A 115,343-nucleotide genomic window follows, 5' to 3' on the forward strand; every position below is an offset into this window, starting at 1 on the left:
GAAAAACAAATGCAAGCTGCAACTGTAGTTTGCGCAAGCGGAATTGCCTTTTGGATGCGATTGATAAGAGCAACAACACAAGCTGCGATACAATTAGGTTTTGATGCCAAAGAAGCACAGCAATTAGCTATGCACACATGTGAAGGTGCTTCAAGTTTATTAATTGCAACAGGTAATCATCCAGAACAAGAAATAGATAAGGTAACCACACCAATGGGTTGTACTATTGAAGGTTTAAACGAAATGGAACACCAAGGATTAAGTTCTTCATTAATTAGAGGAATGATAGCGTCTTTTGAGAAGATTGAAGGGATAAAGCAGGTCTTAAACTAAACCCTAGGCAAATCGCTGTCATCCTTTAAAGGCAAGTTTGATTCTCCCATTAAGTATGCATCCACATGATGGGCTGCTTGTCTTCCTTCAGAAATTGCCCAAACAATTAATGACTGTCCGCGACGCATATCTCCAGCAGCAAAAACACCAGGAATATTAGTTGCATAATCTTTGGTTGACGCTTCAATGTTGGTTCTAAAATCCATGTTTAAACCAAACTGATCTGCTAATGTTTTTTCGGCTCCAGTAAATCCTAAAGCCAATAAGGCTAAGTCGCATTTCCATTCTTTTTCTGTGCCTTCAATTTCTTTTAGTTGCGGACGTTCACCAGGTTTAAAAATCCATTCAACTTCTACTGTTTTTAATCCTTTTAAGTTTCCTTTTTGGTCTCCAATAAACTCTTTTGTAGATATACTAAAAAAACGTTCCACACCTTCTTGGTGTGATGAGGTGGTTTTTAACTTCATTGGCCAATAGGGCCAAGGTTGGTGTGCTGGACGACCTTCGGTTGGTTTGCTTAAAATTTCAAAATTGGTAACCGATGTTGCGCCATGACGATTAGAAGTCCCTATACAATCACTTCCTGTATCGCCTCCACCAATAACAATTACGTCTTTTCCTTTAGCAGAAATAACGTTTTTAAAATCTACTAAACCATCTACATATTGATTGTTTAGTTTTAAAAAATCCATCGCTTGTGTTACACCTTTTAAATCTGCTCCTGGAATAGGAATACTTCGTCTAACGGTTGCACCTCCACATAACACAATTGCATCAAAATCATCTTTTAATTGGTTGGCATCTATGTTAACACCAACATGTGCGTTGGTTTTAAAAACAATGCCTTCTTCTTCTAAAACTTTAATACGTCTGTCAATAACGTTTTTTTCCATTTTAAAATCAGGAATTCCGTAACGTAATAATCCACCCACTTTTTCATCACGTTCTAAAACGGTTACTGTATGTCCTGCACGATTCAATTGTTGAGCTGCAGCTAATCCAGCAGGTCCAGAACCAATAACAGCAACTGTTTTTTCGGTTCTAACTTTTGGAGGTTGTGCAGTAATCCAACCTTCTTTAAAGGCAGTTTCTACAATGTTTTTCTCAATATTTTCAATAGTTACTGGGTCTTCATTAATACCTAACACACAAGCTTCTTCGCATGGTGCAGGACATAATCTTCCGGTAAATTCTGGGAAGTTGTTAGTTTTGTGTAATATTTCGGCAGCTTCTTTCCATTTGCCTTTATACACTTTATCGTTAAAGTCTGGAATTAAATTACCCAAAGGACATCCACTGTGGCAAAACGGAATACCGCAATCCATGCAGCGTGCACCTTGATCTTTAAGTTTTTCTTCTTTTAACGGAACCGTAAATTCCTTATAATGTTCAATTCGTTTTTTTGGCTCAATGTAACTCTCGTCTTGGCGCTCATATTCTAAAAATCCTGTTATCTTTCCCATCTCGTTCCTGCGAAAGCAGGAATCTCATCCTAACTTTCTAAATTTATGTTTTTAATTAAAAGATTAAAGCAACTTTAATCTTAAACTAATTCTAATTCTTCTTGTTCTAATCTTAATAAGGCTTGTCTGTATTCTTCTGGGAGCACTTTTTTAAACTTCGGAAGGAAACTTTTCCAATTATCTAAAATTCTTTTCGCTAAAGGACTTCCAGTTGCATGATGATGATTTTCAATTAACTGTTCTAACTGTAACTGATCCTCTACGTTTTCGATAGGATCGATATTTAAATCTTCAGAATTACAGTGTTGTATAAACGTGTCATTTTCATCTAAAACATAAGCAATTCCGCCACTCATTCCTGCTCCAAAATTTCGTCCAACAGCACCAAGAATAACAGCCACACCACCAGTCATATATTCGCAACCATGATCTCCAATACCTTCCACAACTGCTTTGGCACCAGAGTTTCTCACACAAAAACGTTCGCCTGCTTTTCCATTGATGTAGACTTCTCCGGAAGTTGCTCCATATAATGTTACGTTTCCTGTAATGATGTTATCTTCTGGAGTAATGGTACATTTTTCCGGTACTTTAATAATTAATTTTGCTCCAGAAAGACCTTTTCCTAAGTAATCGTTGGTGTTTCCGTGTACGGTAAACTTTAAACCTTTGGTAGCAAATGCACCAAAACTCTGACCAGCAGAACCACTAAACTCAATATCTATAGTATCTTCCGGTAAACCATCTGCACCATAAATTTTAGAAATCTCGTTACTCACAATCGCACCAACAGCGCGATCGATATTAGTAATTGGTAGTTCTAAATGTGTTTTTTGTCTTCGGAATAATGCTTGATGCGCTTGCTTAATAATCTTAAAATCTAAGTGCACATTTAAGTTATGGTCTTGACAGTAAGTGTTAAATAGTTTTACATCTTCCGAAACTTCAACTTTATGAAGAATTGGTGTTAAATCAATACCTGAAGATTTGTAATGGTCAATTGCTTTATTTCTATTTAATTTTTGAGACTGACCAACCATTTCATTAATAGTTCTAAATCCTAATTTAGCCATAATCTCACGCAATTCTTGAGCGACAAAATACATGTAGTTAACGACATGTTCTGGTTTGCCTTTAAACTTTTTACGTAGTTCTGGGTTTTGGGTAGCAATCCCAACTGGACACGTATTAAGATGGCAAACACGCATCATAATACAACCCGAAGCTACTAAAGGTGCGGTTGCAAAACCAAATTCTTCAGCTCCTAATAAACAGGCAATCGCGACATCACGTCCTGTTTTTAACTGTCCGTCGCACTCTAAAACCACTCGATTTCTAAGATCGTTCATCACTAGAGTTTGTTGCGCTTCTGCAATACCAAGTTCCCAAGGTAATCCTGCGTGTCGCAAAGATGTTAAAGGCGATGCTCCTGTACCACCATCAAAACCAGAAACTAAAATCACGTCTGCTTTAGCTTTGGCAACTCCTGCTGCTACAGTACCAACACCAACTTCCGATACTAATTTTACATTAATTCTGGCTTCTCTGTTAGCACATTTTACATCATATATTAATTGTGATAAATCTTCAATAGAATAAATATCGTGATGTGGTGGAGGCGAAATCAATCCGACATAAGGTGTAGAGTTTCTTGTTTTTGCAATCTCCCGATTGACTTTTGGTCCAGGTAATTGTCCACCTTCACCAGGCTTTGCACCTTGTGCTATTTTTATTTGAATTTCGTTTGCACTTGTTAAGTAATTTGAAGTCACACCAAAACGACCTGATGCTACTTGTTTAATTGCTGAATTTTTCCAGTCGCCTTGTGAAGATTTATAAAAACGTTCTTGATCTTCGCCACCTTCACCAGAATTAGATTTTCCACCTATTCTGTTCATGGCAACTGCTAAGTTTTCATGCGCTTCTTTACTAATAGAACCGTAAGACATAGCTCCAGTTTTAAAACGCTTTACAATTTCAGTCCAAGGTTCTACTTCATCAATTGGAATAGGGTCAAATTGATCAAACTCAAACAAACCTCTAATGGTCATTAAGTTTTTAGATTGGTTATTTACCAACTCAGAATACTCCTTAAAAGTTGAGGCTTTGTTAGTTCTTACCGATTCTTGAAGTTTTGCAACTGTTAATGGGTTAAACATATGTTTTTCTTGTCCACGTCGCCATCTATAATCGCCACCAACTTCAATAGTTGGTTTTATATTTTTATGAAAGGCTTTTTTATGACGTTTTACTATTTCTTGTTCAATTTCTCTTAATCCAACACCTTGAATTCTGGTGGTTGTATTTGGGAAATATTTTTCAACCGTAGCAGAGTTGATTCCGATACATTCGAATAATTGGGACCCTCTGTAAGAATTTAAAGTTGAGATTCCTATTTTGTTCATTACTTTCAGAATCCCTTTTCCAATTGCTTTGTTGTAATTTTTAATAGCAGTTAAATACTCTAAATCGGTAACATCTTTATTATTGATTTGCTTCTGAACAATTTCATTAACGATATATGGGTTTACAGCACTTGCACCATAACCAAAAAGTAAAGCAAAGTGATGGACTTCACGCGGTTCTGCCGACTCAATAATTAAACTAATTTTTGAGCGTTTTTTTAATTTATGAAGCGCATGATTTACATAAGAACAAGCTAAAAGTGCAGGAATTGGTGCGTGATTTTCATCTACAAATCTGTCTGATAAAATGATAATATTTGCACCTTCATCAATCGCTTTAGAAGCTTTAGTGACTAAGTTTTCTAGAGCGACTTCCAATTCATTTAACCCACGATTAACTTCGTATAACATTGAAATAGATTCAACTTTAAAATCTGGATTAGTATCGTAGTTTTTAATCTTATCTAAATCGTGTTTAGAGATGACTGGGTTCTGAATTTTCAGCTTTTTACAATGCTCAGCATTAATATCAAACAGGTTAACATCACTACCTAAAGTTAAGCTAATATCTGTAATTAATTCTTCTCTAATTCCGTCTAAAGGCGGATTGGTAACCTGCGCAAATAACTGTTTAAAATAATTATAGACCAGTTGAGGTCTTTCAGATAAAATTGCAATTGGCGCATCGCTACCCATAGATCCAATAGGCTCTTTTCCTAATTGCGCCATAGGACGAATAATGGTGTTTAAATCTTCTTCAGTATAGCCAAAAACGACTTCACGTTTTGATAATTCAATTTCATCATGCTTTATTGGTCCTTTTTTTGCTTCAATATCTCTAAGATGTACTAGGTTTTCATTTAACCATTGTCTGTAAGGATATTTGGCTGCAATTTCTTCTTTTATTTCTTCGTCATTAACAATTCGCCCCTCATTCATATTTACTAAAAACATTTTTCCAGGTTCTAAACGACCATGATACTCTACGTTTCCAGGTTTAATATCAACCACTCCAGTTTCTGATGACATTATTACGTTTCCAGATTTTGTAACAGTATACCTTGAAGGTCGCAATCCGTTTCGGTCTAATACAGCACCTATAAAATTACCATCAGTAAAAGGGATCGAAGCTGGTCCATCCCAAGGTTCCATAAGACAAGAGTTATACTCATAAAATGCTTTTTTAGCATCAGACATGTTTGGGTTTTTCTCCCATGCTTCAGGCACTAGCATCATCATTGCTTCTGGAAGCGATCTGCCAGTCATTAACAATAATTCTACAACCATGTCTAAGGTTGCCGAATCTGATTTACCTCTTAAAACAGTTGGAATAATCTTTTTTATATCGTCACCAAACAATGGGCTTTCCATGATTTCTTCACGAGAAAACATTCGAGACACATTACCTCTAACTGTGTTAATTTCACCATTATGGCAGATGTATCTAAACGGTTGTGCTAAATCCCAAGTTGGGAAGGTGTTGGTAGAAAAGCGTTGATGCACTAACGCTAAACGTGTATCTAATGCTGAATTAAACAAGTCTAAATAATACTCGTTAATATGCTCTGGCATTAATAAGCCTTTAAATATGATAATTTTTGTGGACAGACTTGGAAGGTAGAAGAATTTAGATTCTGATAATTTAGAACCATATATAATATGTTCTGTAATTTTACGTGTAGCAAATAGTTTTAAGTTAAACTCTCTTTCGGTTTGCTCGTCGTTTGCCTTACCTATAAAAATTTGCTTTACAAAAGGCTCTGTGACTTTAGCAATGTCTCCTAAAACGTCACTATTAACAGGAACATCTCTCCAACCAATGAATTTTAACCCTTGGTTTTCAATTTCTTTTTCAAATACATCAATACAGTATTGACGCTGATTCTCTTTTTTTGGTAAAAACACATTACTTACAGCATAATTACCAGCTTGTGGTAAATCAAATTCGCAAAAAATCTTAAAAAATTTATGTGGAATATCTATTAAAATACCTGCACCATCACCTGTAACACCGTCCGCACTTACAGCACCACGATGCTCTAATTTTACTAAAATTTCTAACGCTTTATGAATAATATCGTTAGAACGTTTTCCTGTTAAACTACAGATAAAACCAGCACCACAATTATCGTGTTCATATTCTGGTAAATAAAGTCCTTGTTTTTTTAGCATAATCAGTAAGAATTTAAGGCATTTTACCGCCTTATTTAACTTCTAATATATGTGCTATTGTTTGATTATGAAAAGGTTCCGATCACTTTTCCGAAATTCTGAATGAGATAGTTTTAAAATGCTATTTGAGCAATTTTACAGCACATATTTTATGAAATAGACAATATAAAAATCACAACAAAAATGCAATTTTGATGCGAAAACGTTTTCGTAATAGTTGAAATGTTGAATAAAATTTAACAAAAAACAATTTTTATTGAAATTTAAGCAATAACGAGAATGTGGATTTAATAAAAAATCAACAACTAATTTAATATACCCTTTAAAAAATAGGGTTAAAAATAAATTAATAATAAAAACAAACCCATCAACCCTATTTTTTTAGGGGTTAAATATTTTTTGATATAGATTTGGTAACAAATTTAATTCCTGACACAGAAATATTATGAAACAATTATTGATCTTAACACTTCTATTTACAACAACACTATTATTTTCTCAAAACGACACAACTAGTCCAGAAAAAAAATTCACTTTTGGAGGAAGCGTAGATGCCTATTACAGGACTAATTTAACTGCTCCTAATGACGATAACCAGATTGCTCCTGCAACCTCCTTTGCAGATACTGGTGGTTTCTCTCTTGGAATGGGAAATATTATAGCCTCTTACGAAAAAGGAAAAGTTGGAGCTGTTGCAGATTTAGTATTTGGACCAAGAGGTGAAGCAGCAAGTGCAACTGTTTTAAATCAATTATTTGCGTTTTATAATATTAGTGAAAACACCAAATTAACATTTGGAAAGTTTAATACATATTTAGGTTACGAGGTGATTTCTCCAGTAGGTAACTTTAACTACAGTACCTCTTACTTGTTTTCTAACGGACCATTTTCTCATACAGGTGTAAAAGTAGATTTCTCATTATCTGAAGATTTCAGTTTAATGCTAGGTGTTTTTAATCAAACAGATGTGACCGAATTTAATCCTGATGGTAGTTATGCTGTTGGAGCACAATTAGGATATAATGGTCAATATTTAAACTTATTATACGATAAAGCAGGTTTAGGATTTGAGGTTGATTATACAGGAGGTTTTGATGCTTCTGATGACTTTTTTATCGGGATAAATGCTGCTTATGCAGATAATGAAGGTGAAGGATTTTACGGAGTAGATTTATACCCACAGTATAGTACTAGCGATTCTTTTACAATTGGTTTAAGAGGTGAATATTTTCAAACTCAAAACGAGTTTGTAGACGATGACCCTAGTGTCATTGCTATTACACTTACAGGAAGTTATGTGGTTGATGAAGATTTAATTATCAAACCAGAATTTAGATTAGACTCTGGTTCTGAAGATATATTTATAGATACAGATTTAATGGCTACAAAAAGTCTAGGTGCTTTTGTGTTAGCAGCTATATATAGATTTTAACTAACTAAATATTAATAAGGTTTTCGCTGTAGCGAAAATTAAAAACTCAAAAAAATGAAAAAAGTTGAAGCAATTATCAGAAAGTCAAAGTTTTCTGCAGTTAAAAAAGCACTTCATGAAGTAGGTGTTAATTTCTTCTCGTATTGGGATGTTACAGGACTTGGTAACGAAAAAGAAGGTCATGTTTACAGAGGCGTGTCTTACAGTACAAGTGATATACAAAGACGTTATTTATCCATTGTTGTTAATGACGATTTTGAAGAAGTAACTATCAAAGCCATTCTTGAAGCTGGTAGTACTGGTGAAGTAGGTGATGGTAAAATATTCGTTTCAAAAATCGATGAAGTTTACAGAATAAGAACAGGAGAAAAAGGCGGAAACACATTAAAATAAAAAACATGGAATTACTTACAACAAATAATGTATGGATGATGATCTGTACAGCACTGGTTTTCTTTATGCACTTAGGATTTGCATTTTTAGAAATTGGACTGACACGTCAAAAAAACACAATTAATATACTTTTTAAAAACATTTTTATAATTACAGTTGGACTGCTATTGTATTGCTTAGTAGGATTTAATTTAATGTATCCAGGAGAATTTAATGGTGTCTTAGGATTTGCAGGGTTTGGTTTAGACGCTCCTATAACAGCAGAAGGTGCTTTAGATTTAGCTTACAACGAAGGGTACACCTATTGGACAGACTTTTTGTTTCAAGGGATGTTTGCAGCAACTGCAGCAACGATTGTATCTGGAGCTGTAGCAGAGCGTATGAAAATAGGACCATTTATGGTTTTTACTATACTTTACGTTGGATTTATATACCCAATTGCAGGATCTTGGAAATGGGGAGGCGGATTTTTAGACAGCTTAGAAACTCCTTTTTATGACTTTGCAGGTTCTACGTTAGTACACTCTGTTGGTGGATGGGCTGCTGTAGTAGCAGTTTGTTTATTAGGCTCAAGAATTGGTAAATTTAAAGATGGTCAATTACAAGCCATACCAGGACATAACATTCCGTTAGCAACAGCTGGAGTATTAATCCTTTGGCTAGGATGGTTTGGATTTAATGGAGGTTCTGTATTATCTGCAGACCCATCTTTAACTTCATTAACATTAGTAACAACTTGTCTTGCAGCAGCAGCTGGAGGTGTTGTTGCAGCCCTAACCTCTACTATATTACATAAAAATTTAGATTTAACAATGTTCTTAAACGGAATCTTAGGAGGATTAGTGGGTATTACAGCTGGAGCAGACCAAATGAGCCCAACAGATGCTGTAATAATTGGAGCAGTAGCTGGTGCTATTATTGTATTTGCAGTTTCTTTAATTGATAAGTTAAAATTAGATGATCCTGTTGGTGCTATTGCAGTACACTTAGTATGTGGTATCTGGGGAACATTAGCAGTAGGTATTTTTGGAAATTTAGCAAGTGGCGCACAGTTTGTAAGTCAACTAATTGGTGTAGCTTCTTATGCAGCTATTTGTATAGTGTCTTCATTTTTAATCATTTTTATAATGAAGAAAACCGTTGGTATTAGAGTTTCTGAAAAAGAAGAATTAGAAGGACTTGATGCTCATGAACATGGGATGGATGCATATCCAGACTTTAGACTAAATGAGCATTAGAATTTAGTTAGTTTGTTTGAGAAACCCTCAAGGTATTATGCTTTGAGGGTTTTTTGTATTTAGCATAAAAAAAATACCCAGTAATGTAATTACTGAGTATTTAACGACTAATAATAAAATATTATATAATTGTAGATTGTCCTAAATGAATATTAGCAAAATTAATATTCGTATCATTTGGGTTACTAATAAAATCAGCTATAAAATCGCCCACTTTAGAAGTCGTAACATTATCATTTTTAGTATTTAAATCTGGAGTTGTTATTTCTAATTTTAAAGATTTATCAACGCCTTTTTTAATAAGTTCGGCTTCCTCATATAATCCAAAATGTTCTAATAACATTGCTGCACTTAATATAGAAGCAATTGGATTTGCAATACCTTTACCTGTTGCTTGCGGATAAGACCCATGAATAGGTTCAAACATGGCGTATTTGTCTCCAACAGATGCTGAAGCTAATAACCCAATAGATCCACCTATAACACTAGCTTCATCACTAATAACATCTCCGAACAAATTTTCTGTTAATATCACATCAAACTGTTTTGGATTTAAAATCATTTGCATAGCTGCATTGTCTACAAATAAAAAGTCCAGCTCCACGTCTGGATAATCTATTGCTAATTCAGTAACCACTTTTCTCCATAAACGAGAGGTTTCTAAAACATTGGCTTTATCAACTAAAGTCACTTTTTTCTTTCTGCTTTGAGCAGCTTTAAAAGCTAAATGTGCAATGCGTTCTATTTCTTCGCGAGAATACTCACATAAATCGGATGCTGAATTACCGTCTTCGCTTAAATATTTTTTTCCGAAATAAATCCCTCCAGTTAATTCTCTATATATACTAATGTCTGTGCCATTTATAATGTCTCGTTTTAAAGGAGATTTATTTAATAAAGTATCATAAGCTTTAACAGGTCTAATATTTGCGTATAATCCTAATTCTTTTCTAAGCTTAAGTAATCCTTGTTCCGGTCGTACTTTTGCGTTAGGGTTATTATCGTATTTAGGATGACCTATTGCACCAAATAAAATCGCATCACTAGATTTGCATAAGTCTAAAGTTGCGTCTGGTAAAGGGTTCTTTTGTTTATCTATTGCAATAGCACCTACAGGAGCTTCTTTAAACAAAAAAGTATGGTCAAACTCTAATGCAATAGCTTTTAATACTTTTATACCTTGGTCAGTGACTTCTGGACCAATACCATCACCTGATAAAACGGCTATATTTAATTTCATGTTATACTAATTAGTTTGTTGTTTAGCTTCAAAAGCTGTAATCATTTCTTTTTTACTTAATAAATAATCAATATCATCATAACCATTAATCATACAGGTTTTTTTGTAGGCATCAATCTCAAAGGGCTCACTAAAAGAAGTGCCTTCAACTGAAATCGTCTGGTTTTCTAAATTTACTTCTAATTTAATTTCAGGGTTTTCAGAGATTTCAGTCAATAGTACATTTAAAAATTCTGGAGTGACTTGTACTGGTAGTAACCCATTATTCAAGGCGTTTCCTTTGAAGATATCAGCAAAAAAACTAGAGACAATCACCTTAAAACCATAATCCGTTAAAGCCCAAGCAGCATGCTCACGACTAGAGCCACAACCAAAATTATCGCCAGCAACTAAAATGCTACCAGAGTATTTTGGGTTGTTTAATGTAAAATCTTGGTTTATAGATTCGTCCTTATTAAAACGCCAATCTCTAAATACGTTATTTCCAAAACCATCTCTGCTTGTTGCTTTTAAAAAGCGCGCAGGAATGATTTGATCTGTATCTATATTTTCTATCGCTAACGGAATAGCTCGCGACTGTAATGTTGTAAACTTTTCCATATTAATTCAATTGTTTTGTTACGTCCACAATTCTCCCTTCAACCGCAGTTGCTGCAGCCACTAAGGGACTCGCCAAAATAGTTCGAGAACCTTGACCTTGACGACCTTCAAAATTTCTGTTACTGGTTGATACGCAATATTCACCTTGCGGAATCTTATCCTCATTCATCGCTAAACACGCGCTACAACCAGGTTGACGTAATTCAAAACCTGCTTCATCAAAAATATCCTTAAGACCTTCTTTTATAATTTGTGCTTCTACTTGTTTACTTCCAGGTACTAACCATGCAGTTACATTATTGGCTTTTTGCTTTCCTTTTATATAATTTGCAGCGACTCTAAAATCTTCAATTCTAGAATTAGTACAACTCCCAATAAACACAAAGTTGATAGGTTTATCAATCAACGATTCACCTTTTTTAAAATCCATGTACTCTAAAGATTTTTCAAAAGAAGCATCATTTATCGTTGGGATGTTTTGGGTGACTTTTATTCCCATTCCAGGATTGGTACCATAGGTTACCATTGGTTCTATATCTTCAGCATCAAAAAAGTATTCTTTGTCAAAAGAGGCACCTTCATCTGTTGGTAAGGTTTTCCAATAGGCTACTTTATCTTCAAAAGCTTTTCCGCTTGGCGCAAATTTTCTTCCTTTTACATAATCAAAAGTGGTTTGATCTGGTGCAATCATGCCTCCACGTGCACCCATTTCGATACTCATATTACAAACGGTCATTCGACCTTCCATAGACATGTTTTCAAACACATCTCCAGCATACTCGCAGAAATAACCTGTACCTGCATTGGTGCCTAATTTAGCTATGATATACAAAATGACATCTTTAGGTAAGACGCCATTTTTTAATTTGCCATTAACCGATACTCTTAAACTTTTTGGTTTGGTCAACAATAAACATTGACTTGCAAAAACTTGAGCCACTTGACTGGTTCCTATACCAAACGCAATAGTGCCAAATGCACCATGTGTTGAGGTATGTGAGTCACCACAAACAATGGTCATTCCAGGTTGTGTGATACCTAATTCTGGTGCCATAACATGAACAATACCATTGTATTGATGTCCAAGCTCGTAAAGTGTAATGTTATTTTTTTTGCAATTTTCAGAGAGTTGTTGAAGTTGTTTTCTAGATAACTCGTCTTTAATTGGTAAGTGTTGATTTTGGGTAGGTGTGTTGTGGTCTGCAGTCGCTACGGTATGGTTGGGACGAAAAATGGGAATCTGTCGTCGTTCCAATTCATTAAACGCTTGTGGACTTGTGACTTCATGTATTAAATGTTTGTCAATATACAGCACTTGTGGTCCATCTTTAATAGTATCGACTACATGAGTATCCCAAACTTTATCAAATAGTGTCTTCTTCATTTATGCACTAATTATTTGTTGGTACACATTGCTTGTTTCAATAATCTGATGAATATCATTATCGTTAACTTCCTTTTTTCTATCTGCAAAAGTTAAAAAGTTTGCATAGACATCATCTAATTGCAATTTGGTTAACTCATAACCAACATTTTTAGCTCTGTACGCCAAAGCAGCTCTTCCGCTTCTAGCGGTTAATACAATTGCAGATTCTGTGACACCAACATCTTTAGGATCTATAATTTCATACGTTTCACGGTTTTTAATCACACCATCTTGATGAATTCCAGAGCTATGCGCAAATGCATTAGCACCCACAATAGCTTTATTTGGTTGCGTGTAAATACCCATACTATCACTTACTAACTGACTTATACCATATAATCTTGTGGTATCAATATTGGTGTCTAAATTTAAATAAGGATGCTGCTTTAAAACCATAACGACTTCTTCTAAAGCGGTATTTCCAGCACGCTCTCCAATACCGTTTATGGTACTTTCAATTTGTCGTGCACCATTAATAACACCTTCAATTGAGTTAGCTGTTGCTAAACCTAAATCGTTGTGACAATGACAAGATAAAATGGCGTTTTCAATACCTTTTACGTTTTCCATTAGGTATTTCATTTTTGCGCCATACTCGCTTGGTAAACAATAACCAGTTGTATCCGGAATATTTAAAACGGTTGCACCAGCTTTAATAGCTGCTTCACAAACTCTTGCTAAATAATCATTGTCTGTGCGACCTGCATCTTCAGCATAAAACTCCACATCTTCAACAAACGTTTTTGCATAGGCAACTGCATCAAATGCACGTTTGATAATATCTTGTTTATTAGAATTGAATTTGAATTTTATATGAGAGTCGGAAGTACCAATTCCTGTGTGGATTCTTGGTTTTTTTGCAAATTTTAAAGCTTCTGAAGCAACTTTAATATCGTTTTTTACAGCACGTGTTAATCCGCATACTGTAGCATTTTTTACAATTTTAGAAATAGCTTCAACCGATTTAAAATCGCCTGGACTTGAGACGGGAAAGCCTGCTTCTATCACATCGACGCCTAAGATGTCAAGCTGTTTAGCGATGACGACTTTTTGTTCGGTGTTTAATTTACAACCAGGTACTTGTTCGCCATCCCGAAGTGTAGTGTCAAATATTTGAATGTGTTCTTTCGACATTTTGTAAGAATTATTTTTCTATTGTAGTACTAATTTATACTTTGGTTAAAAGTTTGGCAGTACTTGTTTTTTAATTCTTACGATGTTCAGTCAAAATTTTACTTTTTAAGTAACTGACATTCAAGCAATTAATATCAATTTTGATTGATGACTAAAGAGCAAAAAGATAATTTATTTTTATTGGTTAAATCCTTAACTAAATCTGAAAAACGACAATTTAAATTGTATGTTGGGCGACTTGGAGTGAATTCTGATTCTAAATTTTTAAATCTTTTCAACTTGTTAGATAAAGCACAGGTTTATGACGAAACGAGTATTTTAAAAAGTGGAATTGTTAAAAAACAGCAATTAGCCAACGTCAAAGCCCATTTATACAAGCAGATTCTAATAAGCTTAAAATTAAACCCATCACATCAAAATATTCGCTCACAAATTAGAGAACAATTGGATTTTGCATCTATTTTATACCACAAAGGGTTGTATAAACAAAGTCTTAAAATTTTAGATAAAGCTAAGGACGTTGCTATTTTTAATGAAGAAAAAAATCTTGCTTTCGAAATTGTTGAACTTGAAAAAATTATTGAAGCTCAGTACATCACCAGAAGTATAAGTAATCGAGCAGATCAGCTAACGATTCAAGCTAAGGAGTTAAGCGAGTTAAATGTAATAACAAGCAAGCTCTCTAATTTATCTTTACAACTATATAGTATTATTTTAAAGACTGGTTACGTTAAAAACGAAACAGAAAGCAAAGCCATAACAAAATATTTTAATGACAGATTGCCAAAATTAACATTCTCTGCATTAGGTTTTAGAGAGAAATTATGGTTTTATAAAGCACACCTCTGGTATAGTTTTTTAATGCAAGATTTTTTAAATTGTTATAAATATGCATTAAAATGGGTTGATTTATTTTATGAAAACCCTAATATGATAAGTTTAAACCCTGTTTTTTTCTTAAAAGGGAATAACTATTTATTAGAAGCCTTATACTTTATAAAAAACAAGCCAAAATTTATTAAAAAACTCAACGAGTTTAATACTGTAGTAAGTCAATCCAATTTTCCAAAAGACGAAAATGTATCCACATTAGTGTTTTTATATGGTAATTTTCATAATATCAATCAGTATTTTATAGATGGAAGTTTTGAAGAAGGTTTGATATTGATACCAAAGATAGAAGCAGAATTAGCTCAGTTTGATAATAACATTGACGAGCATCATAAAATGATTTTTTATTACAAATTTGCCAGTTTGCATTTTGGGGTAGGCAATAATAAAGCATGCATAAAATATTTAGATAAAATTATCTCTAATAGATCATTGTCAATGCGTGAAGACTTACTTTGTTTTTCAAGAGTTTTAAACTTAGTAGCACATTATGAAGCAGGTTTAGATTATCATTTAGAAACCTTATTGCGTAGTACATATAAGTTTTTAATAAAAATGAATGACTTGCACGAAGTACAAAAAGAAATGATTAAATTTATAAGAGGTTTGCAAGATATTTACCCTCAAGACATTAAAAATGAGTTTAAAAAACTATTGCAAGTTTTAAAACAATATGAAGACCATCCGTTTGAGCGTCGTGCATTCTTATATCTAGATATTATTTCATGGTTAGAAAGTAAAATAGAAAACAAACCAGTGGGTCAAATAGTAAAGGATAAATACTTACAGTTATATGCTTAATAAAAGCATTTGAAATTTATATGAAATTTCAAAAGGAATAAAATAATTATTCATCAATTAAGTTAATTAAATAAGTCAAGACTGTATTTTGATGATTTATAATGTTATCAAATCATCAAATATCATACTAAAAAAGCCTAAAATTAGCATTTCGTCGAAAAAAACAGCGCTTTAAAGAGGTTTTTTTATAAAAAAGAGTTTTAAAAGTTTTGATAGCATAGTTTTTTTTATACATTTACACCCTCAAATCAGCGATGAAGAAAAATAAAACATTAATAGCTTTAGTCTTATTTTTATTAATAAGTATAGTTGGTGTGTCTCAAATTGTGACACCTCCACCTCCACAACAGCCACCACCTGTAGGTCTTCCTATAGATAATGGTATAGTCTTGTTAGTTGTTTTGGGTCTAATTTATGGTGTTTACAAAGTAATGTCTTCTAGAAAAAAATCAAACGTTTAACTCGGTTAAGCGCTTTACGTATTTCCCAATTACATCAAACTCTAAATTCACTTTAGTGCCAATTTTAAAAGTTTTAAAATTTGTGTGCTCAAAAGTATATGGAATAATAGCAACACTAAAGCTGTTTTTAGCAGAGTTTACAACCGTAAGACTTACTCCGTTTACAGTTATAGACCCTTTTTCAATAGTAATATTATTTAATTTTGGGTCATACTCAAAAGTATACAACCAACTTCCGTTAGTCTCTTTAGCCTCAATACAAATAGCAGTTTGATCTACATGACCTTGTACAATATGACCATCTAATCTATCGCCAAGTTTCATAGCGCGTTCAATATTTACTTGGGCGTTAATTTTTAAATCACCAATATTGGTTTTATCTAATGTCTCTTTTATGGCAGTTACCGTATATTCATTATTATTTATTCTAACAACGGTCAAACACACACCATTATGCGCGACACTTTGATCAATTTTTAATTGACTAGTAATATCGCAAGCTATGGTAATATCTAGATTACCTTTTGAGGTAGACATCTGTTTTACTGTACCAAGTGTTTCAATTATTCCTGTAAACATAAACTTAATCGTATTATTTGGTTAAATTTGCTTTGGTAAATTTACAAACAATAGTTAGTAGTATTAATGAAGAAAGAAGAAAATATTAAAGTAGGAATTTCTATAGGTGACCTTAACGGAATTGGAGCTGAAATTGTTTTAAAAATCTTTGAAGACAATAGGATGTTAGAGTTTTGTACTCCAGTAATTTTTGCATCTATAAAAACTATGAGTTTTGTAAAAAACCATTTCAATTTAGACATAAAATTAAATGGTATCCATAGTGTAGGACAGGCTATAACTGGTCGTGTTAATGTGTTGAATTGTTGGAAAGAAAACGTAGATGTTAATTTTGGGCAAGAGGATATTAAAATTGGCGAGTATGCTATAAAATCTCTAGAACAAGCAACAAAAGCCTTAAAAAACAACGAGATAGATGTATTGGTGACTGCTCCAATAAATAAGCATAACATACAGTCCGAAACTTTTAAATTTCCAGGTCATACAGATTATTTAAACCAAGAATTAGAAGGTAATAGTCTTATGTTTATGGTAACAGAAGGTTTAAGGGTTGGATTGTTTACGGATCATGTTCCAGTAAAAGATATAGCCACCCATATTACACCACAACTTATAGAAGAAAAAATAAGTACAGTTTATAACTCACTTAAGCAGGATTTTAAAATAAATAAGCCTAAAATAGCTGTTTTAGGCATCAATCCTCATACAGGTGATAATGGAGTTATTGGAAATGAAGATGATGAGGTGTTACGTCCTACTCTTCAGAAAATAAAAGAGTCAGGTAAATTAGTTTTTGGTCCATATGCAGCAGATAGTTTTTTTGGATCCAACAATTATAAAAACTTTGATGCTATAATCGCATCCTATCATGACCAAGGATTAATACCATTTAAAACTTTATCTTTTGGTCAAGGAGTTAATTATACCGCTGGATTAAATCGTGTTAGAACTTCTCCAGACCATGGGACAGCCTATGAAATTGCTGGAAAAGGAACAGCAGATGCTAGTTCGTTTAAAGAAGCTATTTTTACTGGAATTCAGATTTTTAAAAACAGAATCGAATATCAAGAAATCAGTCAAAACCCACTAGGATTTTCTAAACGAAAGATATAAACAAAAAAATGTTTATAAGTCTTCAATATAAAGAAAATTTTATATATTTGCAGGCTCAAAATAGATGTGGTAATGAAGCAATTAAAAGAATTTACAATACCATTTGTAGGTTTAAAGGTAGGAAAACATCATTTTGATTATAGTATAGATCAAACGTTCTTTAATCATTTTGAGTATGAAGATTTTAATTCCTGTAATATCCAGGTTGATTTAATTTTAGAAAAAAAATCAACGTTATTAGAATTAAATTTTCAAATTTCAGGAACAGTAAATGTAAACTGTGATGTCACCAATGAACCTTACGACCAAGCCATATCTAATGAGTTTGAATTGGTAGTAAAGTTTGGCGAAGAATATAATGATGACCATATTGACATATTAATCATTCCACATGGCGAATATGAAATTAATGTTCAACAATATATCTATGAATTAGTAGTATTAGCATTACCAAGTAAACGCATACATCCTGGAATTGAAGACGGAACATTAGATTCTGAAATACTTGACAAACTAGAAGAACTTAGTCCAAAGCTAAAAGACACAAAAGAAGATAAAGAGGAAACAGATCCTCGTTGGAACACATTAAAAAAACTATTAACGGATAAATAACAATATAAAATGGCACATCCTAAAAGAAAAATCTCGAAAACAAGAAGAGATAAAAGAAGAACACATTATAAAGCAACTGCGCCACAAATTGCAACTTGCCCAACTACAGGTGAAGCACACTTATATCATAGAGCTCATTGGAGTGAAGGAAAACTTTATTACAGAGGTCAAGTGTTAATTGACAATTCAGTAGAAGAAAACGAAGCATAATTACTATGCATGCATATAATAAAACGCTCACTTGTGGGCGTTTTTTTTATGATTAATTTTTCTTTACGTTAAAAAGCATTTACTTTGCATAGAATTAGTCTAAATTTGACTAATTTTATTAAATTAAAGTCAAATTCGGTCATTTTTGACCTTTTTTTGACTAAAATAGCTAAAATATGAGCAAAATCTCTGCTGCAATTACCGCTGTTGGTGCCTATGTGCCAGAATACGTATTAACCAATCAAATTCTTGAAACGATGGTTGATACAAACGACGATTGGATTACTACTAGAACAGGAATCAAAGAACGTCGTATTTTAAAAGGAGAAGGAAAGGGGACTTCTTTTATGGCTATTGAAGCAGCCAAAGACCTTATAAACAAAAAAGGTTTAAATCCTAAAGATATAGAATTAGTAATTGTTGCAACAGCAACACCAGATATGCAAGCAGCATCTACTGCTGCCTATACTGCAACACAAATAGGAGCAACAAATGCATTTTCTTTTGATTTAGAAGCTGCGTGTTCAAGTTTCCTGTTCGGGATGTCTACTGCTGCAAAATATATTGAATCTGGACGTTATAAAAATGTATTATTGATTGGTGCTGATAAAAACTCTTCAATGATTAATTATGAAGACAGAGCAACTTGTATCATATTTGGAGATGGTGCAGGAGCAGTGTTGTTTGAACCTAATACTGAAGGTTTAGGACTTCAAGATGAATACTTGAGAAGTAATGGAGAAGGACGAGAATTTCTACAAGTCAAATCAAGTGGTTCCTCTTACCCTGTAACCAAAGAATCAATAGATAGAAAAGAAAATTTTGTTTTTCAAGATGGCAAAACAGTTTTTAAAAACGCAGTGTTTAATATGGCAGATGTTGCAGTAAAAATTTTAGAGCGTAATAATCTTCAAAAAGATGATATTGCGTGGCTTGCAGCACATCAAGCTAATAAAAGAATTATAGACGCAACCGCTAACCGTATAGAATTAGAACCCGAGAAGGTCATGATGAATATAGAAAAATATGGTAATACTACATCAGCTACATTACCATTATTATTAAATGATTACGAATCACAATTGAAAAAAGGAGACAATATTATATTTGCAGCTTTTGGAGGTGGTTTTACTTGGGGTTCTATTTACCTTAAGTGGGCTTACAATTCTTAACAAACTAACTAAAACTAAATTAATAACTTAATTATTATGGATTTAAAAGACATTCAAAACTTAATTAAATTTGTTGCCAAATCTGGCGCAAGTGAAGTTAAATTAGAAACAGAAGATGTTAAAATAACTATAAGAACAGGTTCTGAAACAGAAACAACTTACGTACAGCAAGTACCTATGCAAGCGCAAATGCCAATGCAACAAGCAGTGCCTCAAGCGCCAGTTGCAGCACCAGCGACAACAAATGATGCTCCTGCAGCTACAACTGACGACTCAAAATACATTACTATAAAATCTCCAATAATAGGTACGTTTTATAGAAAACCTTCTCCAGATAAACCATTATTTGTAGAAGTTGGTCAGACTATTTCTGAAGGTGATGTGCTTTGTATTATTGAAGCAATGAAGTTATTCAACGAAATAGAATCTGAAGTATCAGGTAAAATTGTTAAAATTTTAGTTGACGATTCTTCTCCTGTAGAATTTGACCAACCATTATTCTTAGTAGACCCATCTTAATTTTAGGTTATTAGTGCTTTCGGTAAATATTAAATCGACAGTAAAATAATCCAATTGTCTAATTATCTAATTCAATAAAGATGTTTAAAAAAATATTGATTGCCAATAGAGGAGAAATAGCACTTCGTGTTATTAGAACCTGTAAAGAAATGGGCATTAAAACTGTTGCAGTATACTCTACTGCAGATGCAGAAAGCTTGCACGTAAAGTTTGCAGACGAAGCCGTTTGTATTGGTCCACCAGCAAGTAGCGAGTCTTACTTAAAAATGTCTAATATTATTGCAGCAGCAGAAATCACTAACGCTGATGCTATCCATCCTGGATATGGATTTTTGTCTGAAAACGCTAAATTTTCTAAAATCTGTGAAGAACATCAAATAAAATTTATAGGTGCTTCTGAAGACATGATTGATAGAATGGGAGACAAAGCTAACGCCAAAGCGACGATGATTGCAGCAGGCGTACCAGTGGTTCCAGGAAGTGAAGGTGTCATTAAAGATTTTAAAGAGTGCCTTAAAGTAGCTAAAGAAACTGGTTACCCTGTCATGCTAAAAGCGTCTGCTGGAGGTGGTGGTAAAGGGATGCGTGCAGTTTGGAAAGAAGAAGATTTGCAAAACGCTTGGGAATCTGCTAGAACAGAATCTAAAGCAGCTTTTGGAAATGATGATATGTATATGGAAAAGCTTATTGAAGAGCCAAGACATATAGAAATACAAATTGTTGGTGACTCTTCAGGTAAAGCGTGTCATTTGTCAGAAAGAGATTGCTCTGTACAACGTCGCCATCAAAAATTAACCGAAGAAGTACCTTCTCCTTTTATGACAACTGCTCTACGTAAAAAAATGGGTGAAGCAGCAGTAAAAGCAGCAGAATATATCAAATATGAAGGTGCAGGAACCGTAGAGTTTTTAGTAGATAAGCACAGAAACTTCTACTTCATGGAAATGAATACACGTATTCAAGTAGAGCACCCAATTACAGAACAAGTTATAGATTTTGACTTAATCCGTGAGCAAATTTTAGTAGCAGCAGGTGTGCCAATTTCTGGAAAAAACTATACGCCTAATTTGCATTCTATAGAGTGTCGTATTAATGCAGAAGATCCGTTTAACGATTTTAGACCATCTCCTGGGAAAATTACAACACTACATGCTCCTGGAGGACATGGAGTCCGTTTAGACACGCATGTTTATGCTGGTTACAGCATTCCGCCAAATTACGATTCGATGATTGCTAAATTAATAACAACAGCGCAAACACGTGAAGAAGCAATCAATAAAATGAAACGCGCTTTAGACGAGTTTGTTATTGAAGGTATTAAAACAACTATTCCGTTTCACAGACAATTAATGGATCATCCAGATTATTTAGCAGGAAATTATACCACTAAGTTTATGGAAGATTTTGTAATCGAAAAACAAGTTGAAGAATAAAAGCAAAAACTCCGAAATTCATTTCGGAGTTTTTTTTGCTTGCCAAAAAGCTTCAGTATATTTGAATATAAATAAAGATTAAATGAAATTATCTAATTGCTTAAAAACCTGCATGTTGTTACTCTTTTTTGGATTGACATCTTGTTTTGAAATTATTGAAGAAATAGATTTAAAAAGTGATGGTACAGGTACCATGACGTTTACTTTAAACATGAGTAAAAGTAAAAGTAAACTAGCGTCTATTATGCTTTTAGATTCAATCAATGGATATAAAGTGCCTTCTAGAGAAGATATTCAGAAAAGTCTAAACCAAATGGTGTCTGAGTTAAAAAAAGCAGAAGGATTATCTAACATCAAGAAAACTGCAGATTATGATAATTTTGTGTTTTCTATTACATGCGATTTTAAATCCATAGAAAACATTAATAAATTAACTAATAAAGTAACAGGAGAACAAAAGCACAGCACAGGATTAAATGCCTATTTTTTTGATAAGAATAATGGAAATTTCAAAAGAAAATATACCTATTCTAGCGACGTTAAAAAGCAATATAATAAGCTAAAATCAGAAAACAAAAAAGTGTTTGATGATGCATCTTATACAGTAATATATAGATTTGATAAAGAAGTAGTATCTCAAAACAATAAACAAGCAAAAGTGTCTAAATCTAAAAAAGCGGTTATGCAACGTGTTAGCGCATTAGACATTATTAATGGTACTGGAAACTTTAGCACACAAATAACTTTACAAAAATAACCTCAAACTAATAAACCAATGAAACAATTATTATGCTTATTATTATGTATATCGTCATATACAATTGCCCAAAATACAGCTTCAAAAATCCCTAGTGATGCTTCAATTGTAGCAACTATTAAAGGTGAAAATGTATTGCAATTAATATCTATGGAAGAGCTAAACACCTCTTTTTTAGGATCAGAAATTTTAAATGAGCTATCTCGTGGTGGTGATAAATATTCGTCTTTAGAAGATTTTGGGTTTAATTTAAATGCATCTGCACATTATTTTATGCAAGTCAATGATAGTATTAATTATAACGCTTTTGTTATTCCGTTAAAAAATGTCAACCAATTTGAAAAACTTCTAACTGTATCAAGTAAGGTAGAAATAGTTAATCAAAACGGAATTAAGACAATTACAGATAAAAGTAACCCAGCAATTGTTTGGAATAACTCAACATTAGTTATGGTTATTGGAGAAACCAATTATGCTTATTTTGAAAGCAAAGATGTTTCAGAACGTTATGGATTGCAATCAGAAAATTATTATGGTTTTGAAGACGTAACAGTTGATATAGCAGACGCTGCTATTGAAGAAACAGATAACAGACCTCCACCACCACCTCCAGCATATGAAGACGAGGTAGAAGAAACAGTTATAGAATCTACTGAAGATTATGATTATGAAGAAAAGGAAGTAGAAGAAACCGTTATTGAATCTGCTGAAGATTACGATTATGAAGACGAAGAAATAGAAGAGACTGTTATAGAATCTACAGAAAGCTACGACGATGATAGCTATAACTACTATGACAATTATAATTCTAACTACACCATCAAAAGAGAACTTGCAGAGCAATGGTCACTATTAAAAGCAAAACAGATTTTGATGCTGCCAGAAGGTAATTCCATTTTAAAAAACAAATCATATTTAAAAAGTTTAGATAATAATGCAGAAGCAACACTTTGGGTGAAAGATTTTGGTGAGCTATACTCTAATTTTTTAGGTAATTCTTACTATAACAATATGCTAGGTATGGATTTAGCAGGAATGTATGCTAATAACGGATTGACCGCTAAGTTGTTTTTAGAAGATGATAAAATGATGCTAAACACGACGTATACAATGTCTGATGATATGGCAGAAAGCTATAAAAAAATGACCTCTAGAAAGCTTAATAAAAAGTTTTTAAAATACGTAAACGAAGATAGAATGATAGCTTACATGAGTTATTCAATGGATACAAAAGCGACGCTGGAAGAGTATCCAAAATTAATGAAATCTATATATGGAAGTATGCCATATTATGGAGAAGAAGCTAGCTTAGGAATTGACCTATTCTCATTATTACTGGATGAAGAAGCAGTAGCTAAAGTCCTAAAGGGTGATATGTTATTTTTATTATCTGGAATATCTCAACAAGAAGTAACTTATACTAGTTACGAGTATAATGATGATTATGAGTATGTTGAAGTTGAAAAAACTAAAACAGAAACCTTACCAGACTTTTTATTAATGGCATCTACAGAAGATCCAAGTATGTTAACAAAGCTAATTAACTATACCAGAAACAAGGAGATGGTGACATTTCAAAATGGCTATTACACTTTTAAAACACCGCAAAGTCCTTTAGCAGTTCATTTTATGATTAAAGATGGTATTGTGTTTTTAGGTACCTCTGACATGGAAATGAGAAAAATTGTTTCGGGTAATTTTAATTCAAAAGTATCTTCTACACATAAAAAAATGATGTTAAATAATAGCTATTCATTTTTTATAAGTGCTAAGCAATTAGCCTCACAATTACCTATTAAAGAAATGGGTATTGATAGATCAGGTAAATTAGAATGGTTTTTAAATACGTCTGAGGATGCATATATGAAAGCGTCTAAAATAAAAGGAAATACGTTAGAAACAGAACTTGTTGTAAACGTACCATCAACAGAAGAAAATGCATTAAAATATATGTTTAATGTTATTGAAACATTTGCAAAATAATTTTTAATGAAAATTAAAAAAATAGTAATAAGAGCAGCCATTATCATTAGTGTGCTGCTTTTGCTTTTTAAGGGTTTTTTGATGTATCGTAATTATGCATCCTATCAAGATGTAATACATGAAAACGCAAACAATATCATAAAAGTAAAAATTGATAAAACAATACAAACCGTTGCTTTTAATGCAATAGCAAACCCTTCATTTTACTTCAGAAAATCACCTAAAACGGATACCCTTGATACAGAAAAAAAAGCTGGTAAAGGATTCTCAATTCCAGCTAATCTATTTGTATATACCATTAAAAATAAACTTCCAACGACCTTTTTTACGTCATTTAAATTATCAGACTCCTCTAACTTTAAAAATCATTTAATTTCAGATTTTAAAGTTGACAACTTCAAAACTTCCAAAGGTTATACAATCGCTACAAATAACAACCAAAAAGTCCTTATTGCTTTTAATAATAAACAATGTGTAATGGCTTACAATCCAAGTAAAGAAAACATAAATGATGTGTTTACAGATTTACTAATAAATAATAAAACATTAAGCAAATCTGATGAAAAATGGACTAAGCTTAAAGATGCCAATTCACACATTAATTATGTGACAAAAAACAATAACTTATACTTAGATTTCAATTCTGGAGATATAACTATTAGTGGGAATTTAGAGTTACCAGTATTTTTAAACGTACCAAGAACATATACAGGAGCACGTTTTTCTAAAGAGGCGAGTGCAACATTAAATCTTAACTTGTTTTCAACTATAAAACATGTTTCATTTGATTATGAAGGTGCAGAAATAGAAGTAGATAGTTTAAACGAATATTACAAAGGACATGTAGCATTAGAAATAGTAAACACAACAACACAAACAGATTCTGTTATTTCTTATGAATATAATGATGATTTTGAAAAGATAGAAACTAAAACACTAGTCAAAAAAGAGGTGCCAGAAATTAATCTCCAATTAACTTCTAATGGATCAAAATTATATAACTATCTAGAAGGTATGTCAATAATACAGGATGGATTATTAAGTAAAAAACTGTTTCCATTATATCAATTTAAAGTAGATACAACATCAGCTAATCTTATAGCAAGTACTAATTTAAATAAAACGTTACATTTTGAAACAGTAAACAATAATTCTGTTTTAGATTTGAAAATTGATTTTAAAAAACTAGAACAACAAAACCACTTTCCTATGTTGAATAGTTATTTTAAAAAATTGTTATCCTTCCAAACTATAGGTACTTTTAACAAAGACGAAACCATAGAAATACAAGGAAAAGTTCAACTAAAAAATAAAGATATTAATGCATTAGCACAATTAATTATTGAAAACTTAAAATAAAATGCATTTAAGTTATTGGGAAATAAAATCATGGTTGACCAGCATAGATTATACTATTGTAGGTAGTGGAATTGTTGGGCTTAATTGCGCTTTACAATTAAAAAAACGTTTCCCAAATGCAAATATTTTAATCCTTGAAAAAGGCATTTTACCTCAAGGTGCAAGCACAAAAAATGCTGGGTTTGCCTGTTTTGGTAGTTTAAGCGAAATACTTAGTGATCTTAAATCTCATACGGAACAAGAGGTTTTAAATCTAGTGCAACAACGCATAAATGGACTTCAATTATTAAGGGACACTCTAGGCGACAAAACTATAGATTACCAACAATTAGGTGGTTATGAGTTGTTTGCTGAAAATGATAATTTATTTGAAAACTGTATTGAAAAACGAAGCGAAATCAACGCATTATTAAAGCCTATTTTCAACGCTGAGGTTTTTAGCCTAAAAGAGAATATGTTTGGTTTTCAGAACATAAAAAACCAGTACAGTTTTAATCAGTTTGAAGGACAAATAGATACAGGAAAGATGATGGAGGCTTTATTGCAAAAAGCGCTTTCAAAAGGTATTAAAATACTAAATAACGTTTCGGTCGACACAATTTCTGAAAACACAAATTCGGTTAAAGTTAAAACCAATCAGTTCGAGTTTTCGACTTCAAAAGTACTAATTGCTACAAATGGCTTTGCTTCGACTTTAAATATTAAAAAGGTTAAGCCAGCTAGAGCACAAGTCTTGATTACAAAACCAATAAGAAATTTACATATAAAAGGTACATTTCATTTGGAGGAAGGCTATTATTATTTTAGAAATATAGACAACAGAATTCTGTTTGGAGGAGGTCGCAACCTTGATTTTAAAGCTGAAGAAACTACAGACTTGTCGCAAACTGCTTTAATTCAAAATAAATTAGAGGAGATTTTAAAGACTACAATTTTACCAAATACACCTTTTAAAGTTGACCACAGATGGAGTGGAATAATGGGTGTTGGTAACCAGAAAAAACCAATAGTAAAACAACTAAGCAATAACGTATTTTGTGGTGTAAGATTAGGCGGAATGGGAGTTGCAATAGGTAGTTTAATTGGTCAAGAATTAGCAGATTTGTTGTAAATGAATATTAAAGAAAACTTATATAACCAATGCGTTGCGTTTACAAAAATGCGTCTAGATACCATAAATAAAACGATAACCGAGTTACAAAACGCTTTAACTTCCGAAACCAAAAGTAGCGCAGGAGATAAGCACGAAACTGGTCGCGCAATGGTACAATTAGAGCGCGAAAAAGCAGGTCAGCAATTAGCGCAAGTTCAGAAAGTAAATCAACTATTGGATCAAATAGATGTATCTAAAACCTCAAAAACTATAAGTTTAGGAAGTATTATTTTAACCTCTAAATCAAACTATTTTATTGCAATTAGTGCTAGCGAATTAACTGTTAACAATCAAAAATTCTACGCCATTTCTGTAAACACACCAATTGCACAATTACTTTTAGGTAAAATTGTTGGAGATGAGATTACGTTTAGAGATCAAAAATTTAAGATAACAGACGTTATCTAATTTCAATCTAAAAGATTTTAGAAGTATCTTTAGTAAAATTGAATTGCTAAAGAAAAATTGAATACAAATCCATCAAGTTTTGACGTTATAATTATTGGTGGTGGATTGGCTGGTTTATCCAGTGCAATTCACTTATCAAAAAGTAAGTTGCGCGTTTTGGTTATCGAAAAGAATGAGTATCCAAAACATAAAGTTTGTGGCGAATATATCTCTAACGAAGTATTACCTTATCTTGAATTTTTAGGAATTGATGTTTTTAAATTAGGTGCAAAAAAAATTAATAAATTTGAACTTTCGACACCAAAAAATAAGTTAATAAAAGCCAATTTACCTCTAGGTGGATTTGGGATTAGTCGTTTTCGTCTAGACTACGAATTATCTAAAAAAGCGATACAAAATCAAGCCACAATTAGTCAAGATACTGTTGAAGATATTCAGTTTTCAAACGACAGTTTTTCAGTTACAACAAAACAAGCAACTTACAACTCTAAAATAGTGATTGGTGCGTATGGTAAACGTGCAAATTTAGATGTAAAACTCAATAGAGATTTTATTAAAAATAAGTCGCCTTTTCTAGCTGTAAAAACACATTTAAAAGGTGATTTTCCAGACGATTTAGTCGCACTTCATAATTTTGAAGGTGGTTATTGCGGACTCTCAAAAGTTGAAAATGATAGTATAAACGTCTGTTATATTACAGACTTTGAAGCCTTTAAAAAGTATAAAGATATCAATGAGTTTCAGCAGAAAGTCGTCTTTAAAAATAAATCTTTAAAAACAATTTTTGAACACTCAAAACCAGTATTTGATGCGCCTTTAACTATTAGTCAAATTTCTTTTGAAACTAAAAACCCAATCGAAAATCACATGTTAATGTGTGGTGATACAGCAGGAATGATTCATCCTTTATGTGGTAACGGAATGAGTATGGCAATTAGAAGCGCACAAATGGCATCGTTACTTATTATTAAGTTTTTTAATGGCGAAATAAAAGAGAGACAAGCACTAGAAAAGCAGTATCTTAGGGAATGGAATAAGGAGTTTAAATCCCGTTTAAGAACAGGACACATTGTTGCTGATTTATTTAGTAGAAATGAATTAGCAGAAGTTTTAATTAGAATTATTAAGTCGTTTCCAAGTTTGATGCCACACATTATAAAACGTACGTACGGAAAAACAATGCAAGTTAAATGAGTCTTTTAGTTAGTACAAAATATAGAAGCGAAGAAGAAGAAATCATGGATGATTTGGATTATAATGGTCTAATACTTCATGATGCTTTAGATAAATTAGCAAAGATAAATCAATGGTTAGGCGGAAATAGTGTGACTATAAATGGCTTAAAAAAAGCACTTAAAAATCATACTAAATCAGAACCAATTACCATTATAGATTTAGGTTGTGGAGGAGGTGATATTTTAAGAGAAGTATCAACTTTTGGAAAGAAAAACAACTATAAATTTAATTTGATTGGGATTGATGCAAATCCGCATACGGTTAATTATGCAATACAATTATCGCAAAATTACGATAATATAGAATTTAAAGCTATTGATATTTTTTCAGAAGCATTTGATGCGTTAGAATATGATTTAATCTTAACCACTTTATTTCTTCATCATTTCAAGGAAAATGAATTGGTCACCTTTTTAAAACCTGTTTTAGAAAAAGCTAAATTAGGAATCGTTGTCAATGATTTACACAGACATAAATTAGCGTATTATCTGTTTAAATTATTGTGTACTACAATCAAGAATAAAACAATAGTAGAAGATGGATTAACTTCAGTTTTAAGAGGTTTTAAAAGGGAAGAATTAAAAGATATTTCAGAAAAAATAAATGCAAATTATCAAATCCAATGGAAGTGGGCTTTTCGTTTTCAGTGGATATTAAAAAAAATAAAAAGTAATTAGTGAAAATTAGTGCAATTTGTGTTTAAACTATGAGTGTAAAAATAACAGCAGTAGCCAAACAACTACCAAAATATACCAGAGAAACTAAAGATATTATTCCGTTCTTAGAGCTTTGGATGACTGGTCAAGAGGAACGTTTCCAGCGAAAAGTGATTAAGCTTTTTGAAAATGCAGGAGTCGATAGACGTTATTCTATTATGGATGCTGAAGAAGTATTTAATAAGACTTCTTTTGAAGAAAAAAACGATATTTATTCGCGCGAAGTCGTCAAATTAGCAGAACAATCTTTGATAAAAGCATTAGATAAAGCCAGCTTAAAACCAACAGATATAGATTACATTATAACGGTAAGTTGCACAGGCATTATGATTCCGTCAATGGATGCTTATTTGATAAACAATCTAAAAATGAAACAGGATATCGTAAGACTTCCTGTTACCGAAATGGGTTGCGCAGCAGGAGTTTCAGGCATTATTTATGCGAAGAATTTTTTAAAAGCAAACCCAAACAAACGAGCAGCAGTTATTGCGGTTGAGTCTCCAACCGCAACCTTTCAATTAGATGATTATTCAATGGTAAATATTGTAAGTGCTGCTATTTTTGGTGATGGAGCAGCAAGTGTGATTTTATCGTCTTATGAAGATGAAGAAGGACCAAAAATAATTGATGAAGCTATGTATCATTTTTATGATGCTGAAACGATGATGGGTTTTAAATTGGTGAATACAGGTTTGCAAATGATTTTAGACAAGGCAGTTCCAGAAACTATTTCAGAACATTTTCCTATGATTGTACACCCTTTTTTAGAACGAAATAATATTTCTATTGAAGACGTCGACCATCTTATTTTTCATCCAGGAGGAAAAAAAATAGTACAAACTGTTGAAGACTTATTTGGTTCATTGGGTAAGAATATTAATGATACAAAAGAAACATTAAGACTGTATGGAAACATGAGTAGCGCAACTGTATTGTATGTTTTAGAACGCTTTATGGATAAGCAATTACCAAAAGGAGACAGAGGTTTGATGCTAAGTTTTGGTCCAGGATTTTCAGCGCAACGTATACTTTTAGAATGGTGACAAAATTATTTTGTCATGCTGAACTTGTTTCAGCATCTCATAAACTAAATAGAAATGAATAAAGACTTTCAACATAAAAATTATTGGGCACTCATTTTGGGAGGCTCCAGCGGATTGGGTTTGGCTACAGCAAAAAAACTAGCCAAACATGGTATGAATATTTGTATCATTCATAGAAATTCTAGAGCTCAGGAGGAAGAAATAACTTCAGAATTTAATATAATTAGAGCAAAAGGTGTTCAGTTTAAATCTTATAATATGGATGCCTTTAAAGCTGAAAAGAGAGAGCAAATTATTTCAGAATTAAAAGATGTATTAGGTGCTGAAGGAATAATAAGAACACTCGTGCATAGTGTAGCCAAAGGGAATTTAAAACCCATGATTTCCGAAGAAAAACCAACCTTAAAAAACGACGATTTCAATTTAACAATTAACGCTATGGCGATTAGTCTATACGATTGGACAAAAGCTATTTTTGAATCGAAATTATTCGCGGAAGACGCAAGAATTATAAGTTTTACAAGTGAAGGAAACACCAAAGCGTGGCAAAATTACGCAGCAGTATCTGCAGCAAAAGTCACTTTAGAAGCCATAACAAGAAATATTGCTTTAGAGTTTGCGCCTTTCGGTATTAGAGCTAATTGCATACAAGCTGGCGTTACAGATACAGCATCTTTACGCATGATTCCGGGAAGTAATCAAATAAAAGCACATAGTTTAAAACGAAATCCTTTTAAGCGTTTAACATTACCAGACGATGTTGCAAATGCAGTTTATTTATTATCTAAAGACGAAGCAAGCTGGGTTAATGGTTGTGTAATTCCTGTAGATGGAGGAGAGCATATATCCTAAAATATAATAAGACCTGTCTGGTTTTTAAAACCTGACAGGTCTGAAACGAGAACATAATTGATTTAAAAACTTAAAATGAAACATTTTTTGAAAGCCATTTTAATATTATTTGTACTTACTTCTTGTGAAAAAGACCATTACAATGACACTATAGATTGGATGAATAGTCTTGAAAAAGATGAAAGTAAAGTGAGTGTAATTAAGAACCAACCATATTTTGTAAAAATAGATTGGGATAAACCTAAACTTGAAGAGGATGAAGAATGGTATTTGATAAAAGAAATAAAAGGGAATAGAGATATCTTAAATATGGAGCATTATCTAATATTTAAGAATAATAAATTTCAAACTATAACTTCTCATAAATGACTTCAGATCAAATCATATCATTATTACCATATCAACATCCATTTCTATTCGTGGACGAGTTAACTAGTATCTCAAAAGAAACTATAACAGGACATTACACCTTCAAAAAAGACGCCTATTTTTATGAAGGACATTTTAAAGATAACCCAATCACACCAGGTGTTATTTTAACCGAATGTATGGCACAAATTGGAGTTGTATGCTTGGGAATTTATATGTTGAAAGATGAAATATCAAAAGAAAATAAACCACAAATAGCATTAACTTCAAGTCAAGTCGATTTCTTTTTACCAGTGTTTCCAGGCGAAAAAGTGACTGTAGTTTCAGAAAAAGAAGTGTTTAGATTTAATAAATTAAAATGTAAAGTGAAGTTGTTTAATAAGAAAAATGAATTGGTGTGTAGAGGACAAATTTCTGGAATGATAAAAGCATGAAAAACAGGGTTGTCGTAACAGGTTTAGGAGTTGTATCACCAAATGGTGTTGGAATCGAAGCGTTCACCAAAGCCATAAAAAAAGGCGAATCCGGAATTACGTTTCACCAGCAATTAGAAGACTTAAATTTCTCGTGTTGTATAGGTGGTATTCCTCAAATTTCTGAAGAAAAAAAACTAGAGTATCTCACACCTTTGCAATTGAGAGGCTTTAATAGTTCAGGCATTTTATACGGTTGCATTGCTGGTATGGATGCCTGGAAAGATGCAGGATTCACAATAGACAACAACAGCGATTTAGACTTTGACAGCGGAACTGTTTTTGGAACAGGAACCTCTGGAGTAGAAAAATTTAGAGAAGCTATTTATAAGTTAGATGACAAACAAGTCAAACGGTTAGGAAGCACAGTTGTGGTACAAACTATGGCTAGTGGTATTAGTGCGTTTTTAGGTGGAATACTAGGTTTAGGTAATCAAGTCACTACAAATTCGTCAGCATGCACAACTGGAACCGAAGCGATTTTAATGGGTTACGAACGTATAAAAAAAGGACAAGTAAAACGTATGTTGGTTGGTAGTTGCAGTGACGATGGACCTTATATTTGGGGTGGATTTGATGCGATGCGAGTGATGACTTACAAGCACAACCAATCACCAAAAGACGGTTCAAGACCAATGAGTGCAACAGCATCTGGATTTGTACCTGGAGCTGGAGCAGGTGCTTTAGTTTTAGAGTCTTTAGAAAGCGCTTTAGAAAGAAACGCAAACATTTATGCTGAGGTTTTAGGCGGAAATATTAATTCTGGCGGACAACGCAATGGAGGTACAATGACTGCTCCAAACGCAGAAGCTGTCCAACGCTGTATTAAAGATGCGATTAAAAATTCTGGGATTTCTGCTGAAGAGATCGATACTATAAACGGACATTTAACAGCAACCTCTAAGGATAGTCTCGAGATTGAAAATTGGACAAAAGCATTAGATAGATACGGAAATAATTTTCCGTATATCAATTCTTTAAAATCTATGGTTGGTCATTGCTTAGCAGCTGCTGGAAGTATAGAGAGTGTCGCAACTGTATTGCAGTTAAAAGAGCAGTTTGTGTTTCCTAATATAAATTGTGATGATGTACATCCAGAGATTTCAGCATTAATTTCCGAAGAAAGAATAGTAAAACAAGCTTTAAAAACTGAAATAAATATTGCTGCAAAAGCAAGCTTTGGTTTTGGTGATGTTAACGGTTGTGTTACCTTTAAGAAGTATTAATAATTTAGATAAATTAGGTCTCCTCGAGCACAGTCGAGAGGTTTTAATTCTCGACTGAGCTCGAACAGACAACATTAAAAAAATATGACAAAAGATCAATTAATTGCTAAACTCAAAACCATCGTACAGCCTTATATTCAAGATGAGGATGCCTTTAATAATCTATCTGAAGAGACCGATTTTATAAACGATTTAAAAATAAATTCTGCGAATCTAGTCGATGTGATTTTAGATGTGGAAGACGAATTTGATATTAGAATAGAAAACGATGATATGGAAAAAATGACGTCTGTAAAAGCAGCAATGAATATTGTAAATGAAAAATTAGCTGCAAAATGATAGGCAATGATATTGTCGATTTAAAACAAGCTGCCAAAGACTCTAATTGGCAAAGACCACGTTTTTTTGATAAAGTATTCACGGAAAAAGAACAAGAATACATTAGTACCTCAAGTAACCAACACCAAATGGTTTGGTTACTTTGGAGTATGAAAGAAGCTGCTTATAAAGTCAATGTGCAACAATTAGGGAAACGCTTTTTTAATCCAAAACGAATGGAGTGTGAACTTATTTCTTTAAAAAAAGGAATCGTTTCGATTGATAATGAAATCTATTTTACAACTTCTAAGATTACTGAGGAATATGTTTATACGGTTGCAAAATTGGATGAGAATATAGAAGTAAATAGTTCGATTTTTAGAACCGAAAACACCTCGTATAAAATTACAAGTGATACGCTAAAACAATCTTTATTAAAATCGATTTCTGAAACTAAAGGATTAGCAATTCAAACTTTACAGATTAAAAAGACTGAAGTTGGAGTTCCGCAGATTTTTAATAATTCTAAGCAACTACTAATCGCCTTGTCTTTAACACATTACGGACGATTTTCTGGGTTTGCTTATTAATTATTTACTATGAATTATTGTAGCTTCGGAAATGTGCTGCTCAATAATATACGCTCCAAGATTTAACCATCGGTCAGCTCGATCTAAAACCCAAGCATCAGAGCTAACGACTATGTGTTCGCTTTCTGCTAAAACCTTATCAGGATTATTTTCTAAGATAACCTCCCAGTTAAAATGATGTTCTTCTGCAATTTCTCTGAGCATGGTTTTAAGTTTACCACTATTAGAAACCGGTTTGTCAAATATCCAAATCACATCATGATTTTTAAGAAGATTACCAACCAATAATAAAGCATTTTCTGTTTGTTGCACACGTTTATATGTGCCATGAACTCCAGATAAATCTCTATAACAATTATCCAAACCTTTAAAAACATAAGCTCCAGACAAAGCACTTTCTAAAATAATAAGAAGGTTAAATCCATCAATGATTATGGTTTGAGTATCTAAATTATCAAAAGAAATTTCATGATATTGTCGTCGTTCAATTTGTTGTTGTGACGCACTCATGCCTCTAACTGCTTGTTGCTGTCTTACGGTGAGACGATGCTTATTCCCAACGAGTTGTAAAGACGATTTTTCGGCATAACCACGAGTGAGCAAATAGTGCATATCAACTATGGCTTCTATTAGTTTCTGCTGAATAGTCTCTGAACCAAAAAGCGTGTCGTCGTTACTGTTTTTTCCTCTGTTTCTTTGGTTGGGCATTTATTTAATATTATAAAAATTATTTCTTATGTTATAAACCAGATTGTTTATCATATCTAAATCAGGTCTATCGATTAATAGAGATTTATCATAAATAGTATTTAGTTCTTCTTTCATTATTTCTGCTTTAGACACTAAATCATCATATTCAAACTCAGCATTCTTAATTGATAACAGATAATCTCTGTCTGTTCTACGAACATTTATTTCATTATTTAGACCAATTTCTTTTGCCATATGGAGCAACCTAAATGTATGCATCATGTTTTTGGCGTCATAATTTTTACTATGTGAGATGTTACTTTTGTAACGTTCTTCATTTCTTTTCTCAACCCAATCCCAATATTCTTTATATTTTTTACAATAGGTTGAATAGCCATCTACGTTAAAATATAAAACCGCTATTGGTGTTTCTGATTTTGGTACAGAACTTAAGCAAACTTCGTTTGCGTTTTCTCTGGCAATTCCATTGTAATTCATGTTTTCGTTGTAAAATAGGTTGTAACAATCTTTCATGTGAGATAGCTTCACTAAACCACAAGATTTTAAATTAAAATTGTTTTTATTAATAAAATCTTTAAGTAAAATAGATTGCTTATGATCTCTGACATAACAAAAATCCTCAACAGACTTTCTTTCTTTTTCAACTGGATTTACAATTTTTTTGTTTAAACCTCTTGCTTTTTTAATTTGTGTAAACGCATAATTTGCAAATGTATTTTTACATAATTTTGATAGGAAATCTTCCTTTTTAATATGGTCAAATGCTGGATGCTTATAAAGAATACATTCCTCAGGCACATTTAATAACTCCATTATATTTGGATTGTTTTTAGAGAGTAATTCTACAAACTTATTTAATTCGTAATAAGCGATATCATTAGTTTCGTTATTAATTTGACCAATATAATTTAAAGAGTAAAACTGCTCTTTAGGCAATATAAATACACCTCTAATATCAGTATCTGAAGTGGCAGTGTCTAAGCCATAAGCTTTACTGCCACTAATACTTTCAAAAATTATTGAACCTGATTTTTTTAGATCTTCAATTGTCATTCTACTATTTTTAAGAAGAATGCATTGAATTCTTCAGGATTAGGTTTTTTGTTTATTAGATCGTTTCTTATACTGTTATTTTCTGCAACAATATCTCTTACCAACTTGATTAAAGAGTCGTTTACTGGCTCAGTACTTTTTTCGATATGTTTGCTTTTTAAATGGATTAAATCATTTAAAATTGCGTGGTATTTCTCATTAATTATTGGATATAACCTTGTAAATAATACTGGAGGAATTGTTCCGTTTTTATAAATCCAATTAGCACATAAAGCTGTTCTAATAGCATAGAAAAAACTTTTAAGAGTCATTTCATCCGTATTTAAAGTTTCTTCAAAACCTTTACTCATACTATGATAATGATAAAAACCAGCAACTGGATTAAAGTTGTTATTTGCAATAGTTTTTATGTCTTTTAAAAAACTATCATCAGCTCTATAAACTATAGGAGAAAATAACCAACCTAAAAATGAAGCATTAGATTTAGCTAACAGTTTTAGTGCTTTTTTGAATTCCCAACCAGAACCATCTAAATCGTCTTCAGTCATAAACTCGATAGTGTCTTTTTGTTCCCAAAGATTTAAATACCAATCTTTTTTATGTTTGTAAACAAATCTAATATCGTAATCTGAATCTGGTGACTCAAAACCCCAAGCTCTACTCCCAGATTCTACCGCAAATAGTATTTCTATATTGTTTTCTTTCTCTATTTCAGAAAGTTTTTCTAGTATTTTTGTTTTCATCGTCTTTTGTTTTTTAAACACCAATCAAGGATTTTAGCTATATTATTAGCATCATCAACTCCTCTGTGGTGAGTTCCTTCCAACGGGATTTCCAAGATACCTAAAGCACCTTTCATTCCTACTTTTTTATGCAAACCTTTCACTTCTGTAAATAGCGTTTTTACGTTAATATGGTTTTGAGATAAAGGATAATCCAAATCTCTAATTCTACATTGGTTTTTCATCATATTTAAATCGTAAGCGCCATAACTTGCCCAAGTGTAATGATGTGCATTATAATCTTCTCGTAATTTAGTACATGCATCCTCAAAAGAGACACCTTCAATATCTAACAACTCTTGAGTTATTGTTGTCAATTCTGTACAAAACATACTTACTTCAGAACGTATAGGTTTTATTAATATACCATCATTTTTTGTAATGTTTCCAGTTGTTGTGTCTAATACACAAATACCAATTTCTATGATTTCGTTAACTTGACCATGTGGAATTTTACCATTCCAACAGGTTGCTTCTAAATCAATTATGATTATGTTATTGTTGTAATTCATTGTTTTTAATTTTTAAAAGCAGACTAACCTAAGTCAGTCCACTTTTCACCTATTTTGGTATTTGTTTTAAAAGAGCCAACTAATAATTGTAATAGCTCCTACAAGTATTGAAATCAATATAAAAATAATAATTCCACCAAATACATATCCGGATAATTTATCCTTCCAAGTTTTCCTATACTCTTTATCTGGCTCTATATCTGCTTTTAGTTTTTGAAGCAATTCAACATATGAGAAATTAAATTCTGAATGCTCAGAAAACCAATCACTTGATAATGAATAGAATTGTTTTTCACCACTAACATATTCTTCAGTAGAAGCTGCTAAATTTGCTTCTAAAAGCTCTGTTGCAAAGCGGATCAATCCTTCTTTATTTGCTTTTATAAAGGATTCATCTTGTCCTCCACCATATTGAAAAAAGCCAAAATAAGCTTCATTTTCATTGACATAAGATTTTAATCTATCTACTATGTTTTTTAATTCTTGAGTATTCATCTTTTATTTCGTTGTCTTTTCTTATCTCTTTTAATTCTCCAAGGCGCATTCTTTTGCCAATCACCAGCCATAATACAACCATAAGGCATAACCTCGTCAATGACTTTACCTAAACCATATTCTTCCATTTGGTTTCTAACAGTTTGTGCATTTTTATAAGCACTTGGCAACTCGGTAATGTCAATTTCCTTTGAGAAAAAACGCGCGTCAATACCCTTAGTTTCTTCCTTAAAGATTTGCATGATCGTTCCTGTTTTGCTTTTTCTGTGTTGGGTTCTACTTACGTTTCTTCCAGCTCCATGTGGCGCAAAACCTAAATTGGTGCTTGTGGTATTACCTTCTACAATTAAAACCGGTTCGCTCATGTTTAAAGGAATCAATCTTGGACCTGTAATATCTGGCATAAACTTAGCGTCTAATGGTGTTGCACCTTTTGCATGGTAAAATAAATCACCATCTTTAAAGACGAAGTTATGCTCGTTCCAGTACCTGTTCTCTATATCAATCTCTAAACTTTGAGCTACTGCATCGTGTAATACTTCATGGTTTTTCTTAGTCCAATCCCTTATAATTTGCAAGGCATCCCAATACGATTGCCCTTCTTCAGTATCATAAGGAATCCAAGCGTTTTGCTTTTTAGTTTCTGGCGATAAATCTTTTCTAAAACGCTCAGCCACTTTCATCCCTTTGTCATACAATCTGGCTCCTGGACCTCTAGAGCCATGATGCGTTACCATCATTGTATGTCCTGTCTTTTTAGAAGTACCAACAAATAAGAAATGGTTACCATCACCTTGCGTTCCTAAATGGGTTCTTGCAATCTGAATCATTTGCTTGTCTTTTAAGAAAAAGTTAGACTCAAAAGCGTTTAATAATTCCTTCGGAAATCTAAACTGTATATTTCTATCGCGTCCACCAGGACCAAAATGAGTACTAGCATGTGCGGCATCTAAAATGGCTTTTGGGTCTGCTTTACCAAAATCGGTTAACATAACTGAACAACAAATATCTGCACTGTGCATTCCTGGGTGAATCGCGTTTTTTGCAACTGCAACACCACCAACAGGAATAGTTCCGTCAGGACCTGCAGGACAAGCATCTGGCATAATGGCTCCATCAACTAATGTTGGTGTTTTCATTAAGGTTTGCATCGAGTTAATCACTTTAGCAACGTTATCTTCTTCTTCTTCATTTTCTGCTTTAATATTGATAGAAAAATCAACTGGTTTTGCATGTAATGCTATAGGATCTGGCGATTTAAATTGCTTTAAATATGAGTTCAAATCCTCATCTTCTAATTGATTTTCGTTAATATGTGCGATGGCTTCTTTCATCCATTTTCCTTGTCTAAAACCTAATTCTAATAAATGGTTTCCTGTTATTTTTGTGTTCATTTTTATTTTTTTTAATGAGATTCTTCGCTTTGCTCTGAATAACATTTTAATTACACTACAAATATTATAGTATGTTACGCAATGTTTTTGCGTAGTTTATTTTTTGTGAATATCAAAGTATATTTCATTACCACAATCGCATTCTTCAATCAACCCTTCTTCATGATAGTTGATATAATCACGTATTGCATATATTGAATCACTATATCCAAAATCAATTACTTTTCTATAGAATTCTTTATATTTAGTATTAGTTATTTCGTTTTTAGGACTCAAATGGATAAGTTCGTTTCTGAAATTTTTTATTTTTAATATTGATTCGTACTTCTTGTTGAAATCTTTTCTGTAATCTTTTTGAGTACATTCTGGAATTATTTTTGAAATTTTAAGCTCAATATTTTGTCTCAATATCCATTCTATATTCTTCACAGACCCCTTTTTAGTTGTAAAAGTATAATCTATAGGAATCATTTTATTTACAAAAGCTTCTAAAGATGTGCTTAACATGATGATATAGCTTGAAGCAAATTGAAAGAATATTTCAAATTGCTTTATTGTTACATCCAAAGATTGACTTTCTTTTCCTCCTTTTTTATTAATTTTGAACAAAGAACTTTGGTTGAGCAAATCTCTCTTATAGTTATATATCATTTTTGAAAACATTTGTGCGCTTGAAAAGTATATAACAGAAGGATCTAATTCTGGTATAAAGTTTTTATTCCCTTTGTGCATGTAGTCAAAACCAAAAACGAGTTGATTATTTGATGTAAGTGCAGCTAAGTCATAATCGTCATTAATTGATTTTGAATTATTGTACTCTTCGATAATTTTTTTACTTTTTTCTGGCAAGTCAATTTTAGAAATATCACTTGCATCGAATGAAGTCGTATAAAATTTATTCACTTTAGGTACTATGTGTTTCATAATAATCTGTTTTTAGTTGGGTAATTAATATCCTTTTATTTTTCGTATAAAAAAATATAGTAGAAGACGCAACCCAAACATTTTTTGGTTTGGGTTAGGCCATAACACTACTTATTCACAGAGAAAATGTCTTTTAACTGCTCAATTACGTTACCATTTCCAGCAACTGTAATTTCGCCAATTTTATCTGCAATTTTCTCTACATACTCCATTTCTTTTAATTTAAACAACATGTTGTTGTCTTCCATTAATTTTGCGGTATTTAACAAGCTTCTTGTAGAGGCTGTTTCTTCTCGTCTTGTCACTACATTAGCTTGTGCTTTTTTATGTGCGATTAATACTTGGTTCATGATGTCTTTCATATCACCTGGTAAAATAACATCTCTAACACCAGCATGTAATACATTGACACCTAATTTGCCAGCTTGTGTTTTTACATCTTGTAAAACCGCTTTAGCAATAGTTTCCTTTTGCTCTAACAATTCGTCTAAGGTGTAAGCGCCAACAAACGCTCTTAATGCTAATTGCAACGTTATGTACAATTGCTTTTCGTATTCTTTGTTTCGCATTAACGCTGTTTCAATGTCTGTAACTTTGTATTGTGCGTAAAAGTTTATACGTACGGTTGCTTTGTCTTTAGTTAACAACTCTTGACCAGCAATTTCTAATTGTAATTGACGTAAATCTACTTTAGCAATTTTAATAGTATCGTTATTTCTCCAGAAATGGTAGGTACCATGTTCTAAAGTTTTAGCATACTTATCGTTTATAATTAAAATTGCTTTTTCATATGCAGCTACTTCAAACGTGCGAATGTATGGACGTAATGCGTTGTGGTTATATAACGCTTTATTTATTGTATTTGGAATGTTAATATTACTAAAATCTACTGTTATAAATTCGTAGTCAATTAAGTCTTTCCAGTAAGCATAACGACCAGCTGTTAATACATTTTTAAAGTTATTATTGTTATATACCAATACTATTTGATTGTCTTCAACATTAACAACATGTAATCTGTTTGCTAAATCTTGATCTTTAAGTAAGATATCTAAAGCTACAGGAGCATTAAACACTAAGCTTAAGCTATACGTTATTTCACGTTCATTAAATCCTAACCAATGCGTACCTTGAGTAATTACTCGTTTGTAATCACCGTTTTTAAATACTAAACCTACTTTTCCTGCATGAATTCTTACTCTTTTCATGATTTCTAATTTTTGTCCTGATTTTCTTTTTTTATTCAGAACGATTAAACATTTATAATAGAATTTCAGTAAAACTGAAAGAACTATTTTTTAGTAAAACAAAGCAAAAGAAAACCATCTTTCTAACTACGGAAAGACAATTGTTTTAAAGTGATTTAAGCAACGTTTTGCAGATGATTAATCAATTTTGATTTGAATAATTTTCAAAACTAGTATTGAAAAATGAATCTTTAAAAGGATACTTTAAGCATCTAAAAATACATTTGTATTTCAAGGTGTTTTCTGGATTGCTATTACAACAAGTTGTTTTAGCCAGTTAACCTTTACTTTGTTTTTGTCTTTTAAAGTGAGACACACTTGGTGGTCGATTTTTACAAGGGACCTTCTTGGTGAAAGATGGATTTTCATTCCATTTCAAACTGTAACCTAAATACAGCGCGTCTACCAATTTCGCCATCACGCTTTAAGCGCGAGTAGGATTCGAACCTACACTTGTTCTATTGCTATACCTGACTTAGCTACTTCCCGTTAGAGAAGACAGGATTCGAACCTGTGTACATAGATGAGATTATTTTTTGGTTAATAATCAAAACCTTCAAGTCAAGTTGGATATAAAGTCTTGATGCAAACAGCAAAGATTTATACAATAGTGCTATACTGAAACACTTAACAAGACTTGCTTGATGTGGAAGCAGTAGGATTTGAACCTACACGCTTTAAAAGACCTGATTTACAGTCAGGCGAGCCAACCAATTACTCAATGCTTCCAGTTAATCTCATTAGATTAATAATATTTTAAAAAAACGATATGAGAATACCTTCGTTTGTAGATAAACTTTCCTAGAATTATAACTTTCGTCTTCTCTAGTTTTCCACGCGCTTCTCATTGCTTAGAGAATTACGTACTTATCTGATGCCTAATTTCATCACAACTGTTCAGCAACTTAGACTTAGCTTGCATAGTGGTTTTGTACCACGCTTTGCAATTACAAGGGTTGGCTCCCTTACTATTTATAAACGTCCTTTTTAAGGCGGCTTATTAGAATGTTCACTGCACAATAAAGGCTTGCCACCTTTATCGTCCCATATTTTTCAATGGGTTTAGGCAACTACTAGCTGCTGTGATGTTCGAAGTCTTTTGCTTTTCCTGTAAGTAAATACAGCGCTCTACCAATTGAGCTATATCCAATTTTTGGTTTAGATACTAGGAATCGAACCTAGACTTTTAAACTTGACCTAGAAGAAGGGCTTCGAAAATGGCTTCGTAGATTTTAGTCTACAAAATACCAACCTTCTCCTTGTGTGTTTCCCAACACACCGTATTTTAAGCTACCGAAAAGTTTCCAATCGGGTAACTTTAATACTGCAATACGCTCCGTAAGATTGGATGATCTATACGTAACCTATTACTACAACTTTTCCTATTAATGTCTCCACTTCAAGCCTAAAAAAATGTTGGCTATAAACACTTTTACTCATCAGTGGTTACCCCTTGAATAAAGTTGTTTATGTTAGTTGCTTGCTTACCTGTACTGTTTTAAAATAAGACAGTCTCCATTTGCAGTGTCTGCAAATAGATTTATCCTTGTTACCAAGTTTATCTATGGACAATAAGCTGCCCCATCATTTATACAAATGATGATTATTTTGACTAATAAATTCAGTTTGTCTGAATTTTATTAGATTTCAATGAACGTTTTTGTCTGAGAAGCAGGACTCGAACCTGCAACCTCTCGCATCCAAAGCGAGTAAACATCCAATCGTTATCTTCCCAGTTATTTTTTAAAGAACTTTTTATTAAGCTCCACCAATTCCCTCGATTGGTGGAGCACTACTACCAAAGTCTAATTAATAAGACTTCTTTATGATTACACTGCAAATATTTTACACTATTGCGCAATGTTTTTGCGTAGTATAAATTATTTTAAAATTTGTTTAGATTCATACATTTTATCTCTTCTATCTATTTCGCCTAAGGGACTTCCTTTAAAGGTTAAAATGTTTACAAATCCGTTGTCTTTAGTAATTAAAGAGTCCTTTTGTTTTACAGCACCAATAGTTTTATTCCCATAATCTCCTGTTAATTTATTGGTTGCTGGATCTACGTCTCTCCAAAGCTTATCTGGTTTTCCGTTATCTATTGGCTCGACAAAATAAGTGATGCCTGTAACTTTAGATTGTACAATAAATCGTCCTGTTTTGTCTGTTTCCATGAGGAATAGTCTCATTAATTCATGACGTTTCATAATTATTTCTTGTTTTAAACCTACGAGGTTTCAAAAATCTTATAGGTTGGTTATTTCTTCTTTTTTCTCTTCTTCTTTTTCTTTTTGCTCTTGGATTTTTTAGTCTTTTTAGGTTTTATTTTATCTTTAATTCTTTTCATTTCAGATTCTATAAAACTTATATAGCTATTATTATATCCTAGTTTTTTTGCAAGCTTTAAAGCCTTTAATGCTTTTTTATAGTCTTTAAGACATTCAAAAACAAACCCTTGTAATAGGTGGATTTCGCTTTTATAAACACCTTTTACGGTTAATGCAAAATCAATTAATTTTTGAGCTTCTTCGTAATCTTCATTCCACATTAAAACTAGAATGTAGTGTGGATACACCTTATGAAAATCCATTTTATTAGCTAAAGCCTCAGCGTAATACTGCTTTGCTGTTTCGTAATCGCCAAATTGCTCGGCTTGCAAACGTCCCATTAAATACAAAGCGTATGCATTATCGCTTTCGTAAGACAAGGCGTAGTTTAGATTTTCTACTGTTTCTTCTAGTGTGTATGGATAAGCATCTATAGCTTTAAGCACGTAATTGTTTAACAAATTCGTGTCCATTGGTTTATGTTTTTATTCTGAAACTATTTTCAGAATTGTTTTTTTTGAACTTCAATGAAGATGCTTCGACAGGCTCAGCATGACATTGAGGTTCTTTTAGTAATACTGTTTTGGAAATTGTTTTAGCAGAATTGCTAACGACTGAAAACAAAAAATCCGAAACAGTTTTTAGGTTGCTTCGGATTTTTCATTTATAATTTTGAAAAGTTTATCTAACGATAATCACGAAGCATCACAAAAGGTGGTATTCCTTTTGGATCGTTTTGATATGTTATAAATAAACTCATAGTTTCTAATTTTTAATTCAACTTCTGTTAATAGTGTTTTGGTTGAAATGCGTTGCAAAGATTTACATTTATTTTCGACTTTTCAAAATTTATTTTTTTAAATCCCAAAAAATTGACCACATAATACGAAGTATTATATTTTTTTGAAAAAAGCAAATTTATTTTAAAACAAGTTGTTTTTCTTCGGAAATATTAAAATACGCATATTGGTTGCGTAGTAATTTTATACATTTAAATCTTAAAAGAAAATCACTTAAAATGGCAGTCAATAAAAACGCATTAATTAGATATAAAACCATCGATAAATGTCTTCAAAATAAGTTTAGACAATGGACGCTAAATGATTTAATTGAAGCGGTTTCTGATGCGTTGTATGAATACGAAGGTAAAGATGTAGATGTTAGTAAACGCACAGTGCAACTAGACCTGCAAATGATGCGTAGTGATAAGTTGGGTTATAATGCTCCAATAGTGGTTTACGATAGAAAGTATTATAAGTACGAAGATGAAGATTATAGTATTACTAACAGTCCAATTTCTAATCAAGATTTAACCAAATTATCCGAAGCAGTTTCGTTTTTAAAACAGTTTCAAGGTTTTTCTCATTTTACTGAACTAGGAAGTATGGTTCAAAAGCTAGAAGACCATGTTTATACCCAGAAAACACAAGAAAAATCATTAATTGATTTTGAAAAAAATAATAACCTAAAAGGCTTAGAATTTTTAGATAAATTGTATCAATTTATTCTTAAAAAACAAACTATTGATATTACCTATCAGTCTTTTAAGGCAAGACAAGAAAGTACTTTTGCTTTTCATCCTTATTTACTAAAAGAATTTAGAAACCGTTGGTTTATTATTGGTAAAAGAAATAAAAATGAAGGTATAATGAATCTTGCTTTAGATCGAATTATTGCTGTAAAAAAAAGCTCAAAACCTTATGTTATTGATCAATCTTTCGATTCTAATAATTATTATGAAAATGTTATTGGTGTATCGGTAAGTCCTAATATGGATACAGAGAACGTGGTGTTTTACGTTAACCATAAACATGCACCTTATGTGGTTACAAAACCTTTTCATAAGTCACAAAAAGTCATAGAGCGCGATAATTATGGTGTGATGTTTTCTATGCAAGTACAGCTTAATTTTGAATTAGAAAAAGAGATTTTAGGACTTGGAGAGTCAATTAAAATTATAGCACCAGAACGTTTAAAACGCAATATCAAAGAACGTTTATATGATGCTATAGATACTTATGAGACAGAAATTAGTGATAAGAATCTAAAAACCATTGCAAAACGTTTAGAGTATAAAGGTTTTGGTATTTTAAATCAGATTTACACTAAACGCGATATTAGAAAGCTTAAAGCAAGAGTTGAAAATTATATTAAAAATAATAGTAACGAGCAGGCATTTGGAATGAGAGAGGTGTTAAAGAAGATGCCTGAATTAAAAGATATCTTATTCAATAAAAATTTTAAAAAGCTAATAAAAACTATTGATAAAAATGTGTTTTTAACTAAAGCCATTTATTTTGATAAATCGCCAACAGATAATTGGTATGTGACTTGGCATCAAGACGTGCCTATAAATGTTTTAAAAAAAATTGATACTAAAGGTTTTAGTTCTTGGACTAATAAAAAAGGTGTAATTAGTGTTTGTCCACCTGAAACTATTTCTAAAAACACCTTTGCAATGCGTATTCATTTGGATGATACTACTGTTAAAAATGGTGCTTTAAAAGTAATTCCAGGATCACATAATAAACGGTTAAATGATCAAGAAATTAAGCTGATTACTTCAAATTCAATTCCCTTTGTGAGTGAGGTTGGTTCTGGAGGTGTGCAGTTATTAAAACCTTTATTATTACATGCTTCTTCTGAAACGACAGTGCAACGAAGACGACGTGTATTACATTTAGAGTTTTCTTCAATAGAATTACCTAATGGTTTGGAATATGCAGAGCATGAGAATTTATAGTTTTTTTTGAATGTAAACGTTTTGATTTTTTTCTAAGCTAACTTTATGTTCAAAAAACACAGTCTCACCATCCAAATCTACTTCAATCAAATAATAATATCCTTTAAAATAACTTCTAATAACGGTTACTTTTAAATCGGATTTTTCAACGACTTGTAATTGATGCGCGTAAATAATCTGGTTATTCATGACATTAAATTCACCAAAAAAAGAGGCAATTAAAGGTGTTTTAGGGTTTTTAAATAGGTTTTCTGGACTGTCGTTAACCGCTATTTTGTTGTCATGTAATACAATCATATTGTCTGCATAGCCTAAAACGTCTTCTTTGTCATGTGTGGCTACAATACATGTAATATTATTGTCTTTTAAATATTTAAAAACAGAGCGACGAAGTGATTGTTTTTTAAAATTATCGATATGACTAAATGGCTCGTCTAATAGAATAATTTCTGGTTGTTTAGCTAATGCGCGTGCTAAAGCAACACGCTGTTTTTGTCCACCTGATAGTAATTTCACTTTAGTTTTTGCAAACTCAGTAAGTTCAACTACTTCCAATAATTCTGCAGTACGTTCTTTTTTTTCTTTTTTGTAGAAATTAGATAAGTATTTGCCTATATTTTCTTCAACAGTTATAAATGGCATCAAATCAAACTCCTGAGAGACGTACTTCATAAAATCGTAGCCAATAACCAAGTTGTATTTTGGACCTAAAATTGCATCATCTTTCCAAAAAATTTCACCTTTATTTAGATCGTATTCGCCATAAATAAGATTTAGTAATGTGCTTTTTCCTGAACCGCTTTCTCCTATAATTGCAAGATGTTCACCTTGTTTGACCTTAAAAGACAACTCTTTTAAAACAGGAGTTTTATTGTATGAAAAGGATAGGTTTTTAACTGTTAGCATAGCTAAGCAAAAATAGCACAAAAAAACCGCTCAACTTTTAAGAAGAGCGGTTTTAATATGATACACTAGGATTATTAATCTTTAAAATCTTCAATTTTGGTTGGTAATACATCAAATCCCATATTGAATAATGTAAATCCATAGATGTCTGCATACTGCTCGATTGTTTTGCTAACAGGTGTACCTGCTCCATGACCAGCATCAGTTTCAATTCTAATAATGGTTGGATTGTTTCCTGTTTGTTTTGCTTGTAATTCTGCAGCAAATTTAAAACTGTGTGCAGGTACAACTCTATCGTCATGATCTCCTGTAGTTACCATGGTTGCTGGATATTGTACACCTTCTTTAACATTATGTACTGGCGAGTAGCCTTTTAAATACTCAAACATTTCTTTACTGTCATCTGCAGTTCCGTAGTCATAAGCCCAACCTGCTCCTGCAGTAAAAGTATGGTAACGTAACATGTCTAAAACACCTACTGCTGGTAATGCCACTTTCATTAAATCTGGACGTTGCGTCATGGTTGCACCAACTAATAAACCTCCATTTGAGCCACCTCTAATGGCTAAATAATCTGATGAGGTGTATTTGTTTTCGATGAGGTATTCTGCAGCAGCAATAAAGTCATCAAATACATTTTGTTTTTTTAGCTGTGTACCTGCATCGTGCCAAGCTTTACCATATTCTCCACCACCACGTAAATTAGGTACAGCATAGATACCACCTTGTTCCATCCAAACCGCATTAGCAATACTAAAACTAGGTGTTAAACTAATATTGAAACCTCCGTAACCGTATAAAATAGTTGGGTTTTTTCCATTAAGTTCTAAGCCTTTTTTGTGTGTAATTATCATAGGGACTTTTGTACCATCTTTTGAGGTGTAAAACACTTGATTACTTTCGTAATCTTCTGGATTAAAATCGATATCTGGTTTACGGTATAATTCTGATGTTCCTTTTTCGATATTGTATTTGTAAATACTTCTTGGTGTGACGTAGTTTGTAAATGAATAGTATAATTCTTTATCTTCTTTTTTAGCACCAAATCCGCCTGCACTACCAACTCCTGGCAATGTGACTTCTCTTACTTGTTTTCCGTTATAATCGTATTGAAACACTTTTGAAACAGCATCAACCATATATTCTGCAAAAAAGTATCCTCCACCTGTAGATGGGCTTAATACGTTTTTAGTTTCTGGAATAAAGTCTACCCAATTATCTGGAGTAGGATTAGACGCATCAACCGTTACAATTTTTTGATTTGGAGCGTTTAGATTAGTAACTATAAATAGCTTTGAGCCTTCATTTTCTATAACATAAGTATCACTATCTGTATGACCAATAATTTCAACTAATTTAGAATTAGGTTGTGTTAAATCTTTGATATACAATTTGTTTCCAGAAGTAGACACACGAGGTGAGATTAATAAATACCTATTATCTTCGGTTACTGTTCCATAAATATATCTATGCTTTTCATCTGGTGTGCCTCCAAAAATCAATTGATCTTCTTCTTGAGGTGTTCCTAATTTATGATAAAACACACGATGCTGATCGGTTTTTGCAGATAACTCACTACCTTTTGGTTTTTCATAACTAGAATAGTAAAACCCTTCGTTTTTATACCACGACATTCCACTAAATTTAATATCTACTAAAGTGTCTTCAATAATTTCTTTAGTTTCAGTATTCATAACTAAAATTTTACGCCAATCGCTACCTCCTTCTGAAATGGAATAGGCTAAAGTTTTCCCATCTTTAGAAAAGCTAACACCTCCAAGTGATATTGTTCCATCTTCTTTAAAGGTATTTGGGTCTAAAAATACGGTTGCAGTTTTTGGGTCTTCACCAGTTTTATATCTGTAAATGACATATTGATTTTGTAAGCCATCATTTTTATAAAAATAAGTATAATCACCTTCTTTAAAAGGCGAGCCTATTTTTTCGTAATTCCATAATTTTTCAAGACGTTTTTTTAGTTGGTCACGATACGGAATACTATCTAAGTAACCATATGTTGCTTTGTTTTGCGCTTTTACCCAAGCTTCAGTTTCTGGACTTCTATCGTCTTCTAACCAACGAAAAGGGTCTTTGACTTCTGTTCCAAAATAGTTGGTTACTGTATCTACTTTGGCAGTGTTAGGATAGTCAACTACAATATTTCGCTCTATTTGTTTGGCTTCTTCTTTACAAGACATAATAATTATAACCGTTAAAAAACTAATAACTAATTTTTTCATATTAAAAGGGATTTTTTATTTAAACAATAAATTTAAACAAAAAAGCACTTGTTTAGTGTCAGCAAGTGCTTTTTAAGCTATTTTATTTGATAAAATTAATATTATGAGTTCTAAACTAAGCTGTTTTTAATTAAGTATTCTGCAATTTGTACCGTATTAGTGGCAGCTCCTTTACGTAAATTATCACTAACAATCCACATATTTATAGAGTTGGCTTGTGACAAGTCACGTCTTATTCTTCCAACAAATACATCGTCTTTACCGTTAGCATATAAAGGCATTGGATAAGTATTAACGTCTACATTGTCTTGAAGCACTACACCATCTGTTTTACTTAGTATGTCTCTAATATCGTTTAAATCAAAATCGTTTTCAAATTCAATATTTACAGCTTCACTGTGTCCACCTGCTGTTGGAATCCTTACTGCTGTTGCTGTTACAGCAATAGATCTGTCATCTAAAATTTTTTGAGTTTCTCTCACTAATTTTAGTTCTTCTTTTGTGTAACCATTATCTTCAAACACATCACAGTGTGGAATAGCGTTTTTAAAGATAGGATAGTGGTATGCCATTTCGCCTTTTATTCCAGCTAATTCATTTTCTAGTTGCTGTACTGCTTTTACACCAGTTCCAGAAATAGATTGGTAAGTAGATACTACAATTCTTTTAATCTTATATTTTTTATGAAGTGGTGCCAAAACCATTACCATCTGTATAGTTGAACAGTTAGGGTTAGCAATAATTTTATCGTTTTTAGTTAATTGATTGGCATTAATTTCTGGTACCACTAATTTTTTATCTTGATCCATTCTCCATGCTGAAGAATTGTCAATAACCGTTGTACCTACTGCTGCAAATTTAGGAGCCCATTCTAAAGAGGTGTTTCCTCCTGCGGAAAATAAAGCAATATCAGGTTTCTGGTTTACAGCATCTTGCAAGCCTACAATAGTGTAATTTCTATTATTAAAAGTAATCGATTTACCTACAGAACGCTCTGAAGCTACAGGTATAAATTCTGTGATTGGGAATTGCCTTTCTTGTAAAACTTTTAACATGACTTCGCCAACCATTCCAGTTGCGCCAACTACTGCTACTTTCATTTTTAGTATTTTAAAGTTTGAAAGGATAAAATTAGCGCATTTGATTGACTAATAATTAGAAAAGCCATTAATTTTTTCCTAAAAAATAAGCATAAAAAAAACCGATTTTAAATAAAAAACCGGTTTTTATGATAATTTAAAAATGTAGAATTACTTTTTTAAAGCGTCTCTAATTTCCATTAATAATTCGTTATCTGTTGGTCCAGCTGGTGGTGCATCTGGAGCAGGTTTTTTAGTTTTATTGTATGCCTTAACAATTAAGAACATAACAAATCCAACAATTAATAAGTTAATGATGGTATTTATCCAAGCACCATAAGCTATAACAGCACCTCCAGCTTCTTGAGCAGCAGCTAATGTTGCGTATTCCTTACCATCCATTGCAACGTGAAGGTCTCCAAAATTCATTCCTCCAGCAAAATATCCTACAAATGGCATTGCAATGTTGTTTACAAATCCATTAATTACTTGGCCTAATGCTCCAGCCATAATTACAGCAACTGCGAATTCAATCACATTTCCTGTCATAATAAAATCCTTAAATTCTTTAAGCATAATTTTAAATTTTAATGTTAGTTAATATTAATAATGTTGAATTTAGTTAAAATTTTAACACAAAAAAGAATTGTTATGCTAATTGAATATCAAATTATCGACGAAATACACGTTTTACACGTTGAGATATTGCTGTAAGCAATTCGTAGGAGATAGAATTGACATTTTCTGCTAAAGTTTCGGCAGTATGATTTTGGTCAAAAACAATAACCTCGTCTCCTTCTTTACAATTAATTTTGGTTGTATCCACCATAATCATATCCATACAGACATTTCCTAAAATACTGGCTTTTTGATTGTTAATAGTTACAAATCCATTTCCGTTTCCATATTGGCGTTTAATACCATCTGCGTGACCAATGGGTAAAGTTGCAGTTTTCGTGTCTTGTTTTGCTATAAATGCTCTGTTATAGCCTAAACTTTCACCTTTGTGAATAGTATGTATCTGAGAAATAGTAGTTTTTAAAGTAGCAATTGGTTTTAAATGTTTATTAACCTTTGGGTCGTTACCAAAACCGTATAGACCAATTCCGCTTCTAACCATATCAAAATGGGCTTCAGGGTAATTAATAATCCCAGACGTATTACATAAATGAAGAAATGGTTGGTAGTTTAATGCTTCGTATATTTTTTTATAACTATTTGTAAAGTGCTTAATTTGTTTTAGAGTGAAATCTGTGTCTATTAATTCTTCACTTTCAGCTAAATGCGAAAATATAGAACGCACTTTTATGTTTTCCGTTTTATCTAATGTGTTTATTATTTGCTGTATGTCTTCTTCAGCAAACCCCAATCTATTTAATCCTGTATTAAACTTTAAATGTATTGGATAGTTGCTCTGCTTATGTTGTTCAGCGCAAGCGATAAATAAGTCCAAAACACGTTGCGAATACAAACTTGGCTCTAAGCAGCGCTCAATTATAGTATCAAAACTATTGGGTTGCGGATGTAACACTAAAATAGGTGTTGTAATTCCTGCATCACGTAAAGCAACACCTTCATAGGTATAGGCTACAGCAAAATAATCGACGTTTAAATCTTGAAGATATTTAGCCACTTCAATAGCATCACTACCATAAGCAAACGCTTTAACAACCGCTAAAAATTTAGTGTTTGTAGACAGTTTAGATTTTAAAAACTCAAAGTTATGTTGTAGTGCTTTTAAATCTATTTCTAAAATAGTTTCTTGTGCCTTAGCCATTAGATGTTTTGGTTTTGGCGTCTAATTCTTCGGCATCATTCACTTTCATTTGTCTTATTTTTTCACGCATAGTGGCTTTGTAATAAGCAGCACGACTTAATGGTTCGTACTCTTCTGTTTCGCCTAATAGTACTAAACTGTCATTTTTAGATTTTCTAAAACTGTATTGCGCTAAGTTTCCTGTTCTAGTACAAACAGCGTGTACTTTAGTAACATATTCTGCAGTAGCCATTAAATTTGGCATTGGCCCAAAAGGGTTACCTTTAAAATCCATATCTAATCCAGCAACAATAACGCGAATACCTTTATTGGCTAAATCGTTACAGACACGCACAATCTCGTCGTCAAAAAACTGTGCTTCGTCAATACCAACTACATCACAGCCATCTGCTAAAATTGGGATATTCGCAGCAGCAGGAACAGGTGTGGATCTTATCTCGTTAGCATCATGAGACACGACTTTTTCATCATCATAACGCACGTCAATTGCTGGTTTAAAGATTTCTACTTTTTGTTTTGCAAATTGCGCACGTTTTAATCGTCGGATTAATTCTTCTGTTTTACCAGAAAACATTGATCCGCAGATGACTTCAATCCATCCAAATTGTTCTTTTTGATTTACAGTATTTTCAAGAAACATTTCGTAAATTTAGCACTAAAACGTAATGTGTTTACGTTTTGTATAAAGGTGGCTCAAATTTATTAAAAATCAAAAGGGTAACTTGCAATAAATTCAAAATAATTATAAAAAAATAAATCCATGAAGAAGAAATTAGAATCAGAATTAATGAGTATTGCGCACAGGATTCTAAAATTAGGAGGTAAAGATGATGTTAATAAAATGCATGCTGAGGTTGCTGCATTATATGAAAAATTGACGGTTTTAAAATTTGCGAATGAAAATTTTGAAAGCGAGCTACCAACTATAGGGAACGACTCCTCATTTTTTGAGATGTTGGACTCGGCATTTAACAATAAAGTTAGTGACAATATTGAAGTTGATAATAAAACCTATATTAATTTGGATGATGTTGAAGAGGATGATATTATGGAGCCTGTAATGGAAAAAATTAAAGACATGGTGGCGCAAATGCCTAACGAAACCCATCAAGTAGATGCTTTAATTGAAGAAGTTATACCAAAGAAAGAATACCATAAAAACGATTTAGAAGAAATTACCGCTGGATTTGAAGAAACGCCAATTTTTGAACCAGTCATTAAGTCTGAAAACAATGAAAAAAAGTCGCTAAACGATAAATTAAAATTAGGCTTAACTATTGGTCTTAACGATAAATTAGCATTCATCAAGCACTTGTTTGATGGTAAAAATGAAGATTATGACCGTGTATTATCTCAACTAAACACCACTGCATCTTTAGCTGAGGCCACTAACCTAATTAGAAATGTGGTTAAACCAGATTATAATAATTGGGATGGAAAAGAAGATTATGAAGCTAGATTTATGGAACTTATTGAAGCCAAATTTGATTAATAATTTAAATACACATAACCAACAAATGGTTGTTTGATACTATTTATAGTCAACACATAATAATACGTACCAACTGGTAACACTTTGTTTTGATTTACTGGTCCTTGATTTGGTATGCCATTCCAGTCATTAATATAATTATTGCTTAGGTAAACTAAAGTTCCGTACCTATTATAAATCTTTAGAATATTTTCAGGATAATCTTCTATACATGGGATAACAAAAGTGTCGTTTACAGCATCATTATCTGGTGAAAAACCACTAGGGATTTGTAAACATCCATCAACAGTAACTTCTGCATAATCTTCGTTATTAGTATCATCACGATCCACTTCTGAGACACTGTTTAAACTTGCAACATTTAATAAATTATTTGATGAAATGACTTGAGCAATTACATCTAATGTTTCGGATTGATTTGGTAATAAGTTTGGTAAACTCCATAACGAAGTTAATGTGTCATAAGTCCCATAACTGGTTGCTTGAGAAATATATTGGTATCCAGTTGGTAAACTTTCTAAAATAGAAATATTTGTAGCTTCTGTTGTCCCAATATTTGTGGCTGTTATTGTAAAAGTGACTACATCACCAATTGAAACTTCGGTTGGTGTAACCGATTTTAAAACTTCTATGTCAACATTAGAGGTGTCTTCTAATACTTCTAAGGTAGCACTTGCTTGAGAGCTGTCAATATTATTTTGGTCTGTAAAATTTGTAGTGTTGTTTAAATAATCACCAACTACTGAAGAAGTAACGTTAACAGAAAACGTACAACTTTCTACTCCATTTGGAATGGTTAGATCAGTTACACCAATAGTTGTTCCACCAATTGTACTTGTAAAAATAGCTGTACATCCATTAGCATTTACCCAACTTATTGGACCTGCAACAGTCACTCCTGTTGGTAAATTATCTGTAAAATTAATATTAGTTTGTTCTGGATTACCAGCTAGGTTATAAATAGTAAATTCTAATATGCTTTGTTGTCCAACAATAATTTGATTAGGTGAAAATGATTTTTCGACTGTTGGAGCTATAACTTGTACATTACTAATAGAGATGTTTGTATCTGGAGTTAATTCTTCATTATCATTACTATTAGGAACTGCTTGTGCTGTATTAGTAAAAGCGCCACCAAAACTTGGAGCTGTTACTGGAATTACTATTTGAATGGTTGAAGCAGCATCCATGTTTAAAATAGTTTCTGATATGGTATTAGTAGCATTATCTATATTAAAACTAGACATACAGCTTGCTGTACCAGAAACCACATTACAAATTGGTGTTCCTGCTATAGCAAATTGCGGACCTAAAACATTTTCAAAATCTATATTAATAGCATTAGAACTTGTATTACTATTGGTAATATCTACTATCCAATTAAATGTATCATTAACTCCAACTGATGTAAACTCAGGATACGTTTGCACTAAAATATCGACACATGGTGCAAAAAAAGTATCTACAGAGTCTGTATTATCTCCTAGATTTACTTCATTTGGATCACTAATACTGTTAATCTCTACACTGTTTCTAGCTCTAATTGCATTAATATCGCAATTAGGTTGCCAATCAATGACTACTTGATAGGTTATTGAGCTTTGTGCAGGTAACGTCCAATTTTCTTCAGGTGTAATTTGCCAGAATACATCAAATTCTCCTGCATCAGGTACTCCATCTTGTAGCATACCAATGTTAGCATTTACAATATCATAGCATGTTGCTGTTCCGGTTGTGGCAATACAAGTCACTGAGACTAATGCTCCTGGTGTGGTAATAGATACAAAATCGACCAATTCTGTAACAGAATCGATGTCGCTATAATTGGTTGCAGTAATTTCATAAGTAACTTCTCCCCAAGAAATTGTATTTGACGTATTAGATCCAGCAGGAAGAGCAGGATTTATTTGTGTTTTGGTGACAGAAAGTTGTACAATATCCTCAGGTTGGCATTCTGGTAATGGAGGTAATAATACAAAATCACTATCATTATCATTGGTTAGGTCAGGATCTATTAATGTAGATTCTAAAAGATTAACACCACTTCTTGCATGTGCTAATGTATTATCTTGTATAACAGTAGTACAGTCATCAGACTCTAAATAAATTACAACGGTAGTAACAGTTATTGTGGTGTTAGCTGGTAATACAAATTCATTACTTTCCCAAAATTGTCCTTGATCTGTCAAGGTGAAATCACTACAAGTAATTGGTCCTGTTGTTGCATCACAAGAGATAGAAACAATCTGCCAATTTACACCTACAGTCAAGTTTTGGAGAAAGAAACGCATATACGCATCCTCTGGACCCATATTGCAAATGTCTGTGACAAATGTCACTTGTTCATTCCAATTAACTTCCTGTAAAGGATTGGGATTAGTTTGCACTGTCGAAATACAAAGATCAGCTTGAGCGCATAAATTGCCTTCAAGTAAAATATTACTTATGCTATTAGAGTCGTCTGAAGATTGATTAATATTGGAAGGGGATAGAGACAGTTGTATTAAACTAGACAATTCTAATGGTTGTAACTGTGTGCTACACGCAGGTTCTAGAAACAAGACTTCCATTTCAAAAGTAATAGAGCCACCAGCAGAAAACTCGATAGGACTAGAAAAATTAAATAAATTTTGAGAAGAGCTAATCCCAACTGGTACACCTCCAATTCCTGAGGTATCAGGACAAATTATTCCGTTAGTTGTACTAACACAAGTTAAACTATTTAACTGTATTAAAGGCACACCAAACACAGTGCTTAACAAATTTGAAAACCGACTTCTAAAACCTTGTAATGGAAAAGTAAAAGCACTATTATTAGTAATAGTAAATTGATAGGTTATGGTTTGATTCCAAGCAGTTATTGATGTGCCAGAAATAGGATTTATTTGGTTGTAGACTACAGTAAAATCAATTGGAATTTCAACTACATCAATAGAGATAACAGACGTATTATTAGAAGTGTCGTTATCTGTAGTTCCGTCTGGCGGAAAAACAGTTACAGTGGTAGCAACTCCTCCAGGAGATAAAGATGCTCTAACAATAATTTTAACTTGCACACTACTATTGGATGGTAGATTGGCAATAGTACCCTCTAAGGTGTTTCCGGTTAAATTAATAGGTGAAACAGCACTAGCTCCTCCTGTTTGATTCTGACTAATAAAACTTTGTACAGTTATTGATGGGTTTATAGCCTGAGAAAAAGTAGCATTATTTACAGCATTCCCAGAATTAAATATCGTCACGATATACTGAAACTCTCCATAAATATTTACTTGAGAAATAGGACTTCCAGTTAAATCTTGTGCAGCAACAACAATAGATAAATCTGTAGTTTGTGCTTTAGAAATTAAAAAGGAAACACAAAAAAGGAGCAAGCAAAATGCTTTTTTCATAGTTGGTTAGTTTCTTAGTAGATGTCTAAATTAGTAAAAGGTTGCTTTAACTATCTTAAAAAGATTGTAAATTTGAATTAGAAGCAAAAATATAATGAGCAAACTTTATATCGTTCCAACACCTATAGGAAACCTTAAGGACATGACCTTTAGGGCAATAGAAGTTTTAAAAGACACTGACTTAATTTTAGCAGAAGACACAAGGACTTCAGGAAAATTATTAAAACATTATGAGATTGGCACACCAATGCAAAGCCACCATATGCACAACGAGCATAAAACAGTTGACAGCTTGATCCAAAAACTACAAGCAGGAACAACAATAGCTTTAATTAGTGATGCTGGTACACCTGCCATTTCTGACCCTGGATTTTTACTAACTAGAGCGTGTATAGAAAATCAAATAGAAGTCGATTGTCTTCCTGGTGCAACCGCTTTTGTACCTGCATTAGTTAATAGTGGTTTCCCAAACGATAAGTTTGTGTTTGAAGGTTTTTTGCCAGTAAAAAAAGGACGTCAAACTAGATTAAAGCTATTAGCTGAAGAAACCAGAACAATTATTTTTTATGAAAGTCCGCATAAACTAATAAAAACGCTCACTAATTTCTGCGAATATTTTGGAGAAGAACGTTCAGTGTCTGTATCCAGAGAATTAACAAAATTATATGAAGAAACTATACGTGGTACTGCAAAAGAAGTATTGAAACACTACACCAATAAACCGCCTAAAGGTGAGATTGTGATTTGTGTTGGAGGGAAGAAATAATGAAAACTTTATTACAAGAAATATCCCATTGTATTTTATGCAAGCAGCATTTGCCATTAGGACCAAAACCAATAGTTGAGGCAAGCATAAATTCAAAAATCATTCTAATTAGTCAAGCTCCTGGACAGGTAGCACATCGCTCTGGAACAGCATGGGATGATGCAGGAGGTAAACGACTAAAAGCATGGCTAGATGTAACTGAGACACAATTTTACAATCCCAACAATTTCGCCATTATACCAATGGGTTTTTGTTATCCTGGAAAAGGAAAAACAGGTGATTTGCCACCAAGAAAAGAATGCGCTCCAGAATGGCATGATGTAATACTACAAAAATTGTCAAACATTAAATTGATAATTTTAATTGGTGCTTACGCGCAAAACTATTACTTAAAAGAAACTTCTAAAAGGACTTTAACCGAAACAGTTAGTGAGTATAAAACGTACTTGCCTAAATATTTCCCGATACCACATCCAAGTCCAACAAATCGATTTTGGAGAAGCAAAAATCCTTGGTTTGAAGAATTGGTTGTGCCAGAGTTACAGAAAAAAGTAAAAGAGATATTAAATACGCTTTAATACTGAGACCCATCATGCTTTCCAACCTCAAAACCATGTTTTCCAAGATATTGGTTACCGCTTTCAATAGCATCATCTTCCATAGTTGTTCCCATAGAGTCATTCCATCTGTTTAGGTATCCAAATAAGGAGATAACACCTAGCATTTCTACAATTTCGCCTTCTGTCCAATGGTCATGTAAACGTTTTTTTATGTCTGCATTAACTGCGTTTGGAACTTGACTAGCAGCTAAACTAAAATCTAATGCAGCACGCTCTGCGTCGTTAAACGCAGGATGTGTTCGATACTCCCAAATATTATCTAACTGTTCTTGTTCTGCACCATAACGTTCTGCAGCTCTAATAGCGTGAGCCTGACAGTATCGACAACCCGTAGCATTACTACTCACCCAAGCAATCATACGTTTTAAAGCAGAAGTGACTTTACCTTCATTAGCCATAACTGCTTTATTTAAATTAATAAACGCTTTACTAATGGCAGGACGACGCTGCATGGTTAATACCGAGTTTGGACAAAACCCAAGCGTTTCATTAAAAAAAGTAGCTAATTCTTTAGTTTCTAAATCGTGTTCTGCTGATAATGGTGTGACTAATGGCATAAATAGTTGTTATTTTATGGTATTTTTGGTTACTTTAAATAAACGAAAAAATCTTCATTTATGTCGCATAAAATTACAACAGTTTGGAAAGAAGACCTAATCTTTGAAAGCGATAATCCTAATGGATATACATTTAATTTAGGTCAGTCGGATAAAGAAAATGACCCTTACAAACCTTTAGGTCCTAAAGCTACCATGTTATCTTCGCTAGCAGCTTGTTCTGGATTAGACGTAGTTTCAATACTAGAAAAAATGAAAGTATCACTTGGTGATTTTAAAATTGAAGTTGAAGGCGAACTAACAGATGAGCATCCCAAAACCTATCACACAGTTACAGTAGACTATCATTTTTCAGGACAGGATTTAAACGAAGAAAAAATTAATCGAGCAGTGCAATTATCTATTGAAAAGTATTGTGGTGTTATGGACATGTTTAGACAATTTGCTGAGGTAAAAACCAATATTTACTTTTATAACAATTAGATTTGAGTAAGCAAAATTTTTACTTTTCATTTTCAACTATTCACTAACCAACATGCGCTGGACATTAAAACCAAAACCCAATCCTGAAACTGTAAAAACATTAGCAGATAGTTTACAAGTAGATACGTCTATTGCTTCGCTTTTAGTACAACGTGGTATTGAAACGTATGAAGAAGCTAAAACCTTTTTTAGACCTAGTTTAGACCATTTACACAATCCGTATTTAATGAAAGATATGGACAAAGCAGTTACTAGAATAGAGGAAGCTATTAGTAGCGGAGAAAATATTTTAGTTTATGGCGATTATGATGTGGATGGCACGACTTCGGTTGCATTATTGTCTTCGTACTTAAAGACAAAAACATCACAAGTAGCCACGTATATACCAGATAGATATGACGAAGGTTATGGTATTTCATATAAAGGAATAGACTTTGCGCAGGACAATAATTTCACCTTAATAATAGCATTAGATTGTGGTATTAAAGCAATAGATAAAGTCGCTTACGCGAAAGAAAAAAGAATTGATTTTATTATCTGCGATCACCACAGACCAGGTAGTGAAGTTCCTAATGCAGTTGCAGTTTTAGACCCAAAACAAGATGATTGTAACTATCCTTATAAAGAATTATGTGGTTGTGGAGTTGGTTTTAAACTCATCCAAGCTCTTGCTGAAACATCAAATGAAACCATAGATAATTTAATCCCATATTTAGATTTAGTAGCAACAGCAATTGGAGCAGATATTGTTCCAATAACAGGTGAAAACCGAGTATTAGCTTATTTTGGTTTACAAGTCGTTAATCAAAGTCCAAGAGCAGGTTTTAAAGCGATTATCAATCAAATTAAAAAAGAGACCTTAACCATCACAGATGTAGTCTTTATTATTGCACCTCGTATTAATGCAGCTGGACGTATGAAGCATGGTCAATACGCTGTGGATTTATTAACAGAAACCGATTTACAAACTGCAATAAAATATGCTCAAGAAATTGAAGCATTTAACACAGACAGACGCGAAGCCGATAAAAACATCACTATTGAAGCTTTAGAACAAATCCAAAATAATAACGAAGAAGACAGACTAACATCTGTGGTGTATCAAGACAATTGGCATAAAGGAGTTATAGGTATTGTCGCGTCTAGGTTAATAGAGACCTATTACAGACCTACTTTAGTCTTTACAAAAAGCGGAGATAAATTAGCAGCTTCTGCACGATCGGTTTCTGGTTTTGACGTGTATAACGCTTTAGAGGCTTGTTCTGAGCATATCGAGCAATTCGGAGGACATAAATACGCAGCAGGCTTAACACTTAGAGAAGAAAACTATGAAGCCTTTAAACAAGCGTTTGAAGATGAAGTCTCCAAAACAATAGATAGAAACCTACTAATTCCAGAAATTAAAATAGACACCCAAATAGAGTTAAGTACAATTGATGATAAGTTTTGGCGTATCATCAAACAATTTGCTCCTTTTGGACCTGGTAATATGACACCCATTTTTATGACTAAAAATCTTAAAGATACAGGTTACGGAAAATGCGTAGGAGAAGATGATAAACATCTAAGATTTACCGCTACAAATGGAGGACAAAAATTTGTCTGTATTGGTTTTAATTTAGGTGATAAACTAAATTTAATAAAAGATAAAAAACCGTTTAGAGCTGTGTATTCTATAGATGAAAATCATTGGAATGGTAATATGTCCCTTCAACTTAAAATTAGAGATTTAAAAGCGTAATATGCAAAAAAACGACCCATACGCAGCGCTTAGGATTAAAGAATTCAACATTTTTTTATTATTGCGTTTTGCACTAGTGTTTGGTTGGTCTATGCAATTTATTGTTATAGAATGGCAAGTGTATAGCTTAACAAAAGAACCCATATATCTAGGTATTATTGGTCTAATGGAAATTATTCCTGCTTTTACTATGGCATTGTTTGCAGGACACGTTGTTGACCAGAAAGAAAAACGAAACCTCCTTGCCTTATGTATTGCTGCTTTTTCGTTGATTAGTTTAGGCTTGTTTTTACTGACTTGGGACAAAGTAGTAGGAGATTGGTCTACACAATCTATTTTGTACGGAATTTATGCGTTGGTATTTTTTGGTGGCTTTTTACGATCGTTTTTTGGACCTACAATATTTTCGTTAATCGCACTAATAGTTCCTAAAAAAATATACCCAAATGCCGCAACTTGGAGTAGTAGTACTTGGAAAGCAGCAACTGTTTTAGGCGCTTTATTTGGAGGCTTTTTAATTGATTGGATTGGTGTAGCTATGACCTTGTGTACTGTATTTGTTTTAGTAGCATTATCTTTTATTATCACCTTTCAAATTCAGAAAAAACCAATTTTAAATCCAAATATTGGCGAGTCTGTAAAAGAGAGTTTAAAAGTTGGACTCAAGTTTGTGTTTAGTGATAAAGCAATTTTAGGGGCTTTATCTTTAGATATGATTGCGGTTTTATTTGGTGGAGCAGTAGCATTATTATCTGTTTTTGCACAAGATATTTTACATGTTGGATCTAAAGGATTTGGTATTTTAAATGCGTCCATATCTATTGGTAGTATCTTAACCATGTTTATAACCACTTATTTACCAGTTAGTAAAAATGCTGGAAAAAAATTATTGGTATCGATTTTTGGATTTGGTATATGCATCATCATATTTGGGATGTCAAAATTATTTTGGCTAAGTGTGCTAGCTTTGTTTTTTTCTGGTGTTACAGATGGTGTATCAATGGTTATCCGTCAAACAATTTTACAACTTAAAACACCAGACCATATGCGTGGTCGCGTAGCTTCTGTAAATAGTATGTTTGTAGGCTCTTCTAATGAGCTTGGTGCTTTTGAAAGTGGTGTAGCAGCTAAATACTTAGGTGGAGCTGCTAGAGCAGTTATTTTTGGAGGTGTTATGACTTTGCTAACTGTTGTGGCAATTGGCACTAAAAACAAAACCTTAAGAAATCTGGATTTAACCAAAGATATTGAGGAGCACGAAAGTGAAACTAATTAATCTATTATATTTGTAAGGTCTTAAACTTGAATTAAAATGAAAAAAATTCTCATCGCTATTTTAGTCGTAATTGTATTGATATTTGCATACAATCAATATAAAGAATACCAACGTTTTCATCCAAAACATGCTAATTATAATACTAGTAAACCTCTAGATTTAAACCACCATAATCAAGAAGTGGTTTACAACTATAACGAAGCGGTTGAGCAACTAAACAGCTATGTAACTATGCAATGGAGTGCAAATGGTATAGATGTTAGAAGCCCAGAAAGTGATGATGCCGAAACCACTTTGGCAGTTAATACATATGCTAAAAAGTTAGCGAAAGTGAAGTTTTACGAAGCCAAATTAGAACAGTCTAAACAATTAAAAGACAAAGGGTTCTCTAATGAATCAATACAATTGTTTGAAGAAACTGGTATGTCACAAGAAGCTTATCAGAAACATATAGAAGACAAAACATTTAAAAATAGACTACTATTAGCTTTGCCAAAAGGTAATTTAAGGTCTGGAGAAAAAAGTGCTTTTATTTACGAAATACAGAAGCTTCTTGTCAAAAAAGGATACGAAATACCTGTTGATGGTGTTTACAAAAGCATTACCCAAAATGCCATTTTAGATTTTGAAACCAAAAACAATTTATTTGCGGATGGTAATATAGATCAGCTGACTTTAGAGACTCTAATGGATTAAAACTCTTTCAACTCCATAGTGTTTCCATTAAAAACACCATAAGTAAAATACTGAATCCAATCGCCAAGATTGATGTATTTAGAATTATTTCCTAAATCTATATTAAGTGGTAAATGCCTGTGTCCAAACACAAAATAATCACGATGTTTGGTTTCTAGTTTACGTTTACAGTACTGTACCAACCACTCTTTGTCTTCACCTAAAAATTTAGCGTCTTCATCACCAGAAATCATCTTATTTTTTACAGATAGATAATTACCTAATCGCATCCCAAAATCTGGATGTATTAAACGTTGAAATAACCATTTTGCAACTGGATTAGTAAATAGCTTTTTCATGCGTTTGTACCCTTTATCGTGTGGTCCTAAACCGTCTCCATGACCAATAAAAAAGGTTTTATTATTAAAAGTAAACTCTTTTGGTTTGTGATACACTGGGATGTTAAGCTCTTCTTCAAAATAACCATTCATCCATAAATCATGATTACCTACAAAGTAGTAAATTGGGATTCCAGAGTCACTAATTTCTGCTAATTTTCCTAACGTTCTGGTAAATCCTTTTGGGATGACTCTTCGGTACTCCATCCAAAAATCAAATAAATCACCTAATAAAAAAATAGCAGCAGCATCATCTTTAATCATGTCCAACCAAGCTACAAACTTTTTTTCTCGAGGAAGTGAGTCTGCTTTTGTTGGTGCACCCAAATGATTGTCTGAGGCGAAGTATATTTTTTTCCCTTCTGGAATTTGCATGATGTAAATATAATTAATTCCTGTGAATGCTATTGGTTGGCTGGTGCGTGCGTTAGCGATTAAAACGACATCCTTTTTTGCGCGCTTATGCGCAAAAAAGATATAGTGTAAAGCGCGACCCTTGTGGTAACGCCCAAATTATTTACTCGTTATCACTAGCATACCATTGTGCGTAACTGGTTGCGGTTTCAGACAGTTTTAACGAGTGTAGTTTAATACTATTGGGTAATCTCTTTTTTATTTTTGCAGCAAAATCAATAACCATCATTTCACTAGTTGGTTGATAATCCACTAGTAATACATTGTGACCTCTTTCTTCAAGTTCTTTGGCTAACTCCACGTGTGGTGTGTTTTTGTTAAAAACAGTTGCGTGGTCAAAGACATTTACAATCTCTTCTTTGACAATTTTTTTAAGATCAGAAAAATCTATAACCATCCCAAACTTAACATTTGTAGTGTCCGAAATAGGCTTGCCAATAACAGTTACGTCTAATTTGTAGCTGTGTCCATGGACATTTTTACATTTTCCGTCATAGCCATATAGTGCATGACCAGTCTCAAAAGTAAATTGTTTTGTAATGCGTATGTTGCTCATTAACCAAGTATTTATTGCACAAAGATATTGATTTTGTTAAAGCGAAATACTATTAGATAACATTTGCACGCTCTTTAGAATATAGAATTAGTTTTTAAATATTAATAGTTAAGAGATAGAGCAGATTATCTATCCATTTACAGATGTGTTATAGTTATTGAAAGCATATATTAGAACACGAAGTTAAACCTGTGCTAACAAAACGATTAAGTATTACAGGTTAGTTAAAAACCTGTTAATTAGCGTCTTTTGCTTCGGTTGTAAAAGTAGATAACAATTAAAACTACTGCTAGTAATAGAAAAATTCTGTTTCCCATGATTTTGTATTTAGATTATATATCTGAATTTCTGTTTTTGTTATATCTATAAAGTAAATAGGCTAATACTACAAGAACAATTAAAGGTAGATACGACCCTATTAAGATGCCTATCTCATAACCACTATCCTCTGGAGCATTCTTGATTTTTTCTTCAATATTTACTTGTAAGTTACTTATAAGCATTATTGTTTAATTTAAAGTAAAGTTAATGGTTTTGAGCTAGTGGTAAAAATAGTTTTCTAAATTTAATAATTAACGGAAAACCTCTAGCCACAATCCACAAGGTAAAAGCAATAAAAATTCCTGTGAGTTTTAAATGGTAATAATCTGCCAAAAATAAAGCAGGTAAAAACACTAAAAAGGTAGACAGTAAAAGTAGGTTGCGTAAATCTTTCATTTTACCAAGTCCTTTAAACATTCCATCAAAAATAAAGGCTAATGCACACAACGGTTGCATGGCTAATACTATCCAAAATACGTCATAAAAGGCTTGTAGTACTTCAGGTTCTTGAGTGAAGATTTTTCCAATTGGATAATATAACACCGCTCCAATAACCGCAACAATGCAACCTAATAGAATTCCTATTTTAATTAATCTTGTGCTTAGTTGTAGCAACGTTTTGTAGTTTTTTTCTCCAAATAATTTACCAGATAATATATTGCCAGCACTTGCATAACCATCTATAATAAAAGCACCTAAAAACCATAAGTTTATAGCAATAGTATATGCTGCAATATAATTTTTACCATAACCAGTTGCGTATTTTGTGGCAAAATATAACGTAATGTTTAAGGCTAAAGTCCTAATAAAAAGATTTAAAATCATAAACACAAAATTCCTGATTTGTACATTAAAAGGAAATCTAATTCGTAACGGAATAGAAGTCTTAGTCAGCAGTAAATAACCAGATAATATAGCCATAAATATTTGAGAAATAACACTAGCATATGCTGCACCTTGTATGTGCATTGGTTGTATAAAATCTGTAATACCGTAAACTAATATAAAATCTAAAACAACATTTAATAAAGCGCCCAAAATAGCTATTATCATAGGGTAATAGGTGTTTTGTAACCCTCTAAATGTTCCAAAAACAGCGATGACAAATAAGGTAAACGGAAAACCAAACACTCTAATTTTATAATAGTCAACACTATAATCTAGTATTAAATCTGATGCGTTATACAATTTAAAAATTTGTGAAGCAAATGGATAAGTGGTTGCAATAATAATTAAGCTTAATGACGTAATTAAAAAAATGGCTTGAGCAGGCAGTTCTCTAACCTTATCTAATTTATCAGCACCTAAGTGTTGTGATATTATTGAAGAAATAGCACTTCTAGTTTGGCCTAAAACCCAAATTAGCATAGATAAAAACGTAGTTACAATTCCAATTGCAGCTAAAGATTCAGTTGGGTTTAACTGTACATTTCCAACAACAGCAGCATCAGTTAATGACAGGATAGGCTCTGAAATACCTGAAATTAAAGCAGGAATGGCTAATCTGTTTATGTTTTTTAAACTGATGGTATTATTCAAAATAAATACAATTGTATTGCGAAGGTCGTAAAAGTTTCTCGATTAATTACTGAATAAAAAAAATGTATTTTTGTAGTCTAAATTTTATAGTTATGAAATCTATTTTAGTTCCTGTTGGTTCTTCCAAAAATGCACAAAGTCATTTACAATATGCAGTAGATTTTGCTCAAGCTTTTGGCGCAAAATTATACGTGATACAAGTCTATAACGTATATACAAAATCTGGAACCATGATTAAAATAGATCATATTTTGGAACGCGAAAGTTTAGAGTTTTTAAATAGTCATATCGCAAAGGTAGATACTAAAAATGTTGAAGTTGTAGTCAAAACATTTAAAGGAAAACTAGTTGACACTTTAGAATTGGTTTGTAAAACTTTAGATATTGATTTAATTATTTTAGAGCCAAGAACCAACTCGATAAAAGACGAAGTTTACTTGGGTAAAACTTCAGGCAAAATTGTAAAACAAACTAATATACCAGCTCTGATTGTACCTGAAGGCTACAAATATAGACCAATTGTATACATACTAATAGCATTAAAATCTGCTATAATAAAAAAAGAAGGAGTGTTAGTGCCTTTAAAATCTATAAAAAATCAATATAAATCTATTGTTAATCTTTTGTTGGTTAAAACACCATATTATAACGAGGGAGATTTTGATGTTAACACAGAGTTATCTAGTCTAATTACTAAAACTACTTATTCTGAAAATGCAACTACGTTTCAAGGTGTATTAGAACATTATAAGGATAATGATCCAGAATTATTATGTGTGGTTAGACGTAAAAGAGGATTTTTTACAAAACTCTGGGAAAAAAATGCGGTCTTAAAGAAAGATTTTCATTCTTCTACTTTGCCTGTTTTAGTGCTTAGTGGTTTAAAATAAAATCTAAACTTTTATTAGTTACCATTTGTAATGCTTTTGGCATCAGGTTATGGTTCCAAGGGTGTTTAGCGTCAAAGACGTGGTCACTATTTTTTATAGCAAATAATTCACTTTTAGGATTCCAAGAATGTAAAGATTTTGCTTCTTCAAATGTAACAGACGGATCATCTTTAGCATGAATTATTAAATGTGGAATTTGAATATTTTTACAAGCTTTTTCAATATTTAATCGCTCTTTATTTGCTTTGTAATCCAAATAAAATTGATAGTTATGAGGCATTTGCTGTTTTGTTCTTCCATTTAAAACATATTTAACACCATCTTTTTTCCATTGTTCTAAATCTCCTGTAGTTGAGGTGCGTTTTCCAAATGCACTAACACTTGCCCAAGTTATTAGTTTGGTTATTCTGTTATCTTCATTTGCTCTTATTGTAGCAATTCCACCTCCTCTAGAATGACCAATTAAAGTAATGTTTTTGGTATCAATTTCATTTAAAAAACTATTATTCTCTGAACATAAATAAGACAGTAGATCGTCTAAATCCTGTAACTCTTTACTATAATTATTTTCAGCAAAAGCCTCTAAGTCTGGAAAATCTATGGGTTGCTCTACAGTACCACCATTATGAGAAAAATTAAATTTCACAAAAAATAAATCACAGTTTTTAAAGGTGTTAGCCACCAAGTCCCAAGCTCCCCAATCTTTAAAACCTTTATAACCATGACAGAATATAACTAAAGGTTTAAGTTCTTTAGTTTTGTTAAAAAACAGGTCAAAAACAATCGGTTTTTGCTCTTTTCTGGTTAAAATTTGGTTCTTTTTAATCATTATATCTCTTTTTCAATAAAATCTACTTCAGGATTACAAATGTCTAATATTAGGGTTTTTAGTTGAGTTTCAAATTGACCCAACATCTCTTTAGTAATTAAAGTCTCATTATTTCTGCTGTGTGAACTTGTTTTTTTTGCAAAAGGAATAAATCCAAAGCCTAAATTTTTAAATGAGATTATTCCAGCTTCTACAGGTAGCGATATACGTTTAGCTTTATTAAGCATGTAGGTATACATTAACACTTGAAACGATTTGCTATATTTTGTATAATCTGTCAATAGGTCTTCCCAATTAACAATAGACACCTTACTTTGATCTACTTTACCAGTTTTATAGTCTATTACTCTAGTGGTTCCGTTATATTCATCAATTCTATCTACAGTGCCTTTTAATTGTATTGTAAAATCTAAACTATCTATCTGTATTGGAATATGGTCCACTGTTGCTTCTAAAGCTATTATTTTTATAGCGTTTCCTTGTTTAAGTGATTTTATTTCTAAGTTTAAAAAATTAAGTACATAGCGTTTAGCAATTTCAAAAACAATTAAATTTTTACCTTTGGACATATCACCTTCTATATATTCTTCTTTAAAGAATTTTGTGATGTAAGTATCTATTTTTGGTTTTAGTTCTTTTATTTTTTCTACGGTTAAAAATTGTCCAACAAAAGGTAAATACAACGTTTCTAAGGTGTTATGTACTACAGTTCCTAGTGTATTTGCTGCAATGGTTTCTTCCACTTCCTCTAGATCAGAAATGCCTAACAATTTTTGGTAATAAAAGTCAATAGGATTTCTTATATAGCTAGTTAATGATGAAGGTGAGAACCCTTTTTGAGCTATTAACTTTAATTGAGAAATAACAGCATCTGTTTTAACTATGGTTGCAAGTTCTTTTTTATAATTGGGTACTTGAGGTGTTAGTATTTTATGATTAATAGTATGATTTTCAATATCCTCTAGTTCTAACTGTTTTATAAATCTACTCTTTTCACCTCCAACTAAAGTGTCTATTTCTGTATTATATAAAATGTAGATGTTTTTTGCTCGTTGTAATAAATGGTAAAAATGGTAAGTATAAACAGCATCTTTTTCTTTATAAGTCGGCAGTTTATTTTCTAGTTTAATATCAAATGGGATAAAAGAATTATTAGTTTTTCCAGAAGGTAAAACACCTTCATTAACATTAGTAATAATAACAGTTTCAAAATCTAAAACACGAGATTCTAACATTCCCATAATTTGTAAACCTTGTAAAGGTTCTCCTTGAAAATCTAAAGTTTCAGAGCTTAATAACTCTTTATATATACTATATAGCGCCTTAATATCTTTAATATGCTGATAAGTTTGATTTAAGCGTTGTATTTCATTAAATAGTGTGTTAAATCGATATAGATATTCTAAGCCTAACTGATTTTTTTTCTTGTCTTCAGATAGATGTTCTTTTATAGTTTTTATAAGTTCAAAACAATTTTTTAAAGCTGTCTTAGGGTTGTTATCCCAATTTCCGAACAATACGCGCAATAAATCTTCATCTTCAGGTGAAATAGCTACCAGACGCTCTTTTGTTAGGTAGACTAGATTATTTTTATTAATAAGTTCAATTAAAGTTATAGCGCTTCCATTTTTAAATAATGGTTGAACAAACTGATGTGATAAAATGCTTATGACATCTTTATAATAAAAAGTAACACTGTTCTTTTTTTGAAGTATAAATAAGTACTCAAATAATGAAGCTAACGGTATTGTTTTTAAAGGAAAACCCATAGTGATATTTAAGGTCTCTACAGATTTTGGAATAGAATTCAAAACCGGAATCAACAAGTTTTCATCACCTAAAACAAGAGCAGTATTTTTTAAAGACGCGTCTTGTATTGATAATTCATCTAAAATAGATCCAATTGCTTTGGCTTGTCCAATATTTTTGGGCACTCCGAATATTGATATATTTTTTGGTTGTTTGTAATGATTGTTTATCCAATTAAAAGGAGACTTTTTGAAGTACTTCCAATTAGCTCTATGTTGCCTAATAAATAAACCAGCATCGTGTATAATATTATCAATAAATGCACTATCAATATCCCAATAGATTGATGCCAAATCATTTTGCAACAATTCTTGAATAATGGTTTCTTCAGCTTTATTTAAAGCGTTAAATCCTAAAAACACATGTTGACATTTAGTGCTATTAATATAAGCTTCAATGTTTTCAAATGCCTCACGATACAATAATCCCTGATATCCTTTTTTATCAGCAATTAAAGATTGAGTAAAGTTGGTGTAATATTCATTAAGCTTATTCCAGAATTTAAGATAGTTAGTTACAACTTCTGTTGGATTAGGTTGTACTGACCAATGTTCTAAATCTTTAATAGCTTTTAAATAGTCAAATATTTTTTTTTGCGGAACCAGGTAACGATCAATCTCGTTAAAATCTTGAAGTATTATTTGAGCCCATTTAGAAAAACTATCAAAATTTTCTCTTTGATTTTTTGATGTTAACTCTAAATAAGAATTGTAAAAATGAAAAAGTAGCTCTGTATTTGAAACTGATTTTAGTTGAGACAACTCCTCAACAAAGGATTCAACACTAATTATTTTTGGCGCAAAAACAGTTTTATTTAGTAGTAAACTTAGCTCGCGTTTTAGAAATATTCCTGAGCGTCTACTAGGACAAACAAAGATAAGTTGGCTAAAGTCTACGTTCTTTTTTTTTAAGTCATTTAGTACCTCTTGAATAAAACTTATCATTATATAAAAATAAAAAACGCTTCGGATATCCGAAGCGTTTTTTTGTAAAACTTATATGTGGTTTGTTAATCTTATTTTCTAAGTTTAACTTCTACACGTCTGTTGTTTGCTCTACCTGCTCTTGTAGCGTTAGAATCGATTGGATAATCTTCTCCAAAACCGTAAGCATTTAATCTAGTGCTATCTATACCGTTTTCGATAAGGTATGCCATTACAGCATTAGCTCTAGAGTCAGATAATGTTTGGTTAGAAGTTTTACTTCCAACGCTATCTGTATGACCTTCAATTGTGAATTTAGAATTTGGGTACTCTTTTAATATTGCAGTAATAGACTGTAATACAGAATAAGTTTCTTGCTTGAAGCTAGATTTTCCAGTGTCAAATAAGATAGTTTTAGCATAGCTGTTTAATCTATCCATAACTTCTTGAGTTGGTTGAGCAACTACTTCTGGACAACCATTGTTAGCTACAGTTCCAACTTCTTTAGGACAGTTATCATCTTTGTCTAATACACCATCACCATCAGTATCTGGCCAAGGACATCCATTGTTTGCAGCTGGACCAGCTTCGCTAGGACATTTATCTTTAGCATCTGCTACACCGTCGCCATCAGCATCTGGACAACCTCTTAAAGATTTTAATCCTTTAACTTGAGGACAGTCGTCGTTATTATCAGCAACACCATCACCATCAGAATCAGGACATCCGTTAAACTCAGCTAAACCTGCTTCGTTTGGACAAGTATCTTTAGAGTCTTCGATACCATCACCATCAGTGTCTGGACAACCATTGAAAGCTTCTAAACCAGGTACGTCTGGACAAGCATCATCTTTATCGTAGATACCGTCACCATCAGTGTCAGTTCCTCCAAATCTTACAGATAAACCTGCAGAATGTTGGAAATGTTTAGTTAAATAGTCTTCGAAAGAATGCTTATATTTTGACTCAACAAATAAACCAATGTTATCAGAGAACCAGTAAGTTAATCCTAATGAAGCATTAACAGTTCCTGCTCCTACAGTGTTACCAGATGTAGTAGAAAATGTATTATAAGTACCTTCCTCAATCCAAGTATAACCACCACCAACACCAATTGCTGGATCTAATTTAGTTGAACCAATTAAATTTCCTAAGTGATATCTTACATTACCATCTACAGCATAGTAAGCTAAATCATTAACAGGAAGGCTAGGGTTAGTATTATCTTGTCCCCATTTGTCAATTCTATTAATAGAACCTCCTACTTGGATTGTAAAATTATCTCCTACGTACTTTGATACTGATAAAGTAGATAACGATGGTAAGATACTATAGTGATCACCTACGTTAAAAAATTCGTCAAAGTAACCTCCTTGTGGAGTGTTTTCACCTACAGGAAAAACATCTACTGCGTTAATACCGAAGTTGATTGCCCATGGGTTGTTTTGGTCTTGCGCCATAACGTTACCTAAACTAGTAAGTAGTAACATTGTGAACAATAATCTGCTAAGATTTTTCATATTCAAAAATTTAATTTTTAAGTGTTAATTAGAAGCAAAAATAAGTTGTTAAATATTATTAACAAAGACAAATATATAAAAATATTGATTATTTCTTGCTTTTGTTTAACTATTATAGATTGTTTCTAAATAATTTCAAGTGTTTTACCAACTTTAACAAAGGCGTCTACAGCTTTTTGTAAATGCTGTTTTGTGTGTGCAGCAGAAAGCTGTACACGGATTCTAGCCTTTTCTTTTGGAACTACTGGGAAAAAGAATCCAATAACATAAATCCCCTCTTTTAATAACATATTTGCCATAGTTTGAGATAGCTTAGCATCATATAACATTACTGGTACAATTGCAGAGTCTCCATCTATAATATCAAAGCCAGCTTTTTTCATCTCTTGTTTAAAGTAATTGGTGTTATCCTCAAGCTTGTCTCTTAAAGAGCTATCGTTTGCCAACATATCAAAAACTTTAATAGATGCACCAACTATTGCAGGTGCTAGAGAATTAGAAAACAAATAGGGTCTTGAGCGTTGACGTAACATATCTATAATCTCTTTCTTACCTGTTGTATAACCACCCATTGCTCCTCCCAGTGCTTTACCTAAAGTCCCTGTTATAATATCAATTCTATCCATAACACCTTTTTCTTCTAAAGTGCCTCGACCAGTCTCGCCTATAAAACCTGTAGCGTGACACTCATCAATCATTACTAACGCATCATATTTATCTGCTAAATCACAGATTTTATCTAAAGGAGCAACAAGTCCGTCCATAGAGAACACACCATCTGTAACAATAATTTTGAAACGTGCACCATTATTATTAGCATCTATTAATTGTTGTTCTAAATCTGCCATATCGTTATTTTTATAGCGATAGCGTGCAGCTTTGCACAATCTAACACCATCAATTATTGATGCATGATTTAACGAGTCTGATATAATGGCATCTTCTTTACCTAATAAAGGTTCAAAAACACCACCATTGGCATCAAAAGCTGCAGCATATAATATGGTATCTTCAGTACCATAAAATTCTGCTATTTTTTGTTCTAAGGTTTTATGTATGTCTTGTGTACCACAAATAAATCTAACAGACGACATACCAAAACCATGAGTATCCATAATGTCTTGTGCTGCTTTTATAACCTCTGGATGAGAGGATAATCCTAAATAATTATTAGCACAAAAGTTTAAAACGGTTTCTCCTGTGTTTAGTGTTATTTCTGCCCCTTGTGCAGATGTTATTATACGTTCTTCTTTATAAAGTCCGTTATCTTTTATGTCTTGTAACTCTTTTTGCAAGTGTTCTTTTATCTTATTGTACATACACTGAATTTTAGTTTTCACAAATTTAAAACGTTTTTAGCTATACCAATTATTTTACAGCTAATCTTTTAATTTTAATACGTGACTATTTTAATGTCTTGGTTTATATAAATTAATATTTTTTTACTTACCGTAAAATTCATTTCTTTTAATATATCTGAATAATTTTCTAATTGTTGTTGGTATTTAGGATTTGATAATCCTGTTTTATAATCTATAATTACTGCATCATTATTATTAATAGCTAAACGATCAGGACGTACAATTTCTCCTGATTTTGAAATAATATCTCGTTCATTATAAATAATGTAAGCATTTGTATAATATTGTTTTATTTCTGGATGGTTTATAATATTAGTTATTGTGTCTGACAATAAACTGGCTTGTTCTTGATTTATAATTCCAGTATTAATGTAATCATTAATTACAAACTTAACATCTTCTATAGTCTTGACTTCAGCCATGATATCATGAATTAAATTACCCTTTTCAATAGCATATTGTTGATTAGTATCCCATAAATAGCCAGATTTAGTAATAATTTTTATATCATGATCTTGTTTTGCAACACTAATAAATTGCTTGGTTTCTAATGTGGTTTCTACTAAATCTTCTACTTGTATTTCTTTTTTTTCGCTACCAAACGTGTAATCTAATTGTGATTCGTTCCACAATCCTTTCTGTATTAAGTAATTAATAAGCAATCCCGAATAAGTGTTTAGTGACACTACATCCTTCTTTGAATTTTCTAACTTAGAAATGATATATAGTTGTTCTACAGGTCTAGTTAATGCAACATACAATAGGTTAATATTGTCTAATTCTTGTTCTGATCGATGTTTTAAATAAATAGCCTCACCAATGTCTCCATAATTTTCGAAATCTTTATTGAAGTTTAATAGTGCTTTTGAAAACCCGTTAAACTGGTTTTTATCCAATGGAAACCATTCTTGAGGTTCAATTTCTTTATAGATATCTAAATGTGCATACGGAAAGATAACCACAGGAAACTCTAATCCTTTAGACTTGTGAATGGTCATTATCTGAATGGCATCTTGATTATTTGGTGAGACGATGTTTAAAAGGTCTTTTTTGGAATTGTAATAGTCTAAAAAAGCTGAAATATCGGATATTTGTTTTTGGGAAAACTCTAAAACAATATCTAAAAAATATTGTATAAATGCATTAGAAGCTTTAGTTAATTTAAAGTCTCTTACAATGGATTCTGCCATATCATATAATGATAGTTGTAGCAATTGTGATGGGTTTGTGTGAATTGAAAACTGTGAAAAATTTTCAAAAAAAGCACCAATTGGTAACTCTAAATTGGTTTTAAAATAATTGTGCTTATCCTTGATGTTATTTTGGGAAGCCACATGGTCTAAAATCTTGATTTTTGCTTCTAAGTTTTTTTGGTTAACAAGTAATTTAAAAATATTGATAACTAATTTTACATCTTCAGAGTTGTCTATTAACATGGTTTCTGAGGATGTTATTTTTATACCTTTTTCGCTCAAATATTCTGCAATAGCTGCACCTTCTTTTTTCTTCCTAACCAATATGCAGATATCTTTTAAATGGTAACCATTTGCTAAACAGTGTTCTATGGTTTCAAAAACAGTTTGGCTATAACTATCGTTTTGGTCATCTTCTTTTTGAATATCTAAAAATTTGATACTCACAAAACCTTCTTGCTCCAAAAATGTCTCCTGATTTGCTTTTTTATATAATTCAGAATAGTTAGGATTACTAAAGCAATGTTCTGACAGATAGCTGAAAAACTGATTGTTAAAATGAATGATGTTTTTAAAACTTCGATAATTATAATCTAACTTAATAACTTCTTTTTCTACTTGAAAGGGGTTTTGAGAAGGGTCTTTATTTTCCTTTTTTGTCAACTCCATAAATTGCTCAGCCTTACCACCACGCCATCTATAAATAGCTTGTTTGGCATCACCAACTATCATTGCTGTTCCTTTTTCACCTTTTAAATTATGACCACTTAAAGCATTGTCTATTAGTGGTATTAAATTGTCCCATTGCATTTCTGAAGTATCCTGAAACTCGTCAATAAAATAATGTCTAAATTTTTCTCCTAAACGCTCGTAAATAAAAGGTGTAGGTTGGTTTTTAATTTCTTGACTAATTAAGGTATTAAATTCTGAAATTAATAGCTTGTTTTCGTCTTCCTTAATAATGGTTAACTCTTTGTTAATAGCATTTAAAACAGAAAGTGGAGTGATATTTTTATAGATAGCTTTTAAAAATTTTAAATCATAAACTGTTGCTTTAATTTGGTGATATGCTTGGTCTATAATTGGTAAAAGTTGATCTATTAGTTGTGCTTTCGAGGAGTTTAAAGTTTTTGTATACAGCTTGCCTTCTGCTATATTATCTGCTAGTTTATTGTCATACAATCTATCAAAATCAAAATTTGATGCTTTTATAAAATGATTATACAGCGTGCCTCTAGAAAAATCTTTGTCCTCTAATCCATTGGCTTTAAAATTTGAAAGTATTACATCGGTTAATTGCGACACTGACTTTTCTTTGATTTCAATCTTGTTTATTATTAGCTTTTTAAAATCGTTAAAATCCTCAAGTGTTTTATGTTTTATACTGTCTAGATGTGGCAAGTCATTGTCATTAATTAGCAATTTAGCAATGCTATTAAAGTCTCTAGAGACATCCCAACTTTTATCATCGTCTGCTTTTTCTAATGCAAAGTCTATTAGTATTTTAGTTAATTTATCGTTGGTGCCAGCTTTTGCAATTAAGCTATCTACTGCTTGATTAAGTAGGGAAGGTGTGTCAAGTTCAACTTCAAAATTTATGGGTATTTTCAAATCGTGTGCAAACGTCCTAATTAATTTATGGTTAAAACCATCTATAGTAGATACATCAAAAGCAGCATAATTGTGCATGATAGTGTTTAGTATGACTTTTGATTTTTTACGCACGTAATCTGGTTCCAGATTAAGTTCTTCAACAAGTGCTAAAAACATACTGCTATCTCTGTGCGGAAACTCTTTTAAAGAATCTAAAATCCTTGTTTTCATTTCGGCTACAGCTTTATTGGTAAAAGTTAGCGCTAAAATATGTTTGAAGCTGTCGTTATATGTAGAGGTAAATAATAGCTTTAAATACTCCTTAACTAAAGCAAAGGTTTTTCCACTTCCAGCAGAAGCATCATAAACTTTAAAAGGAGGGTTTTTGGACATTAATACTTAAATTTTAGACAAGATAATAACAAAATTATGGTTGCTAAATTTATTTTAAAACTATCTTCAATATTTAAACTACGATGTTAAAGTATTATTAAATACAATTAAACAATGGTCTAAATATTTTCAATTGAAGGCTTTAATGTTTAATTTTGATGTAACACAATATTAACACTTAAAAACATACAATTATGGCTTTTGAATTACCAAAACTAAAATATGCGTATGATGCATTAGAACCACATATTGATGCACGTACAATGGAAATACACCACAGCAAACATCATAACGGTTACACAACTAAATTAAACAACGCTATTGAAGGTACTGATTTAGAAGGAAAATCTATAGAAGATATTTTGACTAATTTAGATATGAAAAATATGGCTGTTAGAAATAATGGAGGAGGATTTTACAACCACTCGTTATTTTGGGACGTTATGAATCCTGAAGGTAAAGGACGTTTGTCTGGAGATTTAAAGGATGCTATTGAAGCAGCCTATGGGTCTGTTGACGCTTTTAAAGATGCATTTAGCAAAGCAGCAGCGACACAATTTGGATCAGGTTGGGCTTGGTTATGTGTCCATAAAGGCGGAAAGGTAGAAGTATGCTCTACACCAAATCAAGACAACCCATTAATGCCAGGTGTGACTTGTGGAGGGACTCCAATTTTAGGATTAGATGTTTGGGAACACGCTTATTATTTAAATTATCAAAATAGACGTCCAGATTACATCGATGCTTTCTTCAATGTGATTAATTGGAACGAAGTAGAAAGACGTTATGCAGAAGCTAAATAAGCTTAAACGTTTATAAAACTGAATAAGCAGGCTTTTTAAAGTCTGCTTTTTTTTTATACTTAAACTGTTTTTTTTGGGAAAGTTTAGGCAAATAAAAAAGGAGAACGAGAGTTCTCCTTTTTTGCCCCAAATCTACCATGAACTTAACCTACTTATGTTATGGTAAGCTCAAATATAACGACATTTAAATTGAATTATTACATATTATAGTTAAAAAGTAAAAATATTCGGTTAAATGATGTGTGACGAGAAAAAACTTACCAACTAGAATTAGTAAGCACGTTCTTTATTGCCTTCATAAAAATTAATAAATGCTCTATTTACCACTCTATTACCTCCAACTGTTGGATAGTTACCAGTAAAATACCAATCTCCTAAATGATCTGGACACGCTTTATGTAAATGGTCTACAGGTTGAAAAATGATTTCTACCTTAGCATTGACAGAATCGTCAGTTAACAAGCTTGATATTTTTGCCGAAATTTGTTCTGGTGTAAACTGGTCGTAGATTTCTTTTACAAAATTGGTAACGTCTTTATCCTCTAAATCTTCTTGCGCTTTACACTTTTTGTAAACCTCTTCTACTAAATTGTATTTGTTGTTTTCCTTTAGTAACTCTAAAGCTGCATTAAAAGCAACTAAAGTTTCTAGATTAGCCATATCAATTCCATAGCAATCTGGATAACGTATTTGTGGCGCAGAGGAGACAACTACTATCTTTTTAGGATGTAATCTGTCCATCATTTTTATAATACTCTTTTTTAAAGTGGTACCACGCACAATACTATCGTCAATTATAACCAAATTGTCTGTGGGCTTTATTACTCCGTAAGTTACATCATAAACGTGCGCAACCAAATCGTCTCGACTAGAATCTTCAGTTATAAAAGTTCTTAGCTTAACATCTTTGATGGCTATTTTTTCTATTCTTGGTCTTTCTTTTAAAATAGAAGTGACATTTTCTGCAGAGAGCTTACCATTACCATCTAATATGGCTTGAGTTTTCTTTTGGTTTAAGTGTTCTTCAACCGTTTCAATCATCCCATAAAAAGAAGTTTCAGCTGTATTTGGTATGTATGAAAACACTGTGTTTTCGGTGTCACCTTTTATAGCCTTCAATACTTGAGGCATTAATAAACGACCAAGCATTTTTCGTTCTTGATAGATTTCGGCATCACTTCCTCTAGAAAAATAAATACGTTCAAAACTACAAGATTTACGCTCTAAAGGTTCTAATATTTTTTTAATTGAAGTCTCGCCAGATTTTTTAGTAATAATGGCGTGTCCAGGACTTAATTCTTTAACATCATCAAATTCTACATTAAATACTGTTTGAATCACTGGACGCTCTGAAGCAACCACAACAATTTCGTCATCTTTATAATAGTAAGCTGGACGTATTCCTGCTGGATCACGCAATACAAAAGAATCTCCATGACCTAATAAACCAGCCATAGCGTATCCACCATCCCAATTTTTTGCTGCACGCTTTAAGATTTTATGAATTTTTATACGCTCTGCAATTAAAGGAGAACATTCGTGCTTATCATAGCCTTCTTTTTTTAAGTCTCTATAAATTTTGCTTACAGCATCATCTAAAAAATGACCAATTTTTTCCATGATTGTAATTGTATCTGTATATTCTTTTGGATGTTGACCAAGTTCTACCAGATTTTTAAATAGCTCTTTAACATTAGTCATATTAAAGTTTCCAGCTAGAATTAAATTACGATGTTGCCAATTATTTTGTCTTAAAAAGGGATGTACACTTTCTACGCTGTTTTTACCAAACGTACCATATCTAACATGTCCTAAAAGGACTTCTCCTATATATGGTATGTGTTTTTTCTGTAACGCAACATTATCTTGATATTCTGGATGCTCTGTTAACTCTTTATTAACACGTTCATTAATTTGAGCAAAAATATCTTGTATGGGTTGTTGTGCGATAGAGCGTACGCGACTAATATAACGTTCGCCAGGTTTAGTGTCTAATTTGATGCTTGCAAAACCAGCACCATCTTGACCACGATTGTGCTGCTTTTCCATCATTAAATACATTTTATTAACTCCGTAAAATGCACTTCCATATTTTTTCTTGTAAAATTCTAAAGGCTTAAGGAGTCTAATTTGTGCAATTCCGCACTCGTGTTTTAAAGCATCACTCATTGTTGTTGTGTTGTGAGTTGGTCAATGTTGTTATACAAAAATATTATAAAATCATTTTGATACAAGTCCAGAACAAAAAAAAGCGCTCTATAATTTAGAGCGCTTTTTGTTATGTTAATTTGATATCAAATTGTGTCAAGTTTTTAAAAGCTTGTAAGCGTTTATATACTTCTTTGTCTGTTAAATTAAGCATGCGCTCTGTCCCGAATTTTTCCACACAAAACGAGGCTAAGGTCGAACCATAAATTACAGCGTTTTTCATGTTTTCAAAACTGGTATCTCCTGTGCTTGCTAAATATCCAGCAAAACCACCTGCAAACGTATCACCTGCTCCAGTTGGATCAAAAACTTCTTCTAATGGTAACGCAGGTGCATAAAACACCTCGTCATTATGAAATAATAACGCACCATGTTCTCCTTTTTTAATAACGACATATTTTGGACCCATTTCATGTATCTTTCTTGCAGCCACTACTAAGCTATATTCTCCTGATAATTGTCTAGCCTCTTCATCATTAATAGTAATTACATCAACGTTTTTTACGACAGATTTTAAATCGTCTAAGGCAATGTCCATCCAAAAGTTCATGGTATCTAAAATTGCCAACTTAGGCTTTGTTGTCATTTGGTCTAAAACACTTTGTTGTACAGAAGGATGAAGGTTACCAAGCATCACGATTTCAGCATCTTTATAACTATCTGGCACAACAGGATTAAAATGTTCTAAAACATTTAATTCTGTAGCTAAGGTGTCACGAGAGTTCATATCGTTATGATACTTACCACTCCAGAAAAAAGTTTTTCCTTCTTTAACAATTTCTATACCATCTATATTTATACCTCTAGTTGTTAAAAGGTCTAAATACTCTTGAGGGAAATCTCCACCAACAACAGAAACTGCTGCTGCATCAACATTAAAATTAGACGCAGACAACCCTATATAGGTTGCAGCTCCACCAAGAATTTTATCTGTTTTACCAAAAGGTGTTTCTATAGCATCAAAAGCTACAGTACCAACAATGACTAATTTGCTCATAAAAGCGTTTTAAATTAAGGCGCAAATATACGATTTTTATGGAGTAATTTAAGGAAAGATTGTATTAGTTACTTTCTACCAAAATCTGCAGGAATTTCTCCCCAAGCTTTGGTTTCCCATTTAACTAGTGTTGTCGTGTAAGTATTGGTTTTTAGCCAAGTAACTGCGCGATCTACTAAATCAAAAACTGGTTTATTTTTTTTATTACGTTCTAGTTTAGAGTTGCAATGCTTTTTCTTCACCCAACTTATTGCAGTTTTAGAGTCTGTGTAAATAAGTTTATCACTATTACGTTGTTTTAAATAAGCCAAACCATGGACTATAGCGAGAAACTCACCAATATTATTTGTGCCTTCCTCAAAAGGACCTTGAATAAATAATTGTTTTTTGGTTTTGGTGTCAACTCCACGATATTCCATAATACCAGGATTACCAGAAGAAGCTGCATCTACAGCAATAGAATTATAGTTAGGTTGTCCTATTTTTTTAAGCTGAAGCTCGCTCAACTCACTTTTAAAGGTCTTGTCTTTACCTATATAATCTTTATAGTTGCCTTTTAATGCTTTTTTTGCTGCTTCAAAAGTGGCGAAAGATTTATAAATAGCACCTTGATAGTCTTTAATTTGGGCTTTGCAATCGTCCCAAGTTTCAAAAACACCAGTGTGATGTCCTTTCCAAACGGTATAATATTTCTTCTTCTTTTTACTCATCCTTCGTTACTACAAAAGCGGGAATCATTTACTTATTTAATAGTTTTTCAACGACTTTTGGAAAATGTTCCATTTCTAATTCATGAATTTTTTCAGCAACATCTTGAGCAGAATCTGATGATTTTACTTCACATTTTGCTTGAAAAATAATAGCACCTTTATCATAATGTTCATTTACATAATGAATGGTGATACCTGTTTCAGTTTCTTTTTGATTGACAACTGCTTCATGGACATGCATGCCATACATTCCTTTTCCACCAAATTTTGGAAGCAAAGCAGGATGTACATTAATAACCTTATTTGGGAAGTGCTTTAAGATGTTTTCTGGGAATTTCCATAAAAAACCAGCTAATACAATTAAGTCTGGATTAGAAGATTTTAAAACATTTAATACATCTTCTGTTTCGATAAATGCTGTTTTGTTAAATGATAACGCGCTTACTTTTAGTTTTTTACAGCGATCTAGTACTTTGGCATGAGGATTGTTAGTTAGAACTTGAATAACAGACGCATTGTCGCTATTTTGAAAAAACCTTATTAAATTTTCAGCATTACTTCCGCTACCGGACGCAAAAATTACTACACGTTTCATTTTCTAGTTTCAATGTTAAAATCTTCAAACAAAAAAAGCAATAATTATTAACAATTACAGGCTTAAATTGAAATTCTTCAATTTAAATAATTAAATTAGTAGCACATTTTTTAACTAAACGTGTGTTTTAAATTAAAGTTTTTTATTTTTGCCACTTAATTAAAACTAAAAAAATTAAAATTATGTCAGACATTGCATCAAGAGTAAAAGCGATTATCGTAGACAAATTAGGTGTTGATGAAAACGAAGTTGTAACAGAAGCTAGCTTCACTAACGACCTAGGAGCAGATTCATTAGACACTGTAGAATTAATCATGGAATTTGAAAAAGAATTTGATATCCAGATTCCAGACGACCAAGCAGAGAACATTGCAACAGTGGGTCAAGCTGTATCTTATATTGAAGCTGCTAAATAAGCACAATAATTTATGGAACTTAAGCGAGTAGTAGTTACAGGTTTAGGCGCATTAACACCAATTGGAAATACTAAAGACGAGTATTGGTCTGGTTTAATTAGTGGTAAAAGTGGTGCGGCACCAATAACTTATTTTGATACTGAAAAGTTCAAAACCAACTTTGCTTGTGAGTTAAAAAATTTCGTGGCTACAGATTTTCTAGACAGAAAAGAAGCACGAAAAATGGATAGGTTTACACAGTACGCAATGGTCGCGTCAGACGAGGCTATTGCGGACTCAAACCTAGACTTAGAAACTGTCAATAAACTTAGAGTTGGCGTTATTTGGGGAGCTGGAATTGGTGGATTAGAGACTTTTCAGAATGAAGTGTTAAACTTTGCTGAAGGAGACGGAACACCAAGATTTAATCCCTTTTTTATCCCAAAAATGATTGCAGATATTGCTCCAGGAAACATTTCTATAAAAAATGGTTTTATGGGTCCTAACTATACTACTGTATCTGCTTGCGCATCTTCTGCAAATGCTATGATTGATGCCCTAAACTATATTCGTTTAGGACATTGTGATGTTATCGTTACAGGAGGTAGTGAAGCTGCTGTGACTATTGCAGGTATGGGAGGATTTAACGCTATGCATGCTTTATCTACCAGAAATGATAGTCCAGAAACAGCATCAAGACCTTTTGATGCTACTAGAGATGGTTTTGTTTTGGGTGAAGGTGCAGGAGCTATTATATTAGAAGAGTATGAACATGCTAAAGCTAGAGGCGCAAAAATATATGCTGAGGTTTTAGGAGGTGGACTATCTTCTGATGCCTATCACATGACAGCACCACATCCAGATGGAATTGGTGTTATTGCTGTAATGAAAAATTGTCTTGAAAATGCTGGATTAAAACCAGAAGATGTAGACCATATTAATACACATGGTACGTCTACACCTTTAGGAGACGTCGCAGAATTAAAAGCAATTAAGGAAGTTTTTGGCACACATGCCAAAAATATAAATATCAATTCTACCAAGTCAATGACTGGTCATTTGTTAGGTGCTGCAGGAGCTGTAGAATCTATTGCTGCTATTTTAGCAATGGAACACGGTATTGTGCCACCAACTATTAACCATACAACCGTTGATGAAAATATAGACGCTGAACTAAACTTAACTTTAAATAACCCTCAAAAAAGAGATATAAAAGTTGCTATGAGCAATACTTTTGGATTTGGAGGTCACAACGCTTGTGTATTGTTTAAAAAATTAGATTAGTTATCCGAATGAAGCGCATTCGAAACATATTTAATTCCCAGTCTAAAGACCATGGGGATTTTTTTATGTCTATTTCTAAAATCTTAAAGTTTAAACCTAAAACAATTAAGCACTACCAAACAGCTTTTACACATCGTTCCATGAACATAAAAGATGGTAAAGGACACATTATAAATTACGAACGTCTAGAGTTTTTGGGTGATGCCATGCTTAGTGCTGTTATTGCTCATCATTTATATATGGAAGTACCAGGAGGTGATGAAGGGTATTTAACTAAAATGCGATCTAAAGTGGTAAGTCGTGAGCATTTAAATGAATTAGGAAAAGACCTTAGGCTAATTAAATTAGTACAAAGTAAAATACCAAAAGGGCAATTTGGAGATAACATACATGGCAATTTATTTGAAGCTTTAATAGGAGCCATCTACTTAGATAGAGGCTACAAATACTGTGAAAAATTTATACAAAAACGTGTTATTAACCCATATGTAGATATTGAAAAACTAGAAGGTAAAGTCATTAGTTACAAAAGCTTATTAATAGAATGGTGCCAAAAAGAAAAAAAGATTTTTGATTACCATGTGTATGAAGATACAGGTAATGATGATGTTAAACATTTTTCAGTAAAATTATCCATAAACGATAAAATTGTAGCCAAAGCTAGAGCAACATCAAAAAAGAAAGCTGAAGAAAAAGCTTCAAAACGCGCTTTTTTTGCATTACAAACTCAAATTTCTAAAGCTGGCTTTATTTAATAGTTAGCCATTTCTATTTAAACTTAAAAGTCAAGTTTTTACTATATCGTTTTCGTAACAATTTGTTGTTAAGTTTAAGTAAAATAGAGTGTAAGTAAGTGTTTTAATGCTATATTTACATTTAATTTGCTAACTAAAATGGCTGTTAGAAAACTCTCTTTAGATGATTTTTTAGAAGAAGAGCATTACGCATTAATAGGTATTCATTGTGTAATAGAAGATTATCGTTTGGCTTTTTTAATTAATAAAATATTGGACATCAATCTTAAAAGAAAACTAGATGATGTAACCAATCCTAGCCTTAAGACTGCGTACTCCATTTATGAATGGGTTGATCAAAAACAACTAACAACTTACCATTTAGTAGCCAACACTTGTAAAGTTCAACATAACAATTTGGAACAACTATCAAACTCGTTATTTGGAGAAGATACAGCAGGCGCAAATCATTATTATTTGTTGCCAGAATACAAAAAGGTGAATTACCTTCTTAAAATAGAAACAGAGTTTCAGAACAAAGAAAAAAATATTTTAAATAAAATTCTAAAGATTCCGCAGGTTGTCACAGCATACAGTATCGCTGTAGACACGTTAAAATCTAAAGACAATTTAATATTCAACTAATGCCAAAAAGAAAAAAAACCAAGATAGTAGCCACTTTGGGTCCAGCAACCAGCAGTAAAGAAGTCTTAAAAGGTATGTTAGACGAAGGTGCTAATGTATTTAGAATCAACTTTTCTCATGCAGATTATAAAGACGTTGAAGAACGTGTACAAATGATTAGAGAGTTAAACGAAGAGTTTGGTTATAACGCTTCTATTTTAGGAGACTTACAAGGACCAAAACTGCGTGTTGGCGTTATGAAAGGAGAAGTCATTGTAAATCCTGGAGACGAAATTATTTTTGCAACAGGAAAAAAGTTTGAAGGCACCAAAAAGCGTGTTTATATGACTTACGATAACTTTCCACAAGATGCTAATCCAGGAGAGCGTATCCTTTTAGACGATGGAAAATTAATTTTTGAAGTCGTTTCCACAGATAAAAAAACTGAAGTTAAAGCCAAAGTCATACAAGGCGGACCTCTTAAATCTAAAAAAGGAGTTAACCTTCCAAACACCAATATTTCACAACCAGCTTTAACAGAAAAAGATATCGAAGACGCTATTTTTGCTTGTAAACTAGGTGTAGATTGGATTGCTTTATCTTTTGTACGTCATGCAGAAGATTTAATGCAATTGGAAGAGCTAATTAAAAAACATAGCGAGCATAAAATCCCAATTATAGCAAAAATTGAAAAACCAGAAGCAGTAGAAAATATAGATAAAATTGTAGCCTATTGCGACGGATTAATGGTAGCGCGTGGAGATTTAGGAGTAGAAATCCCAGCAGAAGAAGTGCCATTAGTGCAAAAAAAGTTAGTGCTACGTGCAAAACGCGCCAGAATACCAGTAATTATAGCAACCCAAATGATGGAGACTATGATTACTAGTTTAACACCAACACGAGCAGAAGTTAATGACGTTGCTAATAGCGTAATGGATGGTGCAGATGCAGTGATGTTATCTGGAGAGACTAGTGTAGGAAGTTATCCTGTGCAAGTCATTCGTCAAATGTCTAACATTATAAAAAGTGTAGAAGATTCGGACTTAATTAAAGTACCACAATCACCACCTCATATTCGTACTAAGCGTTACATCACAAAATCAATTTGTTATCACGCAGCACATATGGCTAATGATATTGATGCTAAAGCCATTTCAACATTAACCAATAGTGGTTATACTGCGTTTCAGATTTCTGCTTGGCGACCAAATACGCATATTTTAGTATTTACTTCAAATAAGCGTATTTTAACACAGTTAAGTTTACTTTGGGGAGTTACAGCCTTTTATTACGATAAGTTTGTTAGCACAGACGAAACCATTGAAGACGTTAACGCAATAGCTTGTAAAAAAGGATTTTTAGAAGTAGGAGACATGCTAATTAGTTTGGCAGCAATGCCTATACAAGAAAAAGGAATGGTTAATACGTTAAGAGTAACAGAGATTACTAGTTGTAGTTTCTAGTTTGTCATTCAAAACGAAGTGAATAATCTCTTTTTGAGCGTTACAACAAGGGTCGCGCTATTCACTATATCTTTTTTGCGCATAAGCGCGCACAAAAAAGGATGTCGTTTTTATCGCTAACGCTTAACTAATGATAGTATTAATAATTAAAACCAGTTATAGAGATATAGCTGGTTTTTAATTTAAAACTCAAAACGTAATTGGACACTCACCTCTTTGTCTTTTGTAATAGGCTTAGCTTTCTTTTCAGTATTTAGATTAGATAAAGAAATACCTAATAAACGCACAGAGTTACTCATTTTTTCTTGGTACAACAACTCTTTAGCGGTTTCTAAAATAACAGCTTTATCTGCAATAAAATAAGGCAACGTTTTACTTCGTGTTTGTAAGGTAAAATCGCTATACTTTATTTTAAGCGTTACAGTTTTACCAGCTACTTTGCTTTTGCTTAGGCGTCTAGCCACTTCTTCAGCAATATGGTCAAGCTTTTCTAACATAAACACTTCAGAAGATAAGTTTTCGCTAAAAGTACGTTCTGCAGCTAAAGATTTTCTAGTTCTGTTTGGTTTGACTTCACTATTGTGGATACCTCTAACAATGTAATAGTATGATTTGCCAGATTTTCCGAAATTTGCTTCTAAATACTCTTTAGATTTAGATTTTAAATCTTGACCAGTAAAAATGCCCTTTTGATACATTTTTTCGGCAGTTACTTTTCCTATTCCGTAAAATTTTCTAATGTCTAAAGCCTCTAAAAAGTCTAAAACCTCTTCTGGATTTACTGTTTTTTGTCCATTAGGTTTATTGTAATCGCTCGCAACTTTGGCTACAAATTTATTAATGCTAATTCCAGCAGAAGCAGTTAGTCCAACTTCGTTAAAGATTCTAGCTCTAATTTCTTCCGCAATAAGCGATGCGCTTGGATTTCCTTTTTTGTTTTCGGTAACGTCTAAATAGGCTTCGTCTAAAGATAAAGGCTCAACCAAATCGGTATATTCATAAAAGATTGCTCTAATTTTTTTTGAAATTTCGGTATAACGCTCAAAATCTGTTCTAACAAAGATTAATTCTGGGCATAATTTAATTGCTAACCTGCCAGACATCGCACTTTTTACTCCAAACTTTCTTGCTTCATAACTTGCTGCGCTAATAACACCACGTGTTCCACCACCTCCAACTGCAATTGGTTTTCCTTTAAGTTCTGGATTATCCATTTGTGCTACAGATGCGTAAAAGGCATCCATATCGACATGAATAATTTTTCTTATTGGTAAATCGTTTTGCATCTTGTAAATTTAGACATTAAATGTCTTTTATTTATTTCCTTTTAAAATGAAATAAAAATAAAACTATGATAGAAATAGAACGTAAATTTTTAGTCACATCCAATGCTTTTAAAACTGAAGCCTATAAAAAAACTAGAATTATTCAGGGTTTTTTAAGTACAAATAAAAAACGAACAGTCAGAGTGCGTTTAAAAGGCGAGCAAGGGTTTTTAACAATAAAAGGAGAGTCGTCTGTAAACGGATTATCAAGATATGAGTGGGAAAAAGAAATACCAAAAACTGAAGCAAAACAACTTTTAAAACTCTGTAAAAAAGGAGTTATTGATAAAATTAGGCATGAAGTTAAAGTTGGTAGTCATATTTTTGAAGTCGATGAGTTTTTTGGTAAGAATGAAGGTTTAATTCTTGCAGAAATTGAGCTAACCTCAGAAAAAGAATCTTTTTCAATACCCAATTGGTTGGGTAAAGAAGTCACTGGTGACATAAAATATTATAATTCGCAATTAAGTAAACATCCATTTACAAAATGGTAAAAATTATTATTATGAAACGATTAGTATGGATTGTATTAGTCATGTTAATGGCTTGTAAAAATGAAACAAAAGAAGTAACACCTACTTTAGAGGACGTAAAAACGGAAGTAAAACAAACATCTAAACAACTACTAGATTCTTTAAAATCTGAAGGCTTTGAAACTTTTGATTATGTTGATGAAAAAACAAAAGACACTATTATTATGCAACAGTATTTTATTGCTTTTTTAAAAACAGGTCCAATTAGAAATCAAAATGAAGAAGAAGCTACAATTTTACAAAAGCAGCATCGTGCACATTTAGGTAAAATGTATGATTTAGGTTATGCAGATATTTCTGGTCCTTTTGGTGATGATGGAGACATTAGAGGAATAACTATTTATAATGTTCCAACATTAAAAATGGCAGATAGTTTAGCCAATTCAGACCCAATGGTTAAAGCTGGTCGTTTGAAAATTGAAGTGCATCCATGGTGGGCAGCTAAAGGATATAGTTTACGATAACAAAAAAGCCTTACTAAATTAGTAAGGCTTTTTTTATGGTTTATAGTGTGTTTTGGTTGTAAACTATAAGTGTGTTTTTATTGTCTTTGTGGGCCACCACTAACAATAAAGAATTGGCTTCTTCTGTTTAGTTGGTGTTCTTCGTCAGAGCAAGGGTTACAGTCTACTGCTGGTTCTGTCTCACCACGTCCTGAGGCGCTAATTCTATTTGCATCAATTCCTTTAGAGATGACGTATTGTACTGTAGTTTGTGCACGACGTTCTGACAAGCCTTGATTGTATTGTCTTGATCCTCTAAAATCGGTATGTGAGGTCGCCTGTATCACTAAATCAGGATACTTGTTCATGACTTGTACTAAGTTGTCTAACTCAAACGCTGCGCGTGCTGTGATATTAGATTTGTCAAAGTCAAAGTATATTGGATTAAGTACCACACGCTCTTGTGGGATGACAATCTTCTCTATTGGTTGTAATCTTACCGTTGCTGCAACTTCTTCTTCATTACTTCCTGCGATAGCAACCTTGTTACTTTCATAACCATCCATAGTGACTTGTAACTCGGTATCTGTTTCACATTCTATTATGTATTCTACTTGTCCTTCTGCATTGGCTGGTTTAGAGGCTAACACGTTTCCGTTTGCATCTACTAAACTGGTTAGTGCACCTGCTAATGATTCTCCTGTTTTATCATCTAAAACAGTTCCTACAATTAGCACATCACATAATGGTTGTAGTTTTTTAATAGCGTAAATGTCATCACTACCTTGTCCACCTTCACGATTGGAAGAGACAAACCCTTCGCCTGTATCTTCGTTCATTCTAAATGCAAAGTCATCTCCATTACTATTAATTGGGATACCTACATTACGAATTGGTGCTACTTTACCGTCTATTTCTTTGGTGTAAAAGACATCCATACCACCTAATCCTAAGTGGCCTGTTGACGAGAAGTATAAGGTGTTGTTACTACTAATGTATGGAAACATCTCTTGGCCTTCTGTATTTACTTTTTGACCTAGGTTTACTGGTGTCCCTACATTACCATTGTTGTCTAACGTGGCTTTATAGATGTCAAACTTTCCAAAACCTCCTGGCATATCACTTGCAAAGTAAATAGTACGTCCATCTACACTAATAGTTGGGTTTTTAATGGAGTAGTTTGGACTATTGATTGGCAGTGCTTCTATTTGTGAAAAGCCATCACTTCCTTTTTTAGCTTTGAATAAGTGTAAGACACTATACTTGGTGTTAGACAGACTGTCTTTTTCGTAAATGTTTTCAAAGAAACTTTCTCTAGAGAAAAACATGGTTTTACCATCTGGTGTAAAGCTTGTTATCCCTTCGTGATACTTGGTATTGATTTCGTTTCCAAGAAGCGTCTCTCCTTGATAGGTTCCATCATCTGCTAAGGTGTACTGATAGATATCTAAGAATGGCTCTTCATTCCATCCATATTTTTTTCTATTATCATTTCTAGAGGTAGTAATATATAGTTTACCGTCTTGAAGGGTTCCTCCAAAGTCAGAATTACTACTGTTAAGCTCTAAGCTTTGTACGTTAAACTTTTTTCCTTTGTCTAATATTTTTGATAAATAATTTGGATTGGCTTTGTAGAGTACTGCACGCTCATCTGCTGGTCGCATGGATGCAAACTTATCCATTTGCGTATTAGAGGCTGCATACTTACCGTTAGCTTTTAACATCTCTGAATACTTCCACAGGGTTTCTGGCTCTGCATTACCGGCTTCAATTGCTTTAGCATACCATTTCTCGGCTTCGATAGTACTAAATATATTGTAGTTAGCTTCTGCTAATCTAGAATACACGTAGGCACTACCTTCTCCTTTTTCTACAAGTTTATTGTAGGCCTCAATAGCGTCTACAAATTGAAACTTAGCAAATAATTTATCGGCTCTTTTCGTCGCATTACTTTGGGCAATTACACTGGTACTGCTTAGTAGTATAGCGATTATAAATAGTTGTATTTTTTTCATTGTCTTGGTTAGCTTAAGGTTTAGAAATAACGTGGTGAACGTGATACTTTTCTTGGAAGGTTAATATCAAAATTAACAAAAATCTCATGTGAGGCATTGGTCACTACATCTAATTGAGATTGGATACTGTCATAGGCATAACCAATTCTTAAATTTGGTGCTACTAAAAAGTTAATCATCCCACTAAAGGAATCATCCAAACGGTATCCTGCTCCAACCTCTACAAAATCATACATAAACAGATTTAAATTAACATCAAAACTAAGTGGTGCATCAAATGCTATTTTGGCTAAAGCGTGTGGTTTTAGCTTAAAGTCTTCTGATAAATCAAACACGTAACCTGCTGCTCCAAAAAAGTGCTGTGTCTCTGATCCTATTTTAAATCCATTGGCATCTAAATGTACCGAGTTTAAAATATTTGGCATCGAGGCTGAGATATAAAATTTGCTTGGTTTGTAAAAATATAGTCCTGCTCCAATATTGGGTGTAATCTCGTTTATGTTTTGCGAGAAAAACGGATCGTTAGGATCTATTAAATCTAATCCGGTTAACCCAATGTCATGAAACGTGGCTCCTGCTTTTAATCCAAACGCTAATTTGGTACCTGTTCCTACTGGTATGGTGTAGGAGAAATCTACATAGGCATTGGTCTCGTTTACTGGTCCGACTTCATCACTTATTAAAGAGAAGCCTAAACCGACGTTTTTACCTACTGGCGAGTGGATGGCTAGAGTCCCTGTGGTTGGTGCTCCTTCCAACCCTACCCATTGGCTTCTGTATAGCGCGCCTATAGCGACACCATCAAATGAACCTGCATAGGCTGGATTGACCACATTCATGTTGTACATGTACTGTGTGTACTGTGGATCTTGTTGGGCTTGTACACCTATAAACACTAGGAATACGATATATACTATTTTTTTCATCTGTTATTTTGTTGGTTTGCTAGTTAGTTTATCTGTTTATGTATACCCAAGCGGCTTTTGTTTTTGTTCCTTGATATTTCATGACGTAGTAATAAGTCCCTACTGGTAACATCTCTCCGTCATCAGACTGACCTTCCCACTCCATAGAGTAGTTCTCTTTGGAATAGACTAATCGTCCATTACGGTTGTAAATCTCTAATAGTTGTACATCGTAACTACTTAAATCAAAGTTATCATTAAACCCATCACCATTTGGTGAGATACCTTGTGGAATAACACAGGTTTCTAATTCTGATACAAACACATCTGTAGTGCTTGAACATCCTGTATCGTTAAAGGTCACCTCTATACTATAAGTCCCTTGGGTTAATACTGTTGGTAAATCTAATCCGGTTTGACCAACCACTTCTACACCTTCATTATACCACTTAATGCTTACCTCTGAAGTCGTATAGTTAACCGCTTCTGCACTAATGGTAATTGGTACTGTAGCATTTGGACATACCTCATAAACAATAGAAGAATCAAACATGGTCTCTGGGGAGATACCAAATACTAAATCAAAGGTTGTAGTTTCAAAACATCCAGTTGTTGCGTTTTCTGCTCTTACGTAAATAGTTTCTGCACCTGGAGAATCATATGCAGTTATACCTGTGATAGCATTAGTACTAGCGTTAGCATCATCAATTGAATTATGATAAGTGAATACTAAATCTGTTTGTCCATCTGCAATAACTGTTTCATTTACTGTTAAGTCATAATCTGCAATTCCGTCATTATCGTTATCACAACCTATGACATCATCAGCTTGAACTAATATTGGTTTTGGTGCTAATTCTAAATCAAAACTATTTGTTTTGAAGCATCCAGTTACAACACTTTCAACTCTAAAGTATATAGTTGTAGCACCTGATGAAGTATAACTTGTTGGATTTGTTATAGGATTTGTTCCATCCAATGCATCTTGTGCTGTTTCATAATAAATAACTATAACATCGGTTTGTGTTCCTATAATGTTTGCTTCATTCTCTGTAAGGTCAAAAATTGCTATTCCACTATTGTCAGTATCACATGCAAGAATTGTTGTTTGTGGGTCTGCAGTAGGGTTTTCAAAAAATTCAACTAATACATCATCAGAATAGAAACAAGCAGCAGATGTACCAGTAAATACAATATCAACTTGATATAAACCAGTTTCAGTAACATCTAATGTAGGACCTGTTTCACCTAAAATTGGCTCAGTAATACCATTTGCAACAGTATACCAAGTTATAGTAGTACCTGCTGGTTGAGGCACTCCAATATCTAATGTTACAGCTTCACCTTCACAATTAGCTAAACCACTATCAAGTAGAATATCATCTCCTAAATCAATTTCACCAATATCGAAACTACTAGCTTCAAGGAATACAGCCGAATCAAAAGCAGTATCACCATCATCTGCAACTACAAGCTTTATGCTGTACACATTATTAGGTATAACAGGAGCCATAGCTGTTAGTGGAACAGTTCTTCCAATAAAGTTAGTTGGGTTAGTAATAGGTGGTAGACCAGTTCCAGGACCATAATAAGAATCAAATAATGCTGGGTTAGAAGATGGACAACCTCCATTATGAGTATTATCTCTAATAGTAAATACCGATACTGGATCTGTGGTTCCAGGAACAACTGCTATATTAGTAGTAATACCTGTACTTATATCAGTCAATAAGAAAGCGAAAGCATCAGAAAAACCACACTGGAATGTACCATATTCTTCTGCAGCGAAAATAAAATTGAATGATAATTGATCAATTAATGGTGTAAATTCAAATTCTATAATCGATGCGTTATTTGTTGGCCCTTCATTTATTACCGCTTCTAAGTCTGCATCTCCAGGCCATCCTACACCACCACCATCACTTAAAACTCCGGTTTCCGGACCAGGTGCATTTAATACATTACCTGTAGTTAACACGATACCGCTTTGGAATGGAAAACTTGAACCATTAGCTTCAAAATATCCAATACCATTTGGACCACCAAAATCAGTACCTGTTGATGAAGTTACATTATTAACAATAGCACAAGGTGAATTTACAAGTACATTATTGACCAATTCAGTAACTGTATATAAAGTATCATTTGTTGTAATTGGAGGTGGAATTGTGAACACACATAAATCAAAACTAACATCTTGGAAAGGTGTATCTCCAGCTGTAAAAACTCTAATATAGTATGTGTTTCCAACGGTTAAACCGTTAGCTATACTATTATTACCAGCTTCACAGTAAAGATTAGTTAAGTTGTTACAATCTGTTCCTTCATATAATGCATGGTCTAAATTAGTAGTGTCGCCAATGATATTACTAATATCTATTCCATGGTCTGTTGCTATAGCATCAAACTGAAACCATACGTCATCATTAGTATCTCCAGGACAAGGATTAGCTTGAGGAGAAGGTGTTGCTCCATAAAGAGTTGCACTTGTTATTGTAGTACAGTTCTCGTCAGCATTTGGTGTTACTATTATTGCATCTGTACATTCATCGTTTGCTGGTGGGCAAACTGGAACATTTAAAGTGTTACTAGTAACAACACAATTACTGTCATCTGCATTAGCAACAGTAACTACAACATCTGTATCTAAAGCATATGGTCCCATTTGTACAATTCCTACTGCCATTGCAGTTTGTAACGGACTACCTTGATTATCTGTGATGTTTAAAGTTGTTGCATCACCAATACTAGTAATATCCACATCAATAAAAAATTGATTATTACCATTATCGCAATCGCTTACAGTCACAAAATCAACTACTTGATTAATGCAAGTTGCGCAAGTTACAGTAAAAGTTATTGGAGTAAATCCTCCTGTTGCGCATCCAATTGTAAAATCTGAATCTACTTGAAAGGAAATAGTGGTTCCTGTAGATTGAAATGATAGTCCAGAAACTTGACCAGCATTACCATAAGGAGTTGCTGCATTCAAATTGGTCGTTCCGTCTGAATCTAAAACAATCACTTCATCAAAGTTATTTTCTACTTCACCAGCACTTATTACTAAGTTTAAAGGCGTAGTTCCATCTGTAGATGTAAATGTAAACACGTTAGTGTCGTTGTTTTCGTAACAATATGTTACAGTTTGAGGTCCATCAACAGCACAATCTAAATTAAAGTTAAATTGAATTAACGTTGAAAAGTTAAAAGGTCCAGCCCAAACACTAGTATCTGCACCACAGATTGCCTGTACATAGACTTCATAATCTGTTGCTGGGTTTAATGCGGTTTCAGACACTGTTGTTGTACTAACGGTTGTTCCTGATGTTGGCACACCAGTACCTGCTGGTTGCACCACATAATTCCACTGAGTTTCTGGTCCACTAGGTGTCCAAGAAATATCTGCAGAGGTTTCTGTAATACTTGTTGCTGTTATATTAGTTGGTGCAATACAGAAGCTACCACAGGTTTCTACACGGACTTGATCGATAGACATATCACCTTCAAATCCTGAACCTGCACCTCCATAGCTGAATTCTACATAAATAACTTGTCCTAAATAAGCGTCTAAGTTAATTCCTATTGGCACCCATGCTTCATCTGCTGTAGATTGATAATCACCAGCCCATGTAAATTCTGTCGTAAATGGTCCTGTTGCAGACGTACTAACACCTACATTTAATGTGCCGATATCATCTCCAAAAGCATGCATCCAAAACGATAACTCTGCACCATCTATTGCAGGTGTTAAGTCGATTGCTGGCGTAATGGCTGATGCAATATCTGTTGCGTTTCCTGAAGCTTCATATTCTAAATGCATTCCTGGGCTACCGTCCCAAGTGATATTTGGTCCTGTTCCTGCAGAGTTTGCACTCTCGGCAGTAATATCCCAATCACCATTTCCGCCTCCAAAACCGGTTCCTGTCCAACCGATTGGATCAGTATTGGGATCGTTTCCAAAACTTTCTGTAAATATAAAAGTAGATCCTCCACTTGCACAAGTCACACCCACTGGTGGTGGTGGTGGTGTGTTAAGCGTGGTAAAGTTAACTGGTCCTGCCCATACACTCATTCCGTTTCCACAATCTGCTAGAATATATACTTCGTAATCTGTTGTTGCAGTTAATCCCATTGCTGTGTAAGGATTGGTGGTAATAGCTGTTCCTGGTCCTGTTGGTACGCCTGTTCCTGCTGGTTGTACTACTATCTCCCAAGCGGTTTCTCCGTTATTTGCTGTCCAAGAGATATCTGCTGTAGTATCTGTTATAGCGTCTACCATTAAACCTGTTGGCGCTACACAGAAGTTACCACAAGTTTCTACACGAACTTGATCGATAGACATATCACCTTCAAATCCTGTTCCTGCACCTCCATAGCTAAATTCTATATAAATGACTTGCCCTAAGTAAGCATCTAAGTTAACTCCTATTGGTACCCATGCTTCATCTGCTGTAGCTTGATAGTCACCTATCCAAGTGTATTCTGTCGTAAATGGTCCTGTTGCAGAGGTGCTAACACCTACGTTTAACGTACCGATATCATCCCCAAAAGCATGCATCCAAAACGATAGCTCTGCACCATCAACCGCAGTCGATAAGTCGATTGCAGGTGTAATGGCTGATGCAATATCTGTTGCGTTTCCTGAAGCTTCATATTCTAAGTGCATGCCTCCTGCAACTCCATCCCAAGTGATGTTTGGTCCTGTACCACCTGAGTTTCCACTCACTGCAGTAATATCCCAATTTCCGTTAGAACCATCAAACCCTGTTCCTGTCCACCCTGATGGATCGGTGTTGGTATCAGTTCCAAAGTCTTCTGTAAAGATAAATGTAGAAGATCCACTTGCACAAGTTACTCCTACTGGTGGTGGTGGTGGTGTGTTAAGTGTGGTAAAGTTAACTGGTCCTGCCCATACACTCATTCCGTTTCCACAATCTGCTAGAATGTATACTTCATACACTGTACTTGAGGATAATCCCATTGCTGTGTAAGGATTGGTGGTAATAGCTGTTCCTGGTCCTGTTGGTACACCAGTTCCTGCTGGTTGTACTACTATCTCCCAAGCGGTTTCTCCGTTATTAGCTGTCCAAGAGATATCTGCTGTAGTATCTGTTATAGCGTCTACCATTAAACCTGTTGGCGCTACACAGAAGTTTCCACAGGTTTCCACACGAACTTGATCGATAGACATATCACCTTCAAATCCTGTTCCTGCACCTCCATAGCTAAATTCTATATAAATGACTTGTCCTAAGTAAGCATCTAAGTTAACTCCTATTGGTACCCAAGCTTCATCTGCTGTAGCTTGATAGTCACCTACCCAAGCATATTCTGTCGTAAATGGTCCTGTTTGAGACGTGCTAACACCTACGTTTAGCGTTCCCATATCTGTACCAAAAGCATGCATGTAAAACGATAGTTCTGCACCATCAACCGCAGTCGATAAGTCGATTGCAGGTGTAATGGCTGATGCAATATCTGTTGCGTTTCCTGAAGCTTCATATTCTAAGTGCATGCCTCCTGCAACTCCATCCCAAGTGATGTTTGGTCCTGTACCACCTGAGTTTCCACTCACTGCGGTAATGTCCCAATTTCCGTTAGAACCATCAAACCCTGTTCCTGTCCATCCTGATGGATTGGTGTTGGTATCGGTTCCAAAGTCTTCTGTAAAGACAAATGTCGATGCGCCACTTGCACAGGTTACTCCTACTGGTGGTGGAGGTGGTGTGTTAAAGGTTGTAAAGTTGACTGGACCTATCCAATTACTAAACCCATCTGTACCACAATTAGCTCTAACATATACTTCATACGCTGTACTAGGGGTTAACCCCATCGCTGGATAAGGCATGTTAGACATGGTTGCTGTACCATCTGTTGTTGGTACACCTGTTCCTGCTGGTTGTACCCAAATTTGCCACTCGGTTTCTGTACCTCCTACGTTCCATGAAATGTCTGCAGTACTATCGCCTGTAGTTGTTGCTGTTAAACCTGTAATATCTGGACAAGTTGGAGGCATTTGTGAGGTTGCGGTTGGAGAGTTTATACAAAATCCCCATCCCCAGATACCACCATCATCATAATATAGACGGTATTTAAATCCTGATAACTGTGTCGCAGTAAAGCCTGCTATGTTTAATTGCTCTGAGGTAAAGGCTACCGTAGTACCTGAACAAAAATTATCTGTTGGTGGTGTTGGTGTATCTGCTTGTATTGGAGTTCCCCAAGGGTTCCAAGTCCCAGCATCTGCATCCCAATATTCAACTCCTATGGCGTCTGCACTTATCCAATTAAAAACATAATCAAAGTCTACAAACAACCACGTCTCTCCTGCAGTAAATGCTGCAGTCAAATCTATAATTGGTGACTCGGCTTGAATATTATCCGAACTCGTACTACCTGCATCATCATCGTCAAATGCAAAGTTTGCGGTAGTGGTTGGATCTGCTTCAAATGCTGTAGGAGCTGTGTTATAAGTTCCAGTAACTGTCCAATTGGTATTTGGCCAATTGGCTGGCTCATTAAGTACTTGTGAATTAGCCTGCAAACCTATTAAAGATAAAAGCAAAACTAAAATGAAGGTAGTTTTTTTCATTTTTATGAAATTGATGTGTTAGTTTAAATTTTTTATGAAAAATATTGTGTAAAACATTAGTTTAGTCATTTAAAGGTATACTATTAAATAGACTATTTTATCACAGATAGATGTAATGCCTTTTTTTTCGATGAAATGATAAATTTTTGTTAAAAAAATATTACTTTGAGACTTACATGGGATAATTATTTAGAAATTATAACCTTTCTTTTCAATTCATTACCATTTTCATCAATAACAGTTAATAAATGTTCACCAATTTCTGGAATAATTGCGATATTATGAATATCTGTAGTTTGACCTAAATATGTTTTATCAATGTACCAAAAAAGCGTGCTATTTTTTTTAGAATGTGCAACTTTTAAAATAAGTTCGTTTACTTTTTCATCAAAGTCTTTAGGAAGAAAAATAGTGCTTGATTCTTTTGGATAAATAAATTGCATATCTACTTTGTTTTCACTCAAACAATCTGCCCTAAATGGTGGAAGAGATTTATAAAAAGGATTTTTTTTCTTGTAGTAATATTCTATTAAAGGAGGTAAAACAAACCATGATTGATGATTAATACGACTTAAATCTTCACATGAAGAATTGACTTGATAGGTCAAATTAGTATCCAAGTGAATAAGTTTATGATATGGACAAGGTCTTGTTTTTAAACCACTTTGCTGTATAAATTGTAATTGTTTATCGTTACAATTAGTAGAAGCTCTGTAACCACTTTTTGTGCAAATTTCAATTTCTTGCATTTCATCAAATGGTTTTTTAAACCATTCACTATTAGGTAAAATATCAAAGACATCAAATAAAATTGGTGCTGCAGTTTGAACACCAACCAACCCAGGACGACCTTCTCCATCTGCATTACCAACCCAAACACCAACAACATAATCTTTGGTCGTACCAATAGCCCAAGCATCTCTAAATCCATAACTAGTTCCGGTTTTCCAAGCAATTTGTTTAGAATCATCAAAAAACTCCCAATTATCATCACCTTCCGGACGATTGACTTCTTTTAAACTCTCGTAAGTTAGATAGATAGAAGCTGCATCAAAAACTGTTTTTTCTGACGATTTTTTTCCGAAGTCAATGTTTTTCGAATCAAAAAATGTTGGCTCACAAAATTCATTTGAAAAATACTCAGAAGATGTATCGTTAAAATGATTAATTGTTGATGAGAATGCTGCATAACTTTTGCATAAATCCCACAAATTACTTTCTGCACCACCAAGAATTAGAGACAAGCCATAATGATTGGCATTATACCTAATATCTTTTAATTCTAAAGCTTTTAAGTAGTGATGAAATCGATCCAACCCAAACTCCTGTAACATTCTTACAGCTGGTACATTTAAAGATCGTGACAACGCACGTTTTGCAGGTACAGCTCCATCAAATTCTTTATTGAAATTTTCTGGTGAATAGTTGCCAAATTGTGAAGGGACATCTGCCACTAAAGTGTTAGGTAAAATATCTCCAGCATCTAACATTGCTGCATATAAAAAAGGTTTTAAAATGCTACCTGTACTTCTGGGTTTATTAATAATATCAACACTATTTTGATGTGCTTTATCAGTAGGAGTATTGCCTATATAAGTCAGTACTTTTCTGGTTTTTACATCTAAAACTAATACAGATATGTTATAAATTTCATTCTGTTTTAAAGTATTATAGTGATTGTAAACAATAGTATTTGCTTGTTCTTGCAAATGTTTATTAATAGTTGTTTTTATGCGTTCGCCTTTATTGGTTTTAGAAATATTTTGTAGTAAATGAGGTGCAATTTGAGGTAAACCATAAGGTTTTTGAGGTAAACCTTCTTCAATCGATAGATCGTAGGTCAGTGAATCTATAGTTTTATTTTCCAATAGTTTTTTGAGTAATCTATTTCGTTTTTTAAGTAATAGTTCTTGATTTTTACCAGGATAAATCAAACTAGGTGCATTGGGTAAAACTGCTAATGTTGCACTTTCTGCCCAAGATAGGTTGTGCGCATCTCTATTAAAATAACGCCAGGAAGCTGCATCTAAACCAACAACGTTTCCACCAAAAGGCGCATGACTAGCATAAAGCGACAGGATTTTTTCCTTACTATATCTTAATTCTAATCGCGTAGCAAGAATAATTTCCTTGATTTTTTCAAGATAAGTTCTAGATTGCCCTTTTCTAGATAACCTTATAACTTGTTGCGTAATGGTACTTCCACCACGTTTGATTTCACCAGAACTTAAATTTTCTTTAAAAGCTTTAATAATAGAGATAGGATTAAAACCTGGATGTTTGTAAAAGTACTCATCTTCAAAAGCGATAATACAGGTTTTAAATTTTTCAGGGATACTATCGTTTTCAGGAAATCGCCACTGTCCATCATCTGCAATTTGTGCTCCTAATAATAGATTCTTGCTACTTGTTATTACAGTTGCATTGGGATCTTTAAACAGTTGTTTAGGTAAACAGAATAAATAGGCTACCAATAGTATACATATAACTATTGATTTCTTTTTATTTCTATTAATTAGGTCGAATATCCTATACATAAACTATACAATAGTCTTTTAAGGGCTTAAATAATTGTGAATTTAAATAAATACATTTATACTTGATAAGTATCCTAACTATTTAACGTGAAAAAACACTTTTACATTCTTAATTTAATCATAATATTTTGTGCATTATTATGCACTAAATACGGATATGCTCAATTAGGATTTTGTAACGGAAATTCTGGAGATCCCATTTTTACAGAAACCTTTGGGACTGGAACTTTAAATAGTACTTTGCCAGCAGGAACTACAACCTATGCTTATGCAAATGGTTTTCCAAATGATGGCTTTTACACAGTAGATAATGGTACTTTTGGAAATGTATACGATTGGCATCAAACAGAAGACCATACTCCTGGAGACACAAACGGAAAATGTTTGATTGTTAATGCAGGATTTTCTGCAGGTGAATTTTATAGAACTAACGTTTCTGGGCTTTGCGAATCCACTACTTACGAGTTCTCTGCGTGGCTACTTAATCTTGTTATTGCAGGTACTTTTTGTTCAACACAACCTTCAGGTTCTATTCCAGTAAACGTCAGGTTTGAAATTTGGGACAGCACAGATACCAACCTGTTAGCATCAGGAGATACAGGTAATATAACAGAAACAGCTTCACCAAATTGGCAAGAATTTGGCTTGGTTTTTCAAACCCTACCAGGAGAAACCGCTGTTATTTTAAAAATGATAAATAATGGAAATGGAGGATGTGGAAATGACTTAGCAATTGATGATATAGAATTTAAAACTTGTGGTGACTTTATTTCTATAAGTGATACGTCAAGTTTTGATACAGTTACACTTTGTAGTAGTCAAACACCTTACAGTACAATGCTAACTGTAACACCAGACAACTCTGTGTTTAGCTCTTATTTTTATCAATGGGAAACCAGTACTGATGGTATAACATGGACAGATATTTCTGGAGAGACTGCTCAAAGTGCAGCGTTAACAGGTATAACAAATTCAGGTTTTTACAGAGCTAAAGTTGCAGAATCTGCAGTAAATTTAAGTAATACCTCTTGTTATGTCACTTCAGAAATTTTTGAAGTTATTGTCAACCAATTACCAGCAGCTCCAACTATAGAGTGTTGGGAAACCGCTACAGTAAATACTGCAACTTGTTCGTGGGACGTCACAGGTTCACAACCAATCCAACCAACTTTAGAGTGTTGGGAAACCGCAACCTTTAACACTACAACTTGCGTTTGGGATGTTACAGGTTCGCAACCAGTTCAACCAACCATAGAATGTTGGGAAGTAGCGACTTTTAATAATACGACTTGCATTTGGGATATTACTGGTACACAACCAACCCAACCAGCAATAGAATGTTGGGAAACAGTAACCTTTAATACTACAACCTGTGTTTGGGACGTTTCAGGAACCCAACCAGCACAACCTTCAGGATTAGAATGTTGGGAAGTAGCAACTTTTAATAATACAACCTGCGTTTGGGATATTACAGGTACACAGCCAATACAACCCACTTTAGAGTGTTGGGAAATTGCAACCCTTAATAATACGACTTGCGTTTGGGATGTTTCAGGAACCCAACCAGCACAACCTACAGGATTGGAGTGTTGGGAAGTAGCAACTTTTAATAATACAACTTGCATTTGGGATATTACTGGCACACAACCAACCCAACCCACTTTAGAGTGTTGGGAAACCGCAACCTTTAATAATACGACTTGTGTTTGGGATGTTGTAGGAAATCAACCAGCACAACCTACAGGATTAGAGTGTTGGGAAAACGCAACATTTAATAACACCTCTTGTGCTTGGGAAGTTTCAGGAACTCAACCAGTACAACCTACAGGTTTAGAATGTTGGGAAGTTGCAACGTTTAATGATACAACATGTTTATGGGAAGTCTCTGGAGATCAACCCATAGATGTAACAGAAGTAGATGTTGCTTTTTGCGAAAATGAAGATTTAGATTTACAAGCAGTTTCTACCATTACTAATCCAATGTATACTTGGAGTACAGGCGAAATGACCGAATTTATAACGGTAGATCAACCAGGAGTTTATACAGTAGAAATCACAGATGGATGTTCTACAACTAATAGTACTTTTAATGTCGAAGAGATTGAAACTCCAATTATAAACACTATTGAATCAGTTGGAAATTCAATAGTTGTAACAACTAGTAACTTTGGAAATTTTGAATATTCTTTAGATGGTATTTCGTTTCAGTCTTCTAATGTTTTTGAACCTGTTGAAGGTGGACAATATACTATTTATGTAAGAAGTTTTGGCTGCGATACGGTTGTAACTAGTACTTTCATTCATTTTTATATTCCACAATTTTTTACACCAAATGGAGATACTAAAAATGAAACTTTTAATATAAAAGGTCTGGAATATTATCAGTCTTCAGAAGTCTATATTTTTGACCGTTATGGAAAGCTTTTAAAAAGCGTTAAAAACGCACCAGTCTCTTGGGATGGTACGTTTAATGGTAGTCCTTTACCAACGTCTGATTATTGGTATGTTATTATTATAGATGGTCAACGTCGTGTAGGACACTTTACTTTAAAGCGCTAGAAATTCTTTCAAAATCAGGGGTCTATTAAATTGAAATTTAAGGTTTCCTATTTTATAGTAATTTTTTTCTCTCAGAAATTCTTTTTTCAAATTTAGGATTTGATTCAATTTGTTCTATAAACTTTGAATCAAAACTTCCAATTGAGATGAACTCAAAATCAATGAAAAAGAAATGTTTCATTTTATTGTTTTTCAGGATTTCTTCACGATTATTTTCTGGTAATCTTTCGATTTCAAGTGTATCCGAAACTGGCTTTTCAAATTGATAAATACATAATTGATTTGTGTTTAGATTTAGTATATTTTTTAAGCCATCTAAATCAGTTTGTACATCCATTACCATTTGACGAACAGATAAATTTTTCAATGTTATTCCGTTTTCATTTTTTAAATCAGTTTTCCACCATTTAATAATCTCATTTGGATTAAATTTATGAATAAAAATATTATCTATTCCTTTATCAATTAGCTCCCAAATTTCTTGGTTACTGTTTATTTCAAATGTTATTTCCTTCATTTTTTAAATTTGAAAGATTCCCACTTTCGTGGGAATGTATTACTTCTCCACTTCAACCCATTGCCCTTTGTTTCTAACTAAAAAATCATTATCGTACATCGCTTCTGCTTGTATTCCTGGTAAATAGTAAGTACCTAAATACGATGCATTAAGCATGACATTGAAGGTTTTGGTTTGATTTTTACCTAAATCGAAATAAAAGTTAACACGATCATCTCTAATATCTGTAAATCGTGCTTGACTTGACGTTGATGCTCCAAAAGCGGTAAAACGTGTGTTTACAATTTCCCATCCAGAAGGGAAGATTTGTGTTAATGCGACATCGTTTACACTGTAGTTTTTAGAGTTTGTAACTTGTACTGTAGCTACAAAATCTTGACCTTGTTGAAGTTTAGAAATGTCAATTTTATTGCCCTTTAAGTCTTTATAAACGACACTAGCGGTTAAGCCTCTTTGTTCTTCTAATTCTTGACCTAAAGGTAATTTTCCAGAATTTAAAACCGTAACGTAAACCCTATTTTCTTTATCGTTTTTAATGGTAATACTGTTGTTGCCATCATTAACCACTAATGGTCTTACTGCTATTGCACTTTTGGTATCCATACTTTCTGTTTTACCATTTATGGTATAATTTAACTTCATTGCTTTTCCACCACTAGCATTAACCATTTTAGCCATAGCTAACAAGCTGTAAGCTGTACTTTGTGTGCTCATCCAACTATCACTTGATAATGATCTTGCGATGGTTTCGGATAAATCTTTAACGCGTTTATCCTTAGTTAAAATCATGGTTTCTAAAGCCATAGCTCGGTTTCTATCCACAGAGCCATAGGTGTAATAATTATATCTTGGTGCTTTAAATTCGATATTTGCTGTACTTGATACTTTATTACTCGCTTCAGTCTGTCGAGCTAATGCGTAAGCTGCTGCTAAACGCCATTTAGCTTCGTTAGAAATTTCTGAAAATTCTCGTAAGCGGTTCATTGCAGCTAAATCAGGACTTCCAGCCAATGCTAAAGTGTATAATCTATAGGCTTGTGCTAAGTCAGAATTATAAGTTCTGTAGCTTGGTCGCCAATTTTGCGCAGCTTCTTTTTGATAGCGCAACCAATTACTTTTAAACGTCAGTGGTAATACAAAGCCTTTCTTTTCTGCTTCTAACATAAAATGTCCAGCATAACTTGTTCCCCAATCATTAGTATTATTTTCTCCCATCCAATAACTCATACCACCATTTGGTCTTTGAAAATGACCCAAACGTTTGATTCCGTTTTCTATATTAGATTGGATACTTTGCTTTTGTTTATAAGGGATATCAAAAATATCTTGTAAAAATAATTGCGGAAACACACTAGACGTGGTTTGTTCCACACAACCATGAGGGTAACGAATGAGATACTCTAAACGACGTGTAAAATCCATTGGAGGTAATGTAGAAAACTCTACAGTTGCACTATTGGTTCCTGCAACACCAAAAGTTGAAAAATCTATTGTTTTAGTACTATTTGCTTCTAAAGTTTCGTTTAATCCTTTAGAGGTCATTGGGTTGACATTTTCTACATCTAATTCTACTTTATAAGTTGAGGATTCTCCATTTCCATTAGCAATAACTTCAACTGTATTTATCCCATTAGCTTTACTAACGTCTAATTCAAAATATGCCATTTGCTCGTCTGGACGCGCAAATGTTAAGGATTTGGTTTTGTCGCCAACAACAGTAATTCCGTCACTTAACTTAAGCTTTATTGATACATTTTTCACTTTAGGTTCCATTGCAAAAACAGTCACTGGAAGTGTTACTTTTTCGCCTGGACTTAATTTTCTAGGTAAAGTTGCTAAAACCATTAATGGTTTTTTGACTTGTACGGATTTGTCTGTACTACCATAAGCTTCGGTGTTATTATTACCAGCTACAACCATAGTTCTAACTGCACCAACGTAATTGGGTAGTTTAATTTTGTGCGTTTGTCTTCCACCAGCTTCCAACTTAAAGGGTCCTAAAAACTTCACTACAGGTTTAAATCTGTTGGCTTTTTTGTTTTTACCTGCTGCTGCATTTCCGTCTCCTCCAATTGCAAAAACCTGTTCGATGCTTCCGCTATAAGCACCAACAACATCATCAAAAACATCCCAAGTTTTAACACCTAAAGCTTCTCTAGCATAAAAGGATTGCCATGCATTTGGTGTTTTAAAACGTGTTAAATCTAATAAGCCTTCTTCTACCATAGCGATAGTATACGTCATGGCTTTATTGTTTTTTTCAGATACAAAAACCTCAAATTCTTGTTCTGGTTTTAACACACTAGGCATCTTAATTTCTGGCTCTAATTTGGTATTTGGGTCTTCTACTAAAATTGGAATAACACCAAATAAACGTAATGGTAAATCGTTAGCTGTAGAAGCATGAGGTTGTAATAAGGAGATATTGACAAATACATTTGGAGCCATCTCTTTTGTAATAGGAATATCTACAGTAGTTTCCCCTTTTTTTGTTTTCACCCATTTGTGTTGTAAAACATTAGAACCGTTTTCAATACTAACTAAGGCACGACCTTCTGTTCCAGACGGAAACGTGATTTTTGCAGTTTCGCCTACATTATAATTTTCTTTATCTGCTGCAAATACTAACATTTTAGCAGCTTCTTTATCTCCAGAAGGTTGACGTTGCCACCAGTTTTTGTAGAAATAGGCTGTACGACCTGTCATATGTCCAGATACAGGATCTTTTATAGTTATGTAATAACGACCACCTTCGTTATCTGGCACTTTAATATTAAAAGACGCTTTTCCGTTTGAACTTGTATTGATTTTACTATTTAAAAACGGTTTATGGTAACTGCTGGATGTGTATTGTGATAGATTGTCGTAAGACGAATTCCACCACCAACGCCATTCTATTTTATAGACTTTTACTTCTAAATTATTACGTTTTATAGGTTTACCTTGATCGTCAACAGTTACTAAATCAAACGTATGACTTTCATCTGTAAAAAAGGAACCATAAGCTTTACCTTGAGGCGATTTTAAGCCAACAAAGGACTTGTAAGGTGCGTAAGGCATCGTAAAGGCGTCCATAGAAAAATCACCTCCATTTTCAAAAGCACGCACTAAAAACTGTGCGTTTAACATACCAGGAGCATCTTGACCAATACTAAGGTTTTTAGTGATGTTAGCTAAACCTTCTGCGTCAACATTACCTTCAAAAACGGTAACTTCTTCTGTATTAAATGTTTTAGAAGGATCTCTAAAGATATAATCTTTGTAATTCTCAAAACCAGAGTAAGATGTGCTAAATTTGGCTTTTACTTCTGCTTTAATGTTTTTTGCTGGCGCACCATGTAACCAGTTTACTGCTAGCTTTCCGTTTAAAGGCGAGTTAGATTTAAGGACATCATCTTCAAAATCTATTTTAATTTTTAGTCGGTTTGGTTTAACTGTTTCAACTTTAAGTCCTTTGTAGAATTTTGCACCACCAACACTAACTTTAGCATTCCAGTTTCCTGTTTTATCTTCTGTTGACGTTGGGATGGTAAACTGATAGAAATTATTGACGCTATTATTAGTAATGTTTTTGAATGCTAATTTTCCATTAGCATCAGTCACTTCTAATTTAACAGGGTGACTTTTAGGTAATTTGTTTGCATTATCATTTAGCATAAACGTTAAATGAATAGAATCTCCTGGTCGCCACACACCACGTTCGGTATAAATGTAGCCTTTTAATCCACGTTGTAAGGTAGTACCAGACACATCAAATTTACTAAGTGAAAGTGAGTTCCCGTCGCGTAATTTCACGTAAGTGTAATTATTGCTTTTTGAAACTATTGCAAATGCAGCCAAATTATTTGATTTAATTTTTGCTAAACCGTCACTATCTGTATTTGTTGTTGCTAATTCTTGTTGTTGGAAATTATATAGAGTGATTTTTGCTCCAGATTCTGGATTGGTATTTAAAATATTAGTGACAGCAAAATGATATGTATTACTGGCTCCTTTTTTTACAATTGCACCTAAATTAGAACCAATTAAATTTTGAGAAATTACTTTATTAGAGCTATAATACGCCTCATGACATGGGTTGTTACGCTCTTGCCAATTATAGTTATTATTACGATAGCTGTAAGTGATATTATCCCAATATTCTTCTTCTTTTAAGTCTTCATCTTCGGTGTCTGTATAGCTGTAATCACCATCATAATAGTAATCGTCTTCGTAATAATATTCGTCTTCATAGTACTCATCTTCTTCATTATCACTCGATATATTGGCATTAGCGTCACAATCGTATAACGAATAGTCTTTTTTGTAATCTAGTTCTACTCTGTAAATTGCTCCAGGATCTGCTTTTATATATTTAGACAGGTCAATGCTGTATGTTTTCCATTTGCCATCATTTTCTAATGGATTTTCTATTAGTGTAATAGTATGTTTTGCTATACGTCTTCCAACACGTCTAATTTGGTTAGAGTTATTACTTTCTAAATTATTGTCTTGTAAAAATTGTAGGACATTGTTCTCAAAAATCTTTATAATTCTAACATCTACAGCACTTAAATTTACCGATTCGAAGTTGAATTTTAATTCTTGCGAGTTTGGTAAAATCACACCACTATTAATTAGTTTTACTTGTGGTTTAACGTCTTCAAAAGCTATAGTTTCACTAAACGGTGTTTTTAATTTATAACCATCTGTATTTTGAATTCCTTGAAACACATCTACTTGTACATTGCCAGTAATTTTTGATTCTGGATAGACTTTTAAAATGTTACCATTGACAATAAACTTTGGGGTTTTACTATTTTGAATGGTTACCAATCCATCAAAATTTTGTTGTTTTTTGATTGGGTCTGAAAAGTTGATAGATAAGTATTGTTCTGGAGTTTGTATGACAGTAACATTGGTTATTTTAAAATTATTTTTTCCAGGAATGGCAACTGTGTTTTCTCCAGAATTATCAGCTTTAATAGATTTTCCGTTCCATTTTACTAGTATTTCAGAATCTTCTACTTGACGGTTAATACTGTCTATTTTAAATTCGAAATATTTTGAAGGTTGACTTTTCTCATTCCATTCAATCTTCAAATTCTTTCCTTTTTGTGAGGCTTCAATCAATTGTTTTGCTTGGTCTAAAGTAATGACATCAGATGCTTTTACAATTCCTAATAAGTATTGCCATTCTTTAGAATACGATTGTAAATCGTTAGTTTCAATATTAAAATTTGGAGTGATGGTTTTAAACTGAAAGGTGTATTTGTCAAATTCTTTTGGGATGTCTTTATATAACTTACCTAAATTTATAGTAACTGCATATTCTGTATCTGATTTTAGGTTTTCATCAGGAACAAATTTTATAGAATGGTCATTAACAACAATTACTTTTCCTTCTACATATGGTGAAATTTTAAAAACATCGTCTTCTAATATTTGATCGGCTTCCCAACCTTCAACAACTTTAGCTAAATTTATGTTGATGTTATCTGTTACAGAGATTCTACCAGAGGTAGTGTAACTAATATAATCTCTAAATTTAAATAAGTTATCCGTTTCGGTTTTTTTTTGTTTGCAAGAAATTACTAGAGTGAAGATAAGAAGGATGGAGAAAAACGATTTTAACTGCATAGGATTGAAGGTTATAAGATGAAAATATTTAACAGGAAGATACTTGTTAAATAAATTACGTTGATTTTAAAGGTTTTAGTCTGTGACTGATTGTTAAAGTTATTATAAAGTTGAAATTACTCCTTGTAAATCCCAATATACAGCTCGCCTTTATCATTCATTGATGCTCTGTACATGCCAGCAGTATTAAAGTCCATGACCATGTCACCATTTTTATCTACAGCAATAATTCCGCCATTACCTCCTAGATTTGGTACTTTTTTCTGTATAACTTCATTTGCTGCTTCCTGTAGTGATAAGCCTTTATACTCCATCAAAGCAGAAATATCATGAGCTACCGTTGCACGTATAAAAAACTCGCCCCAACCAGTTCCAGACACAGCGCAAGTGGCATTATTGGCATAAGTACCTGCTCCAATAATCGGTACATCACCAACGCGTCCAAAACGCTTGTTAGTCATCCCACCAGTTGAGGTTCCTGCTGCTAAGTTTCCTGATTTATCTAAAGCAACACAACCAACTGTTCCAAATTTTGAATCTTTGATAGTATCATCATAAAATGCAATTGTTTTCTCTTTATTTGCTTCTCTTTCCTTTACTCTTTTAAGCGAATTTAACCTATTTTCGGTTTTAAAATAGTCTTGATTAACTAATTCTAAACCTTGTTCTTTCGCATATGTTTCCGCTCCATGTCCTGCCATCATAACATGAGGAGACACTTCCATTATTTTTCGTGCTAAATTAATTGGATTTTTTACGGTCTTTGTTCCTGCAGAAGCACCAGCATTTAAGCTTTTCCCATCCATTATAGAAGCGTCTAATTCTATGGTTTCTTCATTCGTAAAAACAGCCCCTTTCCCTGCATTAAATAAAGGCGAATCTTCTAACACATTTATTGTTTTTTCTACAGCGTCTAAACTAGAACCACCTTGTTTTAAAATGTCATATCCAACTTTAATAGCTTCTTCTAATTTAGCTTTGTATTGTGCTTCTTTTTCATCGGACATATTTTTTTTTAAAATGGTTCCTGCACCACCATGGATGACAATTGCAAAGTCATTAACTGTTGTTTCGGTTGCAGTTGATTTTTCAACAGTGTCAGGAGTATTTTTACAAGTTAATAGAAGCGTAAATAAACAAGAAATTAAGAGCAGTTTTTTCATTTTATAAAGGTTTTAGTCATGCATTAAAGTTAGCAATTTTTGAAGCGTATTACATCTTAAAAATCAAGGAAATATTAGTATCTTCGCTAAAAATTAAATAATTCGTAAAAAACACAGAAATATGCAAGCAATTTCAGCTGATTTCGGAATAAAAGTCGCCTTAAAACAACTAGGAATAAAAGATATAAATCATGGTACTTCTACAGGATCTAATAACTTTGGAAGTGGAGAATTAATTGAGAGCTATTCGCCAGTTGATGGTAAATTAATCGCCAAAGTATCTACAACTACTGTTGAAGATTATAATAAAGTTATGGATGCTGCAACTTCTGCATTCAAAACATTTAGAACAATGCCAGCGCCTCAACGAGGTGAAATTGTACGTCAATTTGGAAATAAATTAAGAGAATTAAAAGAACCATTAGGTAAGTTAGTATCTTATGAAATGGGTAAATCCTTACAGGAAGGCTATGGCGAAGTTCAAGAAATGATTGATATCTGTGACTTTGCGGTAGGCTTATCACGTCAGTTAAACGGTCAAACTATTCCATCTGAGCGTCCAGGTCACGTTATGCGCGAGCAGTGGCACTCACTAGGAGTTGTCGGTATTATTTCTGCATTTAATTTTCCAGTAGCAGTTTGGGCATGGAATACTGCTTTAGCTTGGGTTTGTGGAGATACCTGTGTTTGGAAAGCTTCTGAAAAAACTCCAGTTTGCGCAGTAGCTTGTCAAAATATTATTGCAGAAGTTTTAAAAGATAATAATCTACCAGAAGGTATTTCTTGTATTATAAATGGAGATTATAGAGTGGGAGAATTTATGACAACAGATCATAGAATTCCATTAGTATCTGCAACAGGATCAACTAGAATGGGTCGCATTGTTGGTGCAACCGTAGCCGAGCGTTTTGGAAAATCGTTATTAGAATTAGGAGGTAACAACGCCATTATTATTACACCAACTGCAGACTTAAAAGTGGTGGTGCCTGGTGCTGTTTTTGGAGCTGTTGGAACTTGCGGTCAACGTTGTACATCTACTAGACGTTTGATTATTCACGAATCGGTTTATGATACAGTAAGAGATGCAATTGTTGGAGCATACAAACAATTAACTATTGGTAACCCATTAGATGAGAAAAACCATATAGGGCCATTAATAGATAAAGATGCGGTAAACACGTATTTAGCTGCAATAGAAAAAGCAAAAGCAGAAGGCGGAAACGTACTTGTTGAAGGAGGCGTTTTAGAAGGCGAAGGTTATGAGTCTGGATGTTATGTTAAACCAGCAATAATTGAAGCTAAAAACGATTTTGAAATTGTACAGTCAGAAACTTTTGCACCTGTTTTGTACTTAATAAAATATTCTGGAGATGTTGAAGAGGCTATTGAAATTCAAAATGGTGTTGCACAAGGGTTATCTTCTGCGATTATGACCAACGAAATGAAAGAAGCAGAGAAATTCTTATCCTTTGCTGGATCGGATTGCGGTATTGCAAATGTCAATATTGGAACATCTGGTGCTGAAATTGGAGGTGCTTTTGGAGGTGAAAAAGAGACAGGTGGAGGACGTGAGTCTGGATCTGATGCTTGGAAAATCTATATGAGACGTCAAACCAATACAGTAAATTATTCAGACGAATTGCCTTTAGCCCAAGGAATTAAGTTTGATTTATAATATTTTTTCGCTAAAGCGGAAGTTAAGCCACATCCAAAAGATGTGGCTTTTTTATTGCATAATTTTTTAAGCTAACTTTTTATGTAGTTTATCGATTTTTATCAGTTATAAATTTATTTAAATAATAGAAGTCTTAAAATTCTGTCATTTTTTTAATAACTTGATAATCATTAACTTAAAAACCAACCATAATGAGTAAAAAAACCGGATATCTTCTTGGGATTTTACTGACCATTATTCTGGGTACAATTCTGTACTGGTTTTTCTGTTGTAAACCCTGTTTGGAAGCTAAAAATAAACCTTCTACAATAGCAACAGAAAATGAAGATACGTCAGTAAAAACAGACCCAACACCAGTAACCATAAATACATTTAAAGTTATGGATGCTGATGGTGATTTAGATTTTGATATTTATGAAAATCTAAACTTTAATACTTCAAGTGCTTCAATTATAACTCCCGTTTCTTTAGCGGTTGATAGTAGCGCTACACAATTAGTAAATTATTACAAAGACAATCCTAGTAAATTACTAGATATTTATGGGCATTACAGAAGTGACGAAAGTAATAACTCTGTATTTCCTACGCTAGGATTAGCTAGAGCAAATTCAGCTAAAAATTACTTAGTATCTAAAGGGATGTTGTCTAAATCTATAAATACCTACGGTAAACTAGATGATAATTTTAATCCAGATTTAGATGGTGTTCTACATGGACCTTTAAGTTACGTAGTTAACACTTTAGAAGAAGGTGATAGAAGTGGTGAAGATGAGATGAAAGCTCTTGGAGACACCATTAAAGCGGATCCATTAGTACTGTATTTTGATACAGCTCAAGCGTCTATTAATCTCACTGATCAACAACGTCAAAAAGTAGCAAATATGATTAGGTATATAGACCATGTAGAAGGTGCATCAATAAGCGTTATAGGTCACACAGATAATACTGGAAGTAGAACAACTAATACTAGGTTGGGTCTAAACCGAGCAGATTTTGCTAAAAACTACTTAGTAGAAAATGGGATTTCTGGAGACAAAATTAATTCTTCTTCTAAAGGACCTGATCAACCAATTGCTGATAATGCAACAGAGGAAGGAAGAGCAAAAAATAGACGCGTAGTCGTAACCATTAACTAACAAAAAATAAAAATTATGAATGTAGTATTAGCAATAAGTATTCCTTGCTGGTTAATTCCATTATTAGTAGGAGTTATAAGTGCAATTTTAGGCTATCTTCTTGGTAAATTTCTAGGAGGAGGTAGTGATAATAATGTAGACATAGATGTTTACAAAAACAGAATTAGTAAGCTGGAAACGGATTTAGCAGCTTGCCGAACAAGTAAGGAGGCTACCTCACGTTCTTCAGGAGCAGGAAACACAGTATCTTCGCTCGCAGCATCTACTGCTTCTGCTAAAACTGGAGTTGCTTTTGATGCAGCAGCAGCTAAAGCAGCGTTTGGTAAAAAAATTAAAGAAAACGATTTAACTGTTGTTGAAGGTATTGGACCAAAAATTCAAGAATTGTTTCATAACCATGATGTAAAAACATGGTCAGCATTAGCCAATTGTAGTGTAGAAAAATGCAAAGACGTTTTAAAAAGTGGAGGTAAACGTTTTGAAATGCATAAGCCAGGAACTTGGCCAGAACAAGCAGACCTTGCTGCTAAAGGGTTATGGCAAAAGCTAAAAGAATGGCAAGATCAATTAGATGGTGGACGCTAAAAGTCTATTATCTAGAAACAAAAAAAGCCAATATCTATATTTTAGATATTGGCTTTTCTAGTAATATAAAACCTTAATTCAATGCCGAACTTGTATCGGGAGAATTAAGGTTTTTTTGAAGTTGATTAATAGCATTACGAATATATACATATTAAACACTAGATTAAACAACTAATTTATAGATGGTAAGAAAAATTGTATAACTGGTCATTTTGCTTACTTCAGTATTCTAACTGTATTTTACTTTTCTTAAAATACGTAACACTTCTTTGTATTTGGTATAAATTTCAGGAAAGGGTTTTAAGTATGGCTTAGCATCGCTTAACTTATCCAATGCTTCATGAAATAAATTTAAATAGCATATTAAATACGTATCAGGTAGGTTGTTTAGATCACTTAACTCGTTATTATTCAAAACGTGTCCTTTTTTTAGTTTTTCTAAAATGGCATTATTAGAATTGTAAATGTGATGTAATATTTTTTTGTCAAACTGAGGTGGGTTAAATATTAACGTGGAATCAATATTATAATTTGCATTATTACCAAAACTAATAACTGTACGCTCTAAAGGATAATATTTGTAAGACTTTTGAAGCCCAAGCTGAACGTACTCAACAATTGTGAACGAATCTGTGTCATAACTAATAGCCACTTCATCTAAGGTTGAAAAAAATAAACGGACTTGCTCATTAATAAGTTCAATATCGACTCTAGAGTAAAACGTTTCGTCTTTAACTTGCTTTTTTTCGCCTGACCAACACAACACAAAATATTCTTTAAACACAATGTATTTTGGATTGTAGTCTTGTCGTTTTTGCATAAAATCAAAAACACCATCTAAAGTGTATTCAATATTATTTTGTGCATGACTCTCAATAGCTTCTA

At 33.1% G+C, this 115,343-nt stretch carries 94 protein-coding genes and 2 tRNA genes (2 of these 96 cut by a window edge); 47 read left to right on the plus strand and 49 right to left on the minus strand.

Annotation, left to right across the window (positions count from 1 at the left end):
- A protein-coding gene (proC, locus tag Ollyesu_RS05385) for a pyrroline-5-carboxylate reductase (RefSeq protein WP_279302774.1) crosses the window boundary here: on the plus strand, window positions 1-333 show its 3' end. The gene continues 468 nt to the left of window position 1, outside the view; only the last 333 of its 801 coding nucleotides appear in the window; its start codon lies beyond the left edge, outside the window; it ends in the stop codon at window positions 331-333.
- On the opposite strand, the gene Ollyesu_RS05390 is transcribed toward proC, so the two are convergent.
- Both Ollyesu_RS05390 and gltB read right to left on the minus strand, forming a co-directional pair.
- Window positions 330-1,796 carry a glutamate synthase subunit beta gene (locus tag Ollyesu_RS05390; RefSeq protein WP_279302775.1) on the minus strand — a complete coding sequence of 489 codons (1,467 nt, stop codon included), beginning with the start codon at window positions 1,794-1,796 and terminating at the stop codon, window positions 330-332. The genes proC and Ollyesu_RS05390 overlap by 4 nt on opposite strands.
- Window positions 1,797-1,876: 80 nt before the next feature.
- Window positions 1,877-6,373 (minus strand): glutamate synthase large subunit, encoded by a 4,497-nt coding sequence (gene gltB / locus Ollyesu_RS05395; RefSeq protein WP_279302776.1) that lies wholly within the window; start codon window positions 6,371-6,373, stop codon window positions 1,877-1,879.
- A 445-nt stretch (window positions 6,374-6,818) separates the two neighbouring features.
- On the opposite strand from gltB, the gene Ollyesu_RS05400 reads away from it, so the two are divergent.
- The 3 genes from Ollyesu_RS05400 to amt are packed head-to-tail and all read left to right on the plus strand — an operon-like array spanning window position 6,819 to window position 9,436.
- Window positions 6,819-7,805, plus strand: coding sequence for an outer membrane beta-barrel protein (locus tag Ollyesu_RS05400; protein ID WP_279302777.1), 987 nt, complete (start codon window positions 6,819-6,821; stop codon window positions 7,803-7,805).
- Between the two features lie 54 nt (window positions 7,806-7,859).
- Window positions 7,860-8,198 carry a P-II family nitrogen regulator gene (locus Ollyesu_RS05405; RefSeq protein ID WP_111658440.1) on the plus strand — a complete coding sequence of 113 codons (339 nt, stop codon included), beginning with the start codon at window positions 7,860-7,862 and terminating at the stop codon, window positions 8,196-8,198.
- A 5-nt stretch (window positions 8,199-8,203) separates the two neighbouring features.
- Window positions 8,204-9,436, plus strand: coding sequence for an ammonium transporter (gene amt / locus Ollyesu_RS05410; RefSeq protein WP_279302778.1), 1,233 nt, complete (start codon window positions 8,204-8,206; stop codon window positions 9,434-9,436).
- 121 nt (window positions 9,437-9,557) lie between these two features.
- Here the strand turns inward: amt and leuB are convergent, their stop codons facing one another.
- The 4 genes from leuB to Ollyesu_RS05430 are packed head-to-tail and all read right to left on the minus strand — an operon-like array spanning window position 9,558 to window position 13,836.
- A complete protein-coding gene (gene leuB / locus Ollyesu_RS05415) occupies window positions 9,558-10,676 on the minus strand; it encodes a 3-isopropylmalate dehydrogenase (protein ID WP_279302779.1) in 1,119 nt (372 codons plus the stop codon).
- Between the two features lie 6 nt (window positions 10,677-10,682).
- Window positions 10,683-11,276, minus strand: a complete 594-nt coding sequence (gene leuD / locus Ollyesu_RS05420) for a 3-isopropylmalate dehydratase small subunit (RefSeq protein WP_279302780.1) — start codon at window positions 11,274-11,276, stop codon at window positions 10,683-10,685.
- 1 nt (window position 11,277) lies between these two features.
- Complete coding sequence (gene leuC / locus Ollyesu_RS05425; RefSeq protein WP_279302781.1) at window positions 11,278-12,660, minus strand: 3-isopropylmalate dehydratase large subunit; 1,383 nt, start codon at window positions 12,658-12,660, stop codon at window positions 11,278-11,280.
- Entirely contained in the window at window positions 12,661-13,836 is a 1,176-nt protein-coding gene (locus Ollyesu_RS05430) for a 2-isopropylmalate synthase (RefSeq protein ID WP_279302782.1), read from the minus strand. It abuts the gene before it with no gap.
- 147 nt (window positions 13,837-13,983) lie between these two features.
- Here Ollyesu_RS05430 and Ollyesu_RS05435 point away from each other — a divergent pair, with 147 nt between their 5' ends.
- Window positions 13,984-15,528 (plus strand): hypothetical protein, encoded by a 1,545-nt coding sequence (locus Ollyesu_RS05435; protein ID WP_279302783.1) that lies wholly within the window; start codon window positions 13,984-13,986, stop codon window positions 15,526-15,528.
- A gap of 254 nt (window positions 15,529-15,782) precedes the next feature.
- On the plus strand, window positions 15,783-15,989 hold the full coding sequence (locus Ollyesu_RS05440; protein WP_279302784.1) for a hypothetical protein: 207 nt from the start codon (window positions 15,783-15,785) through the stop codon (window positions 15,987-15,989).
- Here the strand turns inward: Ollyesu_RS05440 and Ollyesu_RS05445 are convergent.
- Window positions 15,978-16,568 carry a riboflavin synthase gene (locus Ollyesu_RS05445; protein ID WP_279302785.1) on the minus strand — a complete coding sequence of 197 codons (591 nt, stop codon included), beginning with the start codon at window positions 16,566-16,568 and terminating at the stop codon, window positions 15,978-15,980. The genes Ollyesu_RS05440 and Ollyesu_RS05445 overlap by 12 nt on opposite strands.
- 66 nt (window positions 16,569-16,634) lie before the next feature.
- Here Ollyesu_RS05445 and pdxA point away from each other — a divergent pair, with 66 nt between their 5' ends.
- From pdxA to Ollyesu_RS05545, 20 genes are all read left to right on the plus strand, one after another.
- On the plus strand, window positions 16,635-17,681 hold the full coding sequence (gene pdxA, locus Ollyesu_RS05450) for a 4-hydroxythreonine-4-phosphate dehydrogenase PdxA (RefSeq protein WP_279302786.1): 1,047 nt from the start codon (window positions 16,635-16,637) through the stop codon (window positions 17,679-17,681).
- Window positions 17,682-17,753: 72 nt separating this feature from the next.
- Window positions 17,754-18,293: a DUF177 domain-containing protein gene (locus Ollyesu_RS05455; RefSeq protein ID WP_279302787.1), complete on the plus strand. Its 540-nt coding sequence runs from the start codon at window positions 17,754-17,756 to the stop codon at window positions 18,291-18,293.
- A 9-nt stretch (window positions 18,294-18,302) separates the two neighbouring features.
- Entirely contained in the window at window positions 18,303-18,503 is a 201-nt protein-coding gene (rpmF, locus tag Ollyesu_RS05460) for a 50S ribosomal protein L32 (protein WP_111658429.1), read from the plus strand.
- Between the two features lie 176 nt (window positions 18,504-18,679).
- A complete protein-coding gene (locus Ollyesu_RS05465; RefSeq protein ID WP_279302788.1) occupies window positions 18,680-19,675 on the plus strand; it encodes a ketoacyl-ACP synthase III in 996 nt (331 codons plus the stop codon).
- A 36-nt stretch (window positions 19,676-19,711) separates the two neighbouring features.
- The gene (gene accB, locus Ollyesu_RS05470) at window positions 19,712-20,194 is read left to right on the plus strand and encodes an acetyl-CoA carboxylase biotin carboxyl carrier protein (RefSeq protein WP_279302789.1); all 483 of its coding nucleotides are present in this window, start codon (window positions 19,712-19,714) and stop codon (window positions 20,192-20,194) included.
- 80 nt (window positions 20,195-20,274) lie between these two features.
- The gene (accC, locus tag Ollyesu_RS05475) at window positions 20,275-21,627 is read left to right on the plus strand and encodes an acetyl-CoA carboxylase biotin carboxylase subunit (protein ID WP_279302790.1); all 1,353 of its coding nucleotides are present in this window, start codon (window positions 20,275-20,277) and stop codon (window positions 21,625-21,627) included.
- Window positions 21,628-21,709: 82 nt separating this feature from the next.
- Complete coding sequence (locus tag Ollyesu_RS05480; protein WP_279302791.1) at window positions 21,710-22,384, plus strand: hypothetical protein; 675 nt, start codon at window positions 21,710-21,712, stop codon at window positions 22,382-22,384.
- An 18-nt stretch (window positions 22,385-22,402) separates the two neighbouring features.
- A complete protein-coding gene (locus Ollyesu_RS05485) occupies window positions 22,403-24,367 on the plus strand; it encodes a hypothetical protein (protein WP_279302792.1) in 1,965 nt (654 codons plus the stop codon).
- Window positions 24,368-24,373: 6 nt separating this feature from the next.
- Window positions 24,374-25,726 (plus strand): hypothetical protein, encoded by a 1,353-nt coding sequence (locus tag Ollyesu_RS05490; protein ID WP_279302793.1) that lies wholly within the window; start codon window positions 24,374-24,376, stop codon window positions 25,724-25,726.
- Window position 25,727: 1 nt separating this feature from the next.
- Window positions 25,728-26,837: an FAD-dependent oxidoreductase gene (locus Ollyesu_RS05495; protein ID WP_279302794.1), complete on the plus strand. Its 1,110-nt coding sequence runs from the start codon at window positions 25,728-25,730 to the stop codon at window positions 26,835-26,837.
- Complete coding sequence (locus Ollyesu_RS05500; protein ID WP_279302795.1) at window positions 26,838-27,287, plus strand: 3-oxoacyl-ACP synthase; 450 nt, start codon at window positions 26,838-26,840, stop codon at window positions 27,285-27,287. It begins immediately after the preceding gene.
- 57 nt (window positions 27,288-27,344) lie between these two features.
- Entirely contained in the window at window positions 27,345-28,481 is a 1,137-nt protein-coding gene (locus tag Ollyesu_RS05505) for an NAD(P)/FAD-dependent oxidoreductase (RefSeq protein WP_279302796.1), read from the plus strand.
- A complete protein-coding gene (locus Ollyesu_RS05510; protein ID WP_279302797.1) occupies window positions 28,478-29,200 on the plus strand; it encodes a methyltransferase domain-containing protein in 723 nt (240 codons plus the stop codon). Before Ollyesu_RS05505 ends, Ollyesu_RS05510 begins: the two co-directional genes overlap by 4 nt.
- 29 nt (window positions 29,201-29,229) lie before the next feature.
- Complete coding sequence (locus tag Ollyesu_RS05515) at window positions 29,230-30,282, plus strand: type III polyketide synthase (protein WP_279302798.1); 1,053 nt, start codon at window positions 29,230-29,232, stop codon at window positions 30,280-30,282.
- A gap of 54 nt (window positions 30,283-30,336) precedes the next feature.
- Window positions 30,337-31,134 carry an SDR family oxidoreductase gene (locus tag Ollyesu_RS05520; RefSeq protein ID WP_279302799.1) on the plus strand — a complete coding sequence of 266 codons (798 nt, stop codon included), beginning with the start codon at window positions 30,337-30,339 and terminating at the stop codon, window positions 31,132-31,134.
- Between the two features lie 75 nt (window positions 31,135-31,209).
- Window positions 31,210-31,503 carry a hypothetical protein gene (locus tag Ollyesu_RS05525; RefSeq protein ID WP_279302800.1) on the plus strand — a complete coding sequence of 98 codons (294 nt, stop codon included), beginning with the start codon at window positions 31,210-31,212 and terminating at the stop codon, window positions 31,501-31,503.
- Entirely contained in the window at window positions 31,500-31,937 is a 438-nt protein-coding gene (locus Ollyesu_RS05530) for a hydroxymyristoyl-ACP dehydratase (protein WP_279302801.1), read from the plus strand. Before Ollyesu_RS05525 ends, Ollyesu_RS05530 begins: the two co-directional genes overlap by 4 nt.
- Window positions 31,934-33,202 carry a beta-ketoacyl-[acyl-carrier-protein] synthase family protein gene (locus Ollyesu_RS05535; RefSeq protein ID WP_279302802.1) on the plus strand — a complete coding sequence of 423 codons (1,269 nt, stop codon included), beginning with the start codon at window positions 31,934-31,936 and terminating at the stop codon, window positions 33,200-33,202. Before Ollyesu_RS05530 ends, Ollyesu_RS05535 begins: the two co-directional genes overlap by 4 nt.
- Before the next feature lie 84 nt (window positions 33,203-33,286).
- Window positions 33,287-33,541, plus strand: coding sequence for a phosphopantetheine-binding protein (locus tag Ollyesu_RS05540; RefSeq protein WP_279302803.1), 255 nt, complete (start codon window positions 33,287-33,289; stop codon window positions 33,539-33,541).
- Entirely contained in the window at window positions 33,538-34,110 is a 573-nt protein-coding gene (locus Ollyesu_RS05545) for a 4'-phosphopantetheinyl transferase superfamily protein (protein WP_279302804.1), read from the plus strand. The genes Ollyesu_RS05540 and Ollyesu_RS05545 overlap by 4 nt, the downstream gene beginning before the upstream one ends.
- On the opposite strand, the gene Ollyesu_RS05550 is transcribed toward Ollyesu_RS05545, so the two are convergent.
- From Ollyesu_RS05550 to Ollyesu_RS05605, 12 genes are all read right to left on the minus strand, one after another.
- Window positions 34,111-34,818 (minus strand): DUF434 domain-containing protein, encoded by a 708-nt coding sequence (locus Ollyesu_RS05550; protein WP_279302805.1) that lies wholly within the window; start codon window positions 34,816-34,818, stop codon window positions 34,111-34,113.
- Window positions 34,819-35,874 (minus strand): nucleotidyltransferase domain-containing protein, encoded by a 1,056-nt coding sequence (locus tag Ollyesu_RS05555; protein WP_279302806.1) that lies wholly within the window; start codon window positions 35,872-35,874, stop codon window positions 34,819-34,821.
- On the minus strand, window positions 35,871-36,617 hold the full coding sequence (locus Ollyesu_RS05560) for a nucleotidyltransferase domain-containing protein (protein ID WP_279302807.1): 747 nt from the start codon (window positions 36,615-36,617) through the stop codon (window positions 35,871-35,873). Before Ollyesu_RS05560 ends, Ollyesu_RS05555 begins: the two co-directional genes overlap by 4 nt.
- Window positions 36,614-37,168 carry an exonuclease domain-containing protein gene (locus Ollyesu_RS05565; protein WP_279302808.1) on the minus strand — a complete coding sequence of 185 codons (555 nt, stop codon included), beginning with the start codon at window positions 37,166-37,168 and terminating at the stop codon, window positions 36,614-36,616. Before Ollyesu_RS05565 ends, Ollyesu_RS05560 begins: the two co-directional genes overlap by 4 nt.
- Before the next feature lie 66 nt (window positions 37,169-37,234).
- Window positions 37,235-37,663: a hypothetical protein gene (locus Ollyesu_RS05570; RefSeq protein ID WP_279302809.1), complete on the minus strand. Its 429-nt coding sequence runs from the start codon at window positions 37,661-37,663 to the stop codon at window positions 37,235-37,237.
- Window positions 37,660-39,057 carry an RtcB family protein gene (locus Ollyesu_RS05575; protein WP_279302810.1) on the minus strand — a complete coding sequence of 466 codons (1,398 nt, stop codon included), beginning with the start codon at window positions 39,055-39,057 and terminating at the stop codon, window positions 37,660-37,662. The genes Ollyesu_RS05570 and Ollyesu_RS05575 overlap by 4 nt, the downstream gene beginning before the upstream one ends.
- A 96-nt stretch (window positions 39,058-39,153) precedes the next feature.
- A complete protein-coding gene (locus Ollyesu_RS05580) occupies window positions 39,154-39,981 on the minus strand; it encodes a hypothetical protein (RefSeq protein WP_279302811.1) in 828 nt (275 codons plus the stop codon).
- Between the two features lie 107 nt (window positions 39,982-40,088).
- On the minus strand, window positions 40,089-41,189 hold the full coding sequence (locus tag Ollyesu_RS05585) for a slipin family protein (RefSeq protein ID WP_279302812.1): 1,101 nt from the start codon (window positions 41,187-41,189) through the stop codon (window positions 40,089-40,091).
- Window positions 41,190-41,875: 686 nt separating this feature from the next.
- A tRNA-Tyr gene (locus tag Ollyesu_RS05590) sits at window positions 41,876-41,957 on the minus strand.
- A 934-nt stretch (window positions 41,958-42,891) separates the two neighbouring features.
- Window positions 42,892-42,964 (minus strand) — tRNA-Pro (locus Ollyesu_RS05595).
- 144 nt (window positions 42,965-43,108) lie between these two features.
- The gene (locus Ollyesu_RS05600) at window positions 43,109-43,435 is read right to left on the minus strand and encodes a hypothetical protein (RefSeq protein WP_279302813.1); all 327 of its coding nucleotides are present in this window, start codon (window positions 43,433-43,435) and stop codon (window positions 43,109-43,111) included.
- A 50-nt stretch (window positions 43,436-43,485) separates the two neighbouring features.
- The gene (locus Ollyesu_RS05605; protein ID WP_279302814.1) at window positions 43,486-44,028 is read right to left on the minus strand and encodes a hypothetical protein; all 543 of its coding nucleotides are present in this window, start codon (window positions 44,026-44,028) and stop codon (window positions 43,486-43,488) included.
- A 545-nt stretch (window positions 44,029-44,573) separates the two neighbouring features.
- Here Ollyesu_RS05605 and Ollyesu_RS13610 point away from each other — a divergent pair.
- Entirely contained in the window at window positions 44,574-46,298 is a 1,725-nt protein-coding gene (locus Ollyesu_RS13610; RefSeq protein WP_347567266.1) for a WYL domain-containing protein, read from the plus strand.
- On the opposite strand, the gene Ollyesu_RS05620 is transcribed toward Ollyesu_RS13610, so the two are convergent.
- From Ollyesu_RS05620 to Ollyesu_RS05645, 6 genes are all read right to left on the minus strand, one after another.
- Window positions 46,293-47,204, minus strand: a complete 912-nt coding sequence (locus Ollyesu_RS05620) for an ABC transporter ATP-binding protein (protein ID WP_279302815.1) — start codon at window positions 47,202-47,204, stop codon at window positions 46,293-46,295. The two genes, Ollyesu_RS13610 and Ollyesu_RS05620, sit on opposite strands and share 6 nt — an antisense overlap.
- A gap of 74 nt (window positions 47,205-47,278) precedes the next feature.
- The gene (locus Ollyesu_RS05625) at window positions 47,279-49,444 is read right to left on the minus strand and encodes a prolyl oligopeptidase family serine peptidase (RefSeq protein ID WP_279302816.1); all 2,166 of its coding nucleotides are present in this window, start codon (window positions 49,442-49,444) and stop codon (window positions 47,279-47,281) included.
- A 110-nt stretch (window positions 49,445-49,554) separates the two neighbouring features.
- Window positions 49,555-50,544 carry an aspartate-semialdehyde dehydrogenase gene (locus Ollyesu_RS05630; protein ID WP_279302817.1) on the minus strand — a complete coding sequence of 330 codons (990 nt, stop codon included), beginning with the start codon at window positions 50,542-50,544 and terminating at the stop codon, window positions 49,555-49,557.
- 150 nt (window positions 50,545-50,694) lie between these two features.
- Window positions 50,695-51,099, minus strand: coding sequence for a large conductance mechanosensitive channel protein MscL (gene mscL / locus Ollyesu_RS05635; protein WP_279302818.1), 405 nt, complete (start codon window positions 51,097-51,099; stop codon window positions 50,695-50,697).
- A gap of 94 nt (window positions 51,100-51,193) precedes the next feature.
- Window positions 51,194-52,300, minus strand: a complete 1,107-nt coding sequence (gene alr / locus Ollyesu_RS05640; RefSeq protein WP_279302819.1) for an alanine racemase — start codon at window positions 52,298-52,300, stop codon at window positions 51,194-51,196.
- The gene (locus tag Ollyesu_RS05645) at window positions 52,293-52,940 is read right to left on the minus strand and encodes a thymidine kinase (RefSeq protein WP_279302820.1); all 648 of its coding nucleotides are present in this window, start codon (window positions 52,938-52,940) and stop codon (window positions 52,293-52,295) included. The genes alr and Ollyesu_RS05645 overlap by 8 nt, the downstream gene beginning before the upstream one ends.
- A gap of 120 nt (window positions 52,941-53,060) precedes the next feature.
- On the opposite strand from Ollyesu_RS05645, the gene Ollyesu_RS05650 reads away from it, so the two are divergent.
- Window positions 53,061-53,792 (plus strand): hypothetical protein, encoded by a 732-nt coding sequence (locus Ollyesu_RS05650; protein WP_279302821.1) that lies wholly within the window; start codon window positions 53,061-53,063, stop codon window positions 53,790-53,792.
- On the opposite strand, the gene Ollyesu_RS05655 is transcribed toward Ollyesu_RS05650, so the two are convergent.
- Window positions 53,789-57,184 (minus strand): gliding motility-associated C-terminal domain-containing protein, encoded by a 3,396-nt coding sequence (locus Ollyesu_RS05655; RefSeq protein WP_279302822.1) that lies wholly within the window; start codon window positions 57,182-57,184, stop codon window positions 53,789-53,791. The two genes, Ollyesu_RS05650 and Ollyesu_RS05655, sit on opposite strands and share 4 nt — an antisense overlap.
- A 94-nt stretch (window positions 57,185-57,278) precedes the next feature.
- Between Ollyesu_RS05655 and rsmI the strand changes: the two genes are divergently transcribed.
- Both rsmI and Ollyesu_RS05665 read left to right on the plus strand, forming a co-directional pair.
- Window positions 57,279-57,950 carry a 16S rRNA (cytidine(1402)-2'-O)-methyltransferase gene (rsmI, locus tag Ollyesu_RS05660; protein ID WP_279302823.1) on the plus strand — a complete coding sequence of 224 codons (672 nt, stop codon included), beginning with the start codon at window positions 57,279-57,281 and terminating at the stop codon, window positions 57,948-57,950.
- Complete coding sequence (locus tag Ollyesu_RS05665; RefSeq protein WP_279302824.1) at window positions 57,950-58,528, plus strand: uracil-DNA glycosylase family protein; 579 nt, start codon at window positions 57,950-57,952, stop codon at window positions 58,526-58,528. The genes rsmI and Ollyesu_RS05665 overlap by 1 nt, the downstream gene beginning before the upstream one ends.
- Here Ollyesu_RS05665 and Ollyesu_RS05670 read toward each other — a convergent pair.
- The gene (locus tag Ollyesu_RS05670) at window positions 58,525-59,127 is read right to left on the minus strand and encodes a carboxymuconolactone decarboxylase family protein (RefSeq protein WP_279302825.1); all 603 of its coding nucleotides are present in this window, start codon (window positions 59,125-59,127) and stop codon (window positions 58,525-58,527) included. The two genes, Ollyesu_RS05665 and Ollyesu_RS05670, sit on opposite strands and share 4 nt — an antisense overlap.
- A 60-nt stretch (window positions 59,128-59,187) precedes the next feature.
- On the opposite strand from Ollyesu_RS05670, the gene Ollyesu_RS05675 reads away from it, so the two are divergent.
- From Ollyesu_RS05675 to Ollyesu_RS05690, 4 genes are read left to right on the plus strand one after another with little or no spacing between them, the layout of a single operon-like run.
- The gene (locus tag Ollyesu_RS05675; protein ID WP_279302826.1) at window positions 59,188-59,610 is read left to right on the plus strand and encodes an OsmC family protein; all 423 of its coding nucleotides are present in this window, start codon (window positions 59,188-59,190) and stop codon (window positions 59,608-59,610) included.
- Window positions 59,611-59,662: 52 nt separating this feature from the next.
- Complete coding sequence (recJ, locus tag Ollyesu_RS05680; protein ID WP_279302827.1) at window positions 59,663-61,351, plus strand: single-stranded-DNA-specific exonuclease RecJ; 1,689 nt, start codon at window positions 59,663-59,665, stop codon at window positions 61,349-61,351.
- Between the two features lies 1 nt (window position 61,352).
- On the plus strand, window positions 61,353-62,627 hold the full coding sequence (locus Ollyesu_RS05685; RefSeq protein ID WP_279302828.1) for an MFS transporter: 1,275 nt from the start codon (window positions 61,353-61,355) through the stop codon (window positions 62,625-62,627).
- A gap of 36 nt (window positions 62,628-62,663) precedes the next feature.
- Complete coding sequence (locus Ollyesu_RS05690) at window positions 62,664-63,323, plus strand: peptidoglycan-binding domain-containing protein (protein ID WP_279302829.1); 660 nt, start codon at window positions 62,664-62,666, stop codon at window positions 63,321-63,323.
- Here the strand turns inward: Ollyesu_RS05690 and Ollyesu_RS05695 are convergent.
- The 4 genes from Ollyesu_RS05695 to Ollyesu_RS05710 form a co-directional block, all read right to left on the minus strand.
- Entirely contained in the window at window positions 63,320-64,075 is a 756-nt protein-coding gene (locus tag Ollyesu_RS05695) for a UDP-2,3-diacylglucosamine diphosphatase (protein ID WP_279302830.1), read from the minus strand. The genes Ollyesu_RS05690 and Ollyesu_RS05695 overlap by 4 nt on opposite strands.
- A 142-nt stretch (window positions 64,076-64,217) precedes the next feature.
- Complete coding sequence (locus tag Ollyesu_RS05700; protein ID WP_279302831.1) at window positions 64,218-64,670, minus strand: 6-carboxytetrahydropterin synthase; 453 nt, start codon at window positions 64,668-64,670, stop codon at window positions 64,218-64,220.
- 332 nt (window positions 64,671-65,002) lie between these two features.
- The gene (locus tag Ollyesu_RS05705; protein WP_279302832.1) at window positions 65,003-65,173 is read right to left on the minus strand and encodes a hypothetical protein; all 171 of its coding nucleotides are present in this window, start codon (window positions 65,171-65,173) and stop codon (window positions 65,003-65,005) included.
- A 22-nt stretch (window positions 65,174-65,195) separates the two neighbouring features.
- Window positions 65,196-66,530 carry an MATE family efflux transporter gene (locus Ollyesu_RS05710; protein WP_279302833.1) on the minus strand — a complete coding sequence of 445 codons (1,335 nt, stop codon included), beginning with the start codon at window positions 66,528-66,530 and terminating at the stop codon, window positions 65,196-65,198.
- Between the two features lie 92 nt (window positions 66,531-66,622).
- On the opposite strand from Ollyesu_RS05710, the gene Ollyesu_RS05715 reads away from it, so the two are divergent.
- Window positions 66,623-67,420 carry a universal stress protein gene (locus Ollyesu_RS05715; protein WP_279302834.1) on the plus strand — a complete coding sequence of 266 codons (798 nt, stop codon included), beginning with the start codon at window positions 66,623-66,625 and terminating at the stop codon, window positions 67,418-67,420.
- Here Ollyesu_RS05715 and Ollyesu_RS05720 read toward each other — a convergent pair.
- The 5 genes from Ollyesu_RS05720 to Ollyesu_RS05740 form a co-directional block, all read right to left on the minus strand.
- Window positions 67,404-68,249, minus strand: coding sequence for an alpha/beta hydrolase (locus Ollyesu_RS05720; RefSeq protein WP_279302835.1), 846 nt, complete (start codon window positions 68,247-68,249; stop codon window positions 67,404-67,406). The two genes, Ollyesu_RS05715 and Ollyesu_RS05720, sit on opposite strands and share 17 nt — an antisense overlap.
- A complete protein-coding gene (locus Ollyesu_RS05725; protein ID WP_279302836.1) occupies window positions 68,249-71,002 on the minus strand; it encodes a PD-(D/E)XK nuclease family protein in 2,754 nt (917 codons plus the stop codon). The genes Ollyesu_RS05720 and Ollyesu_RS05725 overlap by 1 nt, the downstream gene beginning before the upstream one ends.
- Window positions 71,003-71,073: 71 nt before the next feature.
- Complete coding sequence (locus tag Ollyesu_RS05730) at window positions 71,074-72,501, minus strand: OmpA family protein (RefSeq protein WP_279302837.1); 1,428 nt, start codon at window positions 72,499-72,501, stop codon at window positions 71,074-71,076.
- A gap of 125 nt (window positions 72,502-72,626) precedes the next feature.
- Complete coding sequence (gene kbl / locus Ollyesu_RS05735) at window positions 72,627-73,820, minus strand: glycine C-acetyltransferase (RefSeq protein WP_279302838.1); 1,194 nt, start codon at window positions 73,818-73,820, stop codon at window positions 72,627-72,629.
- Window positions 73,821-73,894: 74 nt separating this feature from the next.
- On the minus strand, window positions 73,895-77,041 hold the full coding sequence (locus Ollyesu_RS05740; RefSeq protein ID WP_279302839.1) for a UvrD-helicase domain-containing protein: 3,147 nt from the start codon (window positions 77,039-77,041) through the stop codon (window positions 73,895-73,897).
- 194 nt (window positions 77,042-77,235) lie between these two features.
- Here Ollyesu_RS05740 and Ollyesu_RS05745 point away from each other — a divergent pair, with 194 nt between their 5' ends.
- Complete coding sequence (locus tag Ollyesu_RS05745; protein WP_279302840.1) at window positions 77,236-77,844, plus strand: superoxide dismutase; 609 nt, start codon at window positions 77,236-77,238, stop codon at window positions 77,842-77,844.
- Between the two features lie 270 nt (window positions 77,845-78,114).
- Here Ollyesu_RS05745 and Ollyesu_RS05750 read toward each other — a convergent pair whose 3' ends face one another.
- The 4 genes from Ollyesu_RS05750 to Ollyesu_RS05765 form a co-directional block, all read right to left on the minus strand.
- A complete protein-coding gene (locus Ollyesu_RS05750) occupies window positions 78,115-80,013 on the minus strand; it encodes an amidophosphoribosyltransferase (protein WP_279302841.1) in 1,899 nt (632 codons plus the stop codon).
- Between the two features lie 109 nt (window positions 80,014-80,122).
- Complete coding sequence (locus Ollyesu_RS05755) at window positions 80,123-81,049, minus strand: PfkB family carbohydrate kinase (RefSeq protein WP_279302842.1); 927 nt, start codon at window positions 81,047-81,049, stop codon at window positions 80,123-80,125.
- Between the two features lie 68 nt (window positions 81,050-81,117).
- Window positions 81,118-81,759, minus strand: coding sequence for a ribonuclease H family protein (locus tag Ollyesu_RS05760; protein WP_279302843.1), 642 nt, complete (start codon window positions 81,757-81,759; stop codon window positions 81,118-81,120).
- A 28-nt stretch (window positions 81,760-81,787) separates the two neighbouring features.
- A complete protein-coding gene (locus Ollyesu_RS05765; protein ID WP_279302844.1) occupies window positions 81,788-82,354 on the minus strand; it encodes a phosphoribosylglycinamide formyltransferase in 567 nt (188 codons plus the stop codon).
- A gap of 182 nt (window positions 82,355-82,536) precedes the next feature.
- Between Ollyesu_RS05765 and Ollyesu_RS05770 the strand changes: the two genes are divergently transcribed.
- The 5 genes from Ollyesu_RS05770 to pyk all read left to right on the plus strand — a co-directional run bounded on the left by Ollyesu_RS05770 (window position 82,537) and on the right by pyk (window position 86,854).
- Window positions 82,537-82,770, plus strand: a complete 234-nt coding sequence (locus Ollyesu_RS05770) for an acyl carrier protein (protein ID WP_013869581.1) — start codon at window positions 82,537-82,539, stop codon at window positions 82,768-82,770.
- Window positions 82,771-82,782: 12 nt separating this feature from the next.
- Complete coding sequence (gene fabF / locus Ollyesu_RS05775) at window positions 82,783-84,033, plus strand: beta-ketoacyl-ACP synthase II (protein ID WP_279302845.1); 1,251 nt, start codon at window positions 82,783-82,785, stop codon at window positions 84,031-84,033.
- Window positions 84,034-84,041: 8 nt separating this feature from the next.
- Window positions 84,042-84,788 (plus strand): ribonuclease III, encoded by a 747-nt coding sequence (gene rnc, locus Ollyesu_RS05780; protein WP_279302846.1) that lies wholly within the window; start codon window positions 84,042-84,044, stop codon window positions 84,786-84,788.
- Window positions 84,789-84,926: 138 nt separating this feature from the next.
- Window positions 84,927-85,412, plus strand: a complete 486-nt coding sequence (locus Ollyesu_RS05785; RefSeq protein WP_279302847.1) for an IPExxxVDY family protein — start codon at window positions 84,927-84,929, stop codon at window positions 85,410-85,412.
- Window positions 85,412-86,854, plus strand: coding sequence for a pyruvate kinase (gene pyk / locus Ollyesu_RS05790; RefSeq protein ID WP_279302848.1), 1,443 nt, complete (start codon window positions 85,412-85,414; stop codon window positions 86,852-86,854). Before Ollyesu_RS05785 ends, pyk begins: the two co-directional genes overlap by 1 nt.
- A gap of 182 nt (window positions 86,855-87,036) precedes the next feature.
- On the opposite strand, the gene dinB is transcribed toward pyk, so the two are convergent.
- Entirely contained in the window at window positions 87,037-88,140 is a 1,104-nt protein-coding gene (gene dinB, locus Ollyesu_RS05795) for a DNA polymerase IV (protein WP_279302849.1), read from the minus strand.
- Window positions 88,141-88,205: 65 nt separating this feature from the next.
- Between dinB and Ollyesu_RS05800 the strand changes: the two genes are divergently transcribed.
- Complete coding sequence (locus tag Ollyesu_RS05800) at window positions 88,206-88,673, plus strand: CYTH domain-containing protein (protein WP_279302850.1); 468 nt, start codon at window positions 88,206-88,208, stop codon at window positions 88,671-88,673.
- Window positions 88,674-88,684: 11 nt separating this feature from the next.
- On the plus strand, window positions 88,685-89,176 hold the full coding sequence (locus tag Ollyesu_RS05805) for a hypothetical protein (protein WP_279302851.1): 492 nt from the start codon (window positions 88,685-88,687) through the stop codon (window positions 89,174-89,176).
- Window positions 89,177-89,253: 77 nt separating this feature from the next.
- On the opposite strand, the gene Ollyesu_RS05810 is transcribed toward Ollyesu_RS05805, so the two are convergent.
- The 4 genes from Ollyesu_RS05810 to pbpC form a co-directional block, all read right to left on the minus strand.
- A complete protein-coding gene (locus tag Ollyesu_RS05810) occupies window positions 89,254-91,170 on the minus strand; it encodes an OmpA family protein (protein ID WP_279302852.1) in 1,917 nt (638 codons plus the stop codon).
- A gap of 20 nt (window positions 91,171-91,190) precedes the next feature.
- Complete coding sequence (locus tag Ollyesu_RS05815) at window positions 91,191-92,096, minus strand: type IX secretion system membrane protein PorP/SprF (RefSeq protein ID WP_279302853.1); 906 nt, start codon at window positions 92,094-92,096, stop codon at window positions 91,191-91,193.
- A 28-nt stretch (window positions 92,097-92,124) separates the two neighbouring features.
- Window positions 92,125-98,667 carry a choice-of-anchor L domain-containing protein gene (locus tag Ollyesu_RS05820; RefSeq protein ID WP_279302854.1) on the minus strand — a complete coding sequence of 2,181 codons (6,543 nt, stop codon included), beginning with the start codon at window positions 98,665-98,667 and terminating at the stop codon, window positions 92,125-92,127.
- 185 nt (window positions 98,668-98,852) lie between these two features.
- Window positions 98,853-101,204, minus strand: coding sequence for a penicillin-binding protein 1C (gene pbpC, locus Ollyesu_RS05825; RefSeq protein WP_279302855.1), 2,352 nt, complete (start codon window positions 101,202-101,204; stop codon window positions 98,853-98,855).
- An 87-nt stretch (window positions 101,205-101,291) separates the two neighbouring features.
- Here pbpC and Ollyesu_RS05830 point away from each other — a divergent pair, with 87 nt between their 5' ends.
- Window positions 101,292-103,763 (plus strand): T9SS type B sorting domain-containing protein, encoded by a 2,472-nt coding sequence (locus Ollyesu_RS05830; RefSeq protein ID WP_279302856.1) that lies wholly within the window; start codon window positions 101,292-101,294, stop codon window positions 103,761-103,763.
- 52 nt (window positions 103,764-103,815) lie between these two features.
- On the opposite strand, the gene Ollyesu_RS05835 is transcribed toward Ollyesu_RS05830, so the two are convergent.
- The 3 genes from Ollyesu_RS05835 to Ollyesu_RS05845 all read right to left on the minus strand — a co-directional run bounded on the left by Ollyesu_RS05835 (window position 103,816) and on the right by Ollyesu_RS05845 (window position 111,062).
- A complete protein-coding gene (locus Ollyesu_RS05835) occupies window positions 103,816-104,280 on the minus strand; it encodes a hypothetical protein (RefSeq protein WP_279302857.1) in 465 nt (154 codons plus the stop codon).
- A 39-nt stretch (window positions 104,281-104,319) separates the two neighbouring features.
- A complete protein-coding gene (locus Ollyesu_RS05840; protein ID WP_279302858.1) occupies window positions 104,320-109,899 on the minus strand; it encodes an MG2 domain-containing protein in 5,580 nt (1,859 codons plus the stop codon).
- 116 nt (window positions 109,900-110,015) lie between these two features.
- A complete protein-coding gene (locus Ollyesu_RS05845; RefSeq protein WP_279302859.1) occupies window positions 110,016-111,062 on the minus strand; it encodes an isoaspartyl peptidase/L-asparaginase in 1,047 nt (348 codons plus the stop codon).
- A gap of 121 nt (window positions 111,063-111,183) precedes the next feature.
- Between Ollyesu_RS05845 and Ollyesu_RS05850 the strand changes: the two genes are divergently transcribed.
- The 3 genes from Ollyesu_RS05850 (at window position 111,184) to Ollyesu_RS05860 (ending at window position 114,458) form a co-directional block, all read left to right on the plus strand.
- A complete protein-coding gene (locus tag Ollyesu_RS05850; RefSeq protein WP_279302860.1) occupies window positions 111,184-112,737 on the plus strand; it encodes an aldehyde dehydrogenase family protein in 1,554 nt (517 codons plus the stop codon).
- Between the two features lie 191 nt (window positions 112,738-112,928).
- Window positions 112,929-113,873, plus strand: a complete 945-nt coding sequence (locus Ollyesu_RS05855) for an OmpA family protein (protein ID WP_279302861.1) — start codon at window positions 112,929-112,931, stop codon at window positions 113,871-113,873.
- A gap of 15 nt (window positions 113,874-113,888) precedes the next feature.
- Window positions 113,889-114,458, plus strand: a complete 570-nt coding sequence (locus tag Ollyesu_RS05860) for a hypothetical protein (protein WP_279302862.1) — start codon at window positions 113,889-113,891, stop codon at window positions 114,456-114,458.
- A gap of 229 nt (window positions 114,459-114,687) precedes the next feature.
- Here Ollyesu_RS05860 and Ollyesu_RS05865 read toward each other — a convergent pair whose 3' ends face one another.
- Window positions 114,688-115,343, minus strand: the 3' portion of a protein-coding gene (locus Ollyesu_RS05865) for an ATP-binding protein (protein WP_279302863.1). It continues 475 nt past the right edge of the window; only the last 656 of its 1,131 coding nucleotides appear in the window; the start codon falls outside the window, past its right edge; the stop codon is at window positions 114,688-114,690.

The organism is Olleya sp. YS, from assembly GCF_029760915.1.
GTDB lineage: Bacteria > Bacteroidota > Bacteroidia > Flavobacteriales > Flavobacteriaceae > Olleya.

Coding starts and splice junctions, on each gene's coding strand:
- Ollyesu_RS05850 (WP_279302860.1), top strand. CDS start 111,184: ATGCAAGCAATTTCAGCTGATTTCGGAATAAAAGTCGCCTTAAAACAA.
- Ollyesu_RS05815 (WP_279302853.1), bottom strand. CDS start 92,096: ATGAAAAAAATAGTATATATCGTATTCCTAGTGTTTATAGGTGTACAA.
- Ollyesu_RS05520 (WP_279302799.1), top strand. CDS start 30,337: ATGAATAAAGACTTTCAACATAAAAATTATTGGGCACTCATTTTGGGA.
- Ollyesu_RS05860 (WP_279302862.1), top strand. CDS start 113,889: ATGAATGTAGTATTAGCAATAAGTATTCCTTGCTGGTTAATTCCATTA.
- Ollyesu_RS05725 (WP_279302836.1), bottom strand. CDS start 71,002: ATGATAAGTTTTATTCAAGAGGTACTAAATGACTTAAAAAAAAAGAAC.
- Ollyesu_RS05700 (WP_279302831.1), bottom strand. CDS start 64,670: ATGAGCAACATACGCATTACAAAACAATTTACTTTTGAGACTGGTCAT.
- Ollyesu_RS05605 (WP_279302814.1), bottom strand. CDS start 44,028: ATGGACACGAATTTGTTAAACAATTACGTGCTTAAAGCTATAGATGCT.
- Ollyesu_RS05690 (WP_279302829.1), top strand. CDS start 62,664: ATGAAAAAAATTCTCATCGCTATTTTAGTCGTAATTGTATTGATATTT.
- alr (WP_279302819.1), bottom strand. CDS start 52,300: ATGGCTAAGGCACAAGAAACTATTTTAGAAATAGATTTAAAAGCACTA.
- Ollyesu_RS05715 (WP_279302834.1), top strand. CDS start 66,623: ATGAAATCTATTTTAGTTCCTGTTGGTTCTTCCAAAAATGCACAAAGT.
- Ollyesu_RS05845 (WP_279302859.1), bottom strand. CDS start 111,062: ATGAAAAAACTGCTCTTAATTTCTTGTTTATTTACGCTTCTATTAACT.
- gltB (WP_279302776.1), bottom strand. CDS start 6,373: ATGCTAAAAAAACAAGGACTTTATTTACCAGAATATGAACACGATAAT.
- pdxA (WP_279302786.1), top strand. CDS start 16,635: ATGAAGAAAGAAGAAAATATTAAAGTAGGAATTTCTATAGGTGACCTT.
- Ollyesu_RS05820 (WP_279302854.1), bottom strand. CDS start 98,667: ATGAAAAAAACTACCTTCATTTTAGTTTTGCTTTTATCTTTAATAGGT.
- Ollyesu_RS05770 (WP_013869581.1), top strand. CDS start 82,537: ATGTCAGACATTGCATCAAGAGTAAAAGCGATTATCGTAGACAAATTA.
- Ollyesu_RS05530 (WP_279302801.1), top strand. CDS start 31,500: ATGACTTCAGATCAAATCATATCATTATTACCATATCAACATCCATTT.
- Ollyesu_RS05525 (WP_279302800.1), top strand. CDS start 31,210: ATGAAACATTTTTTGAAAGCCATTTTAATATTATTTGTACTTACTTCT.
- dinB (WP_279302849.1), bottom strand. CDS start 88,140: ATGCAAAACGATTTACCAATAAGAAAAATTATTCATGTCGATATGGAT.
- Ollyesu_RS05675 (WP_279302826.1), top strand. CDS start 59,188: ATGTCGCATAAAATTACAACAGTTTGGAAAGAAGACCTAATCTTTGAA.
- Ollyesu_RS05685 (WP_279302828.1), top strand. CDS start 61,353: ATGCAAAAAAACGACCCATACGCAGCGCTTAGGATTAAAGAATTCAAC.
- Ollyesu_RS05445 (WP_279302785.1), bottom strand. CDS start 16,568: ATGTTTACAGGAATAATTGAAACACTTGGTACAGTAAAACAGATGTCT.
- Ollyesu_RS05480 (WP_279302791.1), top strand. CDS start 21,710: ATGAAATTATCTAATTGCTTAAAAACCTGCATGTTGTTACTCTTTTTT.
- Ollyesu_RS05435 (WP_279302783.1), top strand. CDS start 13,984: ATGACTAAAGAGCAAAAAGATAATTTATTTTTATTGGTTAAATCCTTA.
- Ollyesu_RS05665 (WP_279302824.1), top strand. CDS start 57,950: ATGAAAACTTTATTACAAGAAATATCCCATTGTATTTTATGCAAGCAG.
- mscL (WP_279302818.1), bottom strand. CDS start 51,099: ATGCTTAAAGAATTTAAGGATTTTATTATGACAGGAAATGTGATTGAA.
- Ollyesu_RS05585 (WP_279302812.1), bottom strand. CDS start 41,189: ATGAAAAGAGTAAGAATTCATGCAGGAAAAGTAGGTTTAGTATTTAAA.
- Ollyesu_RS05535 (WP_279302802.1), top strand. CDS start 31,934: ATGAAAAACAGGGTTGTCGTAACAGGTTTAGGAGTTGTATCACCAAAT.
- Ollyesu_RS05805 (WP_279302851.1), top strand. CDS start 88,685: ATGAAACGATTAGTATGGATTGTATTAGTCATGTTAATGGCTTGTAAA.
- Ollyesu_RS05720 (WP_279302835.1), bottom strand. CDS start 68,249: ATGATTAAAAAGAACCAAATTTTAACCAGAAAAGAGCAAAAACCGATT.
- Ollyesu_RS05630 (WP_279302817.1), bottom strand. CDS start 50,544: ATGAAAGTAGCAGTAGTTGGCGCAACTGGAATGGTTGGCGAAGTCATG.
- Ollyesu_RS05760 (WP_279302843.1), bottom strand. CDS start 81,759: ATGAGTAAAAAGAAGAAGAAATATTATACCGTTTGGAAAGGACATCAC.
- accB (WP_279302789.1), top strand. CDS start 19,712: ATGGATTTAAAAGACATTCAAAACTTAATTAAATTTGTTGCCAAATCT.
- Ollyesu_RS05550 (WP_279302805.1), bottom strand. CDS start 34,818: ATGCCCAACCAAAGAAACAGAGGAAAAAACAGTAACGACGACACGCTT.
- Ollyesu_RS05455 (WP_279302787.1), top strand. CDS start 17,754: ATGAAGCAATTAAAAGAATTTACAATACCATTTGTAGGTTTAAAGGTA.
- Ollyesu_RS05400 (WP_279302777.1), top strand. CDS start 6,819: ATGAAACAATTATTGATCTTAACACTTCTATTTACAACAACACTATTA.
- Ollyesu_RS05545 (WP_279302804.1), top strand. CDS start 33,538: ATGATAGGCAATGATATTGTCGATTTAAAACAAGCTGCCAAAGACTCT.
- Ollyesu_RS05730 (WP_279302837.1), bottom strand. CDS start 72,501: ATGAAAAATCTTAGCAGATTATTGTTCACAATGTTACTACTTACTAGT.
- pbpC (WP_279302855.1), bottom strand. CDS start 101,204: ATGTATAGGATATTCGACCTAATTAATAGAAATAAAAAGAAATCAATA.
- leuB (WP_279302779.1), bottom strand. CDS start 10,676: ATGAAATTAAATATAGCCGTTTTATCAGGTGATGGTATTGGTCCAGAA.
- Ollyesu_RS05490 (WP_279302793.1), top strand. CDS start 24,374: ATGAAAATTAAAAAAATAGTAATAAGAGCAGCCATTATCATTAGTGTG.
- pyk (WP_279302848.1), top strand. CDS start 85,412: ATGCCAAAAAGAAAAAAAACCAAGATAGTAGCCACTTTGGGTCCAGCA.
- Ollyesu_RS05650 (WP_279302821.1), top strand. CDS start 53,061: ATGAAGAAGAAATTAGAATCAGAATTAATGAGTATTGCGCACAGGATT.
- Ollyesu_RS05765 (WP_279302844.1), bottom strand. CDS start 82,354: ATGAAACGTGTAGTAATTTTTGCGTCCGGTAGCGGAAGTAATGCTGAA.
- Ollyesu_RS05810 (WP_279302852.1), bottom strand. CDS start 91,170: ATGAAAAAAATACAACTATTTATAATCGCTATACTACTAAGCAGTACC.
- Ollyesu_RS05785 (WP_279302847.1), top strand. CDS start 84,927: ATGGCTGTTAGAAAACTCTCTTTAGATGATTTTTTAGAAGAAGAGCAT.
- Ollyesu_RS05575 (WP_279302810.1), bottom strand. CDS start 39,057: ATGAACACAAAAATAACAGGAAACCATTTATTAGAATTAGGTTTTAGA.
- Ollyesu_RS05600 (WP_279302813.1), bottom strand. CDS start 43,435: ATGAAACGTCATGAATTAATGAGACTATTCCTCATGGAAACAGACAAA.
- Ollyesu_RS05555 (WP_279302806.1), bottom strand. CDS start 35,874: ATGACAATTGAAGATCTAAAAAAATCAGGTTCAATAATTTTTGAAAGT.
- Ollyesu_RS05510 (WP_279302797.1), top strand. CDS start 28,478: ATGAGTCTTTTAGTTAGTACAAAATATAGAAGCGAAGAAGAAGAAATC.
- Ollyesu_RS05740 (WP_279302839.1), bottom strand. CDS start 77,041: ATGTCCAAAAACCCTCCTTTTAAAGTTTATGATGCTTCTGCTGGAAGT.
- leuD (WP_279302780.1), bottom strand. CDS start 11,276: ATGGAAAAGTTTACAACATTACAGTCGCGAGCTATTCCGTTAGCGATA.
- Ollyesu_RS05540 (WP_279302803.1), top strand. CDS start 33,287: ATGACAAAAGATCAATTAATTGCTAAACTCAAAACCATCGTACAGCCT.
- Ollyesu_RS05750 (WP_279302841.1), bottom strand. CDS start 80,013: ATGAGTGATGCTTTAAAACACGAGTGCGGAATTGCACAAATTAGACTC.
- Ollyesu_RS05440 (WP_279302784.1), top strand. CDS start 15,783: ATGAAGAAAAATAAAACATTAATAGCTTTAGTCTTATTTTTATTAATA.
- Ollyesu_RS05430 (WP_279302782.1), bottom strand. CDS start 13,836: ATGTCGAAAGAACACATTCAAATATTTGACACTACACTTCGGGATGGC.
- Ollyesu_RS05580 (WP_279302811.1), bottom strand. CDS start 39,981: ATGAAACACATAGTACCTAAAGTGAATAAATTTTATACGACTTCATTC.
- Ollyesu_RS05670 (WP_279302825.1), bottom strand. CDS start 59,127: ATGCCATTAGTCACACCATTATCAGCAGAACACGATTTAGAAACTAAA.
- Ollyesu_RS13610 (WP_347567266.1), top strand. CDS start 44,574: ATGGCAGTCAATAAAAACGCATTAATTAGATATAAAACCATCGATAAA.
- kbl (WP_279302838.1), bottom strand. CDS start 73,820: ATGTACAATAAGATAAAAGAACACTTGCAAAAAGAGTTACAAGACATA.
- Ollyesu_RS05755 (WP_279302842.1), bottom strand. CDS start 81,049: ATGAGCAAATTAGTCATTGTTGGTACTGTAGCTTTTGATGCTATAGAA.
- Ollyesu_RS05485 (WP_279302792.1), top strand. CDS start 22,403: ATGAAACAATTATTATGCTTATTATTATGTATATCGTCATATACAATT.
- Ollyesu_RS05390 (WP_279302775.1), bottom strand. CDS start 1,796: ATGGGAAAGATAACAGGATTTTTAGAATATGAGCGCCAAGACGAGAGT.
- rpmF (WP_111658429.1), top strand. CDS start 18,303: ATGGCACATCCTAAAAGAAAAATCTCGAAAACAAGAAGAGATAAAAGA.
- accC (WP_279302790.1), top strand. CDS start 20,275: ATGTTTAAAAAAATATTGATTGCCAATAGAGGAGAAATAGCACTTCGT.
- amt (WP_279302778.1), top strand. CDS start 8,204: ATGGAATTACTTACAACAAATAATGTATGGATGATGATCTGTACAGCA.
- Ollyesu_RS05645 (WP_279302820.1), bottom strand. CDS start 52,940: ATGTTTCTTGAAAATACTGTAAATCAAAAAGAACAATTTGGATGGATT.
- Ollyesu_RS05405 (WP_111658440.1), top strand. CDS start 7,860: ATGAAAAAAGTTGAAGCAATTATCAGAAAGTCAAAGTTTTCTGCAGTT.
- Ollyesu_RS05840 (WP_279302858.1), bottom strand. CDS start 109,899: ATGCAGTTAAAATCGTTTTTCTCCATCCTTCTTATCTTCACTCTAGTA.
- rnc (WP_279302846.1), top strand. CDS start 84,042: ATGAAGCGCATTCGAAACATATTTAATTCCCAGTCTAAAGACCATGGG.
- Ollyesu_RS05500 (WP_279302795.1), top strand. CDS start 26,838: ATGAATATTAAAGAAAACTTATATAACCAATGCGTTGCGTTTACAAAA.
- leuC (WP_279302781.1), bottom strand. CDS start 12,660: ATGAAGAAGACACTATTTGATAAAGTTTGGGATACTCATGTAGTCGAT.
- Ollyesu_RS05835 (WP_279302857.1), bottom strand. CDS start 104,280: ATGAAGGAAATAACATTTGAAATAAACAGTAACCAAGAAATTTGGGAG.
- Ollyesu_RS05570 (WP_279302809.1), bottom strand. CDS start 37,663: ATGAATACTCAAGAATTAAAAAACATAGTAGATAGATTAAAATCTTAT.
- fabF (WP_279302845.1), top strand. CDS start 82,783: ATGGAACTTAAGCGAGTAGTAGTTACAGGTTTAGGCGCATTAACACCA.
- Ollyesu_RS05625 (WP_279302816.1), bottom strand. CDS start 49,444: ATGAAAAAATTAGTTATTAGTTTTTTAACGGTTATAATTATTATGTCT.
- Ollyesu_RS05620 (WP_279302815.1), bottom strand. CDS start 47,204: ATGCTAACAGTTAAAAACCTATCCTTTTCATACAATAAAACTCCTGTT.
- recJ (WP_279302827.1), top strand. CDS start 59,663: ATGCGCTGGACATTAAAACCAAAACCCAATCCTGAAACTGTAAAAACA.
- Ollyesu_RS05655 (WP_279302822.1), bottom strand. CDS start 57,184: ATGAAAAAAGCATTTTGCTTGCTCCTTTTTTGTGTTTCCTTTTTAATT.
- Ollyesu_RS05745 (WP_279302840.1), top strand. CDS start 77,236: ATGGCTTTTGAATTACCAAAACTAAAATATGCGTATGATGCATTAGAA.
- Ollyesu_RS05560 (WP_279302807.1), bottom strand. CDS start 36,617: ATGAAAACAAAAATACTAGAAAAACTTTCTGAAATAGAGAAAGAAAAC.
- Ollyesu_RS05705 (WP_279302832.1), bottom strand. CDS start 65,173: ATGCTTATAAGTAACTTACAAGTAAATATTGAAGAAAAAATCAAGAAT.
- Ollyesu_RS05465 (WP_279302788.1), top strand. CDS start 18,680: ATGAGCAAAATCTCTGCTGCAATTACCGCTGTTGGTGCCTATGTGCCA.
- Ollyesu_RS05800 (WP_279302850.1), top strand. CDS start 88,206: ATGATAGAAATAGAACGTAAATTTTTAGTCACATCCAATGCTTTTAAA.
- Ollyesu_RS05565 (WP_279302808.1), bottom strand. CDS start 37,168: ATGAATTACAACAATAACATAATCATAATTGATTTAGAAGCAACCTGT.
- Ollyesu_RS05695 (WP_279302830.1), bottom strand. CDS start 64,075: ATGCAAATTCCAGAAGGGAAAAAAATATACTTCGCCTCAGACAATCAT.
- Ollyesu_RS05855 (WP_279302861.1), top strand. CDS start 112,929: ATGAGTAAAAAAACCGGATATCTTCTTGGGATTTTACTGACCATTATT.
- Ollyesu_RS05495 (WP_279302794.1), top strand. CDS start 25,728: ATGCATTTAAGTTATTGGGAAATAAAATCATGGTTGACCAGCATAGAT.
- Ollyesu_RS05515 (WP_279302798.1), top strand. CDS start 29,230: ATGAGTGTAAAAATAACAGCAGTAGCCAAACAACTACCAAAATATACC.
- rsmI (WP_279302823.1), top strand. CDS start 57,279: ATGAGCAAACTTTATATCGTTCCAACACCTATAGGAAACCTTAAGGAC.